Origin of the sequence: Pleomorphovibrio marinus (assembly GCF_003347495.1) — a bacterium.
Classification (GTDB): Bacteria; Bacteroidota; Bacteroidia; order Cytophagales; family Cyclobacteriaceae; genus Pleomorphovibrio; species Pleomorphovibrio marinus.
Genome location: NZ_QCXY01000002.1, coordinates 1 through 115343 on the forward strand (window position 1 = coordinate 1; position 115343 = coordinate 115343).

General features: G+C 43.8%; 93 protein-coding genes and 1 pseudogene (1 of these 94 running past the window's edge). 45 read left to right on the forward strand and 49 right to left on the reverse strand.

What is annotated here, in order from left to right:
* Positions 1-283: 283 nt before the first annotated feature.
* Positions 284-904: a recombination mediator RecR gene (gene recR, locus DB520_RS06040; protein WP_114748814.1), complete on the reverse strand. Its 621-nt coding sequence runs from the start codon at positions 902-904 to the stop codon at positions 284-286.
* Between the two features lie 15 nt (positions 905-919).
* On the reverse strand, positions 920-1207 hold the full coding sequence (locus DB520_RS06045; protein WP_114748815.1) for an ATP-dependent Clp protease adaptor ClpS: 288 nt from the start codon (positions 1205-1207) through the stop codon (positions 920-922).
* Between the two features lie 55 nt (positions 1208-1262).
* On the opposite strand from DB520_RS06045, the gene DB520_RS06050 reads away from it, so the two are divergent.
* Positions 1263-2711 (forward strand): sodium:solute symporter, encoded by a 1449-nt coding sequence (locus DB520_RS06050; protein ID WP_114748816.1) that lies wholly within the window; start codon positions 1263-1265, stop codon positions 2709-2711.
* A 12-nt stretch (positions 2712-2723) separates the two neighbouring features.
* Here the strand turns inward: DB520_RS06050 and DB520_RS06055 are convergent, their stop codons facing one another.
* The 3 genes from DB520_RS06055 to DB520_RS06065 all read right to left on the reverse strand — a co-directional run bounded on the left by DB520_RS06055 (position 2724) and on the right by DB520_RS06065 (position 4960).
* Positions 2724-3416 (reverse strand): sugar transferase, encoded by a 693-nt coding sequence (locus DB520_RS06055; protein ID WP_114748817.1) that lies wholly within the window; start codon positions 3414-3416, stop codon positions 2724-2726.
* A gap of 334 nt (positions 3417-3750) precedes the next feature.
* Complete coding sequence (locus tag DB520_RS06060) at positions 3751-4059, reverse strand: MGMT family protein (RefSeq protein ID WP_198675275.1); 309 nt, start codon at positions 4057-4059, stop codon at positions 3751-3753.
* Positions 4060-4075: 16 nt separating this feature from the next.
* Positions 4076-4960: a mechanosensitive ion channel family protein gene (locus DB520_RS06065; protein WP_114748819.1), complete on the reverse strand. Its 885-nt coding sequence runs from the start codon at positions 4958-4960 to the stop codon at positions 4076-4078.
* A 79-nt stretch (positions 4961-5039) separates the two neighbouring features.
* Between DB520_RS06065 and DB520_RS06070 the strand changes: the two genes are divergently transcribed.
* The 6 genes from DB520_RS06070 (at position 5040) to DB520_RS06095 (ending at position 11884) form a co-directional block, all read left to right on the forward strand.
* Positions 5040-5717, forward strand: a complete 678-nt coding sequence (locus DB520_RS06070) for an SDR family NAD(P)-dependent oxidoreductase (protein ID WP_114748820.1) — start codon at positions 5040-5042, stop codon at positions 5715-5717.
* Positions 5718-5758: 41 nt separating this feature from the next.
* The gene (locus DB520_RS06075; protein ID WP_114748821.1) at positions 5759-6451 is read left to right on the forward strand and encodes a head GIN domain-containing protein; all 693 of its coding nucleotides are present in this window, start codon (positions 5759-5761) and stop codon (positions 6449-6451) included.
* Between the two features lie 407 nt (positions 6452-6858).
* Entirely contained in the window at positions 6859-9306 is a 2448-nt protein-coding gene (gene thrA, locus DB520_RS06080; protein ID WP_114748822.1) for a bifunctional aspartate kinase/homoserine dehydrogenase I, read from the forward strand.
* A gap of 8 nt (positions 9307-9314) precedes the next feature.
* Positions 9315-10253, forward strand: coding sequence for a homoserine kinase (locus tag DB520_RS06085; protein WP_114749389.1), 939 nt, complete (start codon positions 9315-9317; stop codon positions 10251-10253).
* A 30-nt stretch (positions 10254-10283) separates the two neighbouring features.
* A complete protein-coding gene (gene thrC / locus DB520_RS06090; protein WP_114748823.1) occupies positions 10284-11576 on the forward strand; it encodes a threonine synthase in 1293 nt (430 codons plus the stop codon).
* Between the two features lie 110 nt (positions 11577-11686).
* Positions 11687-11884: a hypothetical protein gene (locus DB520_RS06095; RefSeq protein WP_114748824.1), complete on the forward strand. Its 198-nt coding sequence runs from the start codon at positions 11687-11689 to the stop codon at positions 11882-11884.
* Between the two features lie 642 nt (positions 11885-12526).
* On the opposite strand, the gene DB520_RS06100 is transcribed toward DB520_RS06095, so the two are convergent.
* Entirely contained in the window at positions 12527-13021 is a 495-nt protein-coding gene (locus tag DB520_RS06100) for a DUF3368 domain-containing protein (protein ID WP_114748825.1), read from the reverse strand.
* A gap of 1 nt (position 13022) precedes the next feature.
* Positions 13023-13286: a UPF0175 family protein gene (locus DB520_RS06105; protein ID WP_114748826.1), complete on the reverse strand. Its 264-nt coding sequence runs from the start codon at positions 13284-13286 to the stop codon at positions 13023-13025.
* Positions 13287-13606: 320 nt separating this feature from the next.
* Here DB520_RS06105 and DB520_RS06110 point away from each other — a divergent pair, with 320 nt between their 5' ends.
* The 3 genes from DB520_RS06110 (at position 13607) to DB520_RS06120 (ending at position 17784) form a co-directional block, all read left to right on the forward strand.
* The gene (locus tag DB520_RS06110) at positions 13607-14740 is read left to right on the forward strand and encodes a DUF4221 family protein (RefSeq protein WP_114748827.1); all 1134 of its coding nucleotides are present in this window, start codon (positions 13607-13609) and stop codon (positions 14738-14740) included.
* A gap of 449 nt (positions 14741-15189) precedes the next feature.
* Positions 15190-16161: a Kelch repeat-containing protein gene (locus tag DB520_RS06115; RefSeq protein ID WP_114748828.1), complete on the forward strand. Its 972-nt coding sequence runs from the start codon at positions 15190-15192 to the stop codon at positions 16159-16161.
* Between the two features lie 75 nt (positions 16162-16236).
* The gene (locus DB520_RS06120) at positions 16237-17784 is read left to right on the forward strand and encodes an AbgT family transporter (RefSeq protein ID WP_114749390.1); all 1548 of its coding nucleotides are present in this window, start codon (positions 16237-16239) and stop codon (positions 17782-17784) included.
* A gap of 593 nt (positions 17785-18377) precedes the next feature.
* On the opposite strand, the gene DB520_RS06130 is transcribed toward DB520_RS06120, so the two are convergent.
* Complete coding sequence (locus DB520_RS06130) at positions 18378-19556, reverse strand: acyltransferase family protein (protein ID WP_114748830.1); 1179 nt, start codon at positions 19554-19556, stop codon at positions 18378-18380.
* 163 nt (positions 19557-19719) lie between these two features.
* On the opposite strand from DB520_RS06130, the gene DB520_RS06135 reads away from it, so the two are divergent.
* From DB520_RS06135 to DB520_RS06145, 3 genes are all read left to right on the forward strand, one after another.
* The gene (locus DB520_RS06135; protein ID WP_114748831.1) at positions 19720-21126 is read left to right on the forward strand and encodes a Gfo/Idh/MocA family oxidoreductase; all 1407 of its coding nucleotides are present in this window, start codon (positions 19720-19722) and stop codon (positions 21124-21126) included.
* A gap of 109 nt (positions 21127-21235) precedes the next feature.
* Entirely contained in the window at positions 21236-21973 is a 738-nt protein-coding gene (locus DB520_RS06140) for a glucosamine-6-phosphate deaminase (RefSeq protein ID WP_114748832.1), read from the forward strand.
* 21 nt (positions 21974-21994) lie between these two features.
* The gene (locus DB520_RS06145) at positions 21995-23317 is read left to right on the forward strand and encodes a sugar MFS transporter (RefSeq protein ID WP_114748833.1); all 1323 of its coding nucleotides are present in this window, start codon (positions 21995-21997) and stop codon (positions 23315-23317) included.
* Positions 23318-23325: 8 nt separating this feature from the next.
* Here DB520_RS06145 and DB520_RS06150 read toward each other — a convergent pair whose 3' ends face one another.
* The 6 genes from DB520_RS06150 to cobA form a co-directional block, all read right to left on the reverse strand.
* Entirely contained in the window at positions 23326-23853 is a 528-nt protein-coding gene (locus DB520_RS06150; RefSeq protein WP_114749391.1) for a 5' nucleotidase, NT5C type, read from the reverse strand.
* Positions 23853-24449, reverse strand: a complete 597-nt coding sequence (locus DB520_RS06155) for a hypothetical protein (RefSeq protein WP_114748834.1) — start codon at positions 24447-24449, stop codon at positions 23853-23855. The genes DB520_RS06150 and DB520_RS06155 overlap by 1 nt, the downstream gene beginning before the upstream one ends.
* Positions 24450-24577: 128 nt before the next feature.
* Positions 24578-24994: a peptide-methionine (R)-S-oxide reductase MsrB gene (gene msrB / locus DB520_RS06160; RefSeq protein WP_114748835.1), complete on the reverse strand. Its 417-nt coding sequence runs from the start codon at positions 24992-24994 to the stop codon at positions 24578-24580.
* Between the two features lie 183 nt (positions 24995-25177).
* Positions 25178-26371 (reverse strand): aspartate aminotransferase family protein, encoded by a 1194-nt coding sequence (locus tag DB520_RS06165; RefSeq protein WP_114748836.1) that lies wholly within the window; start codon positions 26369-26371, stop codon positions 25178-25180.
* Between the two features lie 9 nt (positions 26372-26380).
* A complete protein-coding gene (locus DB520_RS06170; RefSeq protein WP_114748837.1) occupies positions 26381-27259 on the reverse strand; it encodes a class I SAM-dependent methyltransferase in 879 nt (292 codons plus the stop codon).
* A gap of 390 nt (positions 27260-27649) precedes the next feature.
* Positions 27650-28396, reverse strand: coding sequence for a uroporphyrinogen-III C-methyltransferase (gene cobA / locus DB520_RS06175; RefSeq protein WP_114748838.1), 747 nt, complete (start codon positions 28394-28396; stop codon positions 27650-27652).
* Positions 28397-28523: 127 nt separating this feature from the next.
* Between cobA and nirB the strand changes: the two genes are divergently transcribed.
* The 6 genes from nirB to DB520_RS06205 all read left to right on the forward strand — a co-directional run bounded on the left by nirB (position 28524) and on the right by DB520_RS06205 (position 39043).
* Positions 28524-31037 (forward strand): nitrite reductase large subunit NirB, encoded by a 2514-nt coding sequence (nirB, locus tag DB520_RS06180; RefSeq protein WP_114748839.1) that lies wholly within the window; start codon positions 28524-28526, stop codon positions 31035-31037.
* A 57-nt stretch (positions 31038-31094) separates the two neighbouring features.
* Positions 31095-31481: a nitrite reductase small subunit NirD gene (gene nirD, locus DB520_RS06185; RefSeq protein ID WP_114748840.1), complete on the forward strand. Its 387-nt coding sequence runs from the start codon at positions 31095-31097 to the stop codon at positions 31479-31481.
* A gap of 145 nt (positions 31482-31626) precedes the next feature.
* The gene (locus tag DB520_RS06190) at positions 31627-33450 is read left to right on the forward strand and encodes a sensor histidine kinase (protein WP_114748841.1); all 1824 of its coding nucleotides are present in this window, start codon (positions 31627-31629) and stop codon (positions 33448-33450) included.
* A gap of 16 nt (positions 33451-33466) precedes the next feature.
* Positions 33467-34132 (forward strand): response regulator transcription factor, encoded by a 666-nt coding sequence (locus DB520_RS06195; RefSeq protein ID WP_114748842.1) that lies wholly within the window; start codon positions 33467-33469, stop codon positions 34130-34132.
* Positions 34133-34427: 295 nt separating this feature from the next.
* Positions 34428-37493: a SusC/RagA family TonB-linked outer membrane protein gene (locus DB520_RS06200; protein ID WP_232834868.1), complete on the forward strand. Its 3066-nt coding sequence runs from the start codon at positions 34428-34430 to the stop codon at positions 37491-37493.
* Between the two features lie 29 nt (positions 37494-37522).
* The gene (locus DB520_RS06205; protein WP_114748843.1) at positions 37523-39043 is read left to right on the forward strand and encodes a RagB/SusD family nutrient uptake outer membrane protein; all 1521 of its coding nucleotides are present in this window, start codon (positions 37523-37525) and stop codon (positions 39041-39043) included.
* Between the two features lie 377 nt (positions 39044-39420).
* Here DB520_RS06205 and DB520_RS06210 read toward each other — a convergent pair whose 3' ends face one another.
* Positions 39421-40107: a hypothetical protein gene (locus DB520_RS06210; protein ID WP_114748844.1), complete on the reverse strand. Its 687-nt coding sequence runs from the start codon at positions 40105-40107 to the stop codon at positions 39421-39423.
* 71 nt (positions 40108-40178) lie between these two features.
* Between DB520_RS06210 and DB520_RS06215 the strand changes: the two genes are divergently transcribed.
* From DB520_RS06215 to DB520_RS27530, 5 genes are all read left to right on the forward strand, one after another.
* Entirely contained in the window at positions 40179-41180 is a 1002-nt protein-coding gene (locus tag DB520_RS06215) for a LuxE/PaaK family acyltransferase (RefSeq protein ID WP_114748845.1), read from the forward strand.
* Between the two features lie 513 nt (positions 41181-41693).
* Positions 41694-42164, forward strand: a complete 471-nt coding sequence (locus tag DB520_RS06220) for an SRPBCC domain-containing protein (RefSeq protein ID WP_114748846.1) — start codon at positions 41694-41696, stop codon at positions 42162-42164.
* Positions 42157-42630 (forward strand): GNAT family N-acetyltransferase, encoded by a 474-nt coding sequence (locus DB520_RS06225; protein ID WP_114748847.1) that lies wholly within the window; start codon positions 42157-42159, stop codon positions 42628-42630. Before DB520_RS06220 ends, DB520_RS06225 begins: the two co-directional genes overlap by 8 nt.
* A 319-nt stretch (positions 42631-42949) precedes the next feature.
* Positions 42950-44545 (forward strand): alpha-N-arabinofuranosidase, encoded by a 1596-nt coding sequence (locus DB520_RS06230; protein ID WP_114748848.1) that lies wholly within the window; start codon positions 42950-42952, stop codon positions 44543-44545.
* A 260-nt stretch (positions 44546-44805) separates the two neighbouring features.
* Entirely contained in the window at positions 44806-46140 is a 1335-nt protein-coding gene (locus DB520_RS27530) for a fasciclin domain-containing protein (protein ID WP_114748849.1), read from the forward strand.
* Positions 46141-46198: 58 nt separating this feature from the next.
* Here the strand turns inward: DB520_RS27530 and DB520_RS06240 are convergent, their stop codons facing one another.
* The 3 genes from DB520_RS06240 to DB520_RS06250 form a co-directional block, all read right to left on the reverse strand.
* Complete coding sequence (locus DB520_RS06240; protein WP_114748850.1) at positions 46199-47401, reverse strand: patatin-like phospholipase family protein; 1203 nt, start codon at positions 47399-47401, stop codon at positions 46199-46201.
* 19 nt (positions 47402-47420) lie between these two features.
* Positions 47421-48614, reverse strand: a complete 1194-nt coding sequence (locus tag DB520_RS06245; protein WP_114748851.1) for a 6-bladed beta-propeller — start codon at positions 48612-48614, stop codon at positions 47421-47423.
* Positions 48615-48706: 92 nt separating this feature from the next.
* A complete protein-coding gene (locus tag DB520_RS06250) occupies positions 48707-50434 on the reverse strand; it encodes a phospho-sugar mutase (protein WP_114748852.1) in 1728 nt (575 codons plus the stop codon).
* Between the two features lie 219 nt (positions 50435-50653).
* Between DB520_RS06250 and DB520_RS06255 the strand changes: the two genes are divergently transcribed.
* From DB520_RS06255 to DB520_RS06265, 3 genes are all read left to right on the forward strand, one after another.
* On the forward strand, positions 50654-51076 hold the full coding sequence (locus tag DB520_RS06255) for a hypothetical protein (RefSeq protein ID WP_114748853.1): 423 nt from the start codon (positions 50654-50656) through the stop codon (positions 51074-51076).
* Positions 51077-51112: 36 nt separating this feature from the next.
* Complete coding sequence (locus DB520_RS06260; RefSeq protein WP_114748854.1) at positions 51113-52720, forward strand: glycoside hydrolase family 99-like domain-containing protein; 1608 nt, start codon at positions 51113-51115, stop codon at positions 52718-52720.
* Positions 52721-52816: 96 nt separating this feature from the next.
* Complete coding sequence (locus DB520_RS06265; RefSeq protein WP_114748855.1) at positions 52817-53998, forward strand: DUF4221 family protein; 1182 nt, start codon at positions 52817-52819, stop codon at positions 53996-53998.
* Between the two features lie 33 nt (positions 53999-54031).
* On the opposite strand, the gene trpS is transcribed toward DB520_RS06265, so the two are convergent.
* Entirely contained in the window at positions 54032-55006 is a 975-nt protein-coding gene (gene trpS, locus DB520_RS06270) for a tryptophan--tRNA ligase (RefSeq protein ID WP_114748856.1), read from the reverse strand.
* A 70-nt stretch (positions 55007-55076) separates the two neighbouring features.
* On the opposite strand from trpS, the gene DB520_RS06275 reads away from it, so the two are divergent.
* Positions 55077-56174: a DUF1573 domain-containing protein gene (locus DB520_RS06275; protein ID WP_198675253.1), complete on the forward strand. Its 1098-nt coding sequence runs from the start codon at positions 55077-55079 to the stop codon at positions 56172-56174.
* Here DB520_RS06275 and DB520_RS06280 read toward each other — a convergent pair.
* Positions 56167-57372, reverse strand: coding sequence for an acyl-CoA dehydrogenase family protein (locus DB520_RS06280; protein WP_114748858.1), 1206 nt, complete (start codon positions 57370-57372; stop codon positions 56167-56169). The two genes, DB520_RS06275 and DB520_RS06280, sit on opposite strands and share 8 nt — an antisense overlap.
* Positions 57373-57478: 106 nt before the next feature.
* Here DB520_RS06280 and DB520_RS06285 point away from each other — a divergent pair, with 106 nt between their 5' ends.
* Positions 57479-58453, forward strand: a complete 975-nt coding sequence (locus DB520_RS06285) for a tryptophan 2,3-dioxygenase family protein (protein ID WP_114748859.1) — start codon at positions 57479-57481, stop codon at positions 58451-58453.
* 60 nt (positions 58454-58513) lie between these two features.
* On the opposite strand, the gene DB520_RS06290 is transcribed toward DB520_RS06285, so the two are convergent.
* Both DB520_RS06290 and DB520_RS06295 read right to left on the reverse strand, forming a co-directional pair.
* Positions 58514-60010, reverse strand: a complete 1497-nt coding sequence (locus DB520_RS06290; RefSeq protein ID WP_114748860.1) for a hypothetical protein — start codon at positions 60008-60010, stop codon at positions 58514-58516.
* 240 nt (positions 60011-60250) lie between these two features.
* A complete protein-coding gene (locus DB520_RS06295) occupies positions 60251-60790 on the reverse strand; it encodes an outer membrane beta-barrel protein (protein ID WP_157971955.1) in 540 nt (179 codons plus the stop codon).
* Positions 60791-60921: 131 nt separating this feature from the next.
* Here DB520_RS06295 and DB520_RS06300 point away from each other — a divergent pair, with 131 nt between their 5' ends.
* Positions 60922-62718 carry a c-type cytochrome gene (locus DB520_RS06300; RefSeq protein ID WP_114748862.1) on the forward strand — a complete coding sequence of 599 codons (1797 nt, stop codon included), beginning with the start codon at positions 60922-60924 and terminating at the stop codon, positions 62716-62718.
* A 5-nt stretch (positions 62719-62723) separates the two neighbouring features.
* Positions 62724-64241: a sulfatase gene (locus tag DB520_RS06305; RefSeq protein ID WP_114749393.1), complete on the forward strand. Its 1518-nt coding sequence runs from the start codon at positions 62724-62726 to the stop codon at positions 64239-64241.
* 297 nt (positions 64242-64538) lie between these two features.
* Here the strand turns inward: DB520_RS06305 and DB520_RS06310 are convergent, their stop codons facing one another.
* The gene (locus tag DB520_RS06310) at positions 64539-65966 is read right to left on the reverse strand and encodes an alpha/beta hydrolase family protein (RefSeq protein ID WP_157971956.1); all 1428 of its coding nucleotides are present in this window, start codon (positions 65964-65966) and stop codon (positions 64539-64541) included.
* 536 nt (positions 65967-66502) lie between these two features.
* Between DB520_RS06310 and DB520_RS06315 the strand changes: the two genes are divergently transcribed.
* The 3 genes from DB520_RS06315 (at position 66503) to pncA (ending at position 69532) form a co-directional block, all read left to right on the forward strand.
* Entirely contained in the window at positions 66503-67312 is an 810-nt protein-coding gene (locus DB520_RS06315; protein ID WP_114748864.1) for a DMT family transporter, read from the forward strand.
* Positions 67313-67401: 89 nt separating this feature from the next.
* The gene (locus DB520_RS06320; RefSeq protein ID WP_114748865.1) at positions 67402-68880 is read left to right on the forward strand and encodes a nicotinate phosphoribosyltransferase; all 1479 of its coding nucleotides are present in this window, start codon (positions 67402-67404) and stop codon (positions 68878-68880) included.
* A gap of 37 nt (positions 68881-68917) precedes the next feature.
* Entirely contained in the window at positions 68918-69532 is a 615-nt protein-coding gene (gene pncA / locus DB520_RS06325; protein WP_114748866.1) for a bifunctional nicotinamidase/pyrazinamidase, read from the forward strand.
* Here pncA and DB520_RS06330 read toward each other — a convergent pair.
* From DB520_RS06330 to DB520_RS06340, 3 genes are all read right to left on the reverse strand, one after another.
* Positions 69521-70075 carry an META domain-containing protein gene (locus DB520_RS06330; RefSeq protein ID WP_114748867.1) on the reverse strand — a complete coding sequence of 185 codons (555 nt, stop codon included), beginning with the start codon at positions 70073-70075 and terminating at the stop codon, positions 69521-69523. The two genes, pncA and DB520_RS06330, sit on opposite strands and share 12 nt — an antisense overlap.
* A 144-nt stretch (positions 70076-70219) precedes the next feature.
* Positions 70220-70768 carry a ferritin gene (locus DB520_RS06335; RefSeq protein WP_114749394.1) on the reverse strand — a complete coding sequence of 183 codons (549 nt, stop codon included), beginning with the start codon at positions 70766-70768 and terminating at the stop codon, positions 70220-70222.
* Positions 70769-70956: 188 nt separating this feature from the next.
* Positions 70957-72831: a CocE/NonD family hydrolase gene (locus tag DB520_RS06340; protein WP_232834869.1), complete on the reverse strand. Its 1875-nt coding sequence runs from the start codon at positions 72829-72831 to the stop codon at positions 70957-70959.
* Between the two features lie 126 nt (positions 72832-72957).
* Between DB520_RS06340 and kdsB the strand changes: the two genes are divergently transcribed.
* The gene (kdsB, locus tag DB520_RS06345; RefSeq protein ID WP_114748869.1) at positions 72958-73692 is read left to right on the forward strand and encodes a 3-deoxy-manno-octulosonate cytidylyltransferase; all 735 of its coding nucleotides are present in this window, start codon (positions 72958-72960) and stop codon (positions 73690-73692) included.
* Positions 73693-73698: 6 nt separating this feature from the next.
* Here kdsB and DB520_RS06350 read toward each other — a convergent pair whose 3' ends face one another.
* Together DB520_RS06350 and DB520_RS06355 are read right to left on the reverse strand one after the other, a co-directional pair.
* Positions 73699-74202, reverse strand: coding sequence for a hypothetical protein (locus DB520_RS06350; RefSeq protein ID WP_114748870.1), 504 nt, complete (start codon positions 74200-74202; stop codon positions 73699-73701).
* 24 nt (positions 74203-74226) lie between these two features.
* Entirely contained in the window at positions 74227-74937 is a 711-nt protein-coding gene (locus tag DB520_RS06355; protein ID WP_114749395.1) for an RsmE family RNA methyltransferase, read from the reverse strand.
* 265 nt (positions 74938-75202) lie between these two features.
* On the opposite strand from DB520_RS06355, the gene DB520_RS06360 reads away from it, so the two are divergent.
* Positions 75203-75661 (forward strand): GAF domain-containing protein, encoded by a 459-nt coding sequence (locus tag DB520_RS06360; RefSeq protein ID WP_114748871.1) that lies wholly within the window; start codon positions 75203-75205, stop codon positions 75659-75661.
* A gap of 38 nt (positions 75662-75699) precedes the next feature.
* Here DB520_RS06360 and DB520_RS06365 read toward each other — a convergent pair whose 3' ends face one another.
* The 10 genes from DB520_RS06365 to DB520_RS06410 all read right to left on the reverse strand — a co-directional run bounded on the left by DB520_RS06365 (position 75700) and on the right by DB520_RS06410 (position 86023).
* Positions 75700-77394, reverse strand: coding sequence for a DEAD/DEAH box helicase (locus DB520_RS06365; RefSeq protein WP_114748872.1), 1695 nt, complete (start codon positions 77392-77394; stop codon positions 75700-75702).
* A 238-nt stretch (positions 77395-77632) separates the two neighbouring features.
* The gene (locus tag DB520_RS06370; protein ID WP_114748873.1) at positions 77633-78919 is read right to left on the reverse strand and encodes a citrate synthase; all 1287 of its coding nucleotides are present in this window, start codon (positions 78917-78919) and stop codon (positions 77633-77635) included.
* A gap of 304 nt (positions 78920-79223) precedes the next feature.
* Complete coding sequence (locus DB520_RS06375; protein ID WP_114748874.1) at positions 79224-79643, reverse strand: BrxA/BrxB family bacilliredoxin; 420 nt, start codon at positions 79641-79643, stop codon at positions 79224-79226.
* Between the two features lie 48 nt (positions 79644-79691).
* A complete protein-coding gene (locus tag DB520_RS06380) occupies positions 79692-80030 on the reverse strand; it encodes a DUF59 domain-containing protein (RefSeq protein WP_114748875.1) in 339 nt (112 codons plus the stop codon).
* Positions 80031-80041: 11 nt separating this feature from the next.
* Positions 80042-80473, reverse strand: coding sequence for a SufE family protein (locus DB520_RS06385; protein WP_114748876.1), 432 nt, complete (start codon positions 80471-80473; stop codon positions 80042-80044).
* Positions 80473-81702: a cysteine desulfurase gene (locus DB520_RS06390; protein ID WP_114749396.1), complete on the reverse strand. Its 1230-nt coding sequence runs from the start codon at positions 81700-81702 to the stop codon at positions 80473-80475. The genes DB520_RS06385 and DB520_RS06390 overlap by 1 nt, the downstream gene beginning before the upstream one ends.
* On the reverse strand, positions 81695-83005 hold the full coding sequence (gene sufD, locus DB520_RS06395) for a Fe-S cluster assembly protein SufD (RefSeq protein ID WP_114748877.1): 1311 nt from the start codon (positions 83003-83005) through the stop codon (positions 81695-81697). Before sufD ends, DB520_RS06390 begins: the two co-directional genes overlap by 8 nt.
* A 46-nt stretch (positions 83006-83051) precedes the next feature.
* Positions 83052-83813 (reverse strand): Fe-S cluster assembly ATPase SufC, encoded by a 762-nt coding sequence (gene sufC, locus DB520_RS06400; RefSeq protein ID WP_114748878.1) that lies wholly within the window; start codon positions 83811-83813, stop codon positions 83052-83054.
* Positions 83814-83841: 28 nt separating this feature from the next.
* A complete protein-coding gene (sufB, locus tag DB520_RS06405; RefSeq protein ID WP_114748879.1) occupies positions 83842-85287 on the reverse strand; it encodes a Fe-S cluster assembly protein SufB in 1446 nt (481 codons plus the stop codon).
* Positions 85288-85528: 241 nt separating this feature from the next.
* Positions 85529-86023 (reverse strand): Lrp/AsnC ligand binding domain-containing protein, encoded by a 495-nt coding sequence (locus DB520_RS06410; protein WP_114748880.1) that lies wholly within the window; start codon positions 86021-86023, stop codon positions 85529-85531.
* 365 nt (positions 86024-86388) lie between these two features.
* On the opposite strand from DB520_RS06410, the gene DB520_RS06415 reads away from it, so the two are divergent.
* Complete coding sequence (locus DB520_RS06415; RefSeq protein WP_114748881.1) at positions 86389-89184, forward strand: S9 family peptidase; 2796 nt, start codon at positions 86389-86391, stop codon at positions 89182-89184.
* Here the strand turns inward: DB520_RS06415 and DB520_RS06420 are convergent, their stop codons facing one another.
* Both DB520_RS06420 and DB520_RS06425 read right to left on the reverse strand, forming a co-directional pair.
* Positions 89185-89709, reverse strand: a complete 525-nt coding sequence (locus DB520_RS06420; RefSeq protein WP_114748882.1) for a DinB family protein — start codon at positions 89707-89709, stop codon at positions 89185-89187.
* Between the two features lie 757 nt (positions 89710-90466).
* Positions 90467-91621: a glycosyltransferase family 4 protein gene (locus DB520_RS06425; RefSeq protein ID WP_114748883.1), complete on the reverse strand. Its 1155-nt coding sequence runs from the start codon at positions 91619-91621 to the stop codon at positions 90467-90469.
* 803 nt (positions 91622-92424) lie between these two features.
* On the opposite strand from DB520_RS06425, the gene DB520_RS06435 reads away from it, so the two are divergent.
* From DB520_RS06435 to DB520_RS06450, 4 genes are all read left to right on the forward strand, one after another.
* On the forward strand, positions 92425-93573 hold the full coding sequence (locus DB520_RS06435) for a glycoside hydrolase family 18 protein (protein WP_114748885.1): 1149 nt from the start codon (positions 92425-92427) through the stop codon (positions 93571-93573).
* A 62-nt stretch (positions 93574-93635) separates the two neighbouring features.
* Complete coding sequence (locus DB520_RS06440; RefSeq protein WP_114748886.1) at positions 93636-94955, forward strand: amidohydrolase; 1320 nt, start codon at positions 93636-93638, stop codon at positions 94953-94955.
* A gap of 172 nt (positions 94956-95127) precedes the next feature.
* Entirely contained in the window at positions 95128-98235 is a 3108-nt protein-coding gene (locus tag DB520_RS06445; protein WP_198675254.1) for a PVC-type heme-binding CxxCH protein, read from the forward strand.
* Between the two features lie 33 nt (positions 98236-98268).
* On the forward strand, positions 98269-99210 hold the full coding sequence (locus tag DB520_RS06450; protein ID WP_114748888.1) for a hydroxypyruvate isomerase family protein: 942 nt from the start codon (positions 98269-98271) through the stop codon (positions 99208-99210).
* Positions 99211-99387: 177 nt separating this feature from the next.
* Here DB520_RS06450 and DB520_RS06455 read toward each other — a convergent pair whose 3' ends face one another.
* From DB520_RS06455 to DB520_RS06495, 9 genes are all read right to left on the reverse strand, one after another.
* The gene (locus tag DB520_RS06455) at positions 99388-100929 is read right to left on the reverse strand and encodes an N-acyl-D-amino-acid deacylase family protein (protein ID WP_114748889.1); all 1542 of its coding nucleotides are present in this window, start codon (positions 100927-100929) and stop codon (positions 99388-99390) included.
* Positions 100930-101033: 104 nt separating this feature from the next.
* On the reverse strand, positions 101034-101624 hold the full coding sequence (locus DB520_RS06460) for a hypothetical protein (protein ID WP_114748890.1): 591 nt from the start codon (positions 101622-101624) through the stop codon (positions 101034-101036).
* Between the two features lie 3 nt (positions 101625-101627).
* On the reverse strand, positions 101628-102218 hold the full coding sequence (locus DB520_RS06465) for a hypothetical protein (RefSeq protein WP_157971957.1): 591 nt from the start codon (positions 102216-102218) through the stop codon (positions 101628-101630).
* Positions 102219-102259: 41 nt separating this feature from the next.
* Positions 102260-102388, reverse strand: a complete 129-nt coding sequence (locus DB520_RS27620; RefSeq protein WP_114748892.1) for a T9SS type A sorting domain-containing protein — start codon at positions 102386-102388, stop codon at positions 102260-102262.
* A 639-nt stretch (positions 102389-103027) separates the two neighbouring features.
* Positions 103028-105211: a polysaccharide lyase family 8 super-sandwich domain-containing protein gene (locus DB520_RS06475; protein WP_114748893.1), complete on the reverse strand. Its 2184-nt coding sequence runs from the start codon at positions 105209-105211 to the stop codon at positions 103028-103030.
* Between the two features lie 151 nt (positions 105212-105362).
* Positions 105363-106415: an endonuclease I family protein gene (locus DB520_RS06480; protein WP_114748894.1), complete on the reverse strand. Its 1053-nt coding sequence runs from the start codon at positions 106413-106415 to the stop codon at positions 105363-105365.
* A gap of 68 nt (positions 106416-106483) precedes the next feature.
* Positions 106484-107920 (reverse strand): chromosomal replication initiator protein DnaA, encoded by a 1437-nt coding sequence (dnaA, locus tag DB520_RS06485; protein ID WP_114748895.1) that lies wholly within the window; start codon positions 107918-107920, stop codon positions 106484-106486.
* A 107-nt stretch (positions 107921-108027) separates the two neighbouring features.
* Positions 108028-108930 (reverse strand): bifunctional metallophosphatase/5'-nucleotidase, encoded by a 903-nt coding sequence (locus DB520_RS06490; RefSeq protein WP_114748896.1) that lies wholly within the window; start codon positions 108928-108930, stop codon positions 108028-108030.
* Positions 108931-108932: 2 nt separating this feature from the next.
* Positions 108933-109691 carry a 5'-nucleotidase C-terminal domain-containing protein gene (locus DB520_RS06495; RefSeq protein ID WP_114748897.1) on the reverse strand — a complete coding sequence of 253 codons (759 nt, stop codon included), beginning with the start codon at positions 109689-109691 and terminating at the stop codon, positions 108933-108935.
* Positions 109692-110427: 736 nt separating this feature from the next.
* On the opposite strand from DB520_RS06495, the pseudogene DB520_RS27625 reads away from it, so the two are divergent.
* From DB520_RS27625 to DB520_RS06510, 4 genes and pseudogenes are all read left to right on the forward strand, one after another.
* Positions 110428-110859, forward strand: a pseudogene (locus DB520_RS27625) (methylmalonyl-CoA mutase family protein); the annotation flags it as partial.
* A gap of 6 nt (positions 110860-110865) precedes the next feature.
* The gene (scpA, locus tag DB520_RS27535; RefSeq protein WP_394340931.1) at positions 110866-112998 is read left to right on the forward strand and encodes a methylmalonyl-CoA mutase; all 2133 of its coding nucleotides are present in this window, start codon (positions 110866-110868) and stop codon (positions 112996-112998) included.
* Positions 112999-113089: 91 nt separating this feature from the next.
* Positions 113090-114964, forward strand: a complete 1875-nt coding sequence (locus DB520_RS06505) for a DUF389 domain-containing protein (protein WP_114748899.1) — start codon at positions 113090-113092, stop codon at positions 114962-114964.
* A 148-nt stretch (positions 114965-115112) separates the two neighbouring features.
* On the forward strand, positions 115113-115343 hold the 5' portion of the coding sequence (locus DB520_RS06510; protein WP_114748900.1) for an OsmC family protein. Its footprint extends 207 nt past the window's final position; the window shows 231 of its 438 coding nt (coding positions 1-231); its start codon is at positions 115113-115115; its stop codon lies off the right edge, out of view.

Below are 115343 nucleotides of genomic sequence, written 5' to 3' on the forward strand. Positions count from 1 at the left end.
CTCGAACCGCTGACCTTCCCGACGCCTGTCGGGACGCTCTAGCCAACTGAGCTAATCCCCCATCTGTTACTTTCAACTTAGGACTCGAACCGCTGACCTTCCCGTCGCCTGTCGGGACGCTCTAGCCAACTGAGCTAATCCCCCATCTGTTACTTTCAACTTAGGACTCGAACCGCTGACCTTCCCGATGCCTGTCGGGACGCTCTAGTCCAAAGATACTGATTGCAGGGATTCACCATGCATTTGGGATTGCAAATATAGAACCTGATTCTGATCTGCCAAATTATTCCGTGGAATAATTTATCCGTGTAAGGATGCTTCTCCCCAAGGTCACCTCATCAGTAAACTCCAACTCACTTCCCACTGGTATACCGCGGGCAATGGTGCTTATTTTGATGTTTTTGTCCTTTAATTTTCTTGTCAGGTAAAAAGCCGTAGTGTCGCCTTCCATGGTGGCCGGAAGGGCAAGTATAATTTCCCCGACTTTCACTCCCTGGTAAGGCTGTTGAACCCTCCTTATCAAGGACTCCAACTGTACATCTTCAGGACCTATCCCTTTCATGGGGGAGATCACTCCCCCTAGCACGTGGTAAAGGCCGTTAAACTGGGAGGTGTTTTCAATGGCAAGGACGTCTGGAAGGTCCTCTACCACGCAGATTAAGGAATTGTCCCTTTTGTGACTTGTACAAACCGCACACACCTCCGCATCCGATATATTGTGACATACCTTGCAATATTGGGTTTTCTCCCTAAGGTCAAGGATGGCAGAGGCAAGTGATTGCGAGGAAGATGCGGGTTGTTTGAGCAGGTGCAAGGATAGCCGTAGGGCAGTTTTTTTGCCTATACCCGGAAGCCTGCTGATTTCTGTCACCGCGTCCTCGATGAGCTTGGAGGGGAAATTCACTACAATGAGAAGGGGTTAAAGGATTTCTGCTTGGATTCCCGCATCCAAAATTGATTCGCACATGGGCTTCAACTTTGGCACACTCCCTTTTTTGACCGAACATTTGCCTTTGTAATGGATGATCAGGGTGCATTGCTCAGCTTGTTCTTGGGTATGCTTGCACACTTTCATAAGTACCTTGATCACGTGTTCGAAGGTATTGAAGTCATCATTGTAAACGATAAGGTCATGCTCCTCTTTGTCAACCAAATCCTCCAGTAGTACTTCTTGTTCGTTTTCCAATAAATGTTCTAAAGGTTCCATTTTGCAAAGTTAATAATAAATCACAACTTTAGCGGCCTATTTCAGCGATCAAATTATGGATTCTACTATTGTACTGTTAGTCATAACATCCTATTTTTTGGTGTTGTTCGCCATTTCTTGGTTTACTTCCAGAAAATTGACATCTCAGACCTTTTTTACAGGAGACAGGGAATCCCCCTGGTTTTTGGTGGCTTTTGGTATGATTGGTGCCTCGCTGTCTGGGGTTACCTTTATTTCTGTGCCCGGTGAGGTTGGCCAATCGAATTTCTATTATTTTCAGGTTGTTTTAGGCTATACCTTAGGCTATGCCGTGATCGCAAAATTGCTCTTGCCTTTGTATTACAAGTTAAACCTAATCTCCATTTATGGATACCTGGAGCAAAGGTTCGGCTTTTGGTCCTATAAGACAGGTGCATTTTTCTTTATCCTCTCCCGGACTTTGGGATCCTCGATCCGTGTATTCTTGGTGGCAGGTGTATTGCAGCTTATACTTTTTGATCATTGGGGGATACCTTTTTGGGGGACAGTTTTGATCACCGTGGGGCTTATTTGGCTTTATACCCACAAGGGGGGCATTAAGACTGTGGTCTGGACGGACACTCTCCAGACCTTTTTTATGCTTGCTGCTGTGGTCACCAGTATAGTTTTGGTAATGAAGGAGTTGTCTATTGACTCCTTTTGGGATATGATGCTAATCGTGTCCCAGCGACCGGAATCCGATATTTTTAACTGGGACTGGCAGGATGGTACCAATTTTTTCAAACAGTTTTTTTCCGGAGCCTTCATAGTGATTGTGATGACTGGACTAGACCAGGATATGATGCAAAAAAACCTTACCTGTAGAAACCTGGCCGATGCACAAAAAAACATGTTCTGGTTCACCAACATTTTGGTAGTGGTCAACTTGGTGTTTTTGGCACTTGGTGTTTTATTGTACATCTATGCCGAACACGAAGGGATTTCCATTCCGGCCCGGACAGATGACCTGTATCCACTTTTAGCCACTTCCCATTTTTCATTCTTTGCCGGTACTGTTTTTGTTTTGGGCATTACTGCGGCTGCGTATTCAAGTGCTGACTCCACTCTTACTGCTTTGACCACTTCCTTTTGTCATGATTTTTTGAGAATAGAAACTGCCATACCTCTCAAAAATCAGGTGGCTGTCCGGAAATCTGTACACTTGGGGTTTACCCTTTTGATGTTTTTGGTGATTTTAGTAATCAATTATATCAATGACCAAAGTGTCATAAATGCTGTATTCATACTTGCAGGGTACACCTATGGCCCATTGCTAGGATTATACGCATTTGGACTTTTCACCCGTCACAATGTGAAGGATCGCTGGGTGCCATTTCCGGCGATATTAGCTCCATTAATGGCATTCTTTATTTCCAGCAATTCCGAAAAGTGGCTATGGGGGTATAAGTTCGGGTTTGAAATCCTAATTCTAAATGGGCTATTGATGTTTATCGGCCTTTGGATATTGAAGAAAAAGGTTGATTAGGATTTGGTAAATCTAATAAACCTTGGAATTATTTTGAAATAATGAATAAACGGTCCAAATCATTATTTTAAAGTCTAGCCAAGGGGACCAGTTGTTCACATAGAAAATGTCCAGCTTGCACCTGGAATATATGTCGAAAAAATCCTTAGTCTCTCCTCTAAACCCCTTCGCTTGGGCTAACCCTGTAATTCCGGGCTTTACGGCATGCCTGTACATGAAATTGTCAATTTCCTCACTGAATTTGTTATTCATAGGGATGGCATGCGGTCTAGGCCCCACTACGGACATTTCTCCTAAAAAGACATTAAAAAACTGAGGTAATTCATCTAAACTGGATTTCCTCAAGAACTTACCCATTTGGGTAACCCTCGGGTCATCTTCTGTGGCCTGCCTTGTGTCGGCCTCACTGTTGGCATGCATGGTCCTGAACTTGTAACAATAAAAAGGAATGTTGTTTTTACCATGCCGAAGCTGCCTAAAGAAAATTGGGCCCTTGGTGTCCAGTTTTATTAAAATGCCTATGATTGGAAAAAGCCAGGAAATGATAAAAACGAAGACAAAAAGGCTGAATAAGACATCCATAGACCTTTTTAAACTTTCTTGAGTGTCAGTCAAAAAGCTATAGGACAAAAACTTGGTCTGGTAAGGCACATTTTTTTTAGGTATGCGCTTTACTGGTTTCTCTTTGGTTAAAATTCCACTCATAGCTATATCCCTCAATTTATACTTTTGAAAAACACTTATCCACCATTTCTAAACTAATATTAGTGTTTTAAACAGGTAAAAATGTATTTCAAATCTAAATAAAAGATTTTTATTTTTCAATATTTTTAAATAAATATTTTTAAAATTCAAATAATTTGAACTCTGGGTAACAATCTGTTAACAAATCTTTTGACTTTTTGTTAACAATGCAATTAAGGGGCATTGTAAGGTTAAGTCCTGCTAGTTGAAAACTTCTTTTTCAATATCCATGCCAAAAACTATAAATATAGATTTACCCAGAAATGGCTGTCCCTTTATTTCAAAAATGCAGGAGCTATAATTTTAACTCCTCCGTTGGATCCCAAAAGATAGTTTGAAAATCAACAATACGGTTGTCTTTTATTCCTACACCTTCTTTTTCCAAGAGCTCTTGCATTTTATTTGGTTTTTCGAAATGATGTTTACCTGTCAATACCCCATTCCGGTTCACTACCCGATGTGCGGGCACATCAGGTTTGGAATGACTGGCATTCATGGCATAACCCACCATCCTTGCACCGGATTTTGCTCCCAGATAATGGGCAATTGCCCCATAAGAGGTTGCCCTGCCCTCTGGGATCAAGCGAACCACCTGGTACACCATATCAAAAAAATTTTCCCTACTGGATTTCACTGGAGAGTTTTATAATTTTTTGGTTGATTTTTCTTCTTACTTCCTTTTCTGCATTTCGCTCATAGGTGTTCAATTGTACTTGGAGTTTCAATTTTACCGAATCCTTTAGTATAGCTGTCGCTTTGAGTACATAGGTGTTCTGATTGATTTTATTCCCCAATGTGTGGATTAAGGCCTTTATTCCTTTGTCAATCTCATCAATATCTAAGCGTTCATTCAGTTTGATTTCAAATTCGAAACTAAGCTTTCTGATGTTTTGCCTGCTGTGGTTGATTACCTGGGCGGATAGCAACAGGCTGTTTGGGATCATGACCAAGTCGTCGTCTTCGTTTAGGATGACAACGTTCAGTAAGGTAATATCCTGAATTCTTCCCTTAAAATCCCCCACTTTGATGTGATCCCCAAGAGTAAGCTGATCCGAAAACATTATGATAAGTCCATTGATCATATTGGTGATGTAATCCTTGGACAAAAGTGCAATGGCCGCTGCAACTATGGTGATGCTGGAGAGGAATTCCAATGGTCGGATATTGAAAAAAATCATCAAGCTGATCAGTACAATCAGAACATTGATGATACTCGCAATCCAGTTAATGCCGAGCAGAAAATTGCTGTGAATTCGTTCCTGATCCTTTTTCCGCAGATAAAACCTTACCAAAGCGAACCTTCCCAGGGAAACAATAATTGCACCTGCTAAATAAAACTCGAGACCGCTTACCAAATTATAAAGTTGGGTGTGAAATTTCTCTGGGAATCGTTGAAGGTGTGCTTCGGAGACAAAAATTAAGGCTATATAGGTTAACACCTTGAGACCAAAAATGATACGTCTTTTATTCTCCCCAAATTCAATTTGGTCTTTTTTAGATTTCATGCAGTTTTTGAGAAAATAATCTTAATTTTATGCATTAGTGGAACAAAAATATGCTTTTTGAAAACCAATTTATCAATTTATGGACAGAAATATCATTATCACGGGTAGTACAGGGAATTTAGGCAAGGCAGTGGTAAGTAAATTTAAAAGGGAGGGTTATAAGGTAATTGCCATCATTGAAAAGGACAGTGATGAGGAACTTGAAGAAGCTGATGATATTTATAAGGTGGACGTCACGGATGAGGAACAAGTAAAGGCCTTTTCTACAGAATATAATATTCAGTACGGCAACTTGGAATGCCTGGCTTTGTTGGTAGGGGGCTTTGCTCCCGGAGGTTTAGAAGACACCAGCATTTCGGATTTAGAAGCCATGATAAAACTCAATTTCTACAGTGCTTTCAACATGGTCAAGTATTTCTTACCTACGATGAAAAGATCGGATTCTGGGAGCTTTTTGTTTGTGGGGGCACGCCCGTCTCTACAGAAAGAAGAAGGTTTGGGTGCTTTGGCATATGCTTTGAGCAAGGGGCTCGTGATAGACTTGGCAGAATATACCGCCAGGGAGGTTGCAGACTCTAAAATAAGGTCTCATGTCTTTGTGCCGAGCATTATAGATACTCCCCCAAATAGGGAGGCAATGTCGGATGCTGATTTCTCTCAATGGGTAAGCCCAGCTGATATTGCGGAGGCCATGCATTATGCAGCCATCAGCAATTCCTTGAGAAATATGACCTTTAAACTATATGGAGGGGTTTAGTCTTTTAAAAATAGTCACCCTAAGAAGTAAAACAGTTGAAAATGAGAAATATGACTTTTGGATGGACTTGCCTGGTAGGGCTATTCCTCCTTGCCAATAACCTCCTTGCCCAAACGGAAGAAGTAACTAGGTCCTTGAAGCCATTTAACGGTATAAAGGTCTCCAATGGCATAGAGGCTACTCTGGTAAAAGGGGATAAACACGAAATCAGCATCACCGCTACCGCTGTGGAGTTAGACAAGGTGGAAACTAAAGTAACAGACCGCATTCTTGAGGTAGCAATTTCTGGAAGCTCGCCTAGGGCAAGTTCGGTAAAGGCCACAATTACCTATGTGGATATCGACCAGGTGCACGCCAATACTAGTGCTAAGGTATTTGGGAAGGAGAGAATTGAGGCAAGGGATGTGAAAATCACCACCGCCACAAGTGCCTATATAGAAGCAGAAGTGAAGGCCCATGACTTAAGCTTGGAAGCTCAGACAAATTCACGTATTTTTCTGAAGGGAGAGGCAGAGAACTTGGATTTCCAATTATTCACCAATTCAGAGATAGATGCCAAGGGGCTTAGCGTATCCCACGTAGACATTCGGGCAAATACCAACGCCAAGGGGGAAATTTCCGTAAAAGAATCTGTAAAAGGAAGTGCAGCTACAAGGGGTAGAGTCACCTATTACGGAGATCCAAAAGTTATAGATGTGAAGACAAACACCGGAGGGGATATCAATGGGAACTGAGTCATTGTGGAGTGAATGCCATGTAATTCCTTTTTAATGGTCAAGATTGGAAAATCACCCATATTCTGGATGCCAGAAGGAAGAAGAGCTGAGGATTGTAGTTTGGTAGGGAGAAAGCTTATTATAATTTAAGCCTTAAGGGCCTTTTGGGTCCTAAAAATTTGTGATATAAAAAAAATGTCCTTAGAATTGCCCTGTCAAAAGAAAAAGCATGGTATTCGCAGTGAGATTTTCGAAAACTACCACTAAAAGGCCCTTCGCCAATGGCTCCGACTGCACCTATTTTTTTACCAACAGGATTACTATTTCTACCAGCACCACGGGGTAACCCCGTGTCGATTACCATATTACCCCTTCGTCAGAGGCTTTACAGCCTTTTATTCATCTTTTAATCCACACTATATAAAATGAAAATATTAAAATTTGGAGGATCGTCCATAGGTGATTTAGAAAGAATCAAACGGGTTCTTGCTATTATCAAAGAAGAAAAGCAAGGACAGGAAATAGCTGTAGTATTTTCTGCCTTCGGGGGTGTGACCGAAGACTTGCTTAAATGTGCTGAACTTGCCAAAAGTAATGATGCGGCCTATCAGCCCTTGCTCTTGTCCATGGAAAAAAGGCACATGCAGTTGGTGAAGCAGTTGATTCCTGTACAAAAGCAATCCACTGTTTTAACCTACGTCAAAATCCGTTTCAATGAATTGGAAGATCTTTATCACGGAATCTTTTTGATCAAGGAATTTTCTGCCCGAACTTCGGATTACGTGGTAAGTTTTGGGGAAAGGATTTCCGCCTTTATCCTCGCCGAAGCCCTTAAAGCACTTGACTTGGAGACTGTTTTTTTGGACGCTAGGGAGGTCATCCGTACCAATGATGGGTTTGGCAATGCAAAAGTCAATTTCCCCACCACCAACCAACTGATTTACGATTTCTATTCCCAAAATAGCGGGATGATGGTCGTGACAGGGTTTGTGTCCTCCACCGATAAGGGGGAAACCACCACTCTTGGAAGAAGTGGTTCGGACTATACTGCGGCCATTTTTGCAGCCGCCCTTAAAGCAGATTCCCTGGAAATATGGACTGACGTTCCTGGTGTAATGACCGCTGATCCCAAGTTGGTGTATTCTGCCATCACTATTCCGCAACTCAGCTATAACGAGGCCATGGAGCTTTCCCATTTTGGGGCAAAGGTGGTTTTTCCCGCTACCATGCAGCCGGCAATGCGGAGAAAGATCCCCATCTATATAAAGAGTACCTTCGATCCCCAAAACAAGGGTACCCTGATTTGTGAAACTTCTGAAACCTCTAAACTCATCAAGGGAATATCTTCCTTGAGCCAAATTTCCCTGCTCAATATACAGGGCTCGGGATTGGTTGAAGTGGTGGGAGTGAGCAGCAGGGTGTTCGGCTCTCTTGCACGGTCAGGGGTAAATGTCATCTTGATCAGCCAGGCCTCCTCTGAGCACAGTATCTGTGTGGCAATAAAGACCGAGGATGCAAATGTGGCCAAGGAAATAATAGAAAAGGAGTTTCATTACGAAATCATCGCCGGCGAGATGGACAACGTGGTGATCATGCCCAACATGGCGGTAATTGCCGTGGTGGGTGAAAACATGAAGCACCATCCAGGTGCCAGCGGCCGGTTGTTCCAGGCCTTGGGACGTAACAATATCAATGTTTCTGCCATTGCCCAGGGGAGTTCAGAGTTGAACATTTCCGCGGTCATCCGGCAGTCGGATTTACAAAAAGCCCTGAATGCCTTGCACGAGGCATTTTTCCTTTCCGATAGCAAAGTACTGCACGTTTTCCTGGTGGGCGTAGGGTTGATAGGTAAGACCTTGATAAAAATGATCCACCAGCAGCTTTCCAAGTTGCAGGCTGACAGCATGCTGGACATTAAAATCCACGGATTGGCAAATTCCAGGTACATGGCTTTTGATGAAGACGGTTTTGAACTGGACCAGGTTCCCGTACCCTCTGAGAAGGACCTGCCCATGAATTTGCAGGTTTTTCTCAACACCATGAATTCCATGAACTTCTCGAACTCCGTGATGGTGGACTGTACTGCATCCCAGGAAGTAGCTGATTGTTATCAAAGGGTGTTGGAATCCAAAGTGGCTATAGTGACCCCAAACAAAAAGGCGAATTCCGGCTCTCTGGAAAAATATAAGGAACTGAAGAAACTGTCCGGACAGCGGAATATCAAATTCCTCTATGAAACCAACGTTGCCGCAGGTCTCCCTGTGCTCAGTACCCTACAGGACTTGATCCTCAGTGGAGATAGGGTGATAAAAATCGAAGGGGTCCTAAGTGGCTCCATGAATTACATCTTTAGTGAGTTAAGTAAGGGCATTCCCTTCAGTGAGGTGGTGGCCCAAGCAAGGGAAAAAGGATATACAGAACCCGATCCCAGAGACGACCTGAGCGGCATGGATGTGGCGAGAAAAATCCTTATTCTCGGTAGGGAAGCTGAGCAAGAGCTTCATTTTGAGGATGTTTCGGTGCAGAGTATGGTGCCGGAGGATTGTGCTCATCTAAAGGACGTGGGTGAATTCTTGGAAAAGCTGAAGGCTCATGATGGGCACTTTAAAGGGCTTCTGGAAGAAGCCAATAAGAAAAAGGAGAAATTGAGGTTTATGGCAGTGTTGGAAAACGGCAAGGCCACTGTTGGTCTCAAGTCCGTAAATAGCAAACACCCCTTCTACGCACTGGAAGGAAGTGACAATATGATCCTTTTCACAACGGAAAGATACCATGAATTCCCCATGATCATCAGGGGACCAGGTGCAGGTGCAGATGTGACTGCTGCTGGTGTTTTTGCGGATATAATAAGGCTTGGAAATTATTCTCGATAGGTATGGAAATGAAGAAAGTCACCGCATTTGCCCCAGCTACTGTAGCCAACGTGTCCTGTGGTTTTGACATACTTGGTTTTGCCGTAGATGGTTTAGGGGACAAAGTCACCGTTTCCTTTAACGACAAGGAAGAAGTGAGAGTCACCCATATAGAAGGGGATCAAGGTAAATTGCCCAAGGCGATTGAAAAAAATACCTGTGGTGTGGCGGTTACCGCCATGCTAAAAGATCTTGGTTTTAATGGGGGGTTGGATATAGCCCTTTACAAAGGACTGCCATTGGGCTCGGGGATGGGCTCAAGTGCGGCAAGTGCAGTAGCGGCCCTTGTGGCCACAAACAGGTTGCTTGGAAACCCACTGGAAAAGGCCGCATTGCTGCCTTATGCTATAGAAGCAGAGCGAGTGGCCTGCGGTGCAGGTCATGCAGATAATGTTTCCCCGGCCTTGTTGGGAGGTTTTGTATTGATTCGGGAATACCACCCTCTGGACGTGATTCCATTGAATGTCCCCAGAGGTCTTTATTGCACCTTGGTGCACCCACACTTGGTAATCAATACTGCCGACTCAAGGAGCGTTTTGAGGAAAAATGTCACACTAAAGGACGCCACCATTCAGTCTGGGAATATTGCCGGATTGGTAGCAGGGCTGTATCAGGAGGACATGGGCTTGATCAGCAGGTCATTGAATGATGTCATCGCCGAACCCTCCCGTTCTATACTGATCCCAGGATACGATGAGGTGAAGGAAGCTATCAAAAAAGCTGGGGCTTTAGGATGTGGCATATCCGGTTCTGGGCCTACCATCTTTATCCTGTCCCCTAAAGAAGAAATTGCCTGGGAGGTCAGTCAAATCAGCCAAAAGGTGTTTGAAAAAATAGGACTGGATATCGATGTATACGTGTCAGCCATCAATACCCGCGGTGCCTATGTCATTGAAGAAAAGAAATAATAAACTAGAATTACCCGCAATAGGGTTACCATGAACTATTTTAGCACCAATAACCCCTCGCACTTGGTTTCGTTGAGGGAGGCAGTGATTAAAGGGTTGGCCCCTGATCAGGGATTGTATATGCCTGATCAGATTCCTTCCTTGCCGGTAGATTTTTTTTCTTCCCTAAAGGGGATGGATTTCTTGACTATAGGCAAAACGGTCATTGGAGCGCTTTTTAATGAAGACCTTTCCGAAAAGGAGATCAATGACCTGGTAGAGCATACCCTCGCCTTTGATGTTCCCTTAGTGGAGGTAGAGCCCAATGTTTATTCCTTGGAACTTTTTCATGGCCCTACTTTGGCCTTTAAGGATGTAGGGGCCAGGTTTTGTAGTAAGCTGATGAGCCTGCTGGTGCAAGGGGAAAAAATAAAGGTTCTGGTAGCCACCTCAGGGGACACCGGAAGTGCCGTGGCCAATGGTTTCTATGGAGTGGAAGGTGTGGAAGTAGTGGTACTTTATCCCAAGGGAAAGGTAAGTAAGCTTCAGGAAATGCAGTTTACCACCCTTGGGGGAAATGTGACGGCCCTTGAGATCGATGGGGTGTTTGACGATTGTCAAACCATGGTAAAGCGGGCATTTTTAGATACAGAGCTAAACCAGAAAATGCTGCTTACCTCCGCCAATTCCATCAACATTGCACGCTGGATACCTCAATGCCTGTATTATTTCAGGGCCTATGCCCAACTGGAGAACCCTGAACTTCCATTGGTGTTTTCGGTTCCCAGCGGGAATTTCGGTAATCTGGCCGCAGGGATATTGGCGTATAGGATGGGCTTGCCGGTAAGTAAATTTATTGCGGCCACCAACATCAACAAGGTGGTTCCTGATTATTTGTCCGGAGGGGGCTTTGAAGCGAAGCCTTCCCTGCAAACCATCAGCAACAGCATGGATGTGGGTAACCCCAGTAATTTTTATCGGTTGCTGGCATTGTACGATGGAGATGAAGAAAAAGTTAAGAACCACATAAAGGGTTGCTTTTATTCTGATGAAGAGACCCGCATGGCCATGAGGGCAGTAAAGAGCAGTACTGGGTATGTGATGGATCCCCATGGTGCGGTAGCTTATTTAGGCCTCAAGGATTATCTTTCCGAACACGATTTTGCGGCGAATGGTATTTTTTTGGAGACTGCCCATCCCGGTAAATTCAGGGACGTAGTGGAGGAAACACTGGAAATTGAACTGGAATTACCCGAACGCCTTGCCGCTTTTATGGAGGGGAAAAAGAAGTCATTGGCTTTGCCGAATGATTATCAGGCCTTCAAGACGTTTTTACAATCTTGAATACCTGTTTTTTCGGGGTTGTTTGTACTAACAAGGTTATCGTTGAACATGTGGTAAAGTAGGTATGGGACAATCAGACTCCCGAAAAAATCGTCGACTTTAATGCGAGGATGAAGAAGAAATACCAATACCGTATAGCCATTCTCGATACGCTCGGAAATTTGATCCATGATTTTGTGCCGGGTAGGCTGGGTCCAAGAAGCATGCTGGTCCGAAACGGCGAACTCTGGATGCAGGAAACCCCGGACGAGGAGGTGGAGGAGGATTTTTTCAGGCTGTTTCGGGTGGGGTTAATGAGGAGTGATTAATAAAATGTATAATTAAAAAGCTAAAATTGGAGGGTGGGTCCAGGAAAACTGTAGTGCCCAAGGGTCATCTGATCAGGGTTTTGGCGGAAAATTGATGGAAGTACAACGATCGCAGCTGCCAAAACACATCAAAACTAATCAGTCTCATCCATGGGTTCCGCTATCGCTGCACCCATGGTTACTGAGAGGTTAAACCCCGTTGGGGTTTGGCCAAACCCTATCCTAAAAATGCAAGGCATCCTGCTTCATCTAAAGGGGCTTTATTTGTGAAGGTAAGATTTGGATTTATGAAAATATGGATGATCAAATGGGGTTTATCCGTTTGGGGATGGGTGATTAGAATTGTGGCGTTAGCCCATTCCAATTCCTCCATATTGCCTACAGCTAAGGCTATAGTAATTGATCAACCGGAATTCTGTATCAAATTATAGCTAATAAATCAATAGCCGAATTTCCCCCAATAGGAATGCGGCTTTAGCCCATTCCTTGTATTAGGGTTCCAAAACCCCAGCGTTAGCTTTAGCCAAAAATTGAGGAAACTTGGCGATCATTGAAGAGTTTATTTTGCCTCCCCGGTAGAGAAAAAAAAATGGGATTTTCTGAATTGGTTTTCTTATTCAATAAAAACGGCGCATTTTCGGGCTAGTAATTTAGTGGGCTTTCATTCCTGTCATTCAGCAGTCTATTCAGTAAATTAATCGAATAGAATCTTTTATTTCTTAAAAACTCTAAAAAAATTGGTCTTAATTCATTAATCAATCCTTTTTCTTTTGAAATTAGAAGCAATCCTATAGTACCTATACAGTTCATTCCAAAATTTTCAGCGATCCTTCTCGCCTTCTTATCATCGATCAATAAAAAATCTGCTTTCTGCTCCTTATAAAGAATTACCGCTTCGGATTCTCCATAATCCATCATAAAGGTCAATTCATTAAACCCTTTAACGTCTACGATCTTATTTTTAAAGAATTCAACAATATTTGCGTGAAATGACGCACCTGTCTGTAGTGTTATCTCTTCCCATACTGCCTTAGGAATCTTTATATCATCAAACAATTCGTTGAGCAAGCCTAATTTTTTAACGACAGCTAGTGAGAAAATTGGACCTGCATCGGCAATAACCAATCCATTTTTCATTCTATTTTAATTTCTCCAAGTCGTCAAGAACATCCTCATAAGTCAGATTTGATATCTGTATTTGGTTATCAGCGAGTTTGTTTTCAAATTCCAATCGAGACATTCCAGCTAATTGGGCGGCTTTGCCTATTGTCAATTTCTGAAGCTGGTACAAACGCATTGCATATGACAATTTTATATCTTTTTGTAGTCCTGATTCATCTTCATTCAAGGCTAACAGGATATCTGACGGTAATTCCACTTGTATGATTCGTAGTGTACTCATTTTTCTTCATCTTTACTACGAAAGTACGCAAAAAATCTCAAAATTTATCCAATTTGCGTTACCGACCCAGTACAGGTTCAGGGTTAAAAATGGTTAAACGTGAGCATTTGCCTGCGAGTATATGCATAAAATGAATATGTTTACAAAATGTTGCTTTACTAAATCGTCTTCAGGATGGGTGAAATTTGGTAATGAAGAACAAAATCAATTGAACAGGAACCATGTGTGTTTGACCATATATGGTTTAATTCAGCGAATTAATTAACTCTAGAAGAAACCAGCAATTAGTCTGGCTTCTTCTTTTACCAACTGAAAATGAAATGAGGTTTTTATTGTTAATAGTAGTCCTATTTATTTTCATCTCCTGCCAACAGAAGAAGGGGGAGGGTGATAGCCATGATTTAGTGTATTCGGTGGATACGGTTATCATTGATTCCAAGGATCGGCTTTTAGATTTGAAAAGAGGTATATGGAACTCAGATTTGAATGATAAAGAAAGCGCAATTTTTTTGTATAATGGGTTTGATCATTCTATCGATGAAGTAAATCTTGATGACCCTGAAATTGTAAATAATTATCCATTCGAAGCCGAAGGACCTGATGGAACAGGTGAGCATGTTAATACTATTAATTTGTTAAATGATAGTTTTATTTTTATCAAGTCATTCGGTAAATCCGGCGTATTCGCAAAGAATGGGAGCCTGATAGAAAGAGTGGACTGGGTGAATGCTATTGATTCAGGTGGTTTGAAATATGGGGAAATTCCTCAAAATGAGATTGCCATTGGCTCCAGTAATTTGAAAGTAGTTGGGTTAAACTATGACCATAAAAATCGGGATGTCTTTCTTGATGTTTTGTCAGTTGGAGATAACTCCGTTAAACGATTTGATATAGAATCTGAAAAGTCCTATCATAATTTCGTTTTGTCGATTGACGATCCGAAAAATTTCACCTATCTGGACCCTATTGTTTACCTGACGGCTGAAAATGATTTAATCCTGATTAGCCATCAATTTTCAAACGAAATATACCAGTTTAATGCTGAAGGGGAGCAAATCCAAACTGTCCATTACGAACCTAAAATGACACCTAAGCGGGCGAAAGACCTTAGCGGAACAACCATTTCCTCCGAGGATCAGATTACAACAGAATATCAAAAGCTTTTGGAACAAGTAAGGTTTGGCCCCCCGGTGTGGGACAGAGTTAAGAAGCGGTATATGCGTTTATCCGCCAAAAGAGTTTTCTCGGAATTTCGGGAAGAAGGAGCATTTCTACCGGAAATTAAAGATGTTGTGGTGTACCTGTCTGTTTTTGATGAGGCGTTCAATTTAATTGTTGAATGCGCTATTCCTGAGTTGAGTACCGAATCTGTCAAGTATTTTGCCAAAGACGGGAAGCTATGGGTGTATCAGAATTTCTCTGATGAACTTGGGTTTGTGGTTATTGATTTTTAGGAGTGTAAATGAAGACAAGAATGAATGGGTAAGGATAGGTATAAAGAGAGGGGAATGCGAGGGAGTCTATCTTAAGATTTGTTGGGATGATTTTTCGTAGGTTGAGACCAAGCATATAGGAAAATTTCACGCAACGGTCGCAACGGAATACGCAACGGTCACAACGATATGCCTGGGAAGGTCTAATCAAACCCTTTTTAGAAAAAAGCCAGATTGAGCGCAATAGTTTGGTCAAACAAAAACTTCATATTGAAATCTGAGACACCTTGTTTTCTCTGTCAGCTGCGAAACTCAAGGCTGGATAAATATCATTCTCCGTTAATTCGTCAAAATATTTGAAGATGTGTATATTTACATTCACCACTATGGGTAAAGCCCTTAATTTTGGATGCTAACCAATTTAGGCCCCTTTGGAACAGTTTAATCAGTCGTCAACCAACCTTCTTACAATGAAACACCTTAGTAGCCAACTTTCGCTGTTTTTGATGTTGCTTTCCACCCCTCTGTTCGCCCAGAGCTGGGAAACCCTAGATCCTGTCAATACCTGTACCGAGCGCCATGAATGTGCCAGTGCAGCGGTAAATGGCAAGGTCTATTTGATGGGAGGAAGGGGGGCAGACAAGCCGGTGGAGGAATACGACCCCAACACCAACAAGTGGACGGAGAAGTCCAAAGCCCCTCTTGAATTGCATCATTATCAGGCCCTGGTTTTTGAAGATAAAATCTATGTAATTGGCGCTTTTACCGGTGGATTTCCCCATGAAACGCCTGTACCAAACGTATATATCTATGACCCCGCTACCGATGAATGGACCAAGGGCCATGAGATTCCTGAGGGTAGGAGAAGGGGAGCGGCCGGCGTGGTGCTACATAACGAAAAGTTTTACGTAGTTGGAGGTATTGAAGACGGACATTGGGCAGATAACAGGGATTATTTGGATGAATATGACCCAAGGACCGGAGATTGGAAGAAACTTGCAGATTTACCTAGGGTAAGGGATCATTTCCAAGCTGTGGTGGTAGACAACAAGCTGTATGCTGTTGGGGGAAGAAAATCCTTTGCCAAGGAGGGTCACTCCTTTGAGCTGACCTACGGGGAAGTAGATGTATATGATTTCTCCTCCGGTGAATGGGAAACACTGGGAGAATCAGAGGACCTGCCTACCCAAAGGGCTGGGAGCTCCACCATTGCCTACAAGGAAGGCTTTATCGTAGTAGGAGGAGAAAGTATAGATCAGGTTGCCGCTCATGATGAGGTGGAATATTTTGCCCCAGATAAAGGATGGACCTTGCTGAACCGCTTGCAAAGGGGAAGACATGGTTTCCAGGTAGTGGAGATCAATGGTGACTATTATGTGGCAGCAGGCTGCGGCAATAGAGGGGGAAGTCCTGAACTTTCGAGCATAGAAGTGATGCAATAGTCCTCATTTTTTCACAGAAACATTAAATAATTAACATGCTTGCCTATTTTTGGGTTTACCCAAAAAAGTAAACGCATGGAAAATCCCGAGAAGCGGTCATCATGGTTAGATAAATTTCTGAATGTAGTGGAACGGTTGGGTAACAAACTGCCGGACCCTGCTATACTTTTCTTAATGTTGATGCTGCTGACTTGGGGGCTATCGGCATTTCTATCCCCTTTTGATTTTGGCGAAACGGATCCTCGTACGGGGGAGCCCCTGTTGGTGCAAAACTTATTGACCAGCACTCAATTGGCCAATTTTTTGGCTAATATGATCAACGTATTTATCAATTTCCCTCCCCTCGGAGTGGTCTTGTTGGCGATGCTTGGAGTAGGAGTGGCTGAGCATTCGGGATATATCAATGCGGGATTGAAATATCTCTTGGGGTTTACTCCACAATCCCTGCTCACCCCAATTTTGATCCTCGTGGCCATCGTAAGCCATACTGCGGCTGATGCGGGGTATGTCTTGGTGATTCCCTTGGGTGGCATCATTTATTATGCTGCAGGCAGGCACCCCCTAGCTGGTATAGCTGCCACCTTTGCAGGCGTGTCCGGTGGCTTCAGTGCCAATTTTATTCCTTCCAGTATTGACCCCTTGCTGCAGAGTTTTACCCAGTCTGCCGCCCAGATCATAGATCCTACTATTGAATTGAATCCACTTAATAATTTATTGTTCACAGGCCTATCCAGCTTCGTAGTGGTAGGCGTGGGTTGGTACCTTACCGATAGGGTGATAGAGCCAAGGCTAAAACGTACCTTGCCCATTGATGAAAACATAGAGGATGTCCCCCGAATGGACACCATTAGCGAGAAGGAAAAAAAAGCTTTTTGGTTGGCTACGGCGGTAATGCTGATTTCCCTGGTGTTGCTCTTTTTCTGGGCATACCCAACGGATTCCAGCCTTCGGGACGAGGGGGGTAAGCTTACCACCTTCACTGCCCCATTGATGAGATCCATTGTGCCATTGATCTTTTTGGTCTTTTGGTTTCCCGGGATGATTTTTGGGTTCGTGTCAGGAACCTATACCGCCATGAAGGACATGGTGGCCTCCATGAGTAAGGCCATGGGGAGCATGTCACATTATATCGTGATGGCTTTTTTCTGCGCCCTGTTTATAGATGCTTTTACGAAATCCAACATTGGAGCCCTGATCGCACTAAAGGGGGCCAACTTTCTGGAAAGCCTTCAACTTCCTGGGCAGGTCACCATTGTGGGGATCGTGGGATTGAGTGCCTTTGTAAATTTATTGGTGGGTTCTGCCTCGGCCAAGTGGGCACTTATCAGCCCTATCTTTGTGCCTATGCTGATGCAATTGGGGATTTCCCCCGACCTCACGCAGGCCGCCTATCGCGTTGGGGACTCGGTTTCCAATATCATCACCCCATTATTGCCCTATTTCCCCTTGGTGGTGATTTTCTGCCAGCGTTATGTGAAAAACACAGGGATTGGTACCTTGGTATCCATCATGTTGCCTTATACCCTTGTTCTCTTTGTTGTATGGACGGCATTTCTGCTGATCTATTGGGCGTTGGGGATCCCCTTAGGGTTGCAATCCACCTATGAGTATATACCCCGCTGAAGGCAGAATTCAGCCCATTAGTAAATTCTTGTTAGTTTCTTCTCATTTTGCTGTCCTAAACTTGCTGCCAACCCGTGGCTAATGGAAGTAATCCACTATTGTGGCTATTGGATGTACAACAATGACGGAATACAACTACGAACCAACCCCTTCGTGCCAATTAGTGAAATTAGTGGCAAAAAACAACCTGGTAGAGATGGAATATTCAACCCCGAAAATTTACTCCCCCAATTAAATTTTGGATTTGAATGTCAACTAACCTTAAAATTCGAAAAAATTAATGTGAAAATAGACTTTCTGCTCAATTTTAATATCATCTCACGCAGTTAACCTTAAAAATCATCAGTTTTAATGTCAGATATGCTTAATATCGTAACCCTGGGCATAATTTGCAACGTAGGGATCGGTATTGATTAGGCCGGTGGGCCGGCCTTCATAACACGACCCTATTGGGATGAATGATATCGCGATGGAGTTGTCCTACGGATTTCAACCCTCTCATTGTCAGGGATAGCTACGGAGATGTGTTTTTCCTTGGATCTGATGGGGAACAAAGGTGATACTTCCTTTGGGGTAGAACCCCTTACTCGGGGCTAGACTTTGACAAATATTTTGAGGCGGTAAAGGATGTACAGGAAAACCCAAACCAGCATCAATGCACCAAAAGCCTCCACCACCCTGTGCCAATCCTCGGGCAAAGGCTGATAAATCCCGGAAAACAACTTGGCCGAGGTGTATCGGAAATTGATAAAGCTGTAGGCAAAATAAATCGTGAGTGAGTTCAGTCCAATGACTTGGAAGAAGAAGGCCCATTTTCTGTATTTCCAAACGTCAATAATTACGTAAAACATCATCACGAACAAAAATGCCATTCCAGCGGTAAGTGCAATGAAGGAAGAACTCCAGAGGTGCTTGTTAATGGGGAAATGAAGGTTCCACACCAAGCCCACTCCAATCAACAGCACTCCTGCCAAGCTCAGGTACTGAATTTTTTTAAAATCTGTCCAAGCTTTACCCAAAATTTGTCCTGCAAGGGTGCCAAAGATGGTCAGGCATAATGCCGGAAACTGCGTAAGCAAGCCGAGCTCATCATAGCTACCCTGAAGCAGCCGGCCAGGTAAAAAGGTTCGGTCAAACCAGCCCACCAAATTTCCCTCAAAGCTTAAATCCCCTGCACCATGGCCGGGAACCGGAATGAGGAAAAGGGCAGCATAATATACCAATAGGATCCCTGAGGCCCATGCTAGTCGTTGTTTAAAGGTGAAGTTCAGGAAAAGCACCGTTGACACAAAGGTGGCTATGCCGATTCTTCCCAGCACACTGCCCAGGCGTATTTGGGAGGGCTCGAAAAAGGGAATTGGGGAGTTTTTATAGATAATGCCCAAACCAATTAAAATAAGCATTCGGATTAAGGTTTTTTGATAGAGGGCTTTTTTGCCCAGTCCCATATTCATCCCTTTCCGCAAAGAAAAGGTCAGGGAAACGCCTGCAATAAAAAGGAAAAGTGGGAAGATAAAATCATAAAAGGTGAAACCATTCCATTCCGGATGGGTCAACTGGTCTGCCAACCAGTCTATTGCTGCAATACCTGTTTTACCTTTCAGTAAAACCAAAAAAGTGCCTCCGCCGGAAATCAGGAGCATGTCGAATCCTCTCAGGGCGTCGAGGGACAATAACCTTTTACTCCGGCCTTTAGGTCTGTGTTCGCTGGAGGAGAAGTCTTCCGATCCTACATCCAGAGAGGCATGGTTTTGGGTTTTTTTCTGACTCATTATGGGTTATACTATTTGGGTGAATGGGTGGCTAAAAAACGGATTAGAAATATTTTCTTCCAATTTATTTCATTTCTCTGGGTTATAAAAGTATTTTTATGCCCTCAGGGGAAAATTTATACCTAGTTCCCTTTTTGTTTTGACAATAACCCCTTATTAGCCCATGGCACCAAATAGAAGAGATTTTCTAAAAATCGGTGGTTTGGCCGGGATGGCTACCTTGACTGGCCAGGTCTCTGCCACTGTCGTCCCCAAGCAACCCCAACAAGCTCTTTCCACCACTGAACAAAAATTCAATATGAGTGGATATGCTGCTCCGGCTTTGGATAAGGTAAGGATAGCTGTAATAGGTTTGGGAAACAGGGGACCTGGGGCAGTGGAAAGGCTCAGCAAGATTGAAGGGGTGGAACTAAATGCCTTGTGCGATCTTCGACAAGAGCGTGTTGCACATGCCCAAGGGCGAATTAGGGAAACAGAACATCAACCAGAAAGCTACTCTGGAGATGGAGATATCTGGAAAAAAGTGTGTGAAAGGGATGACATAGACCTCATCTATATAGCCACTCCCTGGCATCTGCACACCCCCATGGCCCTTTATGCCATGCAGCAAGGAAAACATGCTGCCGTTGAAGTCCCCGCAGCAATCACCCTTGAGGAATGTTGGCAATTGGTGGAAACTTCCGAATCCACCAAGAAGCATTGTATGATGCTTGAGAACACCTGTTATGATTTTTTTGAATTGCTGACGCTAAATATGGCTAGGCAAGGTTTTTTTGGGGAGATTATACATGGGGAAGGTGCCTATATCCATGAACTGCTAGAGAGTAACTTTAGCAATGGTCGCTATTGGGATATGTGGAGGCTGAAACAAAACAGGAGAAACGGAAGCCTTTACCCCACTCATGGCTTAGGACCAATTGCGCAATTGATGAATGTGAACAGAGGGGATTTGATGGAATACCTTGTTTCCGTATCCAGTGCAGACTTTATGATGGCCGACAAAGCTAGGGAATTGGCAGAGGAAGACGATTTTTACAGCAGGTTTGCCGATGGTTCGTACAGAGGAAACATGAACAACACTACCATACGGACTAAAAAAGGTCGTACTATCCTCATCCAGCATGATGTGACTTCTCCCAGGCCTTACAGTAGGCTGCATATTGTGAGTGGTACCAAAGCTTATGCACAGAAATATCCCGAGCCGGGAAAAATTTCCCTGGGTCATGAAGGGTTTCTGTCCGAATCCGAAATGAAGAAACTGGAAGAACAATTCCAACCTCCCATCGTGCAACGAATTGGGGAGTTGGCTAAGCAAATTGGTGGACATGGCGGTATGGACTTTTTGATGGATTGGAGGTTGATCGATTGCCTGCGAAACGGTATCCCTCTGGACCAGGACGTATATGATGCGGCGGCTTGGTCTGCGGTGGGACCTCTGAGTGAGCAATCAGTGGCCAACCGGTCCGCTTCTGTGGATATACCTGATTTCACAAGAGGAGCCTGGCAAAAGAACACACCTGTGGACATAGAACTTTCAAAGGGTGGAACAACCGCCATCTTAACTGCCTAAATAAAAGTAGGTTACTGTTTTTTTGCCTTTCTCTGTTGAAAAGGAGTTTGGAAAACGGGATTTATTGCCTTAATATTAAGTTTGATCGACTAGAAAATCACCTAAACCAATGGAAATAGTAATTAGTGAAGACCCCAAATCCTTGGGACAAAAAGCAGGTAAATTGGCAGCGGAGCTCATTCAGAAAGCAATAGAGGAAAAGGGCAGTGCCAATATTATTTTGGCCACAGGGACCAGTCAGTTTGAGACCCTGAGTCATTTAATCAGTGATAAAAGTATCGAATGGGAAAGGGTAACTATGTTTCACTTGGATGAATATATAGGACTATCAATCTCCCATCCTGCAAGTTTCAGAAAGTACCTCAAAGAAAGGTTCTTGGAAAAGGTGGGGCAGTTAAAAGGTTATTACCTCATTGACGGGCAAAAAGACCCACACGTTGAGACAGACCGGTTAAGCGAGATTATTGATAAGCACCCCATAGATGTAGCTCTTGTCGGGATAGGGGAGAATGGACATCTTGCTTTCAATGACCCTCCAGCAGACTTTGACACTAAAAAGCCCTATTTGGTTGTGAACTTGGATGAGGCTTGTAGAAAACAGCAGTTGGGGGAGGGTTGGTTTCCCGATTTTGAAGCGGTCCCTAAGCAAGCCATCAGTATGTCCATCCATCAAATCATGCAGTCTAAACATATCGTTTGCTCCGTTCCAGATGAAAGGAAGGCGGAGGCAGTAAAAAACTGTGTAGAAAACCAGGTGAGCAACCTTTTTCCTGCCAGTATACTTCAGCGCCATCCCAGCTGCACCTTGTTTCTAGACAAAGGAGCGGCTTCCAGGCTCAGCAAATAAAACCGATTTTAAGCACCAATCATGGCCATCAAAACCCAGACTGTAGCGGTTGGAAACCTTAGCAAAAGACAAACCTATGTGTCCATTGCCATTATTGGTGGCCTCTTCTTCATATTTGGTTTTGTCTCTTGGGTCAATGCCATCCTTATTCCCTATTTTAAGGTGGCCTGCGAGTTGAATAACTTTCAGTCCTACCTTGTGGCCTTTGCTTTTTACATCTCCTATTTTATATTTTCTGTGCCTGCCTCCTATATGCTAAAAGCCGTGGGTTTTAAAAAGGGAATGATGGTGGGTTTCTGGATAATGGCACTTGGAGCCTTTGTGTTTTTGCCCGCTGCCATGGGAAGAACCTACGAGCTTTTTTTGCTGGGTTTGTTTATGATAGGCGCGGGATTGGCCGTGCTGCAAACTGCAGCTAATCCCTATATTACCATTTTGGGGCCAAAGGAATCAGCCGCTCAGCGTATCAGTATCATGGGAATTCTAAACAAAGGGGCGGGGATTTTGGCTCCTTTGATTTTTGCCGCGGTAATTTTAAGGGTTTCCGATGACGAGATCATGAGCCAACTCCCCCTAATGGCAGAGGCGGAAAGGAACTTATATTTGGACGAGTTGATCAGCAGGGTAATTGTCCCCTATGCTGTGGTTGGTTCGGTGCTCTTGGTATTGGGACTCTTGGTGAGGCTGTCACCCCTACCCGAAATAGACACAGAATCGGAATCCGATGAAGTGGCCAAGTCAAATGCAGGCAAACTGAGTATTTTTCAGTTTCCCCACCTAATTTTGGGGGCACTAGCCATATTTCTTCATGTTGGAACCCAGGTAATTGCCATCGATACCATTATGAGTTATGCTATCTCCATGGATATTTCCATGATGGATGCAAGGGTGTTCCCCTCCTATACCCTAGCAGCCATGATAGCAGGGTATATTTTTGGGATCATTACTATACCCCGGTTTTTTTCTCAAGTAAAAGTACTGAGGGGATTTACCAGTATGGGCTTACTATTCACCATAGGCATTTTTTTGTTCGGTGGAGAGGTCATGTTTTTGGGCTTGAATGCCGACATTTCCATCTGGTTTGTAGTATTGCTGGGTTTTGCAAACTCTTTGGTATGGGCAGGAATCTGGCCCCTGGCTCTTGATGGGCTTGGAAAATTCACCAAAATAGGTGCTTCCCTATTGATTATGGGTCTTTGTGGAAATGCCATCCTGCCCATGGTGTATGGGTATTTTGCCGATACCATGGGTCTCAAAGAGGCCTATTGGGTACTCATTCCCTGCTATTTGTATTTAATGTATTATGCCTTCCTTGGGCATAAGGTGAGGTCATGGAAAAAATGAGCCCCTGCTCAAAGTAATAGTTCAGCAATATTTTCCCAATTGTCTACCCTCTGATGATTCTTCGTTGGGGAGGTTTGGTTATGGGGCTGGGTAAAAAGCAGGGTTCTACCCTGGAAATTATCCAAGTTTTTAAAATGGTCATCTATCATGATGTCTGCACGTATGATGGACTTGGAACCGCATAGCACCATCTGTTGCCAGGTGATAAAAGGAAAAAAGGCATTAAGCCAATCATGCTTTTCCTTCAGGCTATTTGGATACTCCATGGCGGCAGATACTATAAACACCTCGAAATGGGTGTTCAGCAGTTCTAGCACTTTCGGAGCCTCCTGCATGACGGGGGCAGTCCTGAAGAAACCGGGCCTGTTTACATGCTCATCATGTAGGGGGAATGCCTCCTCCTCCAGTAGGCCCTTAACTTGTTCCCGGGATAGTTTTTGACCTGTGTCCTCCTCATGCATACGTAAAAACTGGGCATATACATCCGCCAAGACACCATCCATGTCCACTGCTATTCTTTGTTTAGTGGAAAGCATCATTTTTTGTTCAAGGCATCTACCAATTGCCGGTTCAGTTTCCTTTCCCTTTCCAGAGTGTTTCTGCGGTGTTGCTCAAATTCCTCTTGGATCTCCAAAAGCCGTTTTTCCGTTTCCGCCCTCACCACATGGCTCTTTTTAAACCTAAAATAGCTTATTACAAGTACCAAGACCAATAGAATGATAACACCCCAAACTAGGTTATTATAAACATTTTTGTGAATATAGGTGCCTAAAAAATAGAAGCTGTCGCGCTGCGCGATGGCATCCTCTCTTTCCTCATTGGCCCTGGACATATTCGCATTTAACTGCTCAATCTGGTTATTCTGCTCATTGAGCTTGTTTTGAATTTCGACAATTTGGTTCCGATAGGAATTAAGGCTGTCAGTAATGTTGGACTGAAGCTTGCTGAGGTGGGTCCTCCTTACCACTTTGTACTCCTGATAATTAGTGGAGACAGTATTGATATAATCAAATTGACTTTCTATGGTGCCGCCATCTAACCCACTCTCCTGCGCAGTTCCTGTTTCCTGTGCTTTGGCTAAAAATGAGATAAAAAAAGCACCGAAAAGTAGCATCACTTGAATCCTTCTCATGGCTGTTTGTATTTTGTTTTAGGATGTTGCTTACTGAAAAGCTAGAAATTTTTTACAATAATAAGCATTCAGACCTAAAAATAGACAAGTCTAGATACGTAAAATAACAAAAATCGAATTTCTGCCGATTATTCCTCCTTAAAGTCCATGGAAACGGAATTGATACAATACCTAATTCCGCCCCTATCGTCGGGTCCATCGGGAAAGCGGTGGCCCAGGTGACCCCCGCAATTGGCACAGAGGATTTCCTCTCTCACCATTCCGTGAGAATAGTCCATGCGAACCTCTATGGCCTCTGAAGATACCGGCTCTGTAAAACTCGGCCAGCCACAGCCACTGTCATATTTTGCGTGACTGTGAAAAATGGGGTTGCCACAGCCCCGGCATTCATAGATTCCCGTGGCCTTGTTCAAATAGTATTCCCCTGAATAGGGCCTCTCCGTACCATGCTCTCTCAATACGTGGTAGGCTTCAGGGTCAAGTTTTTTTTGCCATTCCTCCTCGGGTCGTACTATAGGATATTTCTTCTTTGTCTTTTCCTTCATGCCTTTATCGTCTTTTAGTAGCCATTATTTGTCATAACCCGCCCTGAATATTATCGGGATTCGGGAAACTTGATTCGGGTAATCTCGCAATGATAATCCTTCTCCGGTGTGAAGGTCTCTTTATGCTCGAATTCATCTTCCTGTTTAGTGCATATATTAAGACCAATTCTCAGCCGAAAATGTTTATCCTTTTCCATGCACATGTGCAATGGCTTCAAGGATGATTTCACAGGCTTTATCAATCTCCTCATTGGATATAGTTAGGGGAGGTGCGACCCGCATGGCATCGTCACAAAAGAGAAACCAATCCGTGACCACACCTAGGGCTATCGCTCTGTCTATAATAGGTTTTAGTGTCTCAAATGACTCGAATGCCACTGCCATCATCAGCCCCTTATGCCTGATTTCCTTTATCATCGGATGAACGAGGTTTGAGATAAATCTTTTGCTTTTATCCGTTGCTTGCTCCACGAGTTGTTCCTCTTGCAAAATTTGTACGGTGGCAAGGGAGGCGGCTGCACTTACCGGGTGCCCACCGAAAGTGGTAATATGCCCCAATAGTGGATGGGTCTTTAAACCTGCCATAATTGATTTGTTGGCGATAAAGGCTCCAATGGGCATGCCCCCGCCCATTCCCTTGGCACAGACCAAGATGTCTGGAATCACCCCGAAATGCTCAAAGGCCCAGAATTTCCCGGTACGGCCAAAACCTGCTTGGATTTCATCCAGAATCAATAATGCACCATTCGCATCGCAAGCAGCCCTTAATGCTTCAAAATAGTCCTTGTCAGCCACTCTAATACCTGCCTCTCCTTGCACGGTTTCCACAATAACGGCAGCGGTGTTCTTGCTGATTTCCCCTAAATCATTGGGGTTGGCATACCGTATATGCTTAACCCCTGGAAGCAAGGGTCTGTAGGAGCGTTTGAAGATTTCATTGCCCCCTACTGAGAGTGCGCCCTGGGAGGACCCGTGATAGGCGTCCACACAAGAAATAATTTCTCGCCTATTGGTATGCCTTTTGGCAAGCTTTAGAGCTCCTTCCACCGCCTCACTTCCACTATTCACAAAATAAACGTTGTCCAATTGAGGTGGTAGGGTGTCGCATAGGGCCTTTGCCAATAGGGTCTGGGGAGACTGCACAAACTCCCCGTAAACCATGAGATGCAGGTACCTATCAAGCTGACCCTGGATGGCCCCCATCACTTTTGGATGCCTGTGCCCCACATTACTAACACCAATTCCTGAAATAAGGTCCACGTACTTTTCCCCATTGGGGCCATACATATACACACCCTCGGCCCTTTCCACTTCTATCATTAAAGGGAAATCCGTAGTCTGGGCTAGATGAGACATAAATAGCTGCCTGTGGTTCATAGTCATATGTTATTTCCAAAATCGGAGAAAGATGCCCAAGGGCAGTCTTTTACCGAAATTGTCGGTGAGATACAATTCCCCATGTTCCAACTGTTGTATGGAGGAAAAATGAGCCTTTACTAGGTTTTCTGCGATCATGGAGGAAAGGCTCAATGAATACATGTTCAGTACAAAAAAATGGCTATCTGGGGCTAAAAGTTCCGAACAGTCCTTGATTAGGGCATTGATTTGTTCTTCCAAAACCCATTTTTCCCCATTGGGACCCCTTCCATATGCTGGTGGATCCAGGATTATTCCCTGGTAGGTGTTGCCCCTTCTGAGTTCCCGCTTCACAAATTTCACGGCATCATCCACCACCCAGCGTATATTACTTTGGCCACTGTTTTCCATGTTTTCCCTGGCCCAGGTTACGACCGGCTTCACGGCGTCCAGGTGGGTAACCGTAGCACCTGAGGCATTGGCGGCCAGTGATGCAGCCCCGGTATAGGCGAAAAGGTTTAATACCTGGGAATCCCTACTTGATTGCTTATGAATGAAATCCCAATTGACGGCTTGCTCGGGAAAGATGCCCACATGTTTAAAGGAAGTTAGGGCGAGTTTGAGACGCAAGTCAAGTCCATGTTGGTTTTTGTAGGAAATCTTCCATGAACTGGGTACTTTTTTGTTGAATTTCCAACTCCCCTTTTCGGGGTTGCCAGGCGCTTTTGCAAAAATGGCATGGGCTTTTTCTACCCATTGGTCATGAGGCAGGCTTTTGTCCCAAATGGCTTGTGGTTCTGGTCTTGCGACCACAACCTCTCCAAATCTCTCCAGTTTCTCGAACCCGCCGGTGTCCAGTAGTTCATAATCTTCCCAGGGCTCAGGGCTTAGGATGGTCTTTGCGTACATGGGGCAAAAATACTCAATACCCTTCAAATAACTAAACGCCTTTCATCTGTTTATAATTTCTTTTCAGCGGTCATATAGCCTGCCCCTGCCTGCCCCGAACTCGTTTCGGGGAACTTGTTTCGGGGGAATCTCGCAATCTATAATCATCCCCCCCCCCCCCGGGTGTCGCTCGCGTCATGCCCTGACTGCCGTCAGGACAGGCTCGATTTCATCATAACCTAAATATTGTACCTTTTAGCTGTACAAGATCGGAATGAAATAAAATAACTTTTTGAAGTTCCTCAATTACATTTATTGCAAGGTAACCTATAGGTTGGCCCACCATTTATTGGAGACTTCGTCCATGGATTTTTCTTTTTACATTCCAAACTTTTCAAGTCTGCCCATTTTTCAAAGCGTGTCCCTAATTTCGGGTTCTGGAAGGAGACGATTTACCGTAGGTCCCACTACGATGATGGCTGGGGAAGTTAGACCAGCACCATTTACTTTTCCTACCATTTCACAAACCCTCCCTACCACTCTTTTTTCAGTCGATAGGGTCCCGTTTTGAATCACGGCAACCATCTCGGAGGATCCTCTGTGTTTTTCAAAGATTCCCATAATCTTGTCCAATTTTTTCATGCCCATTAAAATAACCACTGTTGCTGATGAAGATGCCGCAATGGTGAGGTCCCGTGTGAGGCTCCTGTCCTTCAAGGTGCCGGTGAGAACCCAAAAGCTTTTTGCTTGTTCCACATGGGTTAAGGGGATTCCAGCTAGACCGGGTACAGCAAATGGACTGCTGATTCCTGGAATATATTCACCTGGTATGCCATGGAGCGCTGCGTGGCACAACTCCTCATGCCCCCTACCGAAAACCATTGGGTCCCCACCTTTTAGGCGAACCACATGAGCTGGTTTTTTGGCATAAGCTACAATCATCTCATTTATTGCATCCTGTTGTTGGTAATGCACCCCAGCCCTTTTACCTACAAATACTTTTTGCGAAGCGTCAGGGGCATGGCGGAGCAGCTCTTCATTTGCCAAGGCATCATATAGGACTACATCGGCTTTTTCAAGGGCTTTTACGGCTTTGAGGGTAATTAAAAGGGGATCTCCCGGCCCGGCACCTACTACAGATAACTTTGGTTCGCACATACCTTACTTGTTTTTCTACGTAAAATTATTAAAAATATACGTATAAATACTTATTTAATTAAAGAATTGTTGTAATTTAGCAATTGTAAACAGTAGTAATACTGCTTTTTATTTAAATTTAATACCAATGACAACGAAGAAATCCCAGATTATAGTTGTAGGAAATGGAATGGTAGGGTATAAGTTTTGCGAAAAACTACGTAATTCGGATACTGAGGACAGGTACCAGGTTACGGTGTTCGGAGAGGAGCCCTGGCCCGCATATGACAGGGTTCACTTAAGTAGTTACTTTACAAATACGGATCCCCACAAACTTCAAATGGCACCCAGGTCATGGTATGCCGAGAATAAGGTTGAGTTAAGAACCAACGAACTAGTCACCCTTATCGACAAGGAAAACCGGGTAGTAGTTAACCACTTGGGGGAAAGTTTCCCCTATGACTACTTGGTATTGGCTACTGGATCTTCCGCCTTTGTCCCGCCGGTACCCGGTGTGGATAAGAAAGGGGTTTTTGTGTACAGAACCATGGAGGACCTGGAAGCCATCCTGGCATATGGCAAGAAAGTAAAGTCTGCTGCCGTGCTGGGGGGTGGGCTACTGGGTTTAGAAGCTGCAAAAGCGGTGATGGATATGGGGCTTGAAGCACATGTGGTGGAGCTGGCCCCCCGTCTGATGCCCAACCAACTGGACGAACAGGGTGCTGCCCTATTGCGATCAAAATTGGAGAGCTTGGGTATTGGCATTCACTTGGGAAAGATGACCAAGGAGATACAAGGAAATGGCAAACTGACGGGCTTGGCCTTTCAGGATGGATCTTTCCTTGAAACAGAAATGCTGGTGATCTCTGCGGGTATTAAACCCCGGGATGAGTTGGCAGCCAAAGCGGGGCTGGAGCTGGGAAAAAGAGGAGGGATCCTCGTCAACGATGCTTTGCAAACCACCGACAGGCATATTTACGCTATTGGGGAAGCCGCCGTTCACAGGGACAAGGTGTATGGTCTGGTGGCACCTGGCTATGAAATGGCCTCCCAAGTGGTGAACCAGTTGCTGGATAAGGAAACAAAGCCTTTTTTAGGATTTGACATGTCCACTAAATTAAAGCTGATTGGTGTGGAAGTGGGTAGTTTTGGTGATCCCTTTGGAACGTCCGAACCCTCGCATCCCATAAGTTTTGAGGATAAGGCCAAGGGACAATATAAAAGGATTAACATTTCGGAAGATGGGAAGCGGCTCATTGGAGGGGTATTGGTAGGTGACAGTTCCTCTTTTGGCATGCTCCTTCAGATGACTCAGAACGGTATGCCCCTCCCTCCTTCCCCTGAGGATTTGATCTTAGGTGGCCGGGACGGAAAGTCCAATAACCCAATGGAAGGATTAGAGGCATTGCCGGAAGGCGCACAGATTTGTTCCTGCGAAAACGTGACAAAGGGAGACATCTGCCAACATGTGGAAGATACAGCTTCAGGGGACCTAGGGCAGATCAAAAAATGCACCAAGGCAGGAACAGGCTGCGGAGGCTGTTTGCCCATGATCAACGACCTCGCCAAGCACCAGCTCAAGAAAATGGGGAAAACGGTAAAGAATGTCATTTGCGAACATTTCCCTTATTCCCGTCAGGAGCTTTTTGACATTGTAAAAATCAAGGGCATCAAGAGTTATAACCAGTTGCTGGATGAATTTGGCGAGGGAGATGGCTGTGAGATTTGCAAACCTGCAGTGGCCTCGATTTTAGCATCGGTTTGGAATGAGATGATTTTGAGACAGGATACTATCCAAGATACTAATGACCGGTTTTTGGCTAATATCCAAAAGGGTGGGACCTATTCGGTGGTTCCCAGGATTCCCGGTGGGGAAATAACCCCGGAAAAACTGATAGTGATCGGACAGGTAGCCCAGGAATATAACTTATATACCAAAATCACCGGAGGACAAAGGATAGACATGTTTGGCGCAAGGGTAGACCAGTTGCCAGATATATGGGAAAAATTGATAGCTGCTGGTTTCGAAAGCGGACATGCCTATGGCAAATCCCTTCGAACAGTGAAGAGTTGTGTAGGGTCCACCTGGTGCAGATATGGCGTTCAGGATTCCGTCAGTTTTGCGATTAGGGTAGAAGAAAGGTACCGGGGACTGCGTTCCCCGCATAAGTTGAAAGGTGGCGTTTCAGGCTGTATCAGGGAATGCGCGGAGGCACAGAGTAAGGATTTTGGGGTTATTGCAACCGAAAAGGGCTGGAATATTTATGTAGGCGGTAATGGGGGATCGAAGCCCCAGCACGCAAAGCTATTGGTGAATGACGTGGATACGGAGACCTGTATTCGCTACCTAGATAGGTTCCTGATGTTTTATATCAAGACTGCGGAGCCGCTGCAGCGCACCGCCACCTGGCTCAACAAACTGGAGGGGGGCTTGGACTACCTTAGGGATGTGGTGGTGAATGATTGTCTTGGTATTGGAAGGGAGTTGGAAAAGGAAATGGACTTTATGGTGACTACCTACTCTTGTGAGTGGAAAGAGGTCGTAAACAACCCGGAGCTGAGGGCCAAGTTTAAGCATTTCGTGAATGCCGAAGAGGAAGACCCCAATGTGCAATTTCAGCCGATTAGGGGGCAAAAAATACCCGTGGACTGGAAATCCTAGCCAAGCCCTTTACTGGTGATAATAAAGTTATTTGTTAAACGAATAGTAAAAACGATCATGATTGACCTTTTAGAAAAATACCCCAAAGTAGTGGAAGATGAAGTGGTGTTTTGGTACAAGGCTGCTCCAGCATCTGCTTTTCCCGAAAATGGCGGCGCTTGTGTGAAGTACAAGGACCTTCAAATCGCAGTTTTCAATTTTTCCAGAAAGGGGGAATGGTATGCCTGCCAAAACCTTTGTCCCCACAGGATGCAAATGATACTAAGCCGTGGAATGATCGGCTCTAGTGGGGAAGAACCTAAAGTGGCCTGTCCCTTTCATAAAAAGACGTTCTCTTTAAAAACCGGAGAAAACCTAAATGGAGATACCTGTGCCATTACCACCTATCCCGTAAAGATTGAGGATGGGTATGTCTATGTGGGGTTTGACTCCGGTTATTCGTGAAGACTTGTTGTTAGTGGTTAAAAAGAAAGTGAACTATGCTTTCTATAAAGAATAGCCTGTTTCTGAGTAGGGACAGGCTATTTAACTTTCCCTGTTGTATATGCAGATATTTTGCGATATTGAGTTTTTATGAATAGGAAAAACCATGGAAGGGAATCCAAAGGACCAGGAACGCAGAAAATTTGACAGGCTGAGATGGCGCTACCTGATTGCGCTTTCCGCCATTGCTCTCACCGTAGTGGTTAGTCAGGTGTTTTTACAGCATTTTATATCCGGTCAACAGTCCGATTCCATAGAGATCAATCTTTCGGGTCGGCAGCGTATGCTCAGCCAAAAAATAAGTAAACTTTCTCTCTTGATTTTTTATGCCCAAAGCCAAAAAGAAAGGATATCCTACAGGGAGGAACTTCAGGTGGCCCTGGAGGAGTGGGAAAGGGTGTTTTACGGATTGCAGGATGGGGATCAGGAATTGGGAATCAAAGGGCAAAACAGCCCTCCGATAGACTCCCTTTTTCAGGAGATAACCCCTGCCTTCCTGGACGTAATGCAGGGTGCCGAAGAAATGATAAGGCAGATTGGGGAAGTTGAGGATGGCAATGTAAACCGCTTTTCCGAGCCCCTTTCTCTCATTTTGGACAGAGAAGGGGTTTTTTTAGAAGGGATGAACCAAATAGTGGCTAACTATGACCTGGAAGCAAGAAGTAAGGTCTTTCGGTTAAAACGAGTGGAATTTTTATTAATGTTTTTGGCTCTTTTCATCATTTTCGTGGAGGCTAGGTTTATATTCTGGCCCTCAGCCTTGATGATTAAGGAGAACTTCAGGGAGCTGCAAAAAAAGGAAAAATCGGCCAGGAAGATGGCCATAGAAATCAGTGCCTTATATGAGTCCCTGGAGCGATCTTATCAGGAACTCGTGGCTGTGGAGCCGGAGGAGGATGAATATGTTATTTTTGGAAGGTGCGATTCGGAGGGTGCAATTCTCGAGCTCACTGACAAGTTCCGGCAGATCATGGCCTTTGAAGATAACGCCCCCAAGAAGATTTTTACCTGGCTAGAGGAGCAGGGGAATGAAGCAGCTTATTTGAAGGTAATCCATGAGAAACTACTGCATGGGCAATCCTGGAAGGGGGAACTCAAACTCACGAACGAGGCAGGGGATTTTATCTGGGTAAAAATGCACCTCATTCCTACCCTTACGGCTGCGGGTGCAGTATCCAATTTCCTATTGGTGGGAATGGATGAAACCGAGGCCAAGGAGGCCAAGGTCCGGTCTCAGGAGGTTCAAAAGGAGAGGTTGGAGAAAAAACTCAAGGAGCAGCAGTATAGGTCGGCCTTAATATTGGAAGGCCAGGAGGAAGAGAGGAGGCGTATTTCCAGAGACATGCACGATGGGGTGGGGCAATACCTTACCGCATTGAAATATAGCTTGGATGGGGTTTACACCACCAAGTCCATTCCGGAAAAGAAAAGGCTTGAAACCTCAAAGGAATTATTGAAAAACGTGATTAAAGAGGTGAGGAGGATTTCCTTCAACCTTGCCCCTGTGGCACTTTCGGACTACGGTATAGTATCCGTTTTACAGAAATTCAGCGAGGAGATGTCAAAGCTTTCAAAGATCCCGGTGTCCTTTGAGAACAAGACCGGCTTTATTTCGAGGTTGGAGCCGAAGATAGAAAACAACCTCTATCGGATCGCACAGGAAGCGGTTAACAATGCCATCAAATATTCCGAGGCCTCAGAAATAAAAATATCCCTATCCCATAGCATGGCCTATCTCAATTTGGAAATTAAAGATAATGGGAAGGGGTTTAATTACGAAAAACTCAAGGATAATGGTTACTTTAGTGCCTCAGGACACGGTATTTTCAACATTAAAGAGCGCGTGAATTTTATTAACGGGCAGTTGACAGTGGATACCGGACCTGAGAGAGGCACCGCAATACAGGTAGTATTGCCCTTAGAATCATAATCCTTTTAAATTAACCATGGCTAAAATCAGGGTGGTATTGGCGGATGACCATGTGGTGGTCAGAAACGGCATCAAGATGCTGTTGGAAAATGAAGGGGAAATTGAGGTGATAGGAGAAGCTTCCAATGGTGAGGAAGCTCTGGAAGTTGCTCAAAGCTTGAAACCGGATGTGCTGATATTGGATATCCGAATGCCCATAATGACTGGACTAGAGGCTTCCAGCCAACTTCATAGCATTTCCCCAACCACTAAAGTCCTTATCCTTTCCATGCACAATGATGAGGAATACATTATTCAATCCGTGGAATGCGGTGCTTCGGGATATTTGCTCAAGGATACCAGCAAGGATGAATTTATCAAAGCCATACGCACCGTGCATCAGGGAGGTAAGTATTTCAGTGGTGATATTAGCAAAGTATTGGTGGATTCCTACCTGCAGGCTAAAGGTGGGAAAATTGCTAACCCTCTGCCGAATTCGCAGGCTGATTACGAACTTACCAAAAGGGAAAAGGAGATTCTATCGCTAATTTACCAGGGTATGGCCAACAAAGACATAGCCGATCAGCTCAACAAAAGCATCCGAACTATAGAAACGCATCGGTTTAACATCATGAAAAAACTAAAAGTCAACAACGTGGTGGAGCTGCTTAAAAAAGTGGAAGAGGAGCGGGTGCTAGAGTGAATAAATAAGTGTTTTTCCACATTTATAAACTTTTACCAAAATTATAGAACTAACTATATTTTTTTATATAAGTTTTAATTTTTAACAACTTTTTTTAATTAAGTTTATTAATGGGAGTGGTGTATTTACATAAAAAATGTGCTAAAAACTCACTTTCCGAAAAAAGCATTCTTTTACAATTACTTAACATTTGTTTATGGGGGTATTTACTTTTCCAATTTCCATTGTATATTTGAATCGTCTTGTTTTAAAATAAGACCTTGATGATTAACTATTAACCTTAAACCTATTAAGTATGATGAAACAATTTTACTTGAGCTATTCCTCAAAAATTGAAAAATTTGGAATAGCTCTTTTGTTTTTTGTCGGAATGGTTTTTTCTCCCTCCGGCCTGATGGCCCAAGGGGATCAGCCATTCACCGTAAGTGGTACCGTGACCTCAGAGGACACGGGAGAAACCCTGCCAGGGGTTAACGTTTTGGTCAAAGGAACCTCTAGGGGCACCGCCACAGATATCAATGGAGAGTATGCCATTGAGGTTCCTGGTTCTGATGCTGTTCTTTCATTTTCCTTTATTGGTTTTCAAGTACAGGAAGAGACAGTCGGTAACAGGACCACAGTGGATGTGGTGTTGGGTCAGGAACTATCTGCTTTATCAGAAGTAGTGGTAATTGGTTACGGTACTCAGGAACGCGCCCGTGTTACTGGAGCCATTTCCTCTGTTAGTTCTGATGAGATCAGGGCTCTACCAGTTCCCAACCTTGCTTCTGCCATACAGGGACGAGCAGCAGGGGTGACTGTGACTAATTCAGGAGCACCTGGAGCAGACCCCTTGGTAAGGGTAAGGGGAATTGGAACAGTAGGTAACAATGACCCTCTTTATGTGATTGACGGTGTACCGGCAGGTGGACTCAATCAGATCAATCCCGCAGACATCGAATCCATAGAGGTTTTGAAAGATGCTTCTGCTGCTGCTATTTATGGTTCCAGGGCTGCCAATGGGGTGATTTTGGTAACCACCAAAAAAGGAGCAATTGGAGCTGCAAAAGTTACCGTGGATTCCTATTATGGAACACAAACGCCATGGAGGCAATTGGACTTGTTGGACAGGGACCAATATTTGGATTATGGCCGGGATTTGTTGGCTAATGGAGGAGAACCTAATCCTCAGCGATTTGACAACCTCGGTCCATATGCCGATGTAAATACAGATTGGCAAGGCGAAATGTTCCGAACCGCACCTATCCAAGATCATAACATCTCTATATCGGGTGGTTCTGAATCGGTACTTTATAATTTCTCCGTCGGCTATTTCAAACAAGAAGGCACAATGAGGGGTACTGGATTCGAAAGGGTCTCCCTAAGGAGTAACACGGATTTTAAAATCAATGATAGGATTAAGATAGGTCAAACCTTGACCGTGGCTTATTCTGATCGGGACAATGAGCCTTTTTCTGGTGGCAGAAGCCAAATTGAACATATGGTGAAGCAGGTACCTTACATACCTGTAAGAGACCCAAGCAGGCTGGGTGGGTTCAGGGCACCGGATAGGGTGGATGGATCCGATCCTGAAAACCCAGTGTTGAATGCTGAGCTGAGGCAAAACAGGCAGCAGGATTTCAAGATTTTAGGTACTGCTTACCTAGATATTAACATCTTGGAAGGTTTGGATTATAAGTTTTTGGTGGGTATGGATATTGGGATTGGGACGCAAGACCAATATACCCCAAGGTTTGACGCCGGAGACTTTAATTTTCAGCCATTCGCCTCCATTAATGAAACCAGGACTTCATTCGTCTCCCCCTTGATCAGTAATCAACTTTCCTACAAAAAGGAATTTGGAAAGCACAATATCGACCTCCTGGGGGTATTGGAGCAACAAACGTGGGTTTCCAGAAATCTTAATGGCCAGGGGCAAAATTTCCTGACCAACGATGTAAGAGTATTGCAGGGGGTACAAAATCAAACTACTACCAGTGGCAGGACCGACTATGCATTGATATCCTACGTGGGTAGGTTTAACTACGACTATGATCAGAAATACCTGTTTAGTGCCTCCGTAAGGAGGGATGGTGGGTCCAGATTTGGTCCTGCAAACAAATGGGGTACTTTCCCTTCCGTCTCAGCGGGATGGCGAATCAGTGAGGAAATGTTCATGCAGGCAGTAAGCGCTGTAAGTGACTTGAAATTGAGAGCCAGTTATGGAGAAACAGGAAACGACCGGATAGGTGACTACGTGTACCAAGGAACCATCAACAGTAACCACTTTTACAACTTTGATGGAAGTTTAGAAGGAGGAAGTACGGTATCCGCCCTGGCAAATGCTGACTTGAGGTGGGAAACTACCATCATGCAGAATATTGGAATCGACTTGGGACTTTTCAACGACAGGTTAATGCTTTCCGGAGAATGGTTTGACAATACCACCGAAGGCATGATCCTGGGTGTGCCTATCCCCCCATCTTTGGGTTATGACGGGGCACCAGTGGCAAACGTAGGAACCGTGAAAAACCGAGGCGTGGAATTTACGGCCGGTTACAGAAAATATGACGGAAACTTCCAGTTTAGTGTGGACGGTAACATTGGGTTCATTACTAATGAGTTGACTTCTCTTGGCGTTGGTAATACCATCTTTGGCCCCGGCTTTCAAGGTGATCAGCTCACCTTCACCGAGGAAGGCCAGCCGATCGGGTACTTCTTGGGATGGGAAACGGATGGACTTTTCCAAACTGGAGATGACACCAGCCAACAGCCCAATGCTTCACCTGGTGATATCAGGTTTAGGAATATCTCTGGAGGAGATGAAATAGGTGCTGAAGATAGAACCTATCTAGGTCACTATATGCCTGACTTTACCTATGGGGTGAACATATCGGCCAATTATAAGAATTTTGACTTAACGATGTTCTGGCAAGGGGTTCAGGGGAATGAAATCTTCAACCTACTCCGTTATCATACTGAAGGTATGACTAGGTTATTCAACGCAAGTACTGTGGTAATGGATCGATGGACTCCTGAAAACCCAAATACAGATGTGCCTAGGGCAGTGTCTGGTGACCCCAATAGAAACGCAAGGGCGAGTTCCAGATGGATTGAGGATGGTTCCTACTTGAGGTTGAAGAATCTTTCTATAGGTTACACCGTACCTGCACCGGTATTGGAATCCTTTAGCAGAGGCAACATTACTAACCTTAGGGTGTATGTTTCCAGCCAGAACCTGTTGACGTTTACCAATTACTCTGGATACGATCCGGAGATTGCGGTAAGGACTGGGATTAACTCCACTCTAGGTGCGGGTATTGATTTCGGTCAGTTTCCAGCAGCCAGGACTATCTTGGCAGGTTTACAACTTACCTTTTAATCAAGGACTTCATTCAAAAGATAAATGATATGAAATCAAAATATATTTTAACCATCTTGTTGTTGATCATCGGGATCGTGTCATGCGATGAGGAGAAGCTAGACCCGGTGAATCCCAACCAGCTCGGTATAGAAACCTTTTACCAAACAGGTCCACAGCTTGAAGCTGCGGTGAATGCGGTATATGCAGGCCTTCAGGCCAATAACTTATATAACAGGGAATATTTCTTCCTTCATGACTTGCTTTCAGATGATTGTGCTTCCGGTGGGCCTCAATTGGAGACACCTCGGGCACAAATCCTGAACCATGTTTTTGATGCCTCTAACCCACTGGTATCTGCCAATTGGAGGGGTTGGTTTAGGATCGTGCACAGGGCAAACCTTGTATTGGATAATGCAGATAACGCCCAGGAAGAAATCACGGATAACTTCAGAAATAGGCTTATGGGAGAGGCATATTTCCTTCGCGCCTTGGCCTATTATGAATTGGTGACTCTTTGGGGCCCTGTTCCCATGCTTACCACATTCGCTACTACTCCGGATGGTTTTCCCAGGACTTCAGAGAGTGAGATCTACGCTACGATATTTAGTGACTTGCAGGAGGCCATCAACCGTCTTCCTTCAAAAAGCCAGTATTCGGGTAATGATGTTGGTAGAGCCACCCAGGGAGCTGCCCATGCGCTTGCTGCAAAAACTTATTTGTTCAGGGGGGAATACAATGAGGCCAGGCCCCATTTGGAAGCCATCATTGGTTCTGGAGAATACAGTCTTGTGAACCGGTACTTGGATAACTTCGAAGAAGAAAACGAGAACAACTCCGAATCCGTATGGGAAGTCCAGTTCACCGAGGAATACGGAGATGCAGGGGGATGGAATGCGGATGGTAGTGGCATTGCCGAGGTTACCTTTCGTGGTCAGGAATACGGCCCAAAGGCTTGGAGAAATGTTGTGCCAAGTGCTTCTCTCGTGAATGAATTTGAAACCGTAGCCAATGGAGCTGAAAAAGACGATCCCCGTGGCGTTTATAGTTTTTATAGAATTGGGGATACCTACAATAATGGCCAAAATGTGTTGACTGAGGAGAAGGTTCAAGGGGATACAGACAGGCCAAGCTGGAGGAAATACCAAATGATCTACAAAAGGGAAAATGAAGACACCCGCTCAGGCATCAACTTCAGGGTGATCCGGTACGCGGATGTGTTGCTTATGATGGCCGAGGTGGAAAACGAAACCAATGGGCCAGGTGCGGCTCTTCCCTATATCAATGAGGTAAGGGCTAGGGCTGATGTGGATATGCCTCCTTATCCAACAGCTCAGTATCCTACTGGTTCACCTGAAGAAATGAGAATAGCCATCATGCACGAGCGTAGGGTGGAATTCGGTGGTGAGCAGATTAGAAACAGGGATATTCGAAGATGGAGGATGCATGGTATGCTTACAGAGGAGCCTATTTCCAACTGGAACCAGCGATTTATTCGACTTCCACTTCCCCAAGAGGAAATTGACAATAATTCCGCTCTTACTGGTTCGGACCAAAATGACGGTTATTAATTCAAGATTATTCTTATTATACAAAAAACCACCCCAATTAGGGTGGTTTTTTTGTATAAGTCATTCTTGTAAATTTTGAAACTACGTAAAGGCCAAGCCGGCTAAAACAAATGTAGAGTTCCCTTATTTTTGTTCCATACTTTTTTTGGGGAAACACTGTGACCAAAGTCGTAGGTATTTGTTTCATGGTAGAATCTAGGGGTAGGAAAGACGCTTCCTACTGGACGTGGAAACCGTGGAGTGATAAGGTTTTTCGCAAAGGGCGCAACGGCAAACGTGGCGAGCGCAAGGGTACTCACATGCTACTAAACTCTCAAAATCACCTAGGCCCAAAGTAGTAATATTTTATTTGGCAGGTTAAATTTCTTTAGCACACTTTATTCCAGGCCACTTAGCCTACGAATCTGGGGCAGGGTGAAATCTGGGGTGGAGGCGGTGTTGCTACGGTTCAGACTTCTATCCTGGATTTCTATATCCAGCCGTAGGGTGTCATTTCTAAAAATACTGTTCCATCCCAAAGAGACCATGCCATACCTTATTTGTCCTTCAATGGCTCTTTGCCTATCATCCGAAAGGATACGGGGAAATCTCCCGTTAAAATTGGTGAAATAAGGAGGGTCTGACCATTTAAATTCGGTGTATTCCCCACTTCTTTTGATAAAAAACTTGACAAAGATATTGTAGTGATCAGGGTTCTCCCTTACCCAAAGAGTATCCATAACCCGCTCATTGTTGATTAAGGGAAAAATAACCCAATCCCTGTTATTGAAGGAGGGGGCATTCGAAGGACGAGCACTATAGGTAATTAAATTGCCGGCTTCATCTCTTAAATACTCCAACTCATTGAAGGGCGGATCCAACTCCCGGGGATTGAGTCCCAAATTCCCCTCTCCATCCCTGAAGTTGATGGTTACGATTAAGGAATCCGCCTCAGGCGTCTCCACATATTCAATTGCATTGAAACTTATTTCTGGTTCAGAGGGAAAGTTTTCTGGAGGCGGCACACAGGCAGCAACACCTGCAACCATTACCAATAGGGAATAAAATAAATTTCTTACATTCATTGCTTTATTACTTCAAAGCGACCGGAACTTGCAATAGGGTTTAAATATAGGCCTTAACCTTAAATTTAACGATGAATTATTTCAAAAGTTTTTCTGAGGCATTGAAAAGTATAAAGGAGAGGGATTTTGATAAAATTGCATTGGAATTATTTCAGTGGCAAGCACTCCATAACCCAGTGTATTTCCAGTTTCTGGAGGCCATGGGTGCAGATCCAAAAAATGTTTCCTACTTGGAGGATATACCTTTTATACCCATTGAGTTTTTTAAAAGCCACAAGGTATATTGTTCCGATCAGCACCTCGAAGAGGGGTTTTTTAGCAGCTCTGGTACTACCGGTATGCAGCAGAGCAAACACTATTACTGGTCCATGGAATTTTACCTATCTCATTGCCAACGCCTGTTCGAGTCCCAATATGGCCCCATTGATGAAATCCATGTCCTTGCCCTGTTGCCTTCCTATTTAGAAAGGGAGGGCAGTTCATTAATCGCCATGGCGGATCATTTTATCAAACTATCCGGTAGCCCTCATTCCGGTTTTTACTTGAATGAACACGAAGAACTACTGAGTAAACTGGAGAATTTATGCCAAAGTAATAAAAAGGTGCTGCTTTTAGGGGTCACCTTCGCCTTGTTGGATCTAGCAGAAAAGGTAGAGCGTCCCATCCCTTGCCCCCAGCTTATCCTTATGGATACAGGGGGGATGAAGGGCAGAAGAAGGGAAATGATCCGTGAGGAAGTTCATGGTATCTTAAAGTCAGCCTTTGGGGTGGAAGCGGTACATTCTGAATATGGCATGACCGAACTGATGTCCCAGGCATATGCTAAGGGGGAGGGAAAGTTCAACTTACCTTTTACCATGAAAGCATTTATTCGTGACCCCTATGACCCTTATGCACTCCTGGAGGAGGGGAAGGTTGGCGCGATCAACCTCATCGACTTGGCCAACTTCCATTCCTGTGCCTTTCTGGCCACCCAGGATCTGGGTAAACTGGATAAGCAGGGGCAGCTAGAGGTTTTGGGAAGGATGGACAATTCGGATATAAGGGGATGTAATTTGTTAGTAAGTGGCTGAGAAAAGTTTCCAAGGAATTTGGAATGTTCAACCATGAAGTGATTCAATTTTTACAAAAATCACAACCCGGTATTTGGGGATTTAGGGAAAGAATTGATGATGAAGAAAATCTATAAACAGCTAAAGGATTAAAGAGAATAAAGAACATCCTTTTCGACATTGACCTTACATAAACTGACATTATATGAAATCGAGCCTGTCCTGACGGCAGTCAGGGCATGACGAGCACGTCACATATTGGGATGCCCCGATAGCTATCGGGGAGATGCGAGATTCCCCCGAAACGAGTTCCCCGATACGAGTTCGGGGCAGGCAGGGGCAGGCTATATGGCCGCTGAAAAGAAAATTTAAACACATGAAATCGAGCCTGTCCTGACGGCAGTCAGGGCATGAGGAGAACCTCACACAGAGGGATGATTATCAAAGCGAGATTCCCCCGAAACAAGTTCCCCGAAACGAGTTCGGGGCAGGCAGGGGCAGGCTATATGACCGCTGAAAAGAAATTATAAACATATGAAAGAAATAGCTAAAAGATTAAGAATCCGCATTCCAACTAAGATAGCTTTCCGAAAATTTGTCAATGAATTGAATGAATGGTGGCCAAAAGAATACACATGGTCGCAAGAAAAGCTGAAAGAAATCAAAATTGACGGAAGAAAGGGTGGACTTTGTACAGAGATTGGCCCAAACGGATTTCGCTGTGATTGGGGGACAGTTATCGAATTTGCTGAGAACGAACTAATTGGATTGAAATGGCAGATAAGCCCAAAAAGAGAACCTGTTCCAAATCCCGACAAAGGGAGTAGCATAATGGTGAATTTTAAACAGGAAGACAGTATAACGGAAATAGAATTCAGACATTTCGATTTTAAAAATCACGGAGAAGGGACTGATGACTACAGAAAAATGATGGACTCAGAACATGGCTGGGAATATATCTTGAATTGCTTTAAAATATATTGCGAAAAGCGGACAAATGATTGAAATCCAAATAAGACAGGCCAGGGAGGCAGATGTAGGGCAGATAACCCAATTGTTTTTTGATACGATTCAACATATAAATTCTAAGGATTATTCCCGGGAGGAGGTTGACGATTGGTCCTCATGGAAAACGGATACGGATAAGTGGTTAGGAAGAATTAAAAAGCACTTTTTCGTCATAGCTGTGATAAACCGTCAGCTTGTGGGTTTTGGCTCATTGGCCGAAGATGGGTATCTGGATTTGATGTTTGTGCATGTTGATTATCAAAGAAAAGGTATTGCAAGTGCTCTTTTGACTGAAATCGAGAAAAAGGCCAAAGAGCAAAATAATGAACTTATTTATTCAGATGTTAGCATAACAGCCAAAACATTCTTTGAGGCAAAAGGATTTATTGTCGAAAGACAACAAGTAAAGAAATCCAAGAAAAAGGAGTTGGTCAACTTTAGAATGATAAAAAGGATGTACTGAGGTTTAGGGGCCCGTCCTGAGACCCTTTCGGAATTACAATGTAAACGAGATACAGTAAAATTTCAGTATGAAGCAGATCGTGTCTGACCAGAACCAGCCCCTAGGCGCTGATTGCTTTGAAAGGAAGCGAGGACTTTTTGATGGTTAAAAACAAATGGACAATTGAGAAAAAATGCTAATTTTAAATCTTAAGGCTTTTTCTGCTGAAGACTTACTCATTTAAACTAATTTATTCATGAATTATTTTGTGCGAATGTTTACAGGTTTTCGAGTCAATTGTAATAACCAGACCTTATTAACCATCCAAACCATTAAACCAATGACCAAATTATTACCAGCATTCATCGCATTGTTGTTCACCTTCGGCGGACAAGCACTGGCACAGTCAACTACGGTGATCGTGAACGCCGACCAGGGGGAACTCACCATCGATGAGCATATTTATGGGCAGTTCTCCGAACATCTTGGTCGGGGAATTTATGAGGGAATTTGGGTAGGGCCGGACTCGGAAATACCCAATCAAGAAGGATACCGGACGGATGTGTTAAATGCGCTGAAGGAACTTAAGATCCCGAATATCCGCTGGCCCGGGGGCTGTTTTGCCGATGAGTATAACTGGCGGGATGGAATCGGGCCCAGGGCCGATCGTCCTAAACGGATCAATAGCCACTGGGGCGGGGTGGTAGAAGACAACAGTTTCGGCACGCATGAATTTCTGAGGCTTGCAGAATTGATTGGTGCAGAACCGTATATATCGGCAAATGTAGGAAGCGGCACCCCTGCTGAAATGAACAAATGGATCGAATATATGACCTATGACGGGGATAGCGAGCTTGCCAACCTTCGCCGCGAAAATGGAAGAGATGAACCCTGGAAGATCAAATTCTTTGGTATTGGCAACGAGAGCTGGGGATGCGGTGGCACTATGACCGCGGATTTCTATGCCAACCAGTACCGTCTATTTCAGACCTTTGCCAAAAATTACAGCGACAACCGCCTGTTCAAAATAGCCAGCGGTTCGAATGATATTGAATACGAGTGGACAGAGACATTGATGCGCGAGGCAGTACAGGAGATGGATGCCATTTCCCTGCACTATTATACCATTCCCGGCCAAGGCTGGGATAATAAGGGACCTTCTACGGATTTCGGGGAGGAGATGTATTACCGGGGTATAAAAGCAGGGTTGCTGCTGGATGAGTTTATCACCCGCCACAAAACCGTTATGGACAGGTATGACCCCGAAAAAAAGGTAGTATTGGCATTGGATGAATGGGGCATCTGGACAAATCCTCTGGAAGGCACCAACCCGGGTTTTCTGGAGCAGCAAAATACGATACGGGATGCTTTGATTGCGTCCTTAAGCCTGGATATTATGAATTCACATGCCGATCGCGTGAAGCTAGCAAATATCGCCCAAACTGTAAATGTGTTGCAGGCTATGGTGCTGACCGAGGGCTCCAATATGCTGCTTACACCTACCTATCATGTGTTTAATATGTACAAAGTTCACCACAATGCAACCCTGCTTCCTGTTTATGCAAATATTAAACGATACACAACTGAATGGGATAAACCTGTAGTAAGTCGTTTTGACCTGAAGCTCGATGAACCCGGAATTCCAGTGATCAGCCACACGGTATCGAAGGATGAGGATGGGAAAATACATCTTACGGTCTCCAACCTTCACCCTAACGACACTCAGGAAGTGACCTTCGAGATCAGGGGAGCGACAGTGAATAAGATTTTGCAAGGATCAGCAAAGCTACTCACCGGTAACAGTGTGGATGCCATTAACACATTTGATAATCCGGAACAGGTACAACCCGAAGCTTTCAGGAATGCGGAATTAAAAAATGGAAAACTTACCCTCAAAATCCCTAAACATTCTTTGGTAGTAATTAGCTTAGAATAATATCCTGACCAGTCTTTATTTACCATCTACAAGAAGAGGGTATTTGCTGTATTAAAGCCCAGGTATGAGACCCATCTTTTCCTGTCCGATAAAAGGATTTTTTCGGGAATCGGGTTATTTTAACCAAAAACCCTGTACCCTAGAATATAATTTCTTTTTTTATGTAGTTGGTTTACATCTTAAATATTTTTATACTTAATTTCTAACAATTAAACTTTTTGGTGGTTTTTAAGGTATTGTGAAACAAAAACCAACTTATTATGAGATATTTAGATAAAATAGCATTACATCCGATTTTTCTTTCTTTTACCTTGCTGGTATTTTTGGCAGCATGCTCTGATGACGAGCAACCAAGTATGGATCCCGTGCCTTCAAATACCGTAGTGGATGTAGCCATGGAGAACCAAGATTTTTCCATCTTGGCAAATGCCATTGGGGAAGCCGGGTTGGTGGAACCACTTTCTGGAGATGGGCCTTTCACGGTTTTTGCCCCGAACAATGATGCCTTTCAGGCTTTTTTGGATGTAAACAACCTCCAGGTGACGGATCTCTTGAACAGTCCAGATCTTGGGGAAATCCTGCAATACCATGTAGTAAGTGGAGAAGTTCCTTCATCTGCTGTTGAGCCAGGTTCGGTGAATGCTTTAAATGGAGAAGCTTTTTACATAAGCATAGATCCGGAGGGAAACATTTGGATAAATGGATCCGCGCAGGTGATATCTCCGGATATAAATGCAAGCAACGGGTTGATTCATGCCTTGAACAACGTTATTGTACCACCTAGCCAAAATATTGCTGAAATCGCAGTGGGTTTGACCGAATCCGAAGAACCTGAATTCACCCAGTTGGTGGGGGCATTATTGAGAGCTGATTTGGTAGAGACCTTTTCTGGGGGATCTGAAGATGATTTTACGGTATTTGCACCTACCGATGCTGCATTTGAAGCATTGTATGAGGCTTTAGAGGTAAGTGGATATGAAGATATAGATGAGGATGTGCTTACCCAAGTATTGACTTACCACGTGATTGGCACAAGAGAATTTTCCCAAGACTTAAGGGATGATATGGAATTGGAAACACTATTGGAAGGAAGTAACCTTGAGGTGGATCTGGGGAATCTAAGGATAGGAAACGGTGGTCTGATAGCAAATATGCTCAACATCCATGCTACCAATGGAGTAATCCATGTGATAGATGAGGTATTGTTACCGGGTAGGGAAGAGGTATCTGCTACCATATCCTTAGAGAATGAAGGCTTTTCCGCTTATTTGGTGACTGAATTGGAAGGTGATGGTGCAACGGTAAACCTTAACGAGGAAAATGCGGAAATTGAACTAGAAATAGGTAGAAGATATACGTTTAGAAATACGGTATCTTCCGATCATCCTTTGGAGTTTAGGAACAGTGATGGGGATGTTTTGCTTGCCCAGGGAAGTGAAGAGGGGAGTTTTGAAAACAATATAGCTGTTAACTTTACCAGGGATGGTGACGAAGATGTGACCTTTACCTTGACGCCAGCTTTGGCTGCTGAGATTGCGGTATACAGATGTACTCCGCATGCTTCTATGGAGGGACCTATTACTGTTGTTGAATGAACTGACTTTATTAGGGTTTATGGGGGAAGGGAAATTTTTCCTTCCCTTTTTTTGGTTTTTAGCTAATGAGAAATCGGTAATTTCCTTTGCTAGCCTGGATTTTTTTCACCAGTTCCATGGCCTTTTCTCTTCCATGAGCGATACGTCGGTTGTAGAGAGCCTTGGTGCTCACTAGAGTATCGCCCAATGTCCCTACATCCGGTTGGATGATCAAGGATTGGAAAGTCTGAAGTTGCTCCTTTGTGCGCTTTCGGGTTCTGAAGTCATAATTGAAAATCTTCAAGTCTGGCTGGGCTTCCTTTATTTGTTCCAGAATGTCATTGACTCGAAGGAATTCCTCCAAATCGTTGTTGAAGATCTCTGAAAGGGTGATGTCGGTAAGGCTTCTTAAAGCGATCTGGGCAATGTTGGCCTTGTCAAAATCCTCTGCTATGGTGTCCAGGGTATTGCAGTTGATAATGATGATTTGGTATTCAGCGCTTGATTTATCTTTGTTGATTTCTTCGATCACATCCCCCAGTGGGGAGTTATTCCGGATGCCACCGTCCACAGAGTTTTTTATGTCCGTCTCCTGTCTGGTTTGAATTCGGGGTACAGGTTCCCAAACAATGGGCATGGAGGAGGAGGCCAATACCCCTTTTTGAAAATCCCTGTCTGAGAGAAAGTCCTGGCTCTCCAGGGAGTAGTAGTTTCCACTGTCCAAGGATACAAACCCGCACTTGTACACCATATCCTGTATATCTTCCCTCCTGAGCAATTTTTGCAATTTTTGATCCAAGGGATCGTTGTTGGCAAGAGCCCTGAATTTCTGAAAATTATCCCCGAATTCCTGTTGGGCATTTGCCAAAATATCGAATAAAAACCTGTCCCTCCGGGACTGGGAGAAAAGCAACCTCAGCCCATCCCAAAAACTTACCTTCACATTAAGGTTAGGAACGAAGCGCCTGACCAAACTCTCGAAATTGATGTCCAGTTCCAGGGTCTCTGAGTTGGACCGGGTGTTGATGAATTCAGAGGTGTAAATCTCCTCAACGCCATTTTCGCCAATGGCCCTCCAAGTTTCTACCAACTCATCGAACTTTTTGGAAGCAATCAGTGCACCATTGAGGCTACCCACCGATACGCCCGCCACGATATCGAATTTCATTTCTTCTTGGCCCGGAAAAAGGGTAGACCAGTTTTCCTTGAGATAGGTAAGGGCTCCTATCTGAAAGGCTCCCTTAAATCCACCTCCACTCAGTACTAATGCAAATTTTTTCATGATTAATTGGGTTTGGTCGTTAGAAGTTGACTTTATACCGAAGGATCACAGGATCTTCGGGTTCTTTTTTGTCGTTGAGTAATTTTTGATATTCCGAAGTGTATTTCCCTAACAAACCCTTTTCGACCAGGTTTTGACCGTCCTCGTATTGTATGACCTCATAAAAATAACCATTATTGTCGATTCCAACATTGTTTCCGAATTCCACCAGCGCAGGAAAACCTTTCACTACAAAGTCAGAGTTGATAAAGATATCTTCAAAAGGAAAGGTCTTTCTATTGTTCATTTCCAGCTCCGGATTCTCTCGTAAGCCAAAGGTTTTGATCCTCAGGAGTCGGTCTTTTTCCGAGAAGGCGATTTCACCTGCGTTGAAGGCAACGGTTTGATGTGTGAATACTTTTGCGAAAAAAAATTCCTCATCCCCAAAGAGATCATTATTATCCACACTTTTTTTACCGAAGTTCAATCGTAAATAGGGCGTTAAATGGCCATTGAGGTATTGATAAATGGTGTCAGCGATGCCATAATTAAGCAAGTAGCCCTCATCAAAAAGCGCTATTTTCCCCTCATTGATTTCTGTACTCAACATGGTGGCACGAATGGGCAGGGGTTCCTTTTCCATGGATGAGGTGTCCAATAGGTAAAACACCGGGAAGGACTTATTTGCATCGACGGCCATTTCCAATTCCGGGGCAATGATGTACCGGCCATCGGCCGTTTGCCGGAAGTCAGATAGAAAGGTGAAATTGCCAAGGTTTAAGGTGTTGGAATATTCGAAACCAGGTATTGTGTACTCCACTACCTTGCCGGTACCGGCATTTATCTTTAACCGCTCATTATTGATTTGCATACCATGTAGTGAGCGGTATTCCCCGGGACTTTCACCTCTTTTATTCCAGGATGTTAAGTGACTACCATCCTTTAGGAAAAGGTGTACGGACATATTGGGGTAGCAGCGATCAGCAAACCAAAGGGTATCACCTTGAAAGTGGATAAGATGTTGGCCGCAGCTTAAATTGATATAGTCATTTTTTGGTTGTTTTAATTCAATAAATGAAACCTCAGAAGCTACTTCATCAAATGATTGCAACAAGGATGCTTCAAGCAGGATTTCAGGTAACTCTCCTTTAGGGTCAAAAGAGGTAGGGGAACCACAGGAGAAATACAGAAATGGGAACAAAAAGAAAACCAGGATTATTCGGGGGGCATTCATGGGGGTGGGAAGGTTAAAAATAAATACAGGGGAAGATAGATTAAAGGATACCGGAACGATGCCCGGTACCCTTTAAAGGATTTCCTAATAGGTTAGCCAAAGAACTGCTTAAGGCCGGCTATCCTTTCATCAAGCTTTGCCTCCACAGCCCTGTAGGCCTCCCTGTTGGGGAGTTTTTCGTTTACGGATATATAGTATTTGATTTTTGGCTCGGTACCTGATGGCCTAGCTGAAATCTTGCTGCCGTCTTCCAGGTAAAACTGGATAACGTTGGACTTATCCATGTCCAAGGTTTCTTCTGTCCCATTCAACATATCATAGATCTTGCTTTCCTTTACATCCACCACCTTGGTCACTTTTACTCCGTTTATTGCCTCGGGGCGATTGCTACGGAACCCATGCATCAATTGTTGAATTTGCTCGGCTCCGTCCTTTCCTTTTTTGGTAATAGAGATCAGGGATTCCTTGTAGAAACCATATTGCTGGTAAATTTCTGCCAGCACATCGATGAGGTTCTTTCCTTTGGAACGGTGGTATGCCACAATCTCCGCCACTACTGCACAGGCGGAAACCCCGTCTTTGTCCCTTACGAAGTCACCGACCAAGAATCCGTAGCTTTCTTCTCCACCTGCTATATATTGCATGCTGCCCTCCAATTCCCTGATTACTGCAGCAATATTTTTAAACCCGGTAAGGGTGTCATAATACTTTACCCCAAAGCCTCTACTGATTACCCCTATCAAATCAGTGGTCACGATGGTGCTTACCACAAACTGTTCGCCTGTGAGCCTGCCCATTTCCCTCCACTTGTTCAATAAATAGTAGGTGATGATGGCACCGGTCTGATTGCCGTTGAGCAGCTCATATTCCCCATTTTCGTTGGGGATTACAGCTGCGTAGCGATCCCCATCCGGGTCGCAGGCCAATACTAGGTCTGCACTTACTTTTTTGGCCAGGGAGATAGACATGTCCAGGGCGGCGGCCTCTTCTGGGTTGGGGTAAACCACGGTTGGGAAATTACCGTCGGGTTCAATTTGTTCCTCGACCACATGCACGTTTTCAAACCCGAAGACCTTCAATGCTGCGGGCACCATTTTGCCGGATGCCCCATGAATAGGGGAAAAGACAACACACATGTCTTTCTGGGTAAGGATGGATTCCGGGGATAAACAAAGTTTCTTGACCTCATCCAGGTAAATAAGGTCAAAATCGTCCTCTATATAACTGATAAGGTTTTCGTTTTTATCCCATTTCACATCGTCGATAGACTTGATTTTCATCACCTCTGCAATGATGTTTTTATCGTGTGGCGGCACCACCTGCCCACCGTCTTCCCAATACACCTTATAGCCATTGTATTCTTTGGGGTTGTGTGAAGCAGTGACCATCACGCCACTTTGGCATTCATAATGCCTGATGGCAAAGGACAGCATGGGTGTGGGGCGCATTTCACGGAAATATTTTACCGAAATGCCATTGGCGGTAAGCACATTGGCGGTGGTGCTGGCGAATAGAGTGTTGTTTATCCTTGAATCATTGGTGATGGCCACTTGGATTTTTTGTCCGGGAAAGGACTGTAAGAGGTAATTTGCCAGACCTTGTGTGGCCATTCCCACCGTGTATACGTTTATACGGTTGGAACCCACACCCATCAGGCCCCTCAGTCCTCCGGTACCAAATTCAAGATCCCGGTAGAAGGCATCTATTAAATCAGCGGGGTCTTCGGCGGCCATAAGAGCCTGAATCTCACTCCTGGTTTCGGCATCAATGTTACTATCTAGCCAAGATTGGGCTTTTGCAATAATTGCGGCATCTGTCATGTTGGTAAAAAGTTTGTTTAAACTCGTTTTATGGATTTTTGAAAATTTAATAATATTTGAGGACTTAAAGTAAGGAAAAATTCTTTTTTTCCGAATTTATGCCCTTGTCTTTCGTAAAGGGGTCAAATATGGTAGGGCTTTTGTAAATTTACCCCTACCTTTAAGCTTTTAATAAAGGCTATATTGTAGTTTTATCAAACAAATTAACAGTTTTGAATTATGGATTTAAATCAGTTGGACAAAGACCTAACCACTATTACGGAACTTCGAATCCAGCTCAGTAAGATAACTTATGCAGATCCTGAATACGATGATATTGAGGAGCAACTACATGACTTGGAAGACCATTTTAACGATGTGTTTGGCGATGAATTGGAGGCTGAATTAGAGAAAATTTACGATGCCTTGGATTCGGATAATGAGGTGTTACTTCCTTCGGCTTACCTAGCAAACAATTACACCCCAATGCTGCCAGATGCCAATGGTGTGGTGACGTATGAAGTAAAAGGCAGGGAAGGAGTGCCCATAGAATCGGAGCAATTTGACGGTCAGGATGTAAGGATCGTGCTCGTGCCCAACCCGGCTAGATTCGTGATGCAAATCAATGGAAAATCCCTCAAAGACCTTTGGAGGTCAAGGTAATGATCTTTTGTCTTTTTTAGTTTTACCTTTTTGATAATGTTAGAAAAAGAATGTAGGACTTTCGCTGTTTTTCTTTTGTTGGGGTTGCTTGCTTCCTGTACCTACTTGGCACAGTTTGCCCAAAGTGGGGGTGAAGGTAATTCCAGAGAGAAAACGGGAGAACAAACACCTGGTGCTGATGCAAGTGAGGATGCTTCACCTACCGCTACGCGGGTAGGTTCTACGGCAGAAGAGGATATTCAGATAGGGGTATATTTTATGCCCTCTTGGGATGTGTCTTCCGACCCTAATAAGGATATTGACAGCTTTTGGGCCTGTTTGAGGGGAAGAGGGGATTGTGCATTTATCAAAGATCCTGCAGCTTGGGGACCGGAAGGCCGGATTTTTAACAGGAGATACCCGTATGAAGGCCCCTTTTTGGATAAGGAGCCCCATCCTTCCCTGAAGGGGTTTTACAAAAGGGATGACCCAGAAGTTGCTAGGCAGCAGTTGGCATATATGAAGGAGTATGGGATTGATTTTTTTGCATATAACTGGTTTTTTGGCAGGCATTATTATTACCATAGGGATTTTGCCCCTCAGGCACGGATATTTTATCCCCAGGGCTGGGAGGTGGATAAGGACAGGTCTGGAAGGGTGAAGGTGCCAGGGGCGGAGCAGTGGGAGGACCAACTTAAGGTGCTTCTTGCGGAGAATGACAAACTGCCTCCCGACAAAAAAATGAAATTTGTGCTCAACTGGTGTGACGACAGTGAGGAAAACTGGATACGTTGGTTGGAAATAGGGTCACCCAAAAACCTGAATGCCAAGATAAACTATCCTGGTGAGAAACCTAATCGGCAACTTTATCTGAAGGTACACGATAAGATAACCTTATGGTGGATCAATGAGTACTTCAAGAGACAGGATTACATGAAGGACGAAAATGGTAGGCCCATAATGTATATATATTTTCCTCATGACACAGAATCAAGGGCATCTTACCACGATGTGACACTCGAGGAGCTCCTTAAAAGGTCAGATGCATTGGCCAAAAAGGAGGGGCTTCCGGGCATCAAGTTCATTGCCACCACTTCAGGTGCCATGACCAATAACATGAGAAGATTTGGTATGCCTACTAATTGGAGGCCCATGGATGAGAACAAACCATGGGAGGGAGGCCTGTATGGGGGCAGATTGCTTTTCCAGGAATATGTAGAAAGGTTGCAGGATTTAGGTTTTGAGGGGCTAACTGCTTATATCTATCATGATTATTTTGACCAACAAAACAGGAGCTATGCGGATATGAGAAGGAATTACAGGGAGCATTGGAAAAAATGGAGTGAACGATTTAAAGATGACCCTACCTTCGAATACCAACCTCCCGTGGCAATGGGGTGGGATAGAAGAGCCGCAGGAGGCACTTGGCCGCAGCCTACCGGGTTTCCCAGTGAACCCGAAAAAGACAGGGTGATCAGTAACAAAAGGACTTTTAAGGCAAAGCTGGAAGAAGCCAGGGATGTCGCCTCAGCACACGCCCCAAATAACGGTAATACAGTGATGGTTTGTTGCTGGAACGAATACCTGGAAGGCAACCATATAGAGCCCACAGTAGGGCATGGGTTTGATTATTTGGAGGCGATAAAGGAAGTGTTTGGAAATTAGAACCCTTATTTGGAATTAAGGAAAAGTTAGTTTAAATTAACTTTTGTTGGGATGTGCTGGAGATGAATAGCTTTTAATAGATAATTTTCCTTTGCTATGATTTCCTTTCCTCTTATTAAAGCAGGTATTTCCTTTACCCAGTTTTTTATCCTTTTACAAATTGCCCTCTTGGTTGCTTGCGGCAGGAATTCCAATAGTTCTGTTGAGGTTTCCGACAACCTGGTCATCAGCGTGGATACCGTCATGGTGGACTCCAGGAATGATATTTTGTACGTGCAGGAAAATCTTTTAAAATCTGACGTAGACACTAAAGTACAATTCCTGTATAACTTTAACAGGCCTAAGCATGGAATAGAGAAGATCAATCTGGATAAGTTGGAATTCGAGGAAATGATTTCTTTCGAAAAAGAGGGACCTAATTCCATTGAACCTTTCTTCTCCAAACTTGCAATAGCTGAAGAGGGCGAAATTGTGATTTGTTTTCATACACAAGCCAAGATTTTTGACCCTAACCTTAAACTATCCAGAGAGGTCAATTTTGATCAATTAGTAGATAATAAAATCAGTGATTCCGGTGCCCTTTTAGCCTCCTTATTGAATTACCCAAGGGAGAAAGACAGGTTTATAGGCTTGTTTAACAATTGGGAAAACAGCTCCTATTTCATCTTGGATATGGATGACCTTAATAAAAGGCATAAACTGATTGAACTTCCGGACCTGGACAAACTTGCTGATTTTAATGTGGATATCCTATACAATGGTAGCTGGGGTGGGAGACTCACCTCTCAAGTCCGGGCAGATCAGAATAGGGATAAAATCCTGATTACAAACAATACATTTAATGAAATTTTGGTGTATGATTTAGTTTTGGATTCTTTGATACATAAGACTTGGGAAAGTGAGCTTATCGGAAGTAAAAGGGCCGCTGTTCCTATAAAAAAGGTGGAAGGCGATTCTGATCAACTGTTTGAATTGGACAGACAAATAAAGGAGGATATCCATTTTGGAAATTTAGTGTGGAACCCGGATCGGGAACAGTACTACAGGTTTTCTTTCAAGGAAAAATTCGAGGGGGAAAGGGAACCCCATAATTATTACCAACCTCTTGGTGCAGAAGTGTTTTTGAGCGTCTTTGACGCTGATCTCCGCCTTATAGGAGAAAGCGAAATTCCAGCCCTCAAGATCCGTCCCAAAAAACATTTTTTCAAGGATGGGAGCATCTGGTTTTTCGAGAATTTTGAGGATGAACTTGGGTTTATCCGGGTAACCGTGGAATAAGAAAAACTGAAAAGCAGACGGAATTCTGGGAAATCAACAAAAACCCAATTTATTCCTAACCCTTCCCAAAACCCCCTTGGCTATTTCCCTGGCCTTGGTCTCCCCCTTTTCCAGTCTGTCCTCCAGCTTCTTGGGGTGTTCCATAAGGTGGGCATAGGTTTCCCTTTCCATGCGGTACTTTTCCAAGATAAGTCCCAATAGCTCCTTTTTGGCATGTCCATAGCCAAAATTCCCACCAAGATATTTTTGCTTCAATGCCTCTGTCTCTTCCTTGCTACCGATAAGGCTGAAAATCTTGAAGACATTGCAGGAGTAGGGATCCTTTGGCTCCTCCAAAGGTGTACTGTCGGTCACGATGGTGTTGATATTTTTCTTCAAGGCTTTTTCTGGAAGAAAGATATCTATGTAATTATTATAGGACTTGCTCATCTTGTTGCCATCCGTACCAGGGATGATCATGACATCTTCACTGATTCTAGGAGTGGGGATGGTAAGCAGGTCCTCACCAATTTTGTGGTTAAAGGAACTGGCGATATCCCTGGTGATTTCCAGGTGTTGAAGCTGATCCTTGCCTACTGGCACTATTTCCCCATCGTAGAGCAGAATGTCTGCTGCCATCAAAACAGGATAAGTGAATAAACCTGCGTTTACATCAGAGAGCCTATCCGACTTGTCCTTGAAGCTGTGGGCATTAGCCAGCATGGGAAAAGGAGTGAAGCAGCTTAGGTACCAGGTAAGCTCCGCCACCTCGGGAATACGAGATTGTCTGTAAAAAACCGTCCGGTTGATATCCAGTCCAAAAGCCAACCAAGCAGCTGCCACGGCTCTCACGTGTTCTTCCCTTTCCTTCCCGCTTTTTATCGTGGTAAGGGAATGGAAATCGGCAATAAAAATAAAAGACTCGTTTTGTTCTTGCTTTGTCAGTGCAATAGCTGGTACTATGGCACCCAGAATATTTCCCAAATGGGGTTTGCCTGAACTTTGAATTCCTGTCAATACTCTTGCCATGTGGAAATTTTTGGCGCAAATTAAAGAAATAAATACATATATCGGATGGAATTTGACGTTATTTGTAAGTATGAAAAAAGGTAATCTATTTACTGCATTTTTTCTGTCTCTGTTTTGTTCTTGCTCTCAGGCTACTAGCCAGGAAGTGGAAGGGACAGGACTGGTGTGGGAAAGCAAATCCATTCACCTAGGGGCAGTGTTGGAAGAGAATGGTGTGAGGCATGCCAATTTTAACTTTGTAAACAAAACCGATGATCCAATAGTGATTCAAGAGGTGGTACCGGATTGTGGTTGTACAGCAGCAGAATTCACCAAGGACACAGTTTTTCAGGACCAGAAGGGGAACATACAGATCGCTTTCGACCCTAAGTCACGACCAGGGGTTTTTTCGAAGATGATTTTGGTGAAAACCAACCTGGACGAATATGTGGATACGCTGGTACTGGAAGGTATCAACGTGCCCTATCCAGAAGACCTTCGGCAATATTATGGTATTACCAATGGCGGTTTAGGGTTTAGGTTTGGGATCGTCAACTTGGGAAGTGTTTACACCAACGCCTCAAAAGTCAAATACATTGATTTTTACAATTACGAAAACTACCCCTTACAGCTCAACAACATCCAGGAAAAGCTACCGGCATATGTGAAAGCCAAGCTTACACCTTCAGTGGTTAAGGGTAAATCTAGGGGTGTGCTGGAGTTACATTATGACCCACTTATTAAAGGTGATTTGGGTTTTTTCGAGGAAACATTCGTTCTTTCGGTACTCACCTACGAGAAAAGGGAAATTCGGATCAAAACCATCTCCACCATTTATGAGCACTTTGACCCTGTTCCTATAAATGAAATCGACAACTTGCCAAAACTTGCCATCAGGGACAAAGAAGTCGAGCTCAACAAGATCCGGGAGGATTTGCCGATTTCAAAAATAGTCGTTTTGGAAAACAAGGGCCCAAAGCCTTTAAACATCCGAAAGGTAGTGACCAATTGCGCCTGTGTATCTGTAGACCTGCCAAAGGAGGACTTGGAACCAGGGGAAAAAACGGATTTGACCATTACGTTCAATCCGGAAGGCAGGAGGGGTATAGATCATAAAACACTTACTGTTTTCAGCAACGACCCGCTTAATCCTACCCAAACCATCATGATAAAAAGCCGCATTAACTAAAGGAAGGGATTCCTGTAATATGTTGGCCCAGAATTAAAAGGTGTATGTCATGAGTACCCTCATAGGTGAGCACAGACTCCAGGTTCATCATGTGGCGCATGATGGAAAAATCTCCTGTGATGCCCATTCCTCCCAATATCTGCCTGCATTCCCTGGCTACCTCTAAGGCCATGGCCACGTTGTTTCTTTTTGCCATGGATATTTGGGTAGTGCTGGCCTTGCCTTTATCCATTAACTGCCCCAATCTCCAGGCTAATACTTGGGCCTTGGTGATTTCTGTCAGCATTTCAGAAAGTTTCTTTTGGGTAAGTTGAAATGCAGCAATGGGTTTCCCGAATTGTACCCGCTGCTTGGAATAGGTAAGTGCGGTATGGTAGCAGTCCATAGCAGCTCCTATTGCGCCCCATGCTATGCCATACCTGGCGGAATCCAGGCACATCAATGGAGCCCCCAAACCGGATTTACCTGGTAGCAGGTTTTCTTTGGGGACTTTTACATTGTCAAAAACCAATTCACCTGTACAGGATGCCCTAAGCGACCATTTATTATGCGTTTCAGGAGTGCTGAAACCTTCCATTCCCCTTTCCAACAAAAGGCCGTGGATGCGGTCGTTCTCATCCTTTGCCCATACTAGTGCCAGATCTGCCTTCGGGGAGTTGGAAATCCACATTTTGGATCCATTCAAAAGAAAATGATCCCCCATGTCTTTGAACCTGCTTTGCATTCCTGCCGGGTTTGAACCATGGTCCGGTTCTGTAAGGCCAAAGCATCCCAGCCACTCTCCGGAGGATAATTTAGGCAAGTACTTTTTTCTTTGTACCTCTGTGCCGAAAGCGTAAATGGGATACATAACCAAGGAGCTCTGAACGGAAGCTGTGCTACGCATGCCCGAATCCCCTCTTTCTATTTCTTGCATCATCAGGCCATAGGAGGTGTAGTCAAGTCCGCCACCGCCATATTCTGTGGGGAGATAGGAGCCGAAAACACCTAATTGGCCCATCTTCTTCACTATTTCCTGGGGAAAATGGGTTTCCTGGGCCCATTTCTCTATATATGGGGAAATTTCCTTTTTCACAAAGTCTCTAACAGCCAGCCTTACCATTTTTTGTTCTTCGGTGAGCAGTTCGTCCAACTCATAAAAGTCCACTCCCTCAAAATGGTCTTTTCTTTGCGAATAATTGAAGTCCTCGGGTGCCATATTTTTGGTAAATTGGGTTTAAAAACGGAATTTAGCAGTATGAAGCCTCATCACTCAGGCAAGTGTAAGCCTAGTAAATGTACGATCAAAACCTGAAAATAGTATAATGGAAAGCGAATACCCCAGCAAGGAAATACTGGATAAGATTAAGCAACTGGAAAATAAATTCAGGGCCTCAGGTCAGGACCTTTCCTCCTATCTAGAGGGGTTGTTACATGCAGACTACTTGAACTACTGGGAATACATCCATCTTGACACCTTGCTCACCCTGCAGCAGCCCAGGACTTCCTTCAAGGATGAACGCATTTTCATCATTTACCATCAAATCACCGAACTCTATTTCAACCTGATAATCTGGGAGCTGGAGCAGTTATCCGCCAAGGAAGATTTAGACGTCGCCTTTTTTAAGCAGAGGATAAGTAGGGTAATCATGTATTTTGACCTGTTGATTTCTTCCTTTGCAGTAATGTGGAAGGGTATGGAAAGGGAGCAGTTTTTGAAATTTCGCATGTCGCTCCTGCCTTCCAGTGGTTTTCAGAGTGCCCAATATCGAAAAATTGAGATCATGTGTACAGATGTTCAGAATTTGGTACACCTCAAAGACCGGGAAGATTATAGGGATATCAACTTGACGAGTATAGATAGCCTGTTTGAAATCCTTTACTGGCAATATGGGGCCACGGAACTTGCTACCGGGGAAAAGACCCTTACCTTAAAGTCGTTTGAAAAAAAATATGGGAATGAATTAAAGGCTCTTATTGCTTCCTACAGGAAAAAGAACCTTTGGCGTAAATACCTTTATCTGGCAGATAAGGATGAGGAGCTCACGGAGTTGATGAAATCCCTTGACCAAAAAGCCAACGTTTACTGGCCCCTTGCTCACTATAAGTCGGCCGTAAAATACCTGCAAAAAGACCCTGAGGACATTGCGGCCACTGGAGGTACAAACTGGCAAAAGTTTTTGCCGCCGCGGTTTCAAAAGGTAATATTCTACCCTGAATTATGGACTGAAGAAGAAATTTCCGAATGGGGAAAGGGATGGGTAGTTAAGGAGTTGTTTAAGGAGCAGGCCGAAAAGTAAGCCGCCCAGCTTTACTTAAAAAGCCTGGACGGCTTGGACCACATTTAGAGGTGGTGGTTTTTATTTTCTCTCCACAAGCTCTCTATGCAGTCTTGGGTGATAAGATCCATATTTAAAAAACAAAACTTTTAATTCCTCTTCCCTTTCATCCACCTGCATTAAAAATTCGCCCAATTTACCTGTAATGGAGGCAAACATCAGGTTTTTATTGTCCGCATGGTTGGACTGCAGGTAGCTGCTGACATTGGAAAATTCATCAGGAAGGAAGGCCAAATGGTCGGTGGCATTGGTGTAGGCATTCTTTTCCTTTATGGCAATAATCTCGCCTTGGTCATCGATGACATAATTGTACAGTAAGTCATTTACTTGCACGCTGTAGTTGATCATACCTAAGTCCGAAAGGTTGCGAAGGGAGGCGTTTTTATGGCCCGGAGGGTAACCGCTGATAAAATCCCTGGAGGATAATACGCCTTTGTCTTGCTTTCTATGCGTCTCCCAAACCTGGTTTCCGTACTCATCAAACTTACTTATGTAAAAGCCACTATATTTTTGTTTTTGGTATTTTAGAGGGTTTTTTCCGAAACTTTTATCTCCCATTAACCCACTGAGATAAAAGTCTCCAGTATCTTCATCCAGCACCAAATCCACATAGGCTCCAATTCTGAAATTTCGGTAAGAGGAAGAAAAAGGGCCTCCCGAACTGATATAGTAGTCTGGGGTCTCGTGCTGCGCAATGTTTCTGTCCCTGAGGTGAACTTGGTGAAAAGGCCGTATAAAGCCAGAGTCCGGAGAAAAAGTTAAATCGATGGTTTTTAGTATTTCCCCATTTTCGTCAAAACCTAGCACCTTTGCCATTACTTGGTTTTTCTGAAGCTTGGCAAACTTGTTCACCATATATTTATTTCCATTGGATTGCCCGAGAAATGCCCAATTGCTCTCAGCATATTTATCCGAATAGGTGCTGGGCAAGTTGAGCATGATTTTCCTATATTCAAATGTGCGGATGTCAAAACGGTTGAGTATATATCTTTCCTCATGCCTGAGTTCCGGATCCCTTTTTTCTTTTCCCTTGGCCAGGAAATAAAGATATCGGTCGTCACAGAAAGTAGCATGAAAGGAGCTACCCATTTCATGATGAAGGTTCTCAAATTCAAAAGATCGAGTTTGTCCATTTGCGTTAATATTGGTGACTTTTACCTCACTGCTGCTGCTAAAAAGGTCTGCAGAAGCCTCTATAAGAAAGGTGTTATCCCCGCTTGGGGAAGCCACTAAAAAATGCGTGTTTTGGGAGGCCAGGTTGCCAAAGAAGAGCCTGTTGATTTTCTTGGTTTTATAGGAAAGGGCCAACTCATTTTTCCATACCAGTTCGCCTTCTGTGTTCAATCTTGAAACAAGGACATTTTTATTATTGGCATTTGAAATAAGTAGGCCCGAACCATTAAGGTTGATCAATTGCATATTTCCTTCGTAGGGCAAAATAGTGGCTGTTTCCTGTCCATACAGATAAACCTGAAAAGTAAGGGGTATTAATAGACTCAAAAATAAATGCCTAACCATATAAATAAAGATAAACGTATTTTAAATACTTTAAAATGTTATTCAAATTACGCTCTTTTATTTCTTAATTCCAAGGCTAAGTCGATGGTAATGCTCAAATGAACGATGAAATGGGCAAATCCTGGGGATGAAGTAATTTTCCAATGGGGTGCGAAAAAAGCAGGCACAAAAAAACCGGAGAAGTATACTCTCCGGTAAAAATTTTAAAAGGTGGGGAATGAAGCTATTTAAGCCCTACTGCTAATATCCCAATGGAATGCGATAGGATGCTCTAATGGCCAATAGTCCCAGATGAAAAGGGGAGGCACCCGAATGCTGATACCTGACAGTGGCTTCTACTTGATTGAAAACGTACCCTGCCTCCACTGCAAAGCCCAATTCAAAAGAAGTTTCGGTAATCCGGTCTTGATCTACCCTAGTTGTCAACATATGCATGGCTCCTCCGATTTGTGGTTCCAGGAAAAAGTTGTCAAAATTAAAACGGTAGCCTAAAAAGGCAGGAATCACATTGAAGTACATGTTGTCCCCATCGGGAAGGATAAACTGGGTATCTAATGGAAAAAACATATAGGCCCCAGATAAACTCACCTGTCCGTTTAATCCCACACCATAAAGTCCTTTGACGTTTGCCCCAAATCCGGCTGGAAACTGGGTTTGGTAGTAGTCGTTTAGGGCGAGGCCTGCATCCACCCCTATATTAATGTAATCTTCCCCGTATTGTGCATTTGCAGCCCCTGCTACAAAAAGGGCTAGTAGTATAATTAGTGAAAACCTTTTCATTTCCTTAATTTTTTGATGAAAGGACAAAATAAAAAAAAATAATTAAAGATATTGTGGCCGTTTGATTTCAAACTAAGGGAATCTGAACAATAAAGGCTTTGTTTACCCAATTTATAGGAGGATTACTGAGAATGTTTCAAAATAGAACTACCATCAAAGGTGTATTTGGCAGAATTATAGGGATTGTATGTATTTGTTTATGGTTTGGAGTTTTAAGTTGGTCATGTTCCGGGTCAACCGATAAAAAAGAGGTTGAAATTGCCGATGAAACAACCTGGAAGGCACCAGAAGAAGCCAATCACAAGGTCAACCCCATGGAGGGTAGTGATGCCATTGAGGCTGGAAGTGCCCTATACATGGTTTATTGTTGGAACTGTCATGGGGAGACAGGCTTGGGAGATGGTGCCGCAGGGGGAGCCATGGGTTCAAAACCGGCTAATTTTCATACGGAAACTTTCCTAAACCAAACGGATGGGGCTATTTTTTGGAAGATTTCCGAAGGAAGGGGCGCCATGCCTGGATTTGAAGAGGTGTTGGGAGAAGAAGAAAGATGGCAACTTACCACCTTCGTCAGGCAGTTGGGGCAAATGGAGATTACGGAACCTACTGATGCTCCAAAGCCCTTGGTAGAAGGCATATCAGTAACTCAGTTTGCCAAGGTCGCACCTAGGGCCACCAGGGTTTTTTATCGGGAATCCGATCATTCTCTATGGTATGCCACCTTTACTGGAGATGTTTATACCTGGAGCTTGGATGATGCTGTAGCGCAGCCCAAAAAAGTGGTTAGCGTGGAGGATCATGGCATTGACAGACTTCAAGGGGCCACCATATACGGAGATACCTTGCTTTTGACTGGTAATATTAGGGTAAACGACAATAAGGGCACCACCGGATGGATGATGCGGGTAGTGCTCCACCCGGAAGGTAAGCATGAGGTATCAAAGGTTTTTTCCACCGTGGAATATGGCACAACCAATACCCCATTCGACCATGGTTGGAGTGCGGTAAAAGTTAGTCCGGATGGTAAATATGTGTATGTGGTAAGTGGGTCAAGAACTGACCATGGTGAGGTGCAGGACAATTTGGGCGCCTACCCCGATTCTAGGGACGAACCCTTAACGGCAAGGATTTTCCGATTCCCAATAGATGCCAAAGACCTTTCGTTGCCCAATGATCTGGAGAAACTCAAAGAAAAAGGATACGTATTCGCCGAGGGAATTAGGAATGCCTATGATTTTGACTTCGACGAGGAGGGGAGGATGTTTGCGGTGGTCAATTCTGGGGACTATGACCAAAATGAGGACATGTTTTGGGTAAGGGAGGGTCATCACTACGGTTTTCCGTGGGTAATGGGGGGGATGGAAACTCCCCAGCAATTCCCTGATTGGGAAGCAGATCCCGAAAAGGACCCCTTTCTGAACCCAGCAGCCGCTGCTTACCCGGATGATTTTTATAATGACCCTGGTTTTGCCAAACGTCCAGAAGGTGTGGAATTCACGCAGGGTATGCGGAATTTTGGTCCGGATGCGAATAAATACAGGGACGAAGAAACAGGAAAAATAATGGATGGGTCGGATACAGGAGTGGCCATCACCACTTTTACTCCCCATTCCTCCCCACTAGGTTTGGTTTTTGATAGGGGAAATAACCTGCCCGGCCAATTTAAAGGAAATGCCCTGACCTTAAGATATACGAATGGAGAGCGTTCCAGTTTGATGAAACCTTTTACCTCAAATGGAGAAGATTTGCTCCATCTTGAGTTGTCCTATAATGAAGCCCTGGATAATTTTGATTTGAAAACTACCAGGATAGTTGCTAGGTTTTCACAACCAGTGGATGCGGTGTTGGTGGGTAATGACCTTTATGTAATTGAGTATGGAGGAAGGCAAAAGGGGGGAAACCTTTGGAAAGTAACATTTGAAAAATGATGAGCATGACCAAAATAACCATTCGGCTGCAGTCACTTGTTTTGTTGGGACTAGTTATTTTTGGTTCCTGTGAGCAAAAAGTGGACGATGAGGATAAAAATGAGCGGCCAAACATCCTATTCATTTCCATCGATGATCTTAATGATTGGGTAGGGGTCTTAGGGGGACATCCTCAGGTAAAAACCCCAAATATCGACAAGCTGGCCCAGAGAGGGGTGCTTTTTACCAACGCCCATGTGCAGGCACCCCTTTGCAACCCTTCAAGGGTGAGCATAATGACGTCCCTTAGGCCTTCTACCACAGGGATCTATGGGTTGGCTCCGCACCACAGGGACGTGACCATTACTCAAGATGTGGTCACTTTACCGCAGTATTTTCAAGAGCACGGATATTATACGCTCTCCAATGGAAAAATTTTCCATAGTATTGGAGATACCCCGGAGAAACGGGCGGAGTTCCAGGAATGGGGTCCCATTGGTGGAGGTACAGGTGGGCACCCTCCCAATAAGCTGGTGGGCGAAACCCACATGGGAAACCACCCATTATTGGATTGGGGCATGTATCCCGAAGATCATGATTCCGTAAGGAATGATTATAAGGTAGCTACTTGGGCTGAGGAAAAACTGGCGGATTTGGCAGATAATAGGGATTCCGGTCAGCCCTTTTTTATGGCTGTTGGCTTTTGGTTACCCCATTTGCCCTTATATGCCACAAAAAAATGGTTCGATTTGTATCCCGAAGAAGACCAGATTGTTTTGCCGGAAGCCCCCGATGAGGAGCGTGCAGACGTTCCGGATTTTGCTTGGAACCTACATTGGTATTTGCCCGAAGTAAGATTATCTTGGCTGAAGGAAAACAACCAATGGGCAAATTTGGTGAGATCTTATCTGGCTACTATAAGCTTTACAGATGCGATGGTGGGAAGGGTTTTAGATGCCTTAGAGCAAAATGGTTTGGCAGACAACACGATTGTGGTGTTGTGGTCTGACCACGGCTGGCACCTGGGCGAAAAGGGAATAACGGGAAAAAACACGTTGTGGGAAAGGTCAACAAGGGTACCACTCCTCTTCGCAGGGCCCAATATTCCCCAGGGAGAACGAAGAAGCCAACCCGCGGAATTGATGGATATGTACCCCACTTTAGTGGATTTGGCAGCCCTGCCAGCCAAGGGAGGCCTGGAAGGGTTAAGCCTTAGTCCACAGATCTTCGAAAACAAAAAAAGGGAAAGGCCTGCCATTACCACCCATAATCCGGGGAACAACAGTGTCCGCTCAGAAAGGTGGAGGTACATTAGGTATGCAAATGGGGAGGAGGAACTGTATGACCATCAAAACGACACCCATGAACATACAAATTTAGCCAAAGATGATTCTTATAAGGAGGTAAAAGCGGATCACTTAAAGTGGCTCAGGGAAGAAGACGCACCTCATGCCCCTGGAAGCAAACACCGGATTTTGGAAAATGTAAAAGGGGAATGGTACTGGGAAGGCTCCCCAATTGTTTGGGAGGATCTGATAAAATAAAAATCATTTAGTTTATGTATAAAATTCGGCTTTTTTAAAGGACATTTTGCGGTACTTAGGTAAAAATATAGTCTTGAGCTTATCCTGAAACCAAAATTTAATAGAAACTTTATTTTTTTATTAAATTTTTTTGTGAAGTCAGGTTTAGTACCTTATCTTTGTGTCATCATAATAGAGAACAATGTAACTGAGGCCTTTGGTTAAAGCTACTCAGGTTCGATTCCTGGGGTTACAACTGGTTATTTTGGGTTTATTATTAATTGACTTAAGCTATGGAACTTTGTTTCATAGCTTTTTTTAGTTTAGGCTTTTTATCCACTCCACAATTTCTTCCATGACCCTGGTATTAAAGGTTTCTGTGATTTCGGCATATTCTGCTATAGAACCCGTCTCTGCTTCTTGAAAAAGGTGATTTAGGCCAGGGTAAATTTCCATTTTATGGGATCTTTTCGCGGGAAGTGTCCTGATAAGTTTTGCCAAGTTTGAGCCAGCCTCCACCTGCTTGTCCTTCTCCCCAAAAGCCGCAAAAACAGGGATTTTTATTTGGCTAATCCAAGGCTCGGGGTCCATTTTGATAAACGAATAGAACCAAGGTTCTGCCAATTGTGTATAGGCCTCAAGCATTTGTTGATGATAATGGTCGAGCAATTCCCCCTCAAATCCCTTTTCGATGCCTATTTGCACGATGGCTTCCGAGAGCTTCTCCACTGCTTCTTCCTTATTATCAGCTTCTGCCACTGAACGGTATAGCCTCCGGTTTTGTCGGACCTGCTCTTCAGCCATTACCGAGTCCACCCCTGCCCCCAGGGTGATGTCCAGAGTTTGCTGTGCCATTAATTCCATAATGGGAACCACAGGAGGGGCAAGTGCAATAATGAAATTGGGGTGTTTGGTGTTTTCTGAAGATAACATCCAGGTGATAAGCCCCCCTTCACTATGGCCAATAAGTCCTATTTTATCCTTATCGGTAAATTCAAATCCTTTTAATTTCTCCATAGCTGCTTTTGCGTCCTTGGCAAAATCATAGGTGGTACCGCTTTCAAATTCCCCTTCAGATTCTCCTACCCCTCTTTCATCATAACGAAGCACAACGATATCGTTTCTTGTCAAAAAGTCTGCTATTACCAAAAACGGTTTGTGTCCAAAAATAGCGGCATCCCTGTCCTGGGGCCCCGAACCGCTGATGAGTACTACAGCAGGAAAGGGGCCCAGGCCTTTAGGCTTAGTCACAGTGCCCCTGAGTGCGTTTTCCCCGCTAATGAAGGTGGTTGACAGGGTCTCGTAGGGATAGGGGGGGGAGGGTTCCTGTGGTTTTGGAATCTGATTTTTTTGTTCCGTTACTTGGTCAGACTGGACAAGTTCTAGGGCAAAACTCATCCCGGATTGCTTGAATTGACCTTGGAAACTCTTGCCATTCCAGATACCTTCATAGGAGGCACCTAAATTATTCAGCCGAAGTAAGAGCATCAATCCATCATAAAGCACCTCATTGATGGGGATTTTGAAGGCATTCTGCTCGGGACTGTCCATACTTGCCTTTAGTTTACCCTCCTCGGTTTCAATATGAATTAACAAGGGCAGTTTTTGTGGGCCTAAATCGAGCTCACCCTTCCAGGTACCTGTAAGGTCCACCTGCGCATTTAGGCGAATTGGAAAAACCACGAATAAAATAAGAAGGAAATTCCCAAAGATAAGGCCTTGAAAATTTTTGCTCAGATACTTCATGCCCCTTTTGAATTTAAATTTCAAATTAATGAGTTTGCATTCTTAAAAATAGGTGAATGACCGATAAATGGATGAGAATTTTTTTAAGCGGGAAAAAAAAGGACTTAGATTTCAGACTTTTTTCGGCAAGTTTGGTGCGGGCAAGGCCTGGCTAAGTTTAGAAAAAACTTACTATCCTTTCCCACCTCTGACTTGGGCCAAATTTCACCCCGAGACCTCATTTTCTGTAATTTTTCCTTAAGGTTAAAAAGAAGGGTGGATGGCGTTCAAAAGAAAATAGGTTTCCGATGCAATTCATTTTTTGATCTAATTTTATGGGTAAAGTGGTGAACTAAAGTATTTTTACGTTCTCAACTGGAATGCTAGTCTAGGATACGCCAAAATCTCCAAATTAGTTTAGGCAAATATATCGGTTTTTTCCCATACCCATTTACCTTTGTGGGGATAATAACCGGAGGCCACAGATTTGGCCAATTAGGTAAGGAGGCATCTTTTAATTAAACCCCATTGTTTTGAGTTCCAAAAGTGTGCAGCATATGCTGCTTGCTGTATTCTTTTTTGCCTTGATGAATGTTTTTGTCAAGTATTTGCCTCATATTCCGGCCATAGAGATTGTGCTTTTCCGATCTATTTTCAGTTTCGTTTTTAGTTATCTCATTCTCAAGCAAAAGAGGGTGCCCGTTTTGGGCAACAACAAGAAGTGGCTTGTAATCCGGGGTATCGTGGGCTCCATAGGCCTGATAGCTTTTTTCTATACCTTACAGAACATACCCTTGGCAAGTGCTGTTACCATCCATTATTTGTCCCCGATATTCACCAGTGTGCTGGGCATTTTTATAGTAAAGGAAAGGGTGAAGCCCATCCAGTTTTTTTACTTTGCCATAGCTTTTGCCGGGGTTTTGGTCATAGAGGGCTTTGACCCTAGGGTGAATGTGGTTTTCTTGGTAGTGGGGATAATTGCGGCCCTTTTTTCCGGTTTGGCTTATAATGTGATCAGGAAGCTGAAGGATTCTGAGCATCCCTTGGTCATCGTGTTTTATTTCCCATTGGTCACGATTCCCATTGCCGGAATCGTATCTTACTTTTATTGGGTTACACCCCAAGGCTGGGATTGGGCTTGGTTATTGGCCATCGGAGTTTTCACCCAAGCTGCTCAGTACCTGCTTACTATAGCCTATCAAAACTCCAGGGTGGCCAAAGTGGCTAGTCTTACGTATGTGGGGTTAATCTATGCGCTGGGCTTTGGGTTCATTTTATTCGACGAAACTTATAATCTCCAGACCTATGCCGGCATGCTTCTGGTTTTGAGCGGGGTGATTCTAAATGTGAGATTCTCTGGGAAATAACATGGGTGGAAATGGACAATGTTGCCCTTATTTTCCCATATTTCTTTTAATTTTGGTATTAAAACTGGGTTTTCCCTATCAAATTCCAAATGAAGATAACAAAGGACTTATATCAGGGTTCCTTAACCCTGCTTACGGATTTTTACCAATTTACGATGGCCTACGCTTACTGGAAGTCCGGGAAAGCAGAAGAAGAGGCGGTTTTCAACCTGTTTTTTAGAAAAAACCCTTTCCAAAGCGGTTTTACTGTGGCCGCAGGGTTGGATTATATCATAGACTACTGTCGGAACTTCACCTTTTGCGAAGAAGACCTAACTTATCTTGCAGAGATGAGGGATAAAATGGGCGAGCCTCTTTTTGAAAGTGGGTTTATAAAATACCTGGAAAAGATGAGTTTTAGTTGTGATATTGATGCAGTTGAGGAAGGGGAGGTGGTTTTTCCCAATATGCCCCTTGTCAGGGTTAAGGGTCCTTTGATCCAGTGCCAGCTATTGGAGACACCCTTGTTAAATATCATCAACTTCCAGACCCTCATCGCCACCAAGGCCGCCAGGATAGTCCTTGCGGCGAAGGGAGATCCCGTAATGGAATTTGGGTTAAGGAGGGCGCAGGGAATTGACGGTGCATTGGCTGCAAGCAGGGCATCCTATATTGGTGGCTGTGCGTCCACTTCCAACGTCATGGCAGGGAAGCTTTTTGGCATCCCGGTGGCTGGAACACATGCCCACAGTTGGATCATGTCTTTTGACCAAGAGATAGAGGCCTTCGAGGCCTATGCAGAGGCCTTCCCAGACAACTCCATATTGCTTGTGGATACCTATGATACCATTGGAGGGGTAAAAAACGCCATCAAGGTGGCCCGGAATTTAAGGCAAAAGGGGAAGAAACTGGCCGGAATACGGATTGACAGTGGGGATTTGGCTTACTTTAGTAACAAAGCCAGGGAAATGCTAGACCAGGCGGGTTTTCCTGAAGTAACCATCGTGGCAAGTAACGACTTGGACGAACATATCATAACCTCCCTGAAACTTCAAGAGGCCTCCATCAACCTTTGGGGAGTAGGCACTAAACTGGTGACGGCTTATGATCAGCCGGCATTGGGAGCGGTTTATAAAATGTCAGCGATGAAAGGCAAGGATGGGGAATGGGTACCTAAAATTAAACTATCTCAGCAGTCCATAAAGATTAATATCCCTGGTTTCCATAATGTTAAACGGTTCTATTCTGGTGGTAGGGCATTAGGGGATATGATTTTTTTGGAAGGCACTTCCGATAAATCTTTGGAGACTATTATTGACCCTGTGGATCCTACACGAAGAAAGAGGATTGATTCCTCTATTGCTGAAAGCGAAGTCTTGCTTAAAGCCATTTTCCGGAATGGGGAAAAGGTGTATGAAAGGCCAAGCCTCAAGGCAATCAGAAATAGGGTTCAGGAGAGGCTAGGGAAATTTGATAAAACCCACAAAAGATTGATAAACCCCCATATTTATCCGGTGGGGCTTGAAGAATCTCTGTACTATTTAAGAACTGACTTAGTACTTAAGGCAAAATCATTGGATTCTCAGTGATGATTTTGTTACATTTAAAAAAAGCAAAGGAGTAAGTATGAAGGCATTATTGGTTGTAGACGTTCAATACGACTTTTTACCCGGGGGATCCCTTGCGGTACCTGATGGCGACAAGGTTATTCCAGTGATAAACCGGATTCAGGACAAATTTGACATTGTGGTCGCCACTCAAGACTGGCACCCCAAAAATCATGGAAGCTTTGCTTCTAACCACCAGGGAAAAAAGGCAGGGGACTTTGTCAAGCTATCCGGTGAAGACCAGATTCTTTGGCCAGACCATTGTGTACAAGGTACTCCAGGAGCCCAGATTCATCATGATCTGAAAAGGAAATCCTGGAAGAAGGTATTTCAAAAAGGGACGAATCCAGTAGTGGATTCATACAGCGGGTTTTATGACAACAATAGGGGAGAGGATACAGGTTTGGCTACCTACTTGAAGGAGCATGGGGTAGAAGAAGTATTTGTGACAGGCTTGGCAGCGGACTATTGTGTGAAGTTTACCGTAATGGATGCCATAAAGGAGGGTTTTGAGACTAATCTCGTGGAGGACGCAACAAAAGGGGTGAACCTATCGAGCGGGGATACCGAAAGAGCTTTTACAGAAATGGAAAAGGCAGGAGCAAAAATTATCGATTCTTCATCAATTCCGTAGCTTGTACGGAAATTGTTCTGAGGCCATTATCATGGGAAGGATAAAGGGATGTTCTCCGTTTTCTTCGTTCACCACTTTTTCCAACTTCATAATCTCCATACTCCCACATAGAAATGACAGTTTTCCTTCCTCGTCTATGGAAAAAGTGTGGGCAGATTTGAGAAGGGTAAGGAAGACATCCTCCCCGTCCCCATCACACCACATCTTCGTCATGGTCAGGAATCCCTGAACATCGATGGCATTACCTTTTATCTGTGTAAAGATGCTGAAATTATTACAGCCAGTGTATCCAAATACCTGCTTATTGATAGGATCAAAATACAGCCTCGGCTTTTTGCCGGGATAAAGCTCTTCAAAAGGCTTAAATTTGTCGTAGATAGAATTAACCTCCCACAAGCCAACTAAATCCTCTGAGATTGGCGTATTTGGGGGATTTACCAAGGAATCAATTTCACTTTCGTCCAGAGGGTCTTCCATTTGACCAAAGCCCACACTGACGACTATTATGCAAAAATTGATGCAGAAAACAAGACGTCTTTTCATGGTTATTGGGTTAAAACAAAGGAAATATAGACAAAAAAAACGAAAAATGAAATTAATATCTTGAAATAAAAGCCTTTACAAAAGCACCATCCGCCTCAGCAGAATTGCTTAGGCAGATGGTGCTTTTTTTTGGAGAGGATAATTCTATTTGATTTCCTCTACCGTGGAATGCAATTTTCCGAGTTCTTGGTCAATGGTCCATAAACCTACCCCTTCCTCACCGATAATATCGAAGAGTTCCAAAGCCCTTCTTGCAAGGGTTTCCTCTTCCCTTTGTTCGGTTACATACCACTGCATGAAGCTAAAGGTGGCAAAATCCTTAATGACAAAACAATGGTCTACAATCAGGTTGATGGACTTGGTTACCTCTATTTCATGTTCCAAAATCAATTCAAATACCTCCCGAAGTGAATTGAAGTTGTGCCTAATACCGTTAATTTCTGGCTGTACGGCATGCCCACCTGCATCGTTGATGTAGCGGAACAGCTTGAGCATGTGTTGGCGTTCTTCTTCAGCGTGGTCGTATAAAAACTGAGCAGAATGGGTGAATCCCTTCATATCCGCCCAAGATGCCATCGAAAGATAGTAGGCAGAGGATTTACCCTCCATTTCAATTTGCTTGTTCAGCTTTTTCTCCGTATCGAACAACAGTGACCTTTTTAAAGTCACTATTTCTTTTTCATTGGTTTTCATATACATAACATTAAAGTGATAGGTTCCTATTTAACGAATAACTACATTGTAAATATAACAGAATAAAGAGCCATAAGTTCCATGTGATAGCTTAATGAACCGAATTTAGAACTAGTATAATTAAAATAACTTAAAATATTATTCTGTTTTCTTGTATTTAAACTAAGTTTAAATAAGATCAAGAGAACCTATTGGGGCAGTAGCTGAACTTCCAAACTACTGGGGAAGTCCTTGGCATGAAAGACCTTATGGGTGGCCTTGACAAAATCCTCCTCAGTGGCTTTGAAGATGTTTTCCACATACTTTTGCGGATTTCGGTCAATGAGTGGAAACCATGTGCTTTGTACCTGAACTTGAATTTTATGTCCTTTTTTAAAGGTGTGAAACACGTCCTGCAATTGAAAATTGACTGCCGTCACTTTGTCCGGAGTGAATGGTTTCGGGTCAGAGAAGCTTTCCCTGTACCTGCCTCGGATCACCTCTGAACGCACCTTAAGTTGATAGTGGCTCAATTCCTGGCCTTCCTGCACATACTCGTGGTTTTCGGTGTCACCAGGATACACATCTACCAACTTTACAATCCAATCTGCATCCGTTTCTGAGGTGGAAACGAAAAGCTTTGCCATCATTTCCCCCGCAATGGTTATGTCCTCATCCAATGGGTCAGTCTCAAAGACCAACACATCCGGTCTTCTTGAGGCGAACCGCTGGTCATCGGCCATGTATTTTCTGGGGGTGAAATTCATTTTAATGTCCTGACTGTAAGGCACTGGGTTTTGGGGGTCAGAAATAAAGTCTGAGTACCCTGCAGATTGTGGTTCCGCCCTTCCCAGGCTGTTTTTATCTCCTAGGAAATAATTGGCCTTTACGGCATCCTTTGGTGGCCAATGCTCGAATTTTTTCCATTCTTTTTTACCAGTGTCGAACATGAAGGCCTCGGGTAGCTCGGGATCTTCGTTTCCTTTAAGAAATTTATCAAAAAATTCGAATTCTACGTTTTTTTGATACCAGGTAGAAATTGAATCACCAAAGTAAATGTTGGACACCTTTTGGAAACCAGATTCCCTGGACCAATCTCCATGAGACCAAGGGCCCATTACCAAGGTATTGAAAATACCGGGGTTGTTTTTTTCTATGGTCTTGTAAATGGTAAGGGGGCCATATAAATCCTCCGCATCAAACCACCCCCCTACGGTCATTACCGCGGGTGTTACCTCCTTTAAATGGGGAATGATGCTTCGTTCCTGCCAGAACTCGTTATAGTCCGGGTTTTCCTTTAATTGCTGCCAGAAGAAATTATCTTCACCGTAAAACTTGTCAGCGTTTTTTAAAGGCCCCATGTCCATAAAGAACTGATAACCGTCTCTGGTACCCGGGTCCACCATTTCATACCAAGGTTTGTCCGTGGGGCCTTCTTTTTGATACCCAAAGACAGAGGTTGCTAACCAATAACTCAGGAAATAGGCACCATTGTGATGAAAGTCGTCAAAATAGAAGTCCCCAATGGGTGCCTGGGGGGATACCGCTTTTAAGTTTGGATGGGCGAAAGGCAAGGCAGCAGCAGAATAAAATCCTGGGTAACTTATTCCCCACATTCCTACCCTGCCGTTGTGGTTATCCACATTTTCCAGCAACCACTCTATGGTGTCAAAGGTATCGGTACTCTCATCAATGGCGTCCGGATTGTCCTCTCTATCTGCCACTGTGGGCCTCATGTTGTCATATTTCCCTTCGGACATCCATCTTCCCCTTACGTCCTGATAGACGATAATGTATTTGTCCTCCATCAGATATGGAGAAGGCCCTATGGCCGGCCGCAGATCGCCTTCCCCGTAGGGACCAGCACTATATGGGGTGCGCTGCATGAGTATTGGGTATTCGGTTGATTTGTCCTTAGGGGAATACACTACGGTATGTAAATTCACACCGTCCCGCATGGTGATCCTGTGTTCCGTCTTCTCGTAATGTTGATTTACAAAGGTTGGCTCAGCCTGGCCAAATAAAAATAGAGGGAACACTAAACCAAGAATCAAGATGGGGAAATAAAGTCTTAACATATCCATTAAATTTGAGTTTTATAAATATATCGAAGAAGGTTAATTTTTGCTAACAAATTTTGGTTTCGATATTATGGGTCTTTTAAATTACTAATTTTGTTGGGAAAAGTAATTATCCCGAATTTTTGAACCATGAAAATTGTAGCCCTCATCCCCGCCCGTTTTGGGGCAACCCGATTTCCCGCTAAATTGATGGCAGACCTCTGCGGTAAACCTCTTATTGCCCGGACTTATTTGAGTACTATGGCTACGGGGGTGTTTGACAAGGTGGTTGTAGTCACAGATCATGAGGAAATAGCAGAAGTGATTCGAGCAGAAGGAGGCGAAGTATTCCTGAGTCAAAAGGAACATGAAAGTGGTTCCGACCGAATTGCCGAGGCTGCCGAAAAAATTGAGGCCGACGTTATTGTCAATGTGCAGGGTGACGAACCTTTTCAGGATAAGGGTTCCTTGCACTCACTCGTAGCAGCCTTTCAGGATCCCAAAGTGGAAGTGGCTTCTTTAATGGCAATCCTATCGGAAAAGGAGAAAATCCAAAACCCCAACATCGTAAAGGTGGTAGTGGACAAAGAATATTTCTCCCTTTATTTTAGCCGTTCGCCTATTCCATATATACGTGATTCTGCTGCGGAGACCCGTTTTTTTAGGCACATAGGCATTTATGCCTACAAAAAGCAGATGCTTATGCGTTTCACTTCATGGGAAAAGTCCATACTCGAAAAAACTGAGATGTTGGAACAGCTAAGGCTTTTGGAAAACGGGGTAAGGATCAAAATGATCCTCACCGAACATCAGGCAGTAGCTATAGATACTCCGGAAGACCTGGTGAAAGCAAAGCTTTACTATCAGAATAACTTCGCTGGATAAAAGGACCTACCTAAACCGCACAGGGGAGGTTCTTTCTTGCGGTTCCCTTATAACGATGAATTCTTCCCCTTCCTGGTTGTGACACTGGTTACAAGAAGCGGTAAAAGTTTTGAAGCCTTCCAAGAAGGCTGCCTTATCCCCTTGGTCAACGAGCTCTTCCATTTTAGGCAGGACTTCCTCCATAAATTCGGTGCTGGAAGGTTTTCGCTCAGGTCTTCGTTTTAGGCCGTCCTCCATGGCCTCTAAGATGTGTTCGATTTGATGTTCGGCATATTTCCAGTTTTCGTCCTGGCCTGCCCAGTAGAGTTCACTGTACCTGTAACCAACTTCTACCATGGTCCTGCTAAATCCGCCCAATTGGTGAGCTACCTCGTCAAACTTTTCATCAGAGTTCCCTTTTAGCCACCCCCCTGGCCCGACTGCCACTTGGGAGTCTTCTTGATGGGATACCTGGCACCCGATGGTTAAAAAAAGGAACATGCCTATCAGAAAGTAATTATGTACGTTCATATTTATATAGTTTTGGTGATGGGGTTAAAGTGCAAAATTTGCCAATTGTAAGCTGTGTACTGCTACCAGCCCGGCGGTTTCGGTACGCAGTCTACTTTTGCCCAAGCTGCATGCCAGAAAACCTTCCTTCAAAGCAGTTTGTATCTCTGTGGGCCCAAAATCGCCTTCCGGGCCTATCAACACCAGATAGGAATGGCCAGGCTGGGCCATATGGAAAAGGTGACCGGGTATTTTTTCGTCCACAAAACAGATGAATTTTTGGTGATTATTAAATGCAGAGTCTTGGATGAATTCACCAAAAGGGGTGATGTCGTTAAGAGTAGGCAACCAGACTTTGCGGCTCTGCTTGCATGCATTTATCGCTTTTTTTTGCAAACGAGAAAGGTTCACCTGAATCCTTTCGGTATTCTCGGTTTGTAAAATAGTGATCTCATCTACCCCAATCTCAGTGATTTTTTCCATTAGCCATTCTATACGGTCCATGTTTTTGGTAGGGGCTATGGCAAGGTGAATATCAAATTCCCCTTTGGGGAAAAACTGTTGCTCTATTATTCTGAGTTGGGTCTTTTTGGGATTATTGTCCTCAATCTTGCAGGTAAAAAGTGAGCCTTTCCCATTGGTGAAGTGAACCAATTCCCCAATAGGCTTCCTCAATACCTTGCTGATATGTTTTGATTCTTGCTGGTCTAAAACGAATAGGTCTCCAGCCATGTCCTCTTGAAAAAACCATTGCATGTCCATGTAATTTTCTACTAATTTACAGAATTTGATGTGTTTTAGGTTAATGTGAAAGCTTCATTTGTTATTTTTACCCATAACTAATCACATTGCTACACCTAAGACATAAAATCGAGCCTGTCCTGACGGCAGTCAGGGCATGACGAGCACGTCACACACTGGGATGCCCCGATAGCTATCGGGGAGATGCGAGATTCCCCCGAAACAAGTTCGGGGCAGGCAGGGGCAGGCTATGTGGCCGTTGAAAAGAAAATATAGACATATGAAAACACAAGAGCAACTAGAGGCCAAAAGCATTGACTTTGATCAGTTATTACTTTCCGTATTGGAGGATTTTGACTGTACCACTGGGACGATCCATGTGCTGGATATCCCTAGTGGAATTCTTCATCTTAAAGCCCGCCATGGGATCCCAGATTTTTTGCTCCCAAAAATGTCAGAGGTTCCCATCGGCAAGGGGATGGCAGGAATTGCTGCCGAACGCCGGGAGGCGGTGCAGGTTTGTAACTTGCAGACGGATGATTCCGGGGTGGTAAGACCGGGAGCAAAGGATACCAAGGTAGAAGGGGCAATTACGGTACCCCTCCTGTATAAGGGGGAGTTGTTTGGAACCCTTGGGATTGCCAAAAAGGATCCCTATGAGTTCAGCCAGGAGGAAAGTACCCGACTCCTGGAAATAGGGGAGAGGCTAGCAGAAAGGATACAAAAAAAGGCGCTGTAACACTACAGCGCCTTATGCTTTTCAGCCTATTTCAGGTTTTAGCCCTTAGAAATCTCAAAATTCACGGGCTTGCCTTTGATGGTGTTTGTGTTCATTACCTTGATGACGTGGTTTACGTCCTTCTTTGGCACATCCACAAAGGAAAAGTTCTCAAATATATCTATACCGCCGATACTTCCACCGGGAACTCCCGTTTCACCAGCAATAGCTCCAACAATATCGTTTGGCCTGATCCTGTCTTTTTTACCTAGATTAAGGAAGAGTCGTTCCATATGAGCATCTCGGTCTTTTCTAGGTCGTTTGCCTTTCCTTTCGGAACGGCCACCTCTGTCACCTCTGTCACGCTCTCTCCCGCCTCTTCGGCCTCCTCTGTCTTCCTTACGGCCTCTGCTGCTCAGGTCCACATTAAAGTCAACCTCTTTCAGCTCCTTAACCGCAGGGGCCAGTTGTAATTTCATCAAGCCGATGGCAAGCTGTTCTATGCTAAGCCCTTCGGTAAGCATTTTACCGATGGTTTCTTCGTAAACTTGGTTATCTTCCTCGATGGACAACATCCTATACACGTCCTTGATCAGTTGCTGTTTCTTCATTTCGAGCAACTCGTCAACGGATGGAGGAGCCATTTTATCGATGGAGGTTTTGATAAATCGTTCCAAGTCGTTGATTTTACCCAGGTCTCTTCTACCTGTCACAAAATTGATAGCGGTACCGTTTTTGCCGGCTCTACCTGTTCTTCCGATTCTATGAACATAGTTTTCTTCGTCCAGGGGTAGGTCGTAGTTGAATACTGCTTCCACATTTTCCACGTCGATTCCCCTTGCTGCCACATCTGTGGCTACGAGTACCGAGCAATGGCCCTTGCGGAACTTGTTCATTACCTTTGTACGCTGTGCTTGGGAAAGGTCTCCATGAAGTGCTTCAGCCTGGATACCCCTTGCAATAAGCTCTTCTGTAACTTCGTCGGTTACCCTTTTGGTGTTACAGAAGATCAAGCTTAGGGAATAACTGTTCAGGTTGATCAGCCGGGTGATTAAGTCCATTTTTAGTGGGGACTTCACCTCGTAGTAAACCTGGGAAATGTTTTCCACAGTAAGCTCTTTCCTCAATACCTTGACAATCTTAGGGTCAGTTTGGTATTTTCTGGTCAAATCCAAGATGGGCTTGGGCATGGTTGCGGAGAAAAAGACGGTCTGCCTTTCTTCCGGCATGGACTTAAGGATGGTTTCTATATCCTCCCTAAATCCCATATCCAACATCTCATCGGCTTCATCGAGTACGATTATGCCCACTCCCTGTAGTTTTAAGGTGCGTCTGTCAATATGGTCCATTACCCTTCCAGGTGTTCCTACCACGATTTGGACGCCCTTTTTCAAGTCCCTTATCTGTCTTTCAATGGAGTCACCTCCATAAAGACAGGTAGATGAAATCTTGCGCTTGTATTTGGTCAATTTCACAATCTCGCCTTCCACCTGTACAGCCAACTCTCTAGTTGGGCAAAGGATTAGGGCTTGGGGATGATTCGAATTTTCATCCACCTGATCGATGATTGGGATAGCAAATGAAGCGGTTTTCCCTGTACCTGTCTGGGCTTGGCCTATTAGGTCCTGACCCTCTAGAAGGGAAGGGATAGTCTGTGCTTGAATGGGGGAAGGATGGGTATAGCCCAAATCTTCCACTGCCTTCAAAATCTCTTCAGAGACTCCGAGGTCTGAAAATAACAATTCTTGTTCCATGATGTTTCCTTACTTCTCTAAGCCACGGTCTCCAAAATCCCTTTAACTAAGCAACAGCAAGGAAACCCACGGCAATCGAGAAAAATTATGACTTCGATTAATTAAGGCACAAAAGTAGGCATAAGTTTTGAAAAAACCTAATACCCTTCCATGAGAAAAATATTATTTATGTAAATGAAGAGCAGAGTAATGAAAATTTGGCAAAAAAAAAGCAGCCAATTGGCTGCTTTTACCTGCGTTATCTTTTTGAAATCTCTTTATAGTCCCTTTTTGTTGCCCCCACATAGATCTGTCTTGGCCTACCTATAGGTTCGTTGTTTTCCCTCATTTCTTTCCACTGGGCAATCCAACCTGGGAGCCTTCCCAATGCAAACATGACCGTGAACATATCTGTAGGTATGCCCAAGGCTCTATATATGATTCCAGAATAGAAATCAACATTGGGATACAGTTTTCTGTCCACAAAGTACTGATCCCCTAGTGCCGCTTCTTCTAGTTCCTTTGCGATTTCCAATATGGGATCGTCGATCCCCAATTTATCCAGTACATCATCTGCAGCTTTTTTGATTATTTTTGCCCTGGGGTCGAAGTTTTTGTATACTCTATGGCCAAACCCCATAAGCCTAAACGGATCATTTTTATCTTTGGCCTTGTCCAGCCACTTTTTGGTGTTGCCACCATCTTCTTTGATTGCCTCGAGCATTTCAATAACAGATTGATTTGCTCCACCATGAAGTGGTCCCCACAGTGCATTGACACCTGCGGAAATAGAAGCATAAATACTTGCCTGTGAAGAACCTACAATCCTCACCGTAGAAGTTGAACAATTCTGTTCGTGGTCTGCGTGCAAGATCAACAATTGATCCAATGCCTTGGAAATAACAGGGTCTGCCTCATAGGTTTCTGCCGGCAGTGCAAACATCATTTTAAGGAAATTACTGCAATAATCAAGTTTGTTGTCAGGATAATTCACAGGATGTCCCACCTTGTTTTTGTACGCCCAAGCGGCGAATGTGGGCAACTTTGCCATTAGCCGGACTATGCTGAGGTTGATTTCTTTATCCGAGTTGTTTGGGTCTAAAGAATTTGGGTAAAATGCGGTAAGTGAGCAAATTAAGGAAGACAATACCCCCATAGGATGAGCTACGGAAGGGAACCCACCCAATATTTTTTTGATGTCCTCATGAACCAGGGTATGCATGGTGATTTCCTGGCAAAAATTGTCATATTGGGATTTGTTGGGTAACTCCCCATTGATCAATAGATAAGAGACCTCTAGGAAATTTGATTTTTCAGCCAAGTCCTCAATATTGTACCCTCTGTACCTAAGTATGCCCTTTTCACCGTCCAAGAAAGTAATGGCGCTCTTGGTGGATCCGGTGTTTTTAAACCCTGGGTCCAGGGTAATTATTCCAGACTGTCCCCTTAGCTTGGCTATGTCTATGGCCAATTCGTTTTCGGACCCTTCTGTGACTGGTAGTTCAAACTCTTTTCCGTTATAGGATAACTTAGCAGTATCTGACATATTTTTATTTTTAACTATTTTTTAATGTGTGCTTAGGTGCATTTCTAAAATTCGCCTTAAGATAATAAATAAGCGGCAATTTTCCCCCAAATATTCAATAGCTGGACTACATGTCCGCCTATTATCCATTAAAGTTCATAGCATTAAAACTCGAAAAACAGATACTGAAATTGGGGGATCTAACAAGAAATCCAAAAAAAAACCTTCATTAAGACAAAATGCGAAATATTAATCTGCAACTGATTTTTTCGGTAAGTTGCCAGCACAAAGGACGAAAGCCATAGCCCCGAAAGGGGCTTAATGGTTACTCGCAGAAATGTTGAAATACTTCCACCAAATGGTCGCCAATCATTTGAGCGTTTCTCCCCTCAATATGGTGGCGTTCTATAAAATGGACCAACTCCCCATTCTTAAATAAGGCCATCGCTGGGGAAGAAGGCGGATAGGGTAGAACATACTCCCTGACCTTATCCACTGCATCCTTGTCGTTTCCGGCAAACACAGTTGCCAAAACATCAGGCTTTTTCTCGGATTGGTCAATAGCGTACCGCACCCCGGGCCTTGCAGCACCAGCTGCACATCCGCATACGGAGTTGACTACAATGAGGGTGGTGCCTTTATGGGATTTTAGGTGGTCGTCCACCTCTTGGGAGGTGCGGAACTCTTGGAAACCTGCATCTGTAAGCTCTGCACGCATGGGTGCTATAAGTTCTTCTGGATACATAACTTTATATATTATTAGTATTTAATTATGAGGTATTGTGTAAGTCGATTATAAAAAGCCAAGTTCCAATTTGGCCACCTCGGACATCATGTCCTGAGAATATGGGGGGTCAAAGGTCAGCTCCACCTCCACATTATTTATGCCCTCTATCTCTTTCACCCTTTCTTTCACCTCGGCGGGAATGGACTCCGCTGCCGGACAGTTGGGAGAGGTGAGCGTCATCATAATGTAGACGTTATTTACGGGGTAAACGGTAATTTCATAAATTAACCCAAGCTCATATACGTCAACAGGTATTTCCGGGTCATATACCAGCTTGATGGCATTAACTACCTTTTGTTTTAAGGCCGAGGTATCTAATTGTTCTGGCTTCGTCTCCTTCTCCATGGTTATTCTGTTTATGCATTTAACTTGGACTGGTAGGCTAGGGCATAAAGCTTCATCTGTTTGATCATAGCCGCCAGCCCGTTGGAGCGCTGCGAACCTATTATGCTTCCCATCCCTATTTTATCGATGAAATACAAGTCCGAATCAAGTATTTCATCTGCTTTTCGGTAGGAAAGTACACGTATCAGCAGGCTTATTAGCCCTTTGGTTATATCCGTGTTTGAGTCCGCTAGGTAAACTACCTTGTCTCCTTCCGTCTTGGTGATCAGCCATACCTTGGACTGGCATCCTTTTATGATATTGTCCTCTTTCTTTTCCTCTTCCGGAAAGGGGGGCAGTTTGTCCCCCAACTCCATAATGTAAAAGATGGTGGATTCCTTGTCATCCCCAAGTATGCTGAACTCTTCTATAATTTCTTCTTGTACCGATTTAATGTCATTCATTAATTCTTTCTTTTTGCAATACGGCTAAGTGAGACATATAGCACGTCAATTTCTTGTTTAGTATTGTAAACAGCAAAGGAGGCACGTACGGTTCCTTCAATATTGAATCGTTTCATCAAGGGTTGGGCACAATGGTGACCTGTTCGGACAGCTATTCCCACCGCATCCAACATCATCCCCACATCAAAGGGGTGCATGCCATTTATCAAAAAACTTAACACACTTACCTTGTGCTTGGCTTTGCCCACTGGAATAAACCCTTTGATGGTTCCCAATTTTTCTGTGGCATAGGTCAAAAGCTCATTTTCATGGGCAAGCAGTTGTTCTTTCCCTACAGTAGAAACAAACTCCAATGCTTTTTGAAAGGCAATTACATCTGCAATGTTTGGGGTGCCGGCTTCAAATTTGAAGGGGATTTCATTATAGGTGGTACCGGAAAAGTCCACCTCTTTGATCATTTCACCTCCCCCCTGATAGGGTGGCATCTCCTCAAGCAGCTCCCTCTTGCCATAAAGTACCCCCAAGCCAGTGGGACCATATAATTTATGGGCAGAAAAAACCAAGAAATCACAATCCAAGGCTTGTACATCCACTGTGAAATGGGAAGTGGACTGAGCAGCATCTACCAGTACTTTGGCACCTGCCCTGTGTGCCATGGAAATGATGCTTTCCATGGGATTTACAGTACCTAATGCATTGGAAACATGCAAAACTGAAACTAGCTTAGTTTTACTGCTGAGTAACTTCTCGTATTCCTCCATGATAAGTTCTCCATCATCGGTGATCGGAATAACCTTAAGCGTTGCCCCTTTTTCGGCACAAAGCATTTGCCAGGGTACAATATTGGAGTGGTGTTCCATCGCACTGATGATGATCTCATCGCCTTCATGGATGAACTTTCTCCCAAAGGTGGAGGCTACCAAATTAATACCTTCTGTGGTTCCTTTGGTAAAAATGATTTGCTCTTCGCTGGGTGCATTTAGGAATGAACTTACCGACTTTCTGGTATTTTCATAGTAGTCTGTGGCCCTGGCAGCGAGAGCATGTGCTCCACGGTGAATATTTGAGTTGTCCGTAGTATAGTAATGGTTCAGCGCCTCAATCACGGACAGGGGTTTCTGGGAAGTGGCCGCATTGTCCAGATATACGAGAGGTCTCCCGTTGACTTCTTGGTGAAGGACAGGAAACCTCTCTCTGATGTCATCAACATCAAAGCCCGTTTTAGCCATTTTGGCCTCCAAGTCTTTGTTGGACAAGTTGTACGCAGTATTCTCTGAAAGTCTCATGGTTGATTTTTTCTAATACCTCACCGGCAAAGGCATAGAGCAACAAAGCCTTTGCGTTTTCCTTGGAGATTCCACGGGTACGCAGATAAAACAGGGCTTCCTCATCGAGTTGGCCGGTGGTGCATCCATGGGAGCATTTCACATCATCCGCCCAAATTTCTAATTGTGGCTTGGTATTTATGATAGCATCCTCAGAAAGCAAAATATTGTTGTTTTGCTGGAAGGCATTGGTCTTTTGGGCATCCTGCCTCACGAAAATTTTCCCGTTAAACACCCCTCTCGACTTATCTGTCAATATCCCCTTGTAGAGCTCGTTGGATTCAGAATGGGGTTTTGTATGATCTACATTGGTGTGGTTATCCACATGTGTTTGCCCATTTGTCAGGTATATACCAAACATGTTCCCTTCACAATTGCTGTCAAGCAAGTTAAGGGTAAGGTTGTTTCTGATCATTTGACCCTGCAAAGACAGCACAAAAGAAGTAAAGGTCGCATCCTTGGGTACATCCACCACCATATTGGAGACCTCCAAAGCCTGTTTGCCCTCATCTTGGATTTTAAGATGGTGGATATGAGATCCTTCACCCACCTTAACATTTTCCAAGCCATTCAAGAATGTAATTTGCTCATCCAAGGATGCCACTAATTGAATAAATGTCGCCTCCACGAACTTACCCGTTTCTATTATTAATCTGGGGTGTATGGTTTGCCCGTGGTTATCTGCCTTAATAAGATGAAGGAGCAGGATAGGTTTATCCAATATCGCCTTATCCCTGATTTCAAGAAACAAACCATCCTGAAAAGCCAACTGGTTTAATGTAGCATAAGGATCTGTTTCCTTGTTTTCCGCAAGGGCAATCTTTTCCGTTAACTCCTCTTCGCTTAGGCTACTTAAAGGTCTTGCACTTACTCCATCCGGCAAATCCCCACTTAGCTCCTTATCCAAAATACCATTGTTGAAGACCAGGGTATAAGTGTCAACCCCAGGAATGAAGTGGGTTTTAAGATCTGAAATGGTCACATTTGTAGGCATGGCATGACCAAAATTGGTGATGCTCGACTCTATTTTTTTTGTGATGGGTGTGAATTTGTATTCCTCGTCTTTTGTGGAGGGAAGACCTTTCTGCGCCAATTCCTTAGCCGCATTTTCCCTCAGGGAAGCAAATGGTCCCGTAGGCTTGTGGCCAAAATAGGTATCCATAAAAGAGGAGGAGACACTAATTTCTTTTTTTGTTACAGCGCTCATGTGGTTAACTTTGTTTCAATAGAAAATGAAAAGACTTGACCAATACTTATACGGCGGTGTTGGCAACCTCTTCTTTGATCCAGTCATATCCCTTTTCTTCCAACTCCATTGCCAGGTTTTTGTCCCCTGACTTTACTATCCTTCCTTCGAAAAGAACGTGTACAAAATCCGGGATTATGTAATCCAACAAGCGTTGATAGTGGGTTACCACAATGGTGGATTTTTCTGCTGATTTTAGTTGGTTGACTCCATTGGCAACTACCTTGAGGGCATCTATATCTAAACCAGAGTCTGTTTCATCAAGAATAGAAAGTGTGGGTTCCAAAATGGCCATCTGAAAGATCTCATTTCTTTTTTTCTCGCCACCGGAAAACCCCTCATTTAGTGATCGGCTGAGTAGTTTTTGGTCAATTTCCACCAATTTCATTTTCTCCTTCATCAAGGAGAGGAATTTCACGGCATCCAGGGGCTCCTGACCTCTGTATTCTCGTACTTGGTTTACCGCAGTTCTCAAGAAGTTGGTCGAACTCACTCCTGGAATTTCTACTGGGTATTGGAAAGCAAGGAATACCCCTTCACGAGCCCTTTCCTCAGGATTGAGTTCCAAAAGGTCCTTACCTTTAAATGTCACCTCACCTTGGGTGACTTCATATTCTTCTCTGCCAGCCAGTACGGAGGCCAGGGTTGATTTTCCTGAACCGTTGGGACCCATGATGGCATGTACTTCCCCTGGCTTAACTTCCAAATTAATTCCTCTTAATATAGGTGTGCCCTCTATGGAGGCATGTAGATTTTTTATGGTAAGCATGTTGATTTTAATAATGTCACAAAATAGACTACCCTACGCTGCCTTCTAGTGTCAAGGCAAGCAATTTTTGGGCTTCCACAGCAAACTCCATGGGGAGCTGGTTTAGCACTTCTTTAGCATAACCGTTGACAATAAGTGCCACAGCATCCTCGGTAGCGATGCCCCGTTGATTACAGTAGAAAATCTGATCTTCTCCGATTTTGGAGGTTGTGGCTTCGTGTTCCACCTTAGCAGAAGAATTTGCAATATCGATGTAGGGGAAAGTATGCGCCCCACATCTGTCTCCCATTAGCAGGGAGTCACACTGGGAGAAATTCCGGGCATTGGTAGCCCTTTTCATTACTTGTACCTGCCCACGATAGGAATTTTGGGATTTTCCTGCGGATATTCCTTTACTCACAATCCTTGAGCGGGTATTCTTGCCAATGTGGATCATTTTCGTTCCTGTATCCGCCTGTTGGTAATTGTTGGTTACCGCGACGGAATAAAACTCACCAATGCTATTGTCCCCCTTCAAAATACAGGAAGGGTACTTCCAGGTAATAGCGGAACCAGTTTCCACTTGAGTCCAGGAAATCTTGGAATTGTCCCCGGCACAAATCCCCCTTTTGGTCACAAAATTATAGATGCCACCTTTACCGTTTTTGTCACCTGGAAACCAATTCTGAACAGTGGAATATTTCACCTCGGCATCCTTGGCTGCATAAATTTCCACCACTGCTGCATGCAATTGGTTTTCGTCTCGCTGGGGAGCCGTACAACCCTCCAAGTAAGAAACATACGAACCCTCTTCTGCTACAATCAGTGTACGCTCAAATTGCCCTGTGTTGGCTGCGTTTATCCTAAAATAGGTGGAAAGTTCCATGGGACACCTTACCCCCTTAGGGATATAACAAAAGGATCCATCAGAGAAAACGGCAGAATTTAGGGAGGCGTAATAGTTGTCTGTGGAGGGTACCACTGAGCCAAGGTACTTCTTTACCAAGTCAGGATGCTCTTTCACAGCTTCGCTAAAGGAGCAGAAAACTATGCCCAGTTTGGAAAGGGTCTCCTTAAAGGTAGTACCTACGGAAACAGAATCCAATACCGCATCCACGGCTATTCCTTGAAGCCGCTTTTGCTCGTTAAGGGAAATGCCCAAACGATCATATATTTTCAACAACTCAGGATCTATTTCGTCAAGCGATTTAGATTTGCTCTTTTGTTTTGGTGCGGAATAATACCTGATTTTTTGTAAATCTAGCTTGGGGTATTTAACGTTTGCCCAGTTGGGCTCTTCCATTTTTTCCCAAGTTTTAAAAGCTTTAAGCCTCCAATCCAAAAGCCATTCTGGTTCTTCTTTTTTGGCTGAAATCCAACGGATGATATCCTCGTTTAGTCCGAGCGGAGCCTCATCGGCTTCGTAATCTACGGACCAGCCATGTTCATATTCTTTGGAAGTGAATTCCTCTAAAATTTGGTTGTCTTTGCTCATACAGCAAGTTATTTAGACTAATTATATGCTGAAATACAAATATACAACGATTATCTAAATTATAATGTTCACAATGGGTTTTAAAAAAGTAAAGTTCTATTGGATGGCAAGTACAAGTATCTGTTTATCAATGGTTTAATAATTAAAAAGACTTTATATAGGAAATTTAGGAAGGAGAGAAAATCCATATCCAATCCATCAAAAATACAATAAATAGTTTATTTAGATTTAATCTGAATAATTAAATTTCTTCCTCTTTCTTCCCATTGCTTTCCTGAAAGAGCTGAATAGGTCGATTTATGCTTTCTTCCAGCACAATCAAGGTTTCAGTCCTATCTATGCCCTCCACCATTTGGATTTTGTTGAGTACATCCCTGAGGTGGTTGGTGTCTTTACAGATGATTTTGGCAAATATGCTGTAGTTTCCGGTGGTATAGTATGCGTTGATCACTTCTGCAATTTCCTTGAGCCTTTCGATCACGTTGTCATATAAAGAACTTTTTTCAAGATATATACCCAAAAAAGCAGAAATATCATATCCCAGTTTGGAAAAGTCGATATTAAGTGTTGCACTTTTCACGATGCCCATCTCTTCCAACTTCCTCATCCTTACGTGTACGGTTCCGGAAGACACGAAGACCTTCTTTGCAATTTCCGTATAAGGTGTCTTGGCGTCTTCGTTGAGAAGAGAGATGATTTTGAGGTCTATGTTGTCAATATCTAAAATTTTATCCATAATGACTTAGGGGATTTGTGTAATCGAAAATAAAGATGGTAGAAAATTATCAAATTGTCAAAACTAAAGGCTGCTTTTTTTTGTATCCTCACCCATTTCTCAAAATCACGCGAAAATCAAGAATTTTTTGGTGGAATGATTCTTTTGTAATATTTATTTTATCCTATGATTTAGAATAATATCATTTGCTATCTCTTCCATTAATTTTATTCGGAGAAGTCGCCCCTTTCATTTTATTCCGTTAGGGTTTTTGAATTTGAAGTAGGAGGATTCCGCTTATGTAAATAAGGGTGAATTTCGTCCCTTTTTTAGGAGCCTGTTCGTTCATTAATTGTTTATTTACCATAAAAAATTCAGGTTTGGGTATGCAGTTAAGGTCTTTTTTTTCTCTTTTAGTTTTTTTGATCCTATTTATAGGAATAACGGTCGCACAGGATAAGTCCTCACTTAAACATGGGGATTATGACAATTGGGAATCCTTTGGTAGAACAGTGCTTACCCCAAATGGGGAATTTGTGGGCGCAGAAATCAATTTGCAAGATGGGGATGGAAGAGTTGAAATTTACCGCCATAATGAACCGAACCCCATTTATATATTGCCAAGAGGGGAGGATTTGAGGTTTACTTCAAAAGGTAATTATGCTGTAGGACGTATCAAGGTTCAGAAGGACAGCCTAAGGCAGTTGAAGTTGAAGAAGACTAAATCATCAGAAATGCCCCAAGACAGTCTTTTCATTCTGAACCTGGCATCTGGTCACCTAACGAAGTTCCCTAAATTGAAATCATTCAAGATACCCGAAGAAGGAGAAAACTGGGTAGCAATGGAGCTGGATCAAGCAGAGAAAACGGAAGGTAGTGGGGAGGAGAAAAAAAAGACACCAAAACTCAGGGTTTGGGCATTGGATGGGAACAGGGAATTCAGGGTGGAAAAAGTAAAACGATATGGTTTCGATCACCCAGGTAATCGCATGTATTTTTTTCGGGAAAATAGGGACAGTATCCGACGCGAGAGTGTCTGGATGTTAAACCTTGAAAATGGGGAGGAGGAGTTGGTTCATGAAGAAGCTATGCAGTACAGGCATCCGGTGTTTAGCGAAGATGGTACCATGTTTGCTTTTGTAGGCAGTAACGACTCGGCAGAGGCCAAAAAGCCCTCTTTCCATTTGTTCCTTCAAAATGAGAAAGGAGAAAAAGCCGAAAAACTTCTTGCTTCCAACGAAAGCTCTTTTGCGGATGGATACAGGCTAAGTCAGTATATGACCCCGGAATTTTCCAAGGAAGGTAATCGCTTATTTTTTGGAGTCACCAAGGAATACAAGACTTTTGCTTACGAAGAGGACAGTACTATATTAGAAGAGGAACGGGTATCCCTGGATATTTGGGGATGGCAGGACAAAACCCTCCAACCCATGCAGCTCAAACAGAAGGAGGATGAAAAAAGGAAATCCTATTGGGGACTCATGGATATGGAAACCCGTCGCGTAACTCAAATACACGATGAAAATTTCCGGGAATTGACTCTTGACAAGGAAAGGAAGCTAAACGTGGGGCTGCTCCAGGATGATAAGTCCTACAAGCGAAACTACAGTTGGAATATCCAGATTGGCAAGGATGTATATTTGGTTGATCTTGAATCTGGTGAAAAGAAACTAGTGGAAAAGAATCTAGTGGGAAACCCTACCCTATCTCCGGCCGGAAAATTCGTGGTTTGGTATAGTCGCCCCGACAGCACCTATTTTTCTTATAATATTGAAACTGGAAAGAAGGTGGACCTTACCAGTAAATTGAAAGTCAACTTCTTCGATGAGTTTCATGACAGTCCATCCTATCCAGGTCCATACGGGCCTGTTCATTGGTTAGAGCAAGATAAGGCCTTACTAGTATATGACCGGTTTGACATATGGAGGTTGGATCCGAATGGGGAAAAATCCCCCCTCAATTTGACAAGGGGAGAGGGGAGAAAAAAGAAGCATGTTTTCAGGGTGGAAGCCTTGGACAAATCGGTAGATTATATTGACAGTTCTGGATCCTTGTATCTCAATGTGTTCGGGGAAAGGAGCAAAAAAGCAGGTTATGCAAAGGTGGATTGGAAGGGAAATAAGCGCGTTGAAATGCTAATTTTCGAAGATGCCTGGTTTTCAGGTTTTAGCAAAGCAGATTCCTCAGAAAGGGTAATCTATACAAAGAGTACCTTTGAGGAATCACCCACTTTATATGCCAGTGACCTCGGGTTAAAAGAGGAGTTGTCTCTGGCAAAAACAAACCCTCAACAGGGCGAAAGGTTATGGGGGACTGTAGAGCTGCTGGACTTCAGGGCCAATGACGGCTCAGAGCTACAGGGGATGCTGTATAAACCAGAAAACTTTGACCCTTCCCAAAAGTATCCCATGTTAGTCTATTTTTATGAAAGGAGGTCCGATAACCTTCATCGTTACATTTCTCCAGCACCCTCAGCATCCACCATCAATATTCCTTATTTTGTAAGTAACGGGTATTTGGTATTTGTGCCCGATATCAAATACGATTTGGGACTTCCGGGTCCAAGTGCCTACAACTGCATCGTTCCAGGCGTACAGAAGGTATTAGCGGAAGGTTACGTAGATGTGGACAGAATCGGAATCCAAGGCCAAAGCTGGGGTGGTTATCAAGTGGCTTACCTGATCACCCAAACGGACATGTTTAGGGCAGCAGGAGCAGGGGCACCTGTGGCCAACATGACTTCGGCCTATGGGGGCATAAGGTGGGAAACCGGAATGAGCCGTATGTTCCAGTATGAACAGACCCAGTCCAGAATAGGAGGAACGCTTTGGGAAAAGCCCATGCACTACCTAGAAAACTCCCCCTTGTTCTATGCTGACAGGGTCAGCACTCCTGTACTTATCATGCACAACGATGCGGATGGAGCCGTGCCATGGTACCAGGGTATAGAGTTTTTTATGGCCTTAAAACGAAACGACGTTCCATCTTGGCTTTTGGTGTATAACGACGAGGCCCACAATTTGCGGAAAAGAAAAAACCGAAAGGATCTTTCCATTCGGCTTTCTCAGTTTTTTGACCACTATCTTAAAGACAGCCCTGCACCACTGTGGATGACCGAAGGCCTGCCGGCAGTAGAAAAAGGAAGGACTCTTAAATACGAGCTGGAAGATATCCAGGAATAATCAAGACCCCCTGAAACCTGGAGGAGTAATCCCATTGGAACGGATATAAGAAATGGCAGCACCCCTGTGATGGGTGGCGTGATCATCTATAAAGCTGATCATTTGCCTTCTTGTTATTTTCCCAACAAAGGTTTCGATTTCCTCGGCTAATTCAGCTTCGGAAAGGGAGCTGATGGTACCCCTGCCATAATCATAGCAGGCACTGATAAATTTTTTGATGTCTTCTTTGCTTTCCGGTTTTGCACCTGGATCAAAAGGCATATCAGCACCATTTAAAAACCCTTTGGACATATTGGCTATACTGGCCCCGACATGCGTCACTTGCTCCCGGAAGGACATAGCAGATTCGTGGGGCTTGTAGTCCAGGAGTTCATTGGGCATTTTGTCCACCACTTCCAGGGTAAACTGTTTTCCGTTTTCCCACTTGGCCAAGAACTCCTCCATATTGGTTTGGGCAAAGGCCTCTTTTTGTCCAACCCAAACCAAGGCCAGGAGGATACCTAAAAGGATTGATGTGTTTTTCATAGCTATTTGTAGTTTAGTAGAGGCTGAATATCGTTACTTTTTGGGCAAATTCAAGAGGAAGAGGGAGTTTTTGCTTTCGTTATTAAGTATTTGGGCTTTCAGGTATTTCAAAAAGTGTGGGGAGGAAAGCCGTTTTTAATTGATCATATATAAGGCCTCCCAAATAGATGGGAGAGTGTTGATGGGCTTCTCCTGTTTGAAAGTATGATTTATAAACCTTTAACCAACTTAGCTACATTTGGAGACAAGGATGATGGAAATGATGCCAAGTTGATAAAACTTTACATCCGATTCCTTGTTTTTATCCAAGGCTACCTCAGCCAAAATTTGTTATGAAATCGAGCCTGCCTGGACGGCAGTCAGGCATGACGAGCACGTCACACACTGGGATGATTATCGTTGCGAGATTCCCCCGAAGCGAGTCCGGGGCAGGCTATGTGACCAATAAGAAACAAATATAAACACATGAAATCGAGCCTGTCCTGACGACAGTCAGGGCATGAGGAGAACCTCACACGGAGTATTAAAAATAGGCATTTACAGAAAGGAAATGACATTTAGTTTCTCGCAGCCCTGCCCTGAGTTTTTTCAGGGGGGCGCAACGAATTCGCAACGCTCGCAGCGAAGTAGCTTTAAAAGTTTGTATTTAATTAATAAATTATTTGATTTAAAGTAATATGTCAATGGTAGGGATGATTATAGACTGCGAGATTCCATATGGCCTTTAAAAAACAAATTATAATCATATGAAAAATCACTAAATCGATCTGTTGTATAAGTCTAAGGTATCCATTGCCATTTTTTTCCACGAAAATTGCTTAGCATTTAAATTGCCACGGCTTGCAATGTTTTCCATAAACTCTTCATCATGTAATTTTTCAATCAAGTTAGAAATGTTCTCTTCAGAAAAATCATTATCAATATAAATTGCGCTATCTTTTAAATTCTCTTTAAATATAGGAATATCGGAGCAAACAACCGGTACTGAATGGGCTTGTGCTTCGAGTACAGGCAATCCAAAACCCTCATATTCCGACAATAACAACACTAATTTGTACTCAGAATATATTTCAGCCAAGGATATTTTGTCCTTAAAGGGTTCAAAATGTACATACTCCTCTAATTGCATTTCAATAATTTTCATTTCCAAATCATAGACATAATCTTTGAATACTTTGCTTCCACGAAAATAAATCTGAAATTCACTGAAACCAGACTCCAAAAATCTTTTTGCAAGATCTAAAACTTTAAAATGCCCCTTATGGGGATAAAACCCAGCTATAACCCCAATCTTCAAAGGGGATTTTTGTTTATTATTAACTTTTTTTATCGGGTTGGACTTTTTTGAGGCTTCTTGGATGACAATTATTTTCTCACTAATATTAAATTTCTGCTTTAACTCTTTTTTAATAGCTTTTGCCGGAACAATAACAAAATCACTTATACCAATTGCTGACTTACTTAAATGCCTTAAAAAATAAAATTTAAACTTATTTTTTACTTTTAAATATTTTTTAAGGTGGGGATTTAAGAGGTATAAATCAAACATGAAATCGTGAACCGTAACAATATATTTGCATACCTTTATCCTAGGCATTTCTGGGATCACACGGTGTAATAAATCTATTTTTCGATAAACACAAAATAATGGCAGTCGCACCTGAAGCCAGAACATTCTAGAAAAAAAATCATTATTATTCAATGAAATGTTTATCACTTTAATGTTTTTTAAATTTGTCAAACCATCCAGCTTGGTATTTTTTAAACAAAAAACGGTGGAGTACTCATTTTCTAAAATTAAATCCAGGTTCTCTACGAAATTAATCGCATAGGTAGTTATGCCTCCTCCAGCACCACCCTTTCCTGGAATCACATTGGAAATGTCAATACAGATGTTTTTTTGTTCTTTCATTTCTGTTAAGTTAATTTAAACTCAAAAAATAGTAAATATTACTTGTGATAAATATTTATACTATAACATGGTAGTAGATTTATAAATATTACAATAATAAAATAATTACAAATAAAATTTTCATGCTGTATAAAACACAACTTAAACATTTTTAAAATATAGGTTATTGTTGGGGAAGTAGGAAGCAAACCCTCCTCGATCAGGAAGAGACAATTTTCACCAAATAGCAAAAGCACTTACTATGATTCAAATTAAGAAAATTTTGAAATATAATTTCAAAATCCTGCTACCGAATAGCATCCCTCATTTCCTGGTATGTGATTTAAACAATTTTGTCAATCCTCTTTCAGAATTCGTAGATGTGGCAAAAATTTGCACTCACCAAATAATGCCATTGGATTGGGACCAAATCTATCAAATGTTGTCAAATATAATTATAGTTTTCTTTAATGGTAGGGGTTTTTCTGGATTTTCTCCAAATTCTTGATTTTATCCCCTTACTTTTTTTACCTCCTACTGGTGAGGTGGGGAGGTAAACCACGGTTAATTTCTCATTTTCCGTGGGTTCAGAAAGAGTTTGTCTCCAACTCTAATTGTCTGCTGATTATTCAAAGAAATTCACCAACCTTTTGATAAGGCTTTCCTACCTGTACTGCTAGGTGTTGGCTACCATTTTGCCAGATGGGTCTCTGTAGAATCCCATATTGTTCACAGGTCCACCTACTTCTTAAATTGCCTTTTTCCTGAAAAAATTCATTAATTTGGCATTTCCGTAAATCAATTTCCCGACTTAACTATCAGCCATGAACCTATTTCTTTTATTTCGTTTCTTAACCCTATTTCTATTTTTAGGAAGTATTCCCCTTGTAGATCATGGAAGGCCTCCAGTGGCCGAGCAATATAGGTCAATAGCCTACGTCCTTCCCTCTGAACGGCTTCACATACCAGATATCGCCGCAGAAAAACTCACCCATATTCTCTTTGCCTTTGCCAATGTAAAAGACCATAAGGTGGTATTGGAAAGGGATAGGGATGAGCTTCACCTTAGTCAGCTTTTGACTCTGAAGGAGAAAAACCCGGATTTAAAGTTGATACTTTCAGTCGGTGGCTGGACTTGGTCTAAAAATTTTTCAGATGCAGCCCTTACCGAAGATAATCGACAGCTATTTGCGGAGAGTGCAGTTGAAATTTTACTTAAATACAAATTGGATGGGCTGGACATTGATTGGGAATATCCAGGGCAGAAAGGGGACGATAATGTATACAGGTCGGCGGATAAGGAAAATTATACCTTGCTGTTGAAGGCTTGCAGGGAGGCTTTGGATAAGGAGTCTGATCAACAAGCTAGGTCAGAGCATGACCGCTATGAGCTATCTGTAGCTACCGGTGCCACTGCAACCTTCCTGGAGCATACCGAGATGGACAAGGCTCAGGAGTATCTGGATTTTATATTATTGATGACCTATGATTTCTATGGGCCCTGGACGGAGACTACAGGACACCATGCTGCCTTATATGCTTCAGAAATTCAACCTGAGGCGCCTTCGGCTGCCAAAGGAGTAGAACTGTATAGGCAGGCAGGGGTGCCATTGGAAAAAATTGTGCTGGGCGTTCCTTTTTATGGCAGAGGGTGGACAGGCGTGGAACCGGTTGATAATGGCAGGTTTAAGCCTTATCAAGAAAATGTTCAGTCCCAGGGTTATCAGTCCCTCTTGGATGATTTTATTGACAAAAATGGATATGTGAGGCATTGGGACGATCAGGCAAAGGCCCCCTACCTCTGGAACCCCGAAACCCGTACCTTTTACACCTATGAAGATCCCGAGTCCTTAAGGCACAGGGCAGCCTTTATCAAAGAAAAAGGCCTGGCGGGGATGATGTACTGGCAGCATGCCCAGGATCCGAAAAACCGTTTGTTGGAGGCCTTATACAATGCCTTGCACGGCAATTGAACAAAGGCCTTTGAATTCTTCCGGCTCAATACCTATATTGGATAAACTTAACCACCTCTTCTATGAACCATCCCCTGTTTTCAAACCCCGTAACTTTGGCTTTTATACTTGGTTTTTTAGTACTTTCCCATCTCGGTTTTTCCCAAGACGATGTGAAGGAAGAAGTGCGGGAAAAGGCAAAAGCCATAGAAGACAAAGTGATTACCTGGAGAAGGGATTTCCACCAATATCCTGAGTTGGGAAACCAGGAAACTCGCACAGCTGGGATTATCGCTGACCATTTGAGAAAATTGGGGATGGAAGTCACCGAAGAGGTAGCTGTTACTGGGGTGCTGGGTGTTTTGAAAGGGGGCAAACCAGGCCCGACGGTGGCTCTCAGAGCAGACATGGATGCACTGCCCATCACCGAGCGAACGGATGTTCCTTTCAAGTCCACAGTGACCGCAGATTACAACGGGAAGGAGGTTGGGGTTTCCCATGCTTGTGGACATGATTCCCATATGGCCATTTTGATGGGGGTGGCCGAAATACTCGCCGGTATGCAGGAAAATATCCCCGGCACGGTTAAATTCATTTTTCAACCCGCCGAAGAGGGCATGGACGATCTGGACACCTGGGGCGCCAAACAAATGGTGGAAGAGGGTGTGATGGAGGATGTGGAGGCTATTTTTGGATTGCACATCAATTCTCAGACTCCAGTAGGAACCATAAAGTACAGATCAGGTCCTGCCATGGCCGCCGTAGACAACCTGGAAATACTGATAAAAGGCAAACAAGCGCATGGGGCCTATCCTTGGTCCTCTGTAGATCCCATTGTCACGGCTTCGCAGATTGTAATGGGTTTGCAGACTGTGGTCAGTCGGAGTGTGAACGTGACAGAAATACCCGCCATTGTCACGGTTGGCTCCATTCATGGAGGGGTAAGGCACAACATCATACCTGAAGAGGTGGAAATGATAGGAACGATCAGGACTTACAGTGATGAGCAGCAGGAGTTGGTGCACAGGCGCATACGAGAGATAGCCGAGAATATCGCCAAGAGTGCAGGAGCAGAGGCAGAGGTGAACCTTAGGAAGATGTATCCCGTGACCTATAACGACCCTGAATTAACCGAAATGATGCTTCCCACCCTTCTTCAGACGGCGGGAGAGGGCCGCTTGGTGGAGCATGAGTTGATCACTGGGGCTGAGGATTTCAGCTTTTACCAAAAGGCGAAGCCTGGCCTGTTTTTCTTTCTGGGGGGCATGCCAGCTGATGGGGATCCCGATAAAGCCCCCTCACACCATACTCCTGATTTTTACCTGGACGAGAGCGGATTTGTGTTGGGAGTGGAAGCATTGGCGAATTTGGCCCTGGATTATTTGAGTAAGGCTGGAGAGTAGGAGTGGTTTGTAACCAAAAATATTTATTTCTTCCATTTTTTGATAAAATAGCCAAATATATTATTCTACTTTTAATATAGTCCAGATTACCTTACATTGGAACTGAAACCATCCCCTTCTTTTTTATATGTGTTTATCCACAAAACCTTTAATAAACATACTCCAAACTTTGATGATCAGTTCGGTAATTTTGTCTGTTTTTTCTTTTTGCGGAAGCCCAGCAGACACAGAACGAGAAAACCACGAATTCGAGGTGCCTGCGGGGTTTGTGGTAGAAAAAGTGGCAGGTGAGGATTTGGTGGATTTTCCCATGTTTGCCACATTGGATGAGAGAGGAAGGCTTTTTGTTTTTGAATCCATAGGAAATGTCTACGAGAATTCGGAAGAGGCCATAGAGAACCCCAGATTTAGGATCAAATTATTGGAGGACACCAACCAAGACGGACATTACGATCAATCCACCATATTTGCCGATAAGGTAGGTTTTCCACAAGGTGGGGTGTTTTATAAGGGCAGCCTATATGCCTCCTCGGCACCTGATTTATTGAAATTCACAGACACCAATGGGGATGGTATTGCAGATAGTAGGGAAGTGATCTTAAGTGGGTGGACCCTCAATGTAAATGCCAATAGTTTGGTTGGCCCTTTCTTGGGGCCTGATGGGTGGTTATACATGACAAGTGCAATCATGGGCTTTGATGTGGTCAGCCAGGAAAAGGAACGAATGAAGGGGGAGACGTCAAGGGTTTGGCGGGTGAGACCGGATGGCACAGGCTTGGAGTGGGTGGCCGCCGGGGGAATGAACAACCCCATAGAGCTTGCCTTTACCCCTGCCGGAGAGCCTATTGGTACCATGACTTACTTTACCAACCCAAAAGCCGGGCAGAGGGATGCTTTGATATATTGGACCGAGGGGGGCGTTTATCCAAAGCCCAACTCTTCCATAGATAGGGATGGTTTAAAGCGAACGGGGGAGCTATTGCCTGTAATCAGTAAGTATTCCAGAGTTTCCCCTTCAGGTATAGGTGCCTATCGAAACCAAGGGTTTGGTGAAGATTATGAGAACAATATGTTCAGTGCTCATTTCAATACCCACCAGGTTTTAAGGCACCGGCTGATCAGGGATGGAGCTACATTCAAGACGGAAGACGAGGTGTTTTTCCGAAAGGCAGATGAGGATTTTCATCCCACCGATGTGCTGGAAGATGCCGATGGAAGCCTACTGGTGGTGGAAACTGGTGGTTGGTTCATCAAGGGATGCCCCTTATCACAAGTTTCCAAACCTGAGATCAAGGGTGGCATCTATAGGGTAAGAAAAAGTGATGCAAAACCAGTAGAAGACCCTTATGGAAATCACATAAAATGGGATGAACTGGATGCCGCATCACTGGTTCAATTACTTGAAGACAATAGACCCTTTGTAAGGGACAGAGCGGAGGGCGCCTTGGTGGACCATGGGGAAATGGCTGTAGGAGAATTGGCCATTTTTCTGGAAAAAGAAAACCATCCAACTTTTGCGGTTTTAAAATCAATTTTTGCTATGTCCAAAATTGGTGGAGAAAAGGCCGTGGAAGGCTTGATAAAAGGACTTGGCCACACATCGGAAGAGGTAAGAATAGCTACTGCCAGGGTAATGGGACTGATGAAGGAGGTCAAGTTTGTCCCAGCCTTAACCCAATCGCTTACTTCGGAAGATTCCAAGGCGGCAAAAAGACAGATTGCCACCGCCCTTGGACAAATTAAGGCTGAGGATGCCATTACTTCCTTGTTATTGGCAACCAGAAATGAGGGCAACGACCGGATGACTGAACATGCCATTACTTATGCGCTGATTGAGATAAATCGTTCCTATAGCCTTCTGCCTTCCTTAAGGAGTGAATTCCCCAAGGAAAGAAAAACCGCACTTATCGCTTTGGATCAGATGGACGGCTACCAATTGTCCCCCCATCAAATTCATGATTTCTTATCGGATACTGAGGAGGAAAACCAAGCTACCGCCTTATGGATAACCACTTTTCACCCCGAATGGGCAGCCGATTTTTCAGGATACATTGCCGATCAATTCCAGCAGGGCGATTGGGCAGATGGGAAAGAAGAAATGATTGAAAAGTTGCTTTATACCTTTTGCTCCGATGAACCGGTTCAACTAATGATGGCAAAACAACTGCAAGATGGTGTATCTACCACTAAGTTGTTTCTCCTAAGGGTCATGGGTAACTGCAACCTTGAAACCTTCCCCAGTGCATGGCTTGGCCCTTTGAGGGAGATTATGGATTCAAAGGATGACCAAGTCGTCGAAAAAACGTTGGCTTTAATAAAGTCAATGCAATTAGAGGCACTTGACCGGGAATTGTTGGAACTCGCAAAGGATGATACCTTGAGTGATAATCTCCGAATGTCGGCCCTTTCGGCTTTATCGGTAAACAATCCCCAATTAGAAGATTGGCAGGTGCAGTGGTTGATGGGAAAATTGCACCAGGACAATGAAATTTCCCTGAGACAGAGGGCCGCACAACAACTTTCGGATTCGGATTTAAGCAATGAGCAGGTAAGGGAATTGGCAATTAGGACTTTACATGAAGTCGATGATTTTATTTTGGGTTTACTAACATCTGCATTTGTGGGAAGTACCGATCCGGAGGTGGGTCTTAAATTGTCCGAGAGGCTAATGAACTCAAAAGCCCTTGATAGTTTTAACGAGTCTAGGTTAGTAGCATTATTTGGTTCCTTCCCAAAGGAGGTAGATGAGAGTTACCAAAAGCTTATGGATAAATTCAATAAAGTAAATGCCCAACGTCTGGAAAAGTTAGAGCAGTTGGAGGCCCATATTCCCAAAGGAAACTTGGATAGGGGGAGGGCATTATATTTTGGGAAAGCGGCCTGTTCGTCGTGCCATTCCATAGGCAGCGAAGGTGGGGACTTCGGGCCAGACCTTACTTCCATACAGAAAGACAGGTCTGCCCATGATCTTCTGGAAGCCATTCTATATCCTAGTGCCACATTTGTAAGAGAATATGAGACCTACAAAATCACCACCTCGGAAGGGGAATACACCGGAGTGATTCATGAGAAAAGTCCGGATTGGATAAGGTTGGCGATTGCCCCCCAAGCCACCATGAATATTATGCAAAAAGATATCTTAACTATGGAAATCAAGGAGACCTCCATGATGCCACAGGGACTGGATCAAGTACTTACTGACCAGGAAATGGCTGATTTAATGGTCTTTTTATTGGGACAAGACCAGGATCCAGAATTGGATGAGACATTTCTTAGATGAGAATTTCCCTCTATTTTAAAGACCAGAACAAGAATGAACCAAAGTAAGAGGAAGTTTCTGAAAAATGGGTTGATGTCGGCCTTAGGCCTTTCACTGTTAAACCCAGGCCGGGGGTGGGCTAGGCTAGAACCGAACACGTTTCAGGAGGCCTTCACCTTAAAATTTTCCCCGGAGTTCGGGATTTTTTCCGCATTGGCAGGAGATGATCCCATTGATCAAATCAATTGGGGAAAGGACAATGGGTTTAGGGCATGGGAAAACACCATGCTGAAAAACCGTCCGGTCGCCGAGCAGGAAAAGATCAGCAATTCCTTGCAAAAAAATGGGATGGATTTTGGGCAGTTCGTAGGGACGCTTACTTTTTCAGAGGTCACCTTTGCCGGAAACAATGAAGGGGCTCGCAGCAAAGTCCTTAAGGAAATCAATGAATCCGTGGAAATTGCCAAGAGGATGAACACGAAATTCGTACACAATGTACTTGGTGTTATGGATTCCAAACTTCCTTATGAATTTCAGATTGCAAATGCCATTGAACTGTTGAAACGGGCGGCGGAAATTTATGAAAAACATGAAATCGTCATGGTCATGGAAACCATGAACCATAAAATTGATCACCCAGGAATGTTCCTGCACACCATTCCCCAGGCCTATGCCCTGGCTAAGGCCGTTGACAGTCCCAGTGTAAAAATCCTTTTCGATATTTACCACGTCCAGATCCAGGAGGGAAATTTACTTCCAACATTAGACCATGCCTGGGATGAAATTGCCTATTTCCAAATTGGGGACACCCCAGGGAGAAAAGAACCCGGCACCGGGGAGATCAACTACAAAAATGTACTCCACCACATCGCCAAAAAGGGCTATAGAGGTTTTTTGGGGATGGAGCATGGGATTGAAGGTAGTGGGAAAGAAGGGGCAAGAAGTGCTTTGCAGCGGTATAGGGAGATTGATAAGTATGTAAGGGAGAGGGTCTAGGCTGACCTTATTTCTTAGAATAAAAGTCTATATAGAATTCGCAGCTTTGAACCATGATTTCTCACTTATTCAGCATGAAATTTTTCGATGCATATCTCTGAAAATTGGCAAAGACAGGATCCCTTACAGGTCAAAATAGGGTAATGCAAAATTTTGTCCGCATTGAATGAAAAGGAATCACAAAGCTTTACCGCTGGACACCTTCCTCAATACCCTACCCTGCCTCCCCATCGGCTTCCCATCCTTAAAGGCTATTTTACCATTGACCAATACCACATCAAAACCTTCAGCCAACTGGTAGGGGTTTTCGTAGGTGGCAGTGGCTTTGATAAGTTCGGGATCAAAAACCAACAGATCGGCGGCCATGCCTTCCCGAATCAGCCCCCTGTCGGAGATACCGGTTTTTCTTGCCGTTAGTTCCGTCATTTTGTGAATGGCCTCTGATAGGGAAAGTAGAGGTTCTTCGATCACATACGATTCTATAATTTTGGCAAAGGTCCCATGGCCTCTGGGGTGATTGGAGGTGGGGCTGCCATCCGAACTCACACAGATATTCGGGTCTTTGAGGAAGGTTTTCATGACCTCTTCGTCCATTACAAAGTAAGCGGCACTGCCACTAAGCCCAATGTCCTCCACCAGTACCTTTTCAAAAGGCTTTCCAAGTTCTTCGGCAATTTCCTTAAGGGTTTTCCCCTTGAAGGCTCCGGTGCCCATTAGTGTCGCCTGTGGCCCATTTCTTAGATTAACCCTATTCCGAAGGTATTTCTCCAGTTCCTGCCTACGCTGTGCCACCACCTCATCGTAATTGGCCGGTGGCTTTGCCCAGTCAGGAAAAAGCAAAGAAATCCCCGTATAACTGGCCTCGTAGGGGTAAACATCCGCAGTAACAGTCTTGCCTTGGTTCCGCTCACTGTCCAGGATGGCCAGGATCTCCTTTGCCCTTTCTTCCCCTTTGGCATAAACGATCTTGATATGCGAGACATGTACCGGGCAATACCACCCTTGGGCCAGGAGTTCGGCCAGGGATTCTTCCATATACTCGTCATCTTCATTTCTCATATGGCTCATCACCATACCACCATGTTCCCCCGTTATTTTTGCCAGCCGGTTGAGTTCATCCTGACCGGCCAAGTATCCGGGATTATATTCCAGCCCTGTGGACAGCCCAAAACTGCCTGCCTCCATGGCATCAACAAGCAGGGAGTCCATTAGTAAAAGGCCCTCTTCGGTGGGGTCTTTATCATATTGAATCCCAGAGAGCATCCTTAAGGTGCCATGACCCACAAACATGGCAATATTGGGTCCCAAGTCAAGGCTATCTACCTTGTCCATCCAGCCACCAAGATCCGTGGTTGATGGGCTAGATCCGTCTTGCCCCAAAAAGATGGTGGTGGCGCCCATGGCCAAAAAATTGGTGAACTCTGGGGTTTCTAGGGGGTTGCCGTGAGAATGGGCGTCGATAAAGCCGGGAGTTAGTACCCTTCCCTTTGCATCGATTACCTCAGAGGCAGTATAGGACTTTGTGGTGTCTCTATCGACCAGGGCTATTTCTTCCCCATTTACCAAAACCTGGCCCCAGAAGGGGTCACTCCCCGTGCCATCGATGATTAGGGCATTTTTGATCCAAAGGTCATAGGTTTCGGTAGAAGGAGAAGCGCAGGAAATAGCATATCCCAGAATGAAAATTAGAAGGTAGGAAAATCGTGATTTTGGTGACATGGCTGTTGGTGGTTTTAAGTAAGGTAATAACTATTCAGTTTATATTAGAAATATATTACTAAAAACCCGTGAACAAGCAGGGCTTTGGCATTAATACCAATCATTTAAAAACTATACCCCAAGCTGACCCCAATCAGGAATGGACTATAGAAGACTTCCTTCCCCCTAGTTTCGGAATTGAAAAATTGAATCCCGGGAGTGTAGGCAGCCCTGAAAAAAAAGCCTCCTTCAGGTTTTTGATACCGGTAACCTATCCTGGCCAGAATAAACTGATCCCAATGTATTTCTTCTCTTATAAAATTCGGCAAACTTTCGTCAACGGTATAGGATCTGTTACGTAGGGTATAGAACCCAGCTCCCAATTCCAAATTATGCTTGGACTTTCCCAAAAAAACTGTAATCTCTGCTGGAAAGTAAGGTATCCAATGGGCTGAAAATATGGGTTCACTACTTCCACGACGACGCAAAGAAAATCCTGCACTTCCCCAAAGTTTCATCCTGTTTTTTTGGTGAAGGATACGTCCATAATTAAGAGCATAGCCACCAGAGTTCCCAAGTAATTCAGCATGTACGGAGTTTTTCGCCGTGAAAATATCGGCCTTTTTCTCTGTCTCCGACTGGGCGACCAATTTATCCCCGGCAAATATCAAAAGGCTGATGAGGGCGCATAATATATATTTTTTGGCTAGTGACATCCTTTAAAAACTATACCCTAAACTGATTCCAAACCAATATGGCATAAAACTGAATCTGTTTGCAGAAGGATCTAAACTTTCAATATGTATTATGGGAGTATATCCAACCCTGAATAAAAACCCTCCTTCTGGTTTCTGATTTCTATATCCAATCCTGGGTAGCAATGCTTGGCTCCAATATAACTGTTTTCTTCTGTTATTTGGGAAATTTTCATCAATAGGGAAGCGTCTGTTTAGCACCGCAGTATAGCCGATACCTACTTCCAGATGGTGCCTAGACCTTCCCCAAAAGGCTGCAATCTCTGCCGGGAAAATAGGTATAACATAACCAGAATGAACAGGTTGGTCTTCACTTTGAAATCGCAAAGAGAAACCCAAACTGGCCACTAGCTTTAGCTTATTCTTTTGATGAAAAATCCTTCCATAATGTAGGCCATATAAACCAGAGTTCCCGAGTAATTCGGCATGTAGGGAGTTTTTCGCCGTGAAAATATCGGCCTCGGTCTCCTGCTCAGATTGAGCACTCAACTTATTCTGGGCAATCATCAAAAAGCCCATTAAAGCAAAGAGAATACATTTTTTTGATAGTGACATTTCGGTTATAGTTTTATTGGCTGAGTCATAACATAATCCAGCTATTTAACGATTATCTGTTTGGACAAAACTTCTTTTCCATAATGGATATGAATAAAATAAGTGCCTGGATCCAAATCGTTGGTTTCTAAGGTAAGTTTACCTGATTTCGGATCACCAGTTTTAACCATTTTTTGATCTTTTGTGAAAACAATTCCTTAAAAGTCCCAAAGGACAAGAAAAGGAATACCATAAAAATTGGCCAATTTATATACTGCTTGCGGGGGGGGGGTAAAAGTACTCATAATTATTTTTTTTCTAAATTTATTTATAAAAAATAAAATAAACAACACTATTACACGAAAAATTTCTATACCTGTCAAGCACAACTCTTTTAATTCAGGATTAAATGCTAAAGGTTATTGGTAAAATGTTGGTTTAATTAATCATGAAAACAGGTAAAAGCAAAGCGATTCACTTTACCCTACGGTAGAATGACTAAACCGCTCACTCTTAAAACAGCATGTTCATAATTGCGAAATTCCCAGGTCGTAAGTGATTACTTGTCTGACGGTTCTAAACCCTCTGACAAGAGTTATCGCTGAAAAACAATTATTATCCTATGAAATCGAGCCTGTCCTGACGGCAGTCAGGGCATGACGCAAGCGACACACGGGGGGATGATTATAGATTGCGAGATTCCATGTGGCCATTTAGAAACAATTATAAACACATGAAATCGAGCATGACGAAAACGTCACACACTGGGATGATTATAGAACATGCGAAGATTCCTTCTGACCGCTGAAAAAAAAATATAAACAGATGAATTAAGGCAAAGTTTCAATCTTGAAACCAATGCTACTCCCAGCATACACCCCTTCAGGAAGTTCAAGGCTTAGCTCGCTTTGATTGTTTTCTGAAGAGGTACTAATGCTAACTTTTGGATTCTCACTGCTGTATTGACCGGAAAGCGTAAGAGTTAGGAAGGATTGTTTACGAGAAGGGTCAGAAACATGGATTTCGGTTACCACCCCTTCTTTCACTTTTAGCTGTGCCATACCAGGACTCTTTGAAGCAACCTTAATTCCATTTTCTAAGGTTATCTCCCCCTCCTCATAGAAGATGACTTGATACATGCCAAGTTCTTGATGCGCTACGGCCTGCGTTTTTCCATCATTGGCTAAAACCCTGACGACCTGGTCTGATGCATTGCCGCTAAACATATGGTCAGCATCAATGTCTGGCAATACCATATAGGAATAGGATCCGTTTTCCGGTTGTTTTCCATGGTCAAACCATAGGGTGAAAACGTCTTTTTTGATCAGCTCCCTTGAGATGTTTTTTTGAAGCGTCAGGTCTGACCACCTGCCCTGCTCCTCCTGGTTGGAAAGCTTGATTGCTGTAGGCTCCGGAAAAGCATACCCAATACGGTCGTGATAGACATAGTTGACCCCCTTCAGCGAATGATCCCCTTTTTTCAGTTTGGTGGGTTTACGGTTTTTTCTGACTATTTGTACCTCCCCATTCATCAAAACCTGATTGATGGTAGTGGCCACGGGCAGATCCTGTTCAGCCTTAATGTCCGTGCCCAGGCACACGTATATATCCTCAAAAAAGAACCAGGATTTCTTGGCCTGGATACTGTCATGACCGCTGATAAAGTCAAAGGCCACTGCTCCGTAAAGTCCATCTGTAACTGCCCCTACGAAGTCGGTTAGTCCGTCGACCTGAATTTCATCGGAGCCATGGAGTTGCGGTTTTTGCAGGATGGTGGTGCCGGATATTTTCTGCCAATCATACACCGGCCAGATGTCATGGTATTCATCCCCTTCCAAAAACAAATAATTGGTGCCGTCTGCCCGGTGATGGGTGGTGATCCCCGGCCCATTGTAGGGCACTTCCATATTCCGGTTTCTCGTGGAGTACATGCGCACTGTGGTGTAATAGTTGGGCCTCTGTACTACAAAATGTTCGGTTTGCCAGAAGAATTTGGCAAAGGACTTGGTAGGTGTGGCCCTTCCCTCCCTCAATGCCAGGATTTCTTTCAGTTCCTCGCTTCGGTAATCCGTGCTTGAAAGAAGTTTGTGGATTTCATCCGTTCCTTTGGGTTGGAAGGTGGTTTTATTAGCAATGCTTCTGTTTTTTACGCTGATGTCTTCATAAATTCCGTAAACCAACTGTTTGTAAATACCTTCTAGGTAATAATCCACTAGTTGGTTAATACTTTTTTTGTCAAAGGCATAGGAAGTGCCGGCCACATAGTAGGACCACTCTCCAAAGGCGTTGGCGTATTTGCCATAGCCATAGGATGTGGTGTTATTTACCCGGTCATGCCTGTGGTGAAAACTATAATCGTGTTGCATGCCTCTTTTCCCAGTGCTGAACTTCACTTCTCCTGCGATGATGGTGATGATGTCATCAAAGGTTTCTTTATCCTCAATAAATAGCAGGTTTTTAGCAAGGATTCCAGCAATTACGATACGGTCCCCACTGGGTCTGGCACCCGAGGCCTCCATGTGCGCCCTGCCAATCATTGGCTGAGCACCATCCACCAAGGTCTTCGGTAGTTCATCCCCCAAGAGCAACATCAGATTTACCAGGTTTGTGGGGGTAGAAATCTGGTTGTTGTGCCAATTATCCCCCACAAAATCATTCTCCACCCAATATCCCAACCCTTTTGAGATTGTTTCCAAAATAGTTTTGTCCTGGTGATAAGGTGATTTTTCATCTTTATAGGCTTTGGCGAGATGGACCAAGGCCAGTGTATGCCTTCTATGTGGAAAGCCGGCTGTGCGGCTCAAGTCCTCGTAATTGATATCTTTGAAACTGCCGTCCTCTTGGATTTTATCCAGAATGGATAAAACCTCCCCTTCGGAGGGAGGAGTCTTCAGGAGCTCTTGGACAATTCTATCCTTGATGGTGTCCAACTCCCCATCTAAACAAAAGCCAATTTTGGGTGTAAAAAGCAGGACTGTAAATAGTACGAGAAATAGGTGTTTTGGGTGTGTCATGACAAATGGGATTGCTTATTGAAGAGTGGAAGTTAAAAAATTTTCACCCGATATGCTCCCTGCTATCTGAAATGTGGTTAAAGGCCACCTTGAAAGGAGCCTCATGGGATTGGCTGGCAGCTTTGTGCTTTACTTTAGGAAGAATAAGCTGCTATTTCCAAATTTTCTCCACCCATTCCGGAAAGTCAATAAATGGGTTTCTATTGCCTTGGTAGTTAGTATAAATAAGCTCGTTTCTGGATTTTTCCCACTCGTCCACAGGATCCTGATGATGCCATTCAAGCAAGGTGGACAACCTTCCTATATGGGGAAGCTGGTTGTTCCTAGGAATTACCTCATCCACTACTTCAAGATCATAATCCGGCCCCTCATACCGAACTGCCATATAAAAAATCATTCTTGCAATGTCTCCTTTCACTTCATCCGGTGGCTCCCAACACCATAAGGTTGTATGTGTTTTGCTCAGCGTAGGAACAGTGTTTCCGTTATCGAAATAAGTCATCTCACCTGTATCGAAAGAACGTGTGTTTCGCGCTGAATTTACAGAACGGTCGGCGGGTCTCAGGTGGTGTAAATCGGTAAAGGCAGTATCTGAGGGATTCGGAAAGCCATGCGATTTGGGCCAAATATGTTCCCTGTTCCAAGCATCGATCAGGGTGTACCCATTTTTCTCATAGTCAAATCTTGTTCCCCTGTCCCTGTGGACCGCTGGTTGGGTTCTTTTGGTATAAATCAATATGACTTGGTCAGGGTTTTCCGGATCTTGGTCAGTTTTGCAGAGGATATCCCAGGTTTCATCGTATTTGAATACCTTATGGTTCCTTATTCTCTGATGCAGAGCCGATTTTAGTGTTTCCCCTTCCAGTCGAGTGAGGCTGTCAGGATAGTAATTTTCTATGGAAAGGGGTACTGAATCGGGTAATGGCTTGCTTGGAAGTTCTCCCCGGTGTAGGATAACCATGGTTCTGTAAACATACCCGGTTGTACCGTTCGGAAGTTTGATGCCATAGTAGCCATTGGATTGGTGGCCCTCATGAAGCAAGGGAAAGATTTCTCCCTCTGAGGCTGCATAAATGACATTTGCTTCTTTTAGGGGAGCATCCTTAATTCCAATATTTCTTCTAGTTTCTAAGTATTCAGCTAAAGCAATCGGCAAAAATGCAACATAACAAAGCCAAACTAATACCCATCCTTTTCCCCTCATGTGCCAAAAGTTTAAAAACAACCTAAATAAAAGGTATAGGAGGGAAATAAGCAAACCTATTGGGTAGCTTAGTAGGAACGCATCTTAAATTTTTTACGTAGGTCGCTGATGGAATTCTTGAAGGAGGCATCCGTTTCTATCATGTCATTTACGGTTTGAACGGCATGGATTACGGTGCTATGGTCCCTGCCCCCAAAATGGTAACCTATGGATTTAAGGGAATGATTGGTGAACTCCTTGCAAAAATACATGGACACCTGCCTAGCGGTTACTATTTCTTTCTTTCGGGTTTTGGCCTTCAGGTCTTCGAGTTTGATGCCAAAGAAATCCGCACAAGTTTTTTGAATAAAGTCGATGCCGACCTCCGTCTCTATATCCTTGACAATATTTTTCATGATTGTTTTGGCAAGACCTAGGTCAATTTCCACCCTGCTCAGAGAAGCATGCGCAATTAAGGATATCAAAACCCCTTCCAATTCCCTGATATTCGTGTCCACTGTATGTGCCAAATACTCTATGACGTCTTCTGGGATAAAAATACCTTCTGATTGGCTTTTTTTCTTTATAATAGCCACCCTCGTTTCGAAATCAGGCATCTGTAAATCTGCCGTCAAGCCCCACTTGAACCGGGATAGCAGCCTTTCTTCCAAGCCGTTCAGGTCCTTTGGAGGGCAGTCCGATGTCATCACAATTTGCTTCTTGTTTTGGTGCAAGTGGTTGAAAATATGAAAAAACATCTCTTGAGTTCTCCCTTTACCTGCAAAAAACTGTATATCGTCGATGATAAGCACATCCACCTGCATATAGAAATTGGTGAAAGACTTGATGTTGCCCTCTGTAACGGAATCCATAAATTGGTTCACGAACTTCTCGGAAGAAACGTAAAGCACAAATTTGTCCTCCAGTGTGTTTTTGATTTCATTTCCTATTGCCTGTACCAAATGGGTCTTGCCCAAGCCTACAGTACCATAAACCATAAGTGGGTTAAAGGAGGTTATTCCCGGCTTATTGGCCACGGCAAAACCAGCAGACCTAGCCAGCCTGTTGCAGTCCCCTTCGATAAAGGAATTGAAAGAGTAATTAGGGTTGAGGTTGGACTGTAAGGTTGTATGTTCGTCCAAGGAGGTGAAGTCAAAGGGACTATTGTGGTTGTTTGAACCAACCTTTTGCTGTTCTTTAACTTTTTTCCTTGCGGTGGTATTGTTTCCTTGTGGAAAGCTTACCACATAGGGCTGGTTTTGGGAGTTCCCCTTGTCCACGACTACTGCATATTCCAGTTTGCCATTAGAACCCATCACCGTTTTAATGGCTAGCTTCAATACGTCTACATAGTTGTCTTCCAGCCACTCATAAAAAAACTGGCTTGGCACTTGGATGGTTAGGGTGGAACCGTCTAATCTCACAGGATTTACCGGCGTAAACCATGTGGAGAAGCTTTGTTCGTTTACGTGTTGTCCAATTACACGTAAACATTCTTTCCATACTGCCGTAGCCTCTGAACTCATTGTGTTACATAATTAAAGAAGGATCAAAAGTGCCCTTGCTCCTTTCAGGGGGAAACAAATTTGCCAAAAAGAATTTTAAATAAAAAATCGAATTTGACTTGACTTTTTTACTTTATGGCTAAACCTTCTGCATTAGCCTTTTTTATTTTTTTATTTCTGTCAAATTCAAAATCGATGCGCCCCATTCGCACCCCTGATCGCCCTGCTTGATTTACTAGGGTAATGCCTCCGGAAGGATTTTTTACCTCTGTGGGGGAGTCCAAAAAAGTGTGGGTATGCCCACCTATAATCAAATCAATGCCGCCTACTTTTGCCGCCAGTTTTTGATCGTCTATCTTTTGAGATTTATAGGAGTATCCCAAATGAGAAAGACAAATAATAATTTGGCAATTAAGCTGTTGAAGTGTGGTCACCATGTCTTTGGCCACATTAATTGGGTCAAGGTATTTGGTGGCCCCGAAACTCACAGAGGGCACCAATCCCTCCAGTTCAATTCCCAAGCCAAAAACCCCTACTTTTATCCTTGCTTTATCAAACACCTTATATGGGAGAAAATGGTTCTTTAAGGGGGTTTCGCTAAAGTCGTAATTGGAACAAATAAAGGGAAAAGAAGCGTGGGGCAATTGTTTTTTTAAACCTTCTAGTCCATTGTCAAAATCATGGTTGCCTAGTGTGGCCGCATCGTATGCCATCTGGCTCATAAGCTTGAACTCGAGTTCTCCTCCGTAGAGGTTAAAATAAGGAGTTCCCTGGAATATGTCACCTGCATCCAAAAGTATGACATTGCTCTCTTTTCTTCGGATTTCTTGAATTAAGGTGGCTCTTCTTGCCATTCCTCCAAGATTGGCAAATGTGCTTCCGTCGTCCGGGAAAGGCTCTATCCGGGAATGCATGTCGTTTGTGTGTAAGACACAAAGTTTTTTGGATTTTTGAGAGGAGTAAGAAGGAAGCGGAATCGCTAAAGCCCCTGCCCCAATCAAACTTTTCTGAATAAATGTCCTGCGTTCCATTATTAACGATAAATTTGGCGGCCTTCTATGCTTGCATCCACTTTTTCACCCTCGGCGTTGAGGGAGGAAATTTCCTCCAAAAGCATATCCCGGAGCAGAAAATTGGTCTTCTCCAATCGCTTTACCTCCTGAAGGAAATCCATGTAGTCCCCGCCATTGGCTAAGTAGTCATTGATGGCCATTACATAGGTTCGGTTTTCATCCAGGGATTCCCCATTCACTTTAAACTGCTGAATTTCATTTCCTATGGCTTCTATGTAAATGCCTTGAATTCCTAGGTTTTTCTTCTCTATGGAATATTTGGCTAACCTTCTTAGGTCTTCGGCCTTCATTTCTAGTAGGTAAATGAAATTTTCGAAAGGAGATAGTTCATAGATGTTGCCTACTGTAATCGGGCCTTCGGGAATAATGTTCCTTAACCCCCCGTTGTTGATGACCGAGATATCAACCGTAGTTTCAAGCTTATTTTCAATAAATTTTTTCTGCAGATCCGCCACCAAATTACCCAAGCTGCTTTCTCCCGTACCTTTGGTGTTGAGCTCTTTCTTCGATTCCCCAATCACCGAATTCATTTCTTGTTCCAAATCCCTCTTATAAGGTGCTATGAAACCCGCTGTTTCGGAATCTTCCTCTATTTCATTACCTATGACTAGGTAAGTGGCTTGATGGTTGCTTAGTTGAAGCGGGGCACAGGAATATAGGCAGAGTGCCAAATGGGCACATAACAACAAGGTAAATGAAAACCTGAAATTTCTTTTCATCAATTTTAAGGGCGGCTTTAGTCGGAAATGGTAAGCGAAAAGCCTATTTTTGACTTAGATGCTTCCACAAAGATGTGTATAAATCTTTTTTAGCCGCAGAGAAATGTCAAAAAAAACCAACTATAATTTCAAGAGAATTGACAAATCAGAATGGATTTCAAACATCCTACGTGAAGGACTGGTAGAGGACAAACTTTTCCATGTACTGGAAGATGGGCTTGAGGTTTCCGGAGTACTTACCGAGGCGGATGCAATAGAGCACCTTAAAGCCTATGACAACTCCTTTAACCTACCTAACGGCTCAGCAAACAGGCAGTGGGATAATCTGGCACTGGTGCCCAGGGGTTCCACCAATTCCCAGGTTAGAGAACTTTTGAAATTGGGAGCTGAGGGATTGATTTTTGAATGGGACGGGACCGAGAACCTGGATCTCCTTTTGGAGGGTGTCCAGCCTACTTATTTGAGTTTTTGGGTAAAAACATCCCCAGATATTCTGCCGGAAGCCTTATCGAAACTTACTTCCTGGATGAATGCTTCTGGTACCGGAATAGATCAAATTAATGGTGGGGTTTGGCCCACCCGAGATTGGGAAAAAGAATCATTATTGGATTTTTTTAAACACCCCGAAACAGGCCCTTGGCTGAAAGCAAATGGCTTTCGCTGTTTTTCTTTGGTGCCAAAGGAGGGTATTGCCGCCTGCGAGGAATTGGTAAGGTTTTCGGAATGGATAACCAACATGAAGGATTTCTTAAAGGATCAAAGAACCGGTATACCAACTTTTTTTTCTAATGTGGCATATATCTCTCCTATTTCTCCTGTTTTTTTTAAAGAAATAGCCAAGTTACGTGCCTTAAAGATTGCCTTTCACCTACTAGGAAAAAGAGTTGGTTTGGAAATCTTACCTGCTGACCTCAAACTTTTGGGAGTGAGCAGGGTAGAGCAGGAGAAATCCAGTCCCTACCTGGCACTTATTCCGCATACCATTCAGGCATTGGCGGGGGTACTAGGAGGAGTGGACGCCATGTATGTACCAAAATTAAATAAGATTCCCGACCTAAGTAAGGCACATAGGTTATCCTTAAACATCGGTTTCATTCTTAGGGAGGAGGGGCATTTTGACAAATTGCTCGACCCCGTTGCTGGCTCTTATTATGTCGAAAACATAATTGCCCAAATGTTGGACAAGGGAGGTTTTTCCAACAGTGCTTACAAGAAGTTAGCTCAATTTGACTCAGAAAGTGTCTTGGGTGCGGTGGAATTCCCTGAGGGTATAAAGCTTTCAGGGATGTTGGGTAAGGACAGCTATGAAGATATCGGCCATTTGGGCTTCCAGGCAGGTCAACCTCCCTTCCTCAAGGGGCCTTATGCAAGTATGTATTTGTCCCGGCCCTGGACCATACGGCAATATGCCGGATTCAGCACCGCTGAGGATTCCAACAAATTCTACAAGGAAAATTTAGCAGCAGGCCAAAAGGGGCTTTCTGTAGCCTTTGACCTACCCACCCATAGAGGCTATGACTCTGACCATCCCAGAGTAAAAGGGGATGTGGGAAAGGCAGGTGTTGCTATTGACAGCGTGGAGGACATGAAAAGGCTTTTCGAAGGAATACCCTTGGACGCAATCTCTGTTTCCATGACCATGAATGGGGCTGTACTTCCTGTGATGGCTTTTTTTATATTGGCAGCAGAAGAGACTGGCGTTTCCCCAAGTAAGTTAAGTGGCACCATTCAGAATGATATCCTCAAGGAGTTTATGGTTAGGAATACTTATATCTATCCCCCGGAGCCATCCATGCGGATAGTTTCGGATATTTTCACCTATACTGCCAAGCATACCCCTAGATTTAATTCCATATCTATTTCCGGATACCACATCCATGAGGCCGGTGCACCGGCCGACCTTGAATTGGCGTATACCTTGGCAGATGGGTTGGCCTATGTGGAGGCTGGTTTAAAGGCGGGGCTAGCCATTGATGAATTTGCCCCAAGATTGTCTTTTTTCTGGGGGATAGGTATGAACCATATGATGGAGATTGCTAAATTAAGAGCCGGGAGGTTGCTGTGGGCAAGCCTGATACAAGCCTATAACCCCTCCAATAAAAAGTCCATGTCCGTAAGGGCCCATTGTCAAACATCAGGTTGGTCACTGACTCAGCAAGATCCTTTCAACAATATTGCCCGGACAACCCTGGAAGCCATGGCTGCAATTTTGGGCCATACCCAGTCCCTACATACCAATTCCTTTGACGAGGCTTTAGCTTTACCCACTCCATTTTCTGCAGGTATTGCCCGTGAAACCCAGCTCTACCTACAAAAATCCACAGGGTTGACGAAGGTAGTGGACCCTTGGGCAGGAAGTTACTATTTAGAATACTTGACTGAACAACTCGTAAGGAGGGCAAAGGATCATTTGGAGGAGATTAAATCTTACGGCGGGATGACTGCAGCCATAGAAAAGGGGATACCGAAAATGAGGATAGAGGAGGCCGCCGCAAGGAAGCAAGCACGAATAGACACTGGAGAAGATGGAATAATAGGGGTCAATCGGTTTCAGCATCAGTCTGAGGATGAGTTTGAAATTCTGGAGGTGGACAACGAAAAGGTAAGGAAACACCAGGTAGAGAAGTTACAACACCTCAGGGTCAACAGAAACCAACAAACTGTGGAGCAGGCCCTACAAGCACTTACAGAAGCTGCTCAGTCCAAAAAGGGAAACTTGTTGGAGTTGGCAATAGAGGCGGCCAGGCACAGGGCTACCTTAGGGGAAATCTCAATGGCCTTGGAAAAAGTGTATGGCAGGTACCAAACTGCTGGAAAAGCTGTTTCAGGAGCATATATAGGAGCTATTAATCAGCCAGCTATGATAAACGAAGCACAAAAAATGGCAGATGCCTTTGCAGAAATGGAGGGGCGAAGACCCAGGATTCTAGTGGCTAAGATAGGACAAGACGGGCACGACAGAGGTGCCAAGGTTATTGCAAGTGGGTTTGCCGATGTAGGGTTTGACGTGGACATAGGGCCGCTATTTCAAACTCCTGCTGAGGTGGCCATGCAAGCTGCTGAGAATGATGTGCATGTGGTGGGAATATCCTCTCTGGCGGGCGGACATAAAACCCTTATACCTGAACTGATCGAAGAGTTGAAAACTCTAGGAAGAGGGGATATTCTTGTGGTAGCGGGGGGAGTGATTCCCCCAAAGGACTATGATTTCTTGAAAAAAGTTGGCGTTTCTTCGGTATTTGGTCCCGGTACCCAACTTTCCAAGGCTGCCATAGAGATTTTGGATCAACTTATTAAGGAACAGTAGGCAAGGGACAAAATTGTATCTACCCATACCTAAAACAATTCCCATTTAAAAATTATTTACGTCTTATGACCCATCAACTTTCAGCTGACTTATGAAAAGTGTCGTTTTGTTATATGATCCAAGACAAGAAGAGGTAGTAGAAGAACGGATCTTGCCCCTATTTGAGCAGCACTTAAAGCTCAAAATCCCTTTCAACAACGAGCTGAAAATCAACTTGGATGAGGAGGATTTTATCGTGACCTATCTTACAGATGAGCAGCTGAAAGAGTTTTTTCCCATTGCGGTTGAAAAAAACTGGCGTATAGGTTTGCTTCCTCACCCAAAGATGGTACAGGCCAGGCAGGGTTTTGGGGTGGACAGTAAGTTAGAGGAATCCATTTCACATTTACTTAATCTAGAAGAAAGTAAAGATGTGGATCTTCTTATGGTAAATGGGCGCCCGGTTTTCAATACCGTGGTGATTGGGGAATCATTGAGCTTAATGACTGGGTCTGTAGCCAACACAGGCACTAGTAGATTGTGGATAAGGGCGAAAAGTTTTTTCCGGCTTTTTAGAAGGGTAAAATCTACCAGGTACAAGATCATATTGAAAGACAAGGAACCCTTGGATACTGCCTGCATAGGGATGGTAATAGTTCAGCATGGAAAAAGCAACTTAATAAGTCGCCGTATTTTGGAAGATTCCTTTGTGAATGATGGGAAAATGCACCTTATACCCCTGGCACCAAAAAGTATTTCGGGCTTAATATGGTTTGGTATTTCCAGCCTTTTTAGAAGGCAGGGCAACCGATCACTTCCTCCTTTTGCTGCCCATATCAAAACAGGTTTGGTGACCATAGAAAGCAATGAACCCATTAATTATTCCCTGGACGGCGCCCTGATGAGTGCCAAAGGGTTGGAGCTGGAGGTAAAGCCAAAAGTAATACGATTGGTCCCCGGGAAACACCTGGTTACCGGAGACAGCCCTTCCGCCCAAGAGGTTTTCAAGGTAAAGGTCCTGCCCAGAGGGGAGGAAAGAGACGCGCTTTCAGGTAGATATTTACCTTTTATTTACCATGCCTCCACGGATGAGTTTAAATGGCTTTTCACCACACTAAGGGAAAATGCCAAGGCTACCAACAGCTACTTGGTCCTGATGACATTGTCCACGTTTATCGCCACCCTTGGGTTGTTTGGCAACTCCTCTCCTGTGATCATTGGAGCCATGATTTTGGCACCATTGATGTCTCCCATTATTTCCTTGTCCATGGGAGTACTTAGGCAGGATCAGCGCCTGATTTTTGAAAGCTCAAAAGCCATTGGCCTGGGGATGTTGCTGGGTTACCTATGTGCGGTATTTTTGACTTGGTTGACGCCACTAAACATTTCCAACGAAGAAATTTTGGCTAGGGTAAGGCCCAATTTATTGGATCTGGGTGTGGCTGTGGGTTCCGGGATTGCCGGGGCATATGCCCATGCTAAGGAGGAAGTAGCAAAGACTTTGGCAGGCGTGGCCATAGCAGTGGCACTGGTCCCTCCCTTAGCCGTCTCCGGTATTGGTCTTGGATGGATGGATTGGTCCATTTTTCTAGGGGCATTACTGTTGTTGTTTACCAACTTTGCTGGAATGATAATGGCCGCAGCTTTTACATTCTTGTTATTGGGTTTTAGCCCTTTCAGGTTGGCCAGACGTGGTATTTTAATTACTTTGTTAGTAGTGGGTCTGGTAAGTTTACCTTTGGTGCTCGGCTTTTTGGACATGGTCAAGGAAAAAGACGTGATTAGTAAATTGGATGGACACCGGCTGGAAGAAGTGGTACTGAGAGATATCCATGTAAGACAAGTGAAGCCCTTGAGGCTATCTGTGAAGATCATTGCCGAAAGTCCATTAAATGAGTCCCAAATCCGGAACATCAAACAAGAATTAGAGGAATATCTTGGGGAGGAAATTGAGCTAGAGGTTACCTTGGGTATAAAGGTAATGTGATTTGGATTTACAGTTGCAAAATGGTGAGTATTCCAGTTATCCTTTATGCCTAATGGTATTCTTTTTGGTGCTTCACTGTTTATTGCATGATTATTGGTAAATTGAAAAGCAATTAGATTAGAAACCCATTTTAAAATAATTCTAACCAATGAAAAGAAAAGCAACAGCAATTTGGAAGGGTTCTGGACCCGATGGAAGTGGAAACCTATCTGCCCCAAGCGGTTTTTTTGACAAAACACCCTATTCGGCTAAAACCAGGTTTGAAAACGAGGATGGCAAAGCAGGCACCAACCCTGAAGAGTTAATTGCAGCAGCACATGCAGGCTGTTTCAATATGGCCCTAAGTTTCCAAATTTCGGGAAAGGACAAGACTGCCGAG

Excerpts from the sequence above, each read along its gene's own strand:
- DB520_RS06045 (WP_114748815.1), bottom strand. The coding sequence starts at position 1,207 with ATGGAACCTTTAGAACATTTATTGGAAAACGAACAAGAAGTACTACTG.
- DB520_RS06050 (WP_114748816.1), top strand. The coding sequence starts at position 1,263 with ATGGATTCTACTATTGTACTGTTAGTCATAACATCCTATTTTTTGGTG.
- DB520_RS06055 (WP_114748817.1), bottom strand. The coding sequence starts at position 3,416 with ATGAGTGGAATTTTAACCAAAGAGAAACCAGTAAAGCGCATACCTAAA.
- DB520_RS06060 (WP_198675275.1), bottom strand. The coding sequence starts at position 4,059 with ATGGTGTACCAGGTGGTTCGCTTGATCCCAGAGGGCAGGGCAACCTCT.
- DB520_RS06065 (WP_114748819.1), bottom strand. The coding sequence starts at position 4,960 with ATGAAATCTAAAAAAGACCAAATTGAATTTGGGGAGAATAAAAGACGT.
- DB520_RS06070 (WP_114748820.1), top strand. The coding sequence starts at position 5,040 with ATGGACAGAAATATCATTATCACGGGTAGTACAGGGAATTTAGGCAAG.
- DB520_RS06075 (WP_114748821.1), top strand. The coding sequence starts at position 5,759 with ATGAGAAATATGACTTTTGGATGGACTTGCCTGGTAGGGCTATTCCTC.
- thrA (WP_114748822.1), top strand. The coding sequence starts at position 6,859 with ATGAAAATATTAAAATTTGGAGGATCGTCCATAGGTGATTTAGAAAGA.
- DB520_RS06085 (WP_114749389.1), top strand. The coding sequence starts at position 9,315 with ATGAAGAAAGTCACCGCATTTGCCCCAGCTACTGTAGCCAACGTGTCC.
- thrC (WP_114748823.1), top strand. The coding sequence starts at position 10,284 with ATGAACTATTTTAGCACCAATAACCCCTCGCACTTGGTTTCGTTGAGG.
- DB520_RS06095 (WP_114748824.1), top strand. The coding sequence starts at position 11,687 with ATGAAGAAGAAATACCAATACCGTATAGCCATTCTCGATACGCTCGGA.
- DB520_RS06100 (WP_114748825.1), bottom strand. The coding sequence starts at position 13,021 with ATGAAAAATGGATTGGTTATTGCCGATGCAGGTCCAATTTTCTCACTA.
- DB520_RS06105 (WP_114748826.1), bottom strand. The coding sequence starts at position 13,286 with ATGAGTACACTACGAATCATACAAGTGGAATTACCGTCAGATATCCTG.
- DB520_RS06110 (WP_114748827.1), top strand. The coding sequence starts at position 13,607 with ATGAGGTTTTTATTGTTAATAGTAGTCCTATTTATTTTCATCTCCTGC.
- DB520_RS06115 (WP_114748828.1), top strand. The coding sequence starts at position 15,190 with ATGAAACACCTTAGTAGCCAACTTTCGCTGTTTTTGATGTTGCTTTCC.
- DB520_RS06120 (WP_114749390.1), top strand. The coding sequence starts at position 16,237 with ATGGAAAATCCCGAGAAGCGGTCATCATGGTTAGATAAATTTCTGAAT.
- DB520_RS06130 (WP_114748830.1), bottom strand. The coding sequence starts at position 19,556 with ATGAGTCAGAAAAAAACCCAAAACCATGCCTCTCTGGATGTAGGATCG.
- DB520_RS06135 (WP_114748831.1), top strand. The coding sequence starts at position 19,720 with ATGGCACCAAATAGAAGAGATTTTCTAAAAATCGGTGGTTTGGCCGGG.
- DB520_RS06140 (WP_114748832.1), top strand. The coding sequence starts at position 21,236 with ATGGAAATAGTAATTAGTGAAGACCCCAAATCCTTGGGACAAAAAGCA.
- DB520_RS06145 (WP_114748833.1), top strand. The coding sequence starts at position 21,995 with ATGGCCATCAAAACCCAGACTGTAGCGGTTGGAAACCTTAGCAAAAGA.
- DB520_RS06150 (WP_114749391.1), bottom strand. The coding sequence starts at position 23,853 with ATGCTTTCCACTAAACAAAGAATAGCAGTGGACATGGATGGTGTCTTG.
- DB520_RS06155 (WP_114748834.1), bottom strand. The coding sequence starts at position 24,449 with ATGAGAAGGATTCAAGTGATGCTACTTTTCGGTGCTTTTTTTATCTCA.
- msrB (WP_114748835.1), bottom strand. The coding sequence starts at position 24,994 with ATGAAGGAAAAGACAAAGAAGAAATATCCTATAGTACGACCCGAGGAG.
- DB520_RS06165 (WP_114748836.1), bottom strand. The coding sequence starts at position 26,371 with ATGAACCACAGGCAGCTATTTATGTCTCATCTAGCCCAGACTACGGAT.
- DB520_RS06170 (WP_114748837.1), bottom strand. The coding sequence starts at position 27,259 with ATGTACGCAAAGACCATCCTAAGCCCTGAGCCCTGGGAAGATTATGAA.
- cobA (WP_114748838.1), bottom strand. The coding sequence starts at position 28,396 with ATGTGCGAACCAAAGTTATCTGTAGTAGGTGCCGGGCCGGGAGATCCC.
- nirB (WP_114748839.1), top strand. The coding sequence starts at position 28,524 with ATGACAACGAAGAAATCCCAGATTATAGTTGTAGGAAATGGAATGGTA.
- nirD (WP_114748840.1), top strand. The coding sequence starts at position 31,095 with ATGATTGACCTTTTAGAAAAATACCCCAAAGTAGTGGAAGATGAAGTG.
- DB520_RS06190 (WP_114748841.1), top strand. The coding sequence starts at position 31,627 with ATGGAAGGGAATCCAAAGGACCAGGAACGCAGAAAATTTGACAGGCTG.
- DB520_RS06195 (WP_114748842.1), top strand. The coding sequence starts at position 33,467 with ATGGCTAAAATCAGGGTGGTATTGGCGGATGACCATGTGGTGGTCAGA.
- DB520_RS06200 (WP_232834868.1), top strand. The coding sequence starts at position 34,428 with ATGATGAAACAATTTTACTTGAGCTATTCCTCAAAAATTGAAAAATTT.
- DB520_RS06205 (WP_114748843.1), top strand. The coding sequence starts at position 37,523 with ATGAAATCAAAATATATTTTAACCATCTTGTTGTTGATCATCGGGATC.
- DB520_RS06210 (WP_114748844.1), bottom strand. The coding sequence starts at position 40,107 with ATGAATGTAAGAAATTTATTTTATTCCCTATTGGTAATGGTTGCAGGT.
- DB520_RS06215 (WP_114748845.1), top strand. The coding sequence starts at position 40,179 with ATGAATTATTTCAAAAGTTTTTCTGAGGCATTGAAAAGTATAAAGGAG.
- DB520_RS06220 (WP_114748846.1), top strand. The coding sequence starts at position 41,694 with ATGAAAGAAATAGCTAAAAGATTAAGAATCCGCATTCCAACTAAGATA.
- DB520_RS06225 (WP_114748847.1), top strand. The coding sequence starts at position 42,157 with ATGATTGAAATCCAAATAAGACAGGCCAGGGAGGCAGATGTAGGGCAG.
- DB520_RS06230 (WP_114748848.1), top strand. The coding sequence starts at position 42,950 with ATGACCAAATTATTACCAGCATTCATCGCATTGTTGTTCACCTTCGGC.
- DB520_RS27530 (WP_114748849.1), top strand. The coding sequence starts at position 44,806 with ATGAGATATTTAGATAAAATAGCATTACATCCGATTTTTCTTTCTTTT.
- DB520_RS06240 (WP_114748850.1), bottom strand. The coding sequence starts at position 47,401 with ATGAAAAAATTTGCATTAGTACTGAGTGGAGGTGGATTTAAGGGAGCC.
- DB520_RS06245 (WP_114748851.1), bottom strand. The coding sequence starts at position 48,614 with ATGAATGCCCCCCGAATAATCCTGGTTTTCTTTTTGTTCCCATTTCTG.
- DB520_RS06250 (WP_114748852.1), bottom strand. The coding sequence starts at position 50,434 with ATGACAGATGCCGCAATTATTGCAAAAGCCCAATCTTGGCTAGATAGT.
- DB520_RS06255 (WP_114748853.1), top strand. The coding sequence starts at position 50,654 with ATGGATTTAAATCAGTTGGACAAAGACCTAACCACTATTACGGAACTT.
- DB520_RS06260 (WP_114748854.1), top strand. The coding sequence starts at position 51,113 with ATGTTAGAAAAAGAATGTAGGACTTTCGCTGTTTTTCTTTTGTTGGGG.
- DB520_RS06265 (WP_114748855.1), top strand. The coding sequence starts at position 52,817 with ATGATTTCCTTTCCTCTTATTAAAGCAGGTATTTCCTTTACCCAGTTT.
- trpS (WP_114748856.1), bottom strand. The coding sequence starts at position 55,006 with ATGGCAAGAGTATTGACAGGAATTCAAAGTTCAGGCAAACCCCATTTG.
- DB520_RS06275 (WP_198675253.1), top strand. The coding sequence starts at position 55,077 with ATGAAAAAAGGTAATCTATTTACTGCATTTTTTCTGTCTCTGTTTTGT.
- DB520_RS06280 (WP_114748858.1), bottom strand. The coding sequence starts at position 57,372 with ATGGCACCCGAGGACTTCAATTATTCGCAAAGAAAAGACCATTTTGAG.
- DB520_RS06285 (WP_114748859.1), top strand. The coding sequence starts at position 57,479 with ATGGAAAGCGAATACCCCAGCAAGGAAATACTGGATAAGATTAAGCAA.
- DB520_RS06290 (WP_114748860.1), bottom strand. The coding sequence starts at position 60,010 with ATGGTTAGGCATTTATTTTTGAGTCTATTAATACCCCTTACTTTTCAG.
- DB520_RS06295 (WP_157971955.1), bottom strand. The coding sequence starts at position 60,790 with ATGAAAAGGTTTTCACTAATTATACTACTAGCCCTTTTTGTAGCAGGG.
- DB520_RS06300 (WP_114748862.1), top strand. The coding sequence starts at position 60,922 with ATGTTTCAAAATAGAACTACCATCAAAGGTGTATTTGGCAGAATTATA.
- DB520_RS06305 (WP_114749393.1), top strand. The coding sequence starts at position 62,724 with ATGACCAAAATAACCATTCGGCTGCAGTCACTTGTTTTGTTGGGACTA.
- DB520_RS06310 (WP_157971956.1), bottom strand. The coding sequence starts at position 65,966 with ATGAAGTATCTGAGCAAAAATTTTCAAGGCCTTATCTTTGGGAATTTC.
- DB520_RS06315 (WP_114748864.1), top strand. The coding sequence starts at position 66,503 with ATGCTGCTTGCTGTATTCTTTTTTGCCTTGATGAATGTTTTTGTCAAG.
- DB520_RS06320 (WP_114748865.1), top strand. The coding sequence starts at position 67,402 with ATGAAGATAACAAAGGACTTATATCAGGGTTCCTTAACCCTGCTTACG.
- pncA (WP_114748866.1), top strand. The coding sequence starts at position 68,918 with ATGAAGGCATTATTGGTTGTAGACGTTCAATACGACTTTTTACCCGGG.
- DB520_RS06330 (WP_114748867.1), bottom strand. The coding sequence starts at position 70,075 with ATGAAAAGACGTCTTGTTTTCTGCATCAATTTTTGCATAATAGTCGTC.
- DB520_RS06335 (WP_114749394.1), bottom strand. The coding sequence starts at position 70,768 with ATGAAAACCAATGAAAAAGAAATAGTGACTTTAAAAAGGTCACTGTTG.
- DB520_RS06340 (WP_232834869.1), bottom strand. The coding sequence starts at position 72,831 with ATGGATATGTTAAGACTTTATTTCCCCATCTTGATTCTTGGTTTAGTG.
- kdsB (WP_114748869.1), top strand. The coding sequence starts at position 72,958 with ATGAAAATTGTAGCCCTCATCCCCGCCCGTTTTGGGGCAACCCGATTT.
- DB520_RS06350 (WP_114748870.1), bottom strand. The coding sequence starts at position 74,202 with ATGAACGTACATAATTACTTTCTGATAGGCATGTTCCTTTTTTTAACC.
- DB520_RS06355 (WP_114749395.1), bottom strand. The coding sequence starts at position 74,937 with ATGCAATGGTTTTTTCAAGAGGACATGGCTGGAGACCTATTCGTTTTA.
- DB520_RS06360 (WP_114748871.1), top strand. The coding sequence starts at position 75,203 with ATGAAAACACAAGAGCAACTAGAGGCCAAAAGCATTGACTTTGATCAG.
- DB520_RS06365 (WP_114748872.1), bottom strand. The coding sequence starts at position 77,394 with ATGGAACAAGAATTGTTATTTTCAGACCTCGGAGTCTCTGAAGAGATT.
- DB520_RS06370 (WP_114748873.1), bottom strand. The coding sequence starts at position 78,919 with ATGTCAGATACTGCTAAGTTATCCTATAACGGAAAAGAGTTTGAACTA.
- DB520_RS06375 (WP_114748874.1), bottom strand. The coding sequence starts at position 79,643 with ATGTATCCAGAAGAACTTATAGCACCCATGCGTGCAGAGCTTACAGAT.
- DB520_RS06380 (WP_114748875.1), bottom strand. The coding sequence starts at position 80,030 with ATGGAGAAGGAGACGAAGCCAGAACAATTAGATACCTCGGCCTTAAAA.
- DB520_RS06385 (WP_114748876.1), bottom strand. The coding sequence starts at position 80,473 with ATGAATGACATTAAATCGGTACAAGAAGAAATTATAGAAGAGTTCAGC.
- DB520_RS06390 (WP_114749396.1), bottom strand. The coding sequence starts at position 81,702 with ATGGCTAAAACGGGCTTTGATGTTGATGACATCAGAGAGAGGTTTCCT.
- sufD (WP_114748877.1), bottom strand. The coding sequence starts at position 83,005 with ATGAGCGCTGTAACAAAAAAAGAAATTAGTGTCTCCTCCTCTTTTATG.
- sufC (WP_114748878.1), bottom strand. The coding sequence starts at position 83,813 with ATGCTTACCATAAAAAATCTACATGCCTCCATAGAGGGCACACCTATA.
- sufB (WP_114748879.1), bottom strand. The coding sequence starts at position 85,287 with ATGAGCAAAGACAACCAAATTTTAGAGGAATTCACTTCCAAAGAATAT.
- DB520_RS06410 (WP_114748880.1), bottom strand. The coding sequence starts at position 86,023 with ATGGATAAAATTTTAGATATTGACAACATAGACCTCAAAATCATCTCT.
- DB520_RS06415 (WP_114748881.1), top strand. The coding sequence starts at position 86,389 with ATGCAGTTAAGGTCTTTTTTTTCTCTTTTAGTTTTTTTGATCCTATTT.
- DB520_RS06420 (WP_114748882.1), bottom strand. The coding sequence starts at position 89,709 with ATGAAAAACACATCAATCCTTTTAGGTATCCTCCTGGCCTTGGTTTGG.
- DB520_RS06425 (WP_114748883.1), bottom strand. The coding sequence starts at position 91,621 with ATGAAAGAACAAAAAAACATCTGTATTGACATTTCCAATGTGATTCCA.
- DB520_RS06435 (WP_114748885.1), top strand. The coding sequence starts at position 92,425 with ATGAACCTATTTCTTTTATTTCGTTTCTTAACCCTATTTCTATTTTTA.
- DB520_RS06440 (WP_114748886.1), top strand. The coding sequence starts at position 93,636 with ATGAACCATCCCCTGTTTTCAAACCCCGTAACTTTGGCTTTTATACTT.
- DB520_RS06445 (WP_198675254.1), top strand. The coding sequence starts at position 95,128 with ATGATCAGTTCGGTAATTTTGTCTGTTTTTTCTTTTTGCGGAAGCCCA.
- DB520_RS06450 (WP_114748888.1), top strand. The coding sequence starts at position 98,269 with ATGAACCAAAGTAAGAGGAAGTTTCTGAAAAATGGGTTGATGTCGGCC.
- DB520_RS06455 (WP_114748889.1), bottom strand. The coding sequence starts at position 100,929 with ATGTCACCAAAATCACGATTTTCCTACCTTCTAATTTTCATTCTGGGA.
- DB520_RS06460 (WP_114748890.1), bottom strand. The coding sequence starts at position 101,624 with ATGTCACTAGCCAAAAAATATATATTATGCGCCCTCATCAGCCTTTTG.
- DB520_RS06465 (WP_157971957.1), bottom strand. The coding sequence starts at position 102,218 with ATGTCACTATCAAAAAAATGTATTCTCTTTGCTTTAATGGGCTTTTTG.
- DB520_RS27620 (WP_114748892.1), bottom strand. The coding sequence starts at position 102,388 with ATGGTTAAAACTGGTGATCCGAAATCAGGTAAACTTACCTTAGAAACC.
- DB520_RS06475 (WP_114748893.1), bottom strand. The coding sequence starts at position 105,211 with ATGACACACCCAAAACACCTATTTCTCGTACTATTTACAGTCCTGCTT.
- DB520_RS06480 (WP_114748894.1), bottom strand. The coding sequence starts at position 106,415 with ATGAGGGGAAAAGGATGGGTATTAGTTTGGCTTTGTTATGTTGCATTT.
- dnaA (WP_114748895.1), bottom strand. The coding sequence starts at position 107,920 with ATGAGTTCAGAGGCTACGGCAGTATGGAAAGAATGTTTACGTGTAATT.
- DB520_RS06490 (WP_114748896.1), bottom strand. The coding sequence starts at position 108,930 with ATGGAACGCAGGACATTTATTCAGAAAAGTTTGATTGGGGCAGGGGCT.
- DB520_RS06495 (WP_114748897.1), bottom strand. The coding sequence starts at position 109,691 with ATGAAAAGAAATTTCAGGTTTTCATTTACCTTGTTGTTATGTGCCCAT.
- scpA (WP_394340931.1), top strand. The coding sequence starts at position 110,866 with ATGTTGGACAAGGGAGGTTTTTCCAACAGTGCTTACAAGAAGTTAGCT.
- DB520_RS06505 (WP_114748899.1), top strand. The coding sequence starts at position 113,090 with ATGAAAAGTGTCGTTTTGTTATATGATCCAAGACAAGAAGAGGTAGTA.